This window comes from Stenotrophomonas sp. AG209 (genome assembly GCF_003550055.1).
GTDB lineage: Bacteria > Pseudomonadota > Gammaproteobacteria > Xanthomonadales > Xanthomonadaceae > Stenotrophomonas.
Genome location: NZ_QXDB01000004.1, coordinates 230687 through 342500 on the forward strand (window position 1 = coordinate 230687; position 111814 = coordinate 342500).

At 66.9% G+C, this 111814-nt stretch carries 108 protein-coding genes, 1 pseudogene and 1 riboswitch (2 of these 110 cut by a window edge); of the genes and pseudogenes, 46 read left to right on the forward strand and 63 right to left on the reverse strand.

The window, feature by feature from the left end; translation table 11 throughout:
* Together DFO63_RS18000 and DFO63_RS18005 are read right to left on the reverse strand one after the other, a co-directional pair.
* A protein-coding gene (locus tag DFO63_RS18000) for a M14 family zinc carboxypeptidase (protein ID WP_119007501.1) crosses the window boundary here: on the reverse strand, window positions 1–1852 show its 5' portion. It extends 743 nt beyond the left edge of the window; only the first 1852 of its 2595 coding nucleotides appear in the window; its start codon is at window positions 1850–1852; its stop codon lies off the left edge, out of view.
* A 74-nt stretch (window positions 1853–1926) separates the two neighbouring features.
* Entirely contained in the window at window positions 1927–4566 is a 2640-nt protein-coding gene (locus DFO63_RS18005; protein WP_119007502.1) for a TonB-dependent receptor, read from the reverse strand.
* A gap of 192 nt (window positions 4567–4758) precedes the next feature.
* Between DFO63_RS18005 and queD the strand changes: the two genes are divergently transcribed.
* Window positions 4759–5121, forward strand: a complete 363-nt coding sequence (gene queD / locus DFO63_RS18010; protein WP_049444904.1) for a 6-carboxytetrahydropterin synthase QueD — start codon at window positions 4759–4761, stop codon at window positions 5119–5121.
* Between the two features lie 116 nt (window positions 5122–5237).
* Complete coding sequence (locus DFO63_RS18015; protein ID WP_014035870.1) at window positions 5238–5585, forward strand: phasin family protein; 348 nt, start codon at window positions 5238–5240, stop codon at window positions 5583–5585.
* Between the two features lie 775 nt (window positions 5586–6360).
* On the opposite strand, the gene asnB is transcribed toward DFO63_RS18015, so the two are convergent.
* Window positions 6361–8262 carry an asparagine synthase (glutamine-hydrolyzing) gene (gene asnB / locus DFO63_RS18020; protein WP_119007503.1) on the reverse strand — a complete coding sequence of 634 codons (1902 nt, stop codon included), beginning with the start codon at window positions 8260–8262 and terminating at the stop codon, window positions 6361–6363.
* Window positions 8263–8611: 349 nt separating this feature from the next.
* Here asnB and DFO63_RS18025 point away from each other — a divergent pair, with 349 nt between their 5' ends.
* Both DFO63_RS18025 and DFO63_RS18030 read left to right on the forward strand, forming a co-directional pair.
* Window positions 8612–9301, forward strand: a complete 690-nt coding sequence (locus DFO63_RS18025; RefSeq protein WP_010484092.1) for a winged helix-turn-helix domain-containing protein — start codon at window positions 8612–8614, stop codon at window positions 9299–9301.
* On the forward strand, window positions 9298–10644 hold the full coding sequence (locus DFO63_RS18030) for an ATP-binding protein (RefSeq protein WP_119007504.1): 1347 nt from the start codon (window positions 9298–9300) through the stop codon (window positions 10642–10644). Before DFO63_RS18025 ends, DFO63_RS18030 begins: the two co-directional genes overlap by 4 nt.
* Here DFO63_RS18030 and DFO63_RS18035 read toward each other — a convergent pair.
* Both DFO63_RS18035 and DFO63_RS18040 read right to left on the reverse strand, forming a co-directional pair.
* A complete protein-coding gene (locus DFO63_RS18035; RefSeq protein ID WP_119007505.1) occupies window positions 10641–12110 on the reverse strand; it encodes a HAMP domain-containing sensor histidine kinase in 1470 nt (489 codons plus the stop codon). The two genes, DFO63_RS18030 and DFO63_RS18035, sit on opposite strands and share 4 nt — an antisense overlap.
* A complete protein-coding gene (locus tag DFO63_RS18040; RefSeq protein WP_014035866.1) occupies window positions 12107–12826 on the reverse strand; it encodes a response regulator transcription factor in 720 nt (239 codons plus the stop codon). Before DFO63_RS18040 ends, DFO63_RS18035 begins: the two co-directional genes overlap by 4 nt.
* Window positions 12827–12970: 144 nt before the next feature.
* Between DFO63_RS18040 and msrB (DFO63_RS18045) the strand changes: the two genes are divergently transcribed.
* The 5 genes from msrB (DFO63_RS18045) to DFO63_RS18065 all read left to right on the forward strand — a co-directional run bounded on the left by msrB (DFO63_RS18045) (window position 12971) and on the right by DFO63_RS18065 (window position 17963).
* Window positions 12971–13543 (forward strand): peptide-methionine (R)-S-oxide reductase MsrB, encoded by a 573-nt coding sequence (msrB, locus tag DFO63_RS18045; RefSeq protein WP_014035865.1) that lies wholly within the window; start codon window positions 12971–12973, stop codon window positions 13541–13543.
* 2 nt (window positions 13544–13545) lie between these two features.
* Window positions 13546–15315: a cytochrome c biogenesis protein CcdA gene (locus DFO63_RS18050; protein ID WP_119007506.1), complete on the forward strand. Its 1770-nt coding sequence runs from the start codon at window positions 13546–13548 to the stop codon at window positions 15313–15315.
* 14 nt (window positions 15316–15329) lie between these two features.
* Window positions 15330–16067: a peptide-methionine (S)-S-oxide reductase MsrA gene (gene msrA / locus DFO63_RS18055; RefSeq protein WP_119007507.1), complete on the forward strand. Its 738-nt coding sequence runs from the start codon at window positions 15330–15332 to the stop codon at window positions 16065–16067.
* Between the two features lie 210 nt (window positions 16068–16277).
* Window positions 16278–17726, forward strand: a complete 1449-nt coding sequence (locus DFO63_RS18060; RefSeq protein WP_119007508.1) for a PLP-dependent aminotransferase family protein — start codon at window positions 16278–16280, stop codon at window positions 17724–17726.
* A 39-nt stretch (window positions 17727–17765) separates the two neighbouring features.
* A complete protein-coding gene (locus tag DFO63_RS18065) occupies window positions 17766–17963 on the forward strand; it encodes a hypothetical protein (protein WP_119007509.1) in 198 nt (65 codons plus the stop codon).
* A gap of 75 nt (window positions 17964–18038) precedes the next feature.
* On the opposite strand, the gene bioD is transcribed toward DFO63_RS18065, so the two are convergent.
* Window positions 18039–18722 carry a dethiobiotin synthase gene (gene bioD, locus DFO63_RS18070; protein ID WP_119007510.1) on the reverse strand — a complete coding sequence of 228 codons (684 nt, stop codon included), beginning with the start codon at window positions 18720–18722 and terminating at the stop codon, window positions 18039–18041.
* Between the two features lie 68 nt (window positions 18723–18790).
* On the opposite strand from bioD, the gene DFO63_RS18075 reads away from it, so the two are divergent.
* Together DFO63_RS18075 and DFO63_RS18080 are read left to right on the forward strand one after the other, a co-directional pair.
* Window positions 18791–19273: a GAF domain-containing protein gene (locus DFO63_RS18075; protein WP_004140850.1), complete on the forward strand. Its 483-nt coding sequence runs from the start codon at window positions 18791–18793 to the stop codon at window positions 19271–19273.
* A complete protein-coding gene (locus DFO63_RS18080) occupies window positions 19270–19632 on the forward strand; it encodes a TfoX/Sxy family protein (RefSeq protein ID WP_014035860.1) in 363 nt (120 codons plus the stop codon). The genes DFO63_RS18075 and DFO63_RS18080 overlap by 4 nt, the downstream gene beginning before the upstream one ends.
* Before the next feature lie 91 nt (window positions 19633–19723).
* On the opposite strand, the gene DFO63_RS18085 is transcribed toward DFO63_RS18080, so the two are convergent.
* Complete coding sequence (locus tag DFO63_RS18085) at window positions 19724–20302, reverse strand: histidine phosphatase family protein (RefSeq protein ID WP_032128728.1); 579 nt, start codon at window positions 20300–20302, stop codon at window positions 19724–19726.
* Between the two features lie 142 nt (window positions 20303–20444).
* Window positions 20445–20668, forward strand: a riboswitch (cobalamin riboswitch).
* 114 nt (window positions 20669–20782) lie between these two features.
* Here DFO63_RS18085 and btuB point away from each other — a divergent pair.
* On the forward strand, window positions 20783–22624 hold the full coding sequence (btuB, locus tag DFO63_RS18090; RefSeq protein ID WP_119007511.1) for a TonB-dependent vitamin B12 receptor: 1842 nt from the start codon (window positions 20783–20785) through the stop codon (window positions 22622–22624).
* Window positions 22625–22710: 86 nt separating this feature from the next.
* On the opposite strand, the gene gph is transcribed toward btuB, so the two are convergent.
* From gph to DFO63_RS18105, 3 genes are all read right to left on the reverse strand, one after another.
* Window positions 22711–23379, reverse strand: a complete 669-nt coding sequence (gph, locus tag DFO63_RS18095; protein ID WP_119007512.1) for a phosphoglycolate phosphatase — start codon at window positions 23377–23379, stop codon at window positions 22711–22713.
* 76 nt (window positions 23380–23455) lie between these two features.
* Window positions 23456–24247, reverse strand: a complete 792-nt coding sequence (locus tag DFO63_RS18100) for a class I SAM-dependent methyltransferase (RefSeq protein WP_101764879.1) — start codon at window positions 24245–24247, stop codon at window positions 23456–23458.
* A complete protein-coding gene (locus DFO63_RS18105; RefSeq protein ID WP_119007513.1) occupies window positions 24244–25173 on the reverse strand; it encodes a LysR family transcriptional regulator in 930 nt (309 codons plus the stop codon). The genes DFO63_RS18100 and DFO63_RS18105 overlap by 4 nt, the downstream gene beginning before the upstream one ends.
* 108 nt (window positions 25174–25281) lie before the next feature.
* On the opposite strand from DFO63_RS18105, the gene DFO63_RS18110 reads away from it, so the two are divergent.
* The 3 genes from DFO63_RS18110 to DFO63_RS18120 all read left to right on the forward strand — a co-directional run bounded on the left by DFO63_RS18110 (window position 25282) and on the right by DFO63_RS18120 (window position 27629).
* A complete protein-coding gene (locus DFO63_RS18110) occupies window positions 25282–25920 on the forward strand; it encodes an NAD(P)H-binding protein (protein ID WP_101764878.1) in 639 nt (212 codons plus the stop codon).
* 91 nt (window positions 25921–26011) lie between these two features.
* The gene (locus tag DFO63_RS18115; RefSeq protein ID WP_119007514.1) at window positions 26012–26923 is read left to right on the forward strand and encodes an MBL fold metallo-hydrolase; all 912 of its coding nucleotides are present in this window, start codon (window positions 26012–26014) and stop codon (window positions 26921–26923) included.
* A 151-nt stretch (window positions 26924–27074) separates the two neighbouring features.
* Complete coding sequence (locus tag DFO63_RS18120; protein ID WP_101764876.1) at window positions 27075–27629, forward strand: hypothetical protein; 555 nt, start codon at window positions 27075–27077, stop codon at window positions 27627–27629.
* Between the two features lie 64 nt (window positions 27630–27693).
* On the opposite strand, the gene dinB is transcribed toward DFO63_RS18120, so the two are convergent.
* A complete protein-coding gene (gene dinB / locus DFO63_RS18125; protein WP_101764875.1) occupies window positions 27694–28788 on the reverse strand; it encodes a DNA polymerase IV in 1095 nt (364 codons plus the stop codon).
* Window positions 28789–28978: 190 nt separating this feature from the next.
* Between dinB and fabA the strand changes: the two genes are divergently transcribed.
* Window positions 28979–29494: a 3-hydroxyacyl-[acyl-carrier-protein] dehydratase FabA gene (gene fabA / locus DFO63_RS18130; protein ID WP_014035851.1), complete on the forward strand. Its 516-nt coding sequence runs from the start codon at window positions 28979–28981 to the stop codon at window positions 29492–29494.
* On the forward strand, window positions 29494–30702 hold the full coding sequence (gene fabB / locus DFO63_RS18135) for a beta-ketoacyl-ACP synthase I (RefSeq protein ID WP_101764874.1): 1209 nt from the start codon (window positions 29494–29496) through the stop codon (window positions 30700–30702). The genes fabA and fabB overlap by 1 nt, the downstream gene beginning before the upstream one ends.
* 36 nt (window positions 30703–30738) lie before the next feature.
* Here fabB and DFO63_RS18140 read toward each other — a convergent pair whose 3' ends face one another.
* From DFO63_RS18140 to DFO63_RS18150, 3 genes are read right to left on the reverse strand one after another with little or no spacing between them, the layout of a single operon-like run.
* A complete protein-coding gene (locus tag DFO63_RS18140) occupies window positions 30739–31422 on the reverse strand; it encodes an HAD family phosphatase (RefSeq protein WP_101764873.1) in 684 nt (227 codons plus the stop codon).
* Window positions 31419–32120 (reverse strand): pseudouridine synthase, encoded by a 702-nt coding sequence (locus DFO63_RS18145; protein ID WP_119007515.1) that lies wholly within the window; start codon window positions 32118–32120, stop codon window positions 31419–31421. Before DFO63_RS18145 ends, DFO63_RS18140 begins: the two co-directional genes overlap by 4 nt.
* Window positions 32117–33181: a class I SAM-dependent methyltransferase gene (locus tag DFO63_RS18150; RefSeq protein ID WP_119007516.1), complete on the reverse strand. Its 1065-nt coding sequence runs from the start codon at window positions 33179–33181 to the stop codon at window positions 32117–32119. The genes DFO63_RS18145 and DFO63_RS18150 overlap by 4 nt, the downstream gene beginning before the upstream one ends.
* 157 nt (window positions 33182–33338) lie before the next feature.
* On the opposite strand from DFO63_RS18150, the gene DFO63_RS18155 reads away from it, so the two are divergent.
* Window positions 33339–33602 carry a hypothetical protein gene (locus DFO63_RS18155; RefSeq protein ID WP_005407925.1) on the forward strand — a complete coding sequence of 88 codons (264 nt, stop codon included), beginning with the start codon at window positions 33339–33341 and terminating at the stop codon, window positions 33600–33602.
* A gap of 160 nt (window positions 33603–33762) precedes the next feature.
* Here DFO63_RS18155 and DFO63_RS18160 read toward each other — a convergent pair whose 3' ends face one another.
* Window positions 33763–34053, reverse strand: coding sequence for a DUF3247 family protein (locus tag DFO63_RS18160; protein WP_119007517.1), 291 nt, complete (start codon window positions 34051–34053; stop codon window positions 33763–33765).
* A gap of 43 nt (window positions 34054–34096) precedes the next feature.
* Entirely contained in the window at window positions 34097–36085 is a 1989-nt protein-coding gene (locus DFO63_RS18165) for an ATP-binding protein (protein ID WP_101764869.1), read from the reverse strand.
* A gap of 244 nt (window positions 36086–36329) precedes the next feature.
* On the opposite strand from DFO63_RS18165, the gene DFO63_RS18170 reads away from it, so the two are divergent.
* The gene (locus DFO63_RS18170) at window positions 36330–36896 is read left to right on the forward strand and encodes a DUF3016 domain-containing protein (RefSeq protein WP_119007518.1); all 567 of its coding nucleotides are present in this window, start codon (window positions 36330–36332) and stop codon (window positions 36894–36896) included.
* 102 nt (window positions 36897–36998) lie between these two features.
* Here DFO63_RS18170 and alr read toward each other — a convergent pair whose 3' ends face one another.
* Entirely contained in the window at window positions 36999–38066 is a 1068-nt protein-coding gene (alr, locus tag DFO63_RS18175) for an alanine racemase (protein ID WP_119007519.1), read from the reverse strand.
* A complete protein-coding gene (locus DFO63_RS18180; RefSeq protein WP_014035841.1) occupies window positions 38045–39349 on the reverse strand; it encodes a D-amino acid dehydrogenase in 1305 nt (434 codons plus the stop codon). Before DFO63_RS18180 ends, alr begins: the two co-directional genes overlap by 22 nt.
* Window positions 39350–39498: 149 nt before the next feature.
* Here DFO63_RS18180 and DFO63_RS18185 point away from each other — a divergent pair, with 149 nt between their 5' ends.
* Complete coding sequence (locus tag DFO63_RS18185) at window positions 39499–39978, forward strand: Lrp/AsnC ligand binding domain-containing protein (protein ID WP_004140558.1); 480 nt, start codon at window positions 39499–39501, stop codon at window positions 39976–39978.
* Between the two features lie 57 nt (window positions 39979–40035).
* Here the strand turns inward: DFO63_RS18185 and DFO63_RS18190 are convergent, their stop codons facing one another.
* Both DFO63_RS18190 and DFO63_RS18195 read right to left on the reverse strand, forming a co-directional pair.
* Entirely contained in the window at window positions 40036–40218 is a 183-nt protein-coding gene (locus DFO63_RS18190) for a hypothetical protein (protein WP_032128744.1), read from the reverse strand.
* A gap of 144 nt (window positions 40219–40362) precedes the next feature.
* Window positions 40363–40737 carry a classical arabinogalactan protein 4 gene (locus DFO63_RS18195; RefSeq protein ID WP_119007520.1) on the reverse strand — a complete coding sequence of 125 codons (375 nt, stop codon included), beginning with the start codon at window positions 40735–40737 and terminating at the stop codon, window positions 40363–40365.
* A gap of 140 nt (window positions 40738–40877) precedes the next feature.
* On the opposite strand from DFO63_RS18195, the gene msrB (DFO63_RS18200) reads away from it, so the two are divergent.
* From msrB (DFO63_RS18200) to DFO63_RS18220, 5 genes are all read left to right on the forward strand, one after another.
* The gene (gene msrB / locus DFO63_RS18200; protein WP_005415117.1) at window positions 40878–41345 is read left to right on the forward strand and encodes a peptide-methionine (R)-S-oxide reductase MsrB; all 468 of its coding nucleotides are present in this window, start codon (window positions 40878–40880) and stop codon (window positions 41343–41345) included.
* Window positions 41346–41436: 91 nt separating this feature from the next.
* A complete protein-coding gene (motA, locus tag DFO63_RS18205) occupies window positions 41437–42291 on the forward strand; it encodes a flagellar motor stator protein MotA (RefSeq protein ID WP_005407915.1) in 855 nt (284 codons plus the stop codon).
* Window positions 42292–42294: 3 nt separating this feature from the next.
* Window positions 42295–43233 (forward strand): flagellar motor protein MotB, encoded by a 939-nt coding sequence (gene motB, locus DFO63_RS18210; protein ID WP_014035837.1) that lies wholly within the window; start codon window positions 42295–42297, stop codon window positions 43231–43233.
* Between the two features lie 97 nt (window positions 43234–43330).
* Window positions 43331–43819, forward strand: coding sequence for a hypothetical protein (locus DFO63_RS18215; RefSeq protein ID WP_014035836.1), 489 nt, complete (start codon window positions 43331–43333; stop codon window positions 43817–43819).
* A 13-nt stretch (window positions 43820–43832) separates the two neighbouring features.
* The gene (locus DFO63_RS18220; RefSeq protein ID WP_004153991.1) at window positions 43833–44108 is read left to right on the forward strand and encodes a DUF4031 domain-containing protein; all 276 of its coding nucleotides are present in this window, start codon (window positions 43833–43835) and stop codon (window positions 44106–44108) included.
* Between the two features lie 147 nt (window positions 44109–44255).
* On the opposite strand, the gene DFO63_RS18225 is transcribed toward DFO63_RS18220, so the two are convergent.
* On the reverse strand, window positions 44256–44798 hold the full coding sequence (locus DFO63_RS18225) for a hypothetical protein (RefSeq protein ID WP_075675476.1): 543 nt from the start codon (window positions 44796–44798) through the stop codon (window positions 44256–44258).
* A 90-nt stretch (window positions 44799–44888) separates the two neighbouring features.
* On the opposite strand from DFO63_RS18225, the gene DFO63_RS18230 reads away from it, so the two are divergent.
* The gene (locus DFO63_RS18230; RefSeq protein ID WP_119007521.1) at window positions 44889–45137 is read left to right on the forward strand and encodes a DUF3297 family protein; all 249 of its coding nucleotides are present in this window, start codon (window positions 44889–44891) and stop codon (window positions 45135–45137) included.
* Window positions 45138–45218: 81 nt separating this feature from the next.
* Here the strand turns inward: DFO63_RS18230 and DFO63_RS18235 are convergent, their stop codons facing one another.
* From DFO63_RS18235 to DFO63_RS18245, 3 genes are all read right to left on the reverse strand, one after another.
* Complete coding sequence (locus DFO63_RS18235) at window positions 45219–46868, reverse strand: Na+/H+ antiporter (protein WP_014035832.1); 1650 nt, start codon at window positions 46866–46868, stop codon at window positions 45219–45221.
* A 117-nt stretch (window positions 46869–46985) separates the two neighbouring features.
* Window positions 46986–47774, reverse strand: coding sequence for a class III extradiol ring-cleavage dioxygenase (locus DFO63_RS18240; protein WP_049424806.1), 789 nt, complete (start codon window positions 47772–47774; stop codon window positions 46986–46988).
* A gap of 31 nt (window positions 47775–47805) precedes the next feature.
* Entirely contained in the window at window positions 47806–48216 is a 411-nt protein-coding gene (locus DFO63_RS18245; RefSeq protein WP_049424804.1) for a DoxX family protein, read from the reverse strand.
* A 96-nt stretch (window positions 48217–48312) separates the two neighbouring features.
* Here DFO63_RS18245 and DFO63_RS18250 point away from each other — a divergent pair, with 96 nt between their 5' ends.
* Window positions 48313–49194 (forward strand): LysR family transcriptional regulator, encoded by an 882-nt coding sequence (locus tag DFO63_RS18250; RefSeq protein WP_014035829.1) that lies wholly within the window; start codon window positions 48313–48315, stop codon window positions 49192–49194.
* Window positions 49195–49289: 95 nt separating this feature from the next.
* On the opposite strand, the gene DFO63_RS18255 is transcribed toward DFO63_RS18250, so the two are convergent.
* A complete protein-coding gene (locus tag DFO63_RS18255; RefSeq protein ID WP_119007522.1) occupies window positions 49290–52352 on the reverse strand; it encodes an EAL domain-containing protein in 3063 nt (1020 codons plus the stop codon).
* 176 nt (window positions 52353–52528) lie between these two features.
* On the opposite strand from DFO63_RS18255, the gene DFO63_RS18260 reads away from it, so the two are divergent.
* Complete coding sequence (locus DFO63_RS18260) at window positions 52529–54640, forward strand: M13 family metallopeptidase (RefSeq protein WP_014035827.1); 2112 nt, start codon at window positions 52529–52531, stop codon at window positions 54638–54640.
* A gap of 76 nt (window positions 54641–54716) precedes the next feature.
* Here the strand turns inward: DFO63_RS18260 and DFO63_RS18265 are convergent, their stop codons facing one another.
* Together DFO63_RS18265 and DFO63_RS18270 are read right to left on the reverse strand one after the other, a co-directional pair.
* A complete protein-coding gene (locus DFO63_RS18265) occupies window positions 54717–55889 on the reverse strand; it encodes an MFS transporter (protein WP_119007523.1) in 1173 nt (390 codons plus the stop codon).
* Window positions 55886–57100 (reverse strand): MFS transporter, encoded by a 1215-nt coding sequence (locus DFO63_RS18270; protein ID WP_101764859.1) that lies wholly within the window; start codon window positions 57098–57100, stop codon window positions 55886–55888. The genes DFO63_RS18265 and DFO63_RS18270 overlap by 4 nt, the downstream gene beginning before the upstream one ends.
* A 133-nt stretch (window positions 57101–57233) precedes the next feature.
* On the opposite strand from DFO63_RS18270, the gene DFO63_RS18275 reads away from it, so the two are divergent.
* Entirely contained in the window at window positions 57234–57821 is a 588-nt protein-coding gene (locus DFO63_RS18275) for a TetR family transcriptional regulator (RefSeq protein ID WP_119007524.1), read from the forward strand.
* 109 nt (window positions 57822–57930) lie between these two features.
* On the opposite strand, the gene DFO63_RS18280 is transcribed toward DFO63_RS18275, so the two are convergent.
* Complete coding sequence (locus DFO63_RS18280; RefSeq protein ID WP_101764857.1) at window positions 57931–58860, reverse strand: oxygenase MpaB family protein; 930 nt, start codon at window positions 58858–58860, stop codon at window positions 57931–57933.
* 309 nt (window positions 58861–59169) lie between these two features.
* Between DFO63_RS18280 and DFO63_RS18285 the strand changes: the two genes are divergently transcribed.
* Window positions 59170–59784 carry a hypothetical protein gene (locus tag DFO63_RS18285; protein WP_014035825.1) on the forward strand — a complete coding sequence of 205 codons (615 nt, stop codon included), beginning with the start codon at window positions 59170–59172 and terminating at the stop codon, window positions 59782–59784.
* Between the two features lie 39 nt (window positions 59785–59823).
* On the opposite strand, the gene DFO63_RS18290 is transcribed toward DFO63_RS18285, so the two are convergent.
* The 13 genes from DFO63_RS18290 to DFO63_RS18350 all read right to left on the reverse strand — a co-directional run bounded on the left by DFO63_RS18290 (window position 59824) and on the right by DFO63_RS18350 (window position 72313).
* Window positions 59824–60168 carry a hypothetical protein gene (locus DFO63_RS18290; protein ID WP_119007525.1) on the reverse strand — a complete coding sequence of 115 codons (345 nt, stop codon included), beginning with the start codon at window positions 60166–60168 and terminating at the stop codon, window positions 59824–59826.
* A 35-nt stretch (window positions 60169–60203) separates the two neighbouring features.
* A complete protein-coding gene (locus DFO63_RS18295) occupies window positions 60204–60974 on the reverse strand; it encodes a LytTR family DNA-binding domain-containing protein (RefSeq protein ID WP_075675481.1) in 771 nt (256 codons plus the stop codon).
* Window positions 60964–62223, reverse strand: coding sequence for a histidine kinase (locus tag DFO63_RS18300; RefSeq protein WP_101764855.1), 1260 nt, complete (start codon window positions 62221–62223; stop codon window positions 60964–60966). The genes DFO63_RS18295 and DFO63_RS18300 overlap by 11 nt, the downstream gene beginning before the upstream one ends.
* Before the next feature lie 188 nt (window positions 62224–62411).
* A complete protein-coding gene (locus tag DFO63_RS18305; RefSeq protein WP_100439777.1) occupies window positions 62412–64061 on the reverse strand; it encodes a M28 family metallopeptidase in 1650 nt (549 codons plus the stop codon).
* A 371-nt stretch (window positions 64062–64432) separates the two neighbouring features.
* Window positions 64433–66085, reverse strand: coding sequence for a CsgG/HfaB family protein (locus DFO63_RS18310; RefSeq protein ID WP_119007526.1), 1653 nt, complete (start codon window positions 66083–66085; stop codon window positions 64433–64435).
* A gap of 16 nt (window positions 66086–66101) precedes the next feature.
* Window positions 66102–66788 carry a hypothetical protein gene (locus DFO63_RS18315; RefSeq protein ID WP_014035819.1) on the reverse strand — a complete coding sequence of 229 codons (687 nt, stop codon included), beginning with the start codon at window positions 66786–66788 and terminating at the stop codon, window positions 66102–66104.
* A 94-nt stretch (window positions 66789–66882) separates the two neighbouring features.
* Window positions 66883–67983, reverse strand: coding sequence for a hypothetical protein (locus DFO63_RS18320; protein WP_014035818.1), 1101 nt, complete (start codon window positions 67981–67983; stop codon window positions 66883–66885).
* Window positions 67974–69170: a hypothetical protein gene (locus tag DFO63_RS18325; protein ID WP_101764851.1), complete on the reverse strand. Its 1197-nt coding sequence runs from the start codon at window positions 69168–69170 to the stop codon at window positions 67974–67976. Before DFO63_RS18325 ends, DFO63_RS18320 begins: the two co-directional genes overlap by 10 nt.
* A 106-nt stretch (window positions 69171–69276) precedes the next feature.
* Window positions 69277–70539, reverse strand: a complete 1263-nt coding sequence (locus DFO63_RS18330) for a sigma-70 family RNA polymerase sigma factor (protein ID WP_119007527.1) — start codon at window positions 70537–70539, stop codon at window positions 69277–69279.
* A gap of 45 nt (window positions 70540–70584) precedes the next feature.
* Window positions 70585–70941 (reverse strand): DUF1428 domain-containing protein, encoded by a 357-nt coding sequence (locus DFO63_RS18335; RefSeq protein WP_014645774.1) that lies wholly within the window; start codon window positions 70939–70941, stop codon window positions 70585–70587.
* Window positions 70942–70964: 23 nt separating this feature from the next.
* Window positions 70965–71375: a VOC family protein gene (locus tag DFO63_RS18340; protein ID WP_101764849.1), complete on the reverse strand. Its 411-nt coding sequence runs from the start codon at window positions 71373–71375 to the stop codon at window positions 70965–70967.
* A gap of 34 nt (window positions 71376–71409) precedes the next feature.
* Window positions 71410–71832: a VOC family protein gene (locus DFO63_RS18345; protein ID WP_014035813.1), complete on the reverse strand. Its 423-nt coding sequence runs from the start codon at window positions 71830–71832 to the stop codon at window positions 71410–71412.
* 67 nt (window positions 71833–71899) lie between these two features.
* Window positions 71900–72313 (reverse strand): YciI family protein, encoded by a 414-nt coding sequence (locus DFO63_RS18350; protein ID WP_119007528.1) that lies wholly within the window; start codon window positions 72311–72313, stop codon window positions 71900–71902.
* A 718-nt stretch (window positions 72314–73031) separates the two neighbouring features.
* Here DFO63_RS18350 and DFO63_RS18355 point away from each other — a divergent pair.
* A complete protein-coding gene (locus DFO63_RS18355) occupies window positions 73032–73439 on the forward strand; it encodes a YciI family protein (protein WP_005412102.1) in 408 nt (135 codons plus the stop codon).
* On the opposite strand, the gene DFO63_RS18360 is transcribed toward DFO63_RS18355, so the two are convergent.
* Complete coding sequence (locus tag DFO63_RS18360) at window positions 73417–75498, reverse strand: NHL repeat-containing protein (protein WP_119007529.1); 2082 nt, start codon at window positions 75496–75498, stop codon at window positions 73417–73419. The genes DFO63_RS18355 and DFO63_RS18360 overlap by 23 nt on opposite strands.
* A 160-nt stretch (window positions 75499–75658) precedes the next feature.
* Here DFO63_RS18360 and DFO63_RS18365 point away from each other — a divergent pair, with 160 nt between their 5' ends.
* Window positions 75659–77179, forward strand: coding sequence for a hypothetical protein (locus DFO63_RS18365; RefSeq protein WP_049442821.1), 1521 nt, complete (start codon window positions 75659–75661; stop codon window positions 77177–77179).
* 7 nt (window positions 77180–77186) lie between these two features.
* On the opposite strand, the gene DFO63_RS18370 is transcribed toward DFO63_RS18365, so the two are convergent.
* The gene (locus tag DFO63_RS18370) at window positions 77187–77963 is read right to left on the reverse strand and encodes a lytic transglycosylase domain-containing protein (RefSeq protein ID WP_119007530.1); all 777 of its coding nucleotides are present in this window, start codon (window positions 77961–77963) and stop codon (window positions 77187–77189) included.
* A gap of 328 nt (window positions 77964–78291) precedes the next feature.
* Window positions 78292–79665, reverse strand: a complete 1374-nt coding sequence (cycA, locus tag DFO63_RS18380; protein WP_049444868.1) for a D-serine/D-alanine/glycine transporter — start codon at window positions 79663–79665, stop codon at window positions 78292–78294.
* A 230-nt stretch (window positions 79666–79895) separates the two neighbouring features.
* Here cycA and DFO63_RS18385 point away from each other — a divergent pair, with 230 nt between their 5' ends.
* Window positions 79896–81512, forward strand: coding sequence for an EAL domain-containing protein (locus tag DFO63_RS18385; RefSeq protein WP_119007532.1), 1617 nt, complete (start codon window positions 79896–79898; stop codon window positions 81510–81512).
* A 314-nt stretch (window positions 81513–81826) separates the two neighbouring features.
* Here DFO63_RS18385 and DFO63_RS18390 read toward each other — a convergent pair whose 3' ends face one another.
* Window positions 81827–83011 (reverse strand): MFS transporter, encoded by a 1185-nt coding sequence (locus tag DFO63_RS18390; protein ID WP_119007533.1) that lies wholly within the window; start codon window positions 83009–83011, stop codon window positions 81827–81829.
* Complete coding sequence (locus tag DFO63_RS18395) at window positions 83008–84186, reverse strand: serine hydrolase domain-containing protein (protein WP_119007534.1); 1179 nt, start codon at window positions 84184–84186, stop codon at window positions 83008–83010. The genes DFO63_RS18390 and DFO63_RS18395 overlap by 4 nt, the downstream gene beginning before the upstream one ends.
* A 228-nt stretch (window positions 84187–84414) precedes the next feature.
* Here DFO63_RS18395 and DFO63_RS18400 point away from each other — a divergent pair, with 228 nt between their 5' ends.
* Entirely contained in the window at window positions 84415–85314 is a 900-nt protein-coding gene (locus DFO63_RS18400; RefSeq protein ID WP_101764839.1) for a LysR family transcriptional regulator, read from the forward strand.
* 266 nt (window positions 85315–85580) lie between these two features.
* Complete coding sequence (locus DFO63_RS18405; RefSeq protein WP_119007535.1) at window positions 85581–87188, forward strand: ATP-binding cassette domain-containing protein; 1608 nt, start codon at window positions 85581–85583, stop codon at window positions 87186–87188.
* Between the two features lie 78 nt (window positions 87189–87266).
* Here DFO63_RS18405 and DFO63_RS18410 read toward each other — a convergent pair whose 3' ends face one another.
* A complete protein-coding gene (locus DFO63_RS18410) occupies window positions 87267–88592 on the reverse strand; it encodes a GTP-binding protein (RefSeq protein ID WP_049443559.1) in 1326 nt (441 codons plus the stop codon).
* A gap of 69 nt (window positions 88593–88661) precedes the next feature.
* Between DFO63_RS18410 and DFO63_RS18415 the strand changes: the two genes are divergently transcribed.
* Window positions 88662–89033 (forward strand): MerC family mercury resistance protein, encoded by a 372-nt coding sequence (locus DFO63_RS18415; RefSeq protein WP_119007536.1) that lies wholly within the window; start codon window positions 88662–88664, stop codon window positions 89031–89033.
* Window positions 89034–89110: 77 nt separating this feature from the next.
* On the opposite strand, the gene DFO63_RS18420 is transcribed toward DFO63_RS18415, so the two are convergent.
* Window positions 89111–89395: a metal-sensing transcriptional repressor gene (locus DFO63_RS18420; protein ID WP_075675501.1), complete on the reverse strand. Its 285-nt coding sequence runs from the start codon at window positions 89393–89395 to the stop codon at window positions 89111–89113.
* 49 nt (window positions 89396–89444) lie between these two features.
* Here DFO63_RS18420 and dmeF point away from each other — a divergent pair, with 49 nt between their 5' ends.
* Entirely contained in the window at window positions 89445–90425 is a 981-nt protein-coding gene (gene dmeF, locus DFO63_RS18425; protein WP_101764836.1) for a CDF family Co(II)/Ni(II) efflux transporter DmeF, read from the forward strand.
* Between the two features lie 120 nt (window positions 90426–90545).
* Here dmeF and DFO63_RS18430 read toward each other — a convergent pair whose 3' ends face one another.
* A complete protein-coding gene (locus DFO63_RS18430) occupies window positions 90546–90830 on the reverse strand; it encodes a hypothetical protein (protein ID WP_014035798.1) in 285 nt (94 codons plus the stop codon).
* Window positions 90831–90920: 90 nt separating this feature from the next.
* Between DFO63_RS18430 and DFO63_RS18435 the strand changes: the two genes are divergently transcribed.
* From DFO63_RS18435 to DFO63_RS18445, 3 genes are all read left to right on the forward strand, one after another.
* Complete coding sequence (locus DFO63_RS18435) at window positions 90921–91340, forward strand: hypothetical protein (RefSeq protein ID WP_119007537.1); 420 nt, start codon at window positions 90921–90923, stop codon at window positions 91338–91340.
* 69 nt (window positions 91341–91409) lie between these two features.
* A complete protein-coding gene (locus DFO63_RS18440; RefSeq protein WP_119007538.1) occupies window positions 91410–91790 on the forward strand; it encodes a hypothetical protein in 381 nt (126 codons plus the stop codon).
* Between the two features lie 64 nt (window positions 91791–91854).
* Window positions 91855–92697 carry an MnmC family methyltransferase gene (locus DFO63_RS18445; RefSeq protein WP_082591244.1) on the forward strand — a complete coding sequence of 281 codons (843 nt, stop codon included), beginning with the start codon at window positions 91855–91857 and terminating at the stop codon, window positions 92695–92697.
* 3 nt (window positions 92698–92700) lie between these two features.
* On the opposite strand, the gene DFO63_RS18450 is transcribed toward DFO63_RS18445, so the two are convergent.
* The 3 genes from DFO63_RS18450 to DFO63_RS18460 form a co-directional block, all read right to left on the reverse strand.
* Window positions 92701–93669 carry a polysaccharide deacetylase family protein gene (locus tag DFO63_RS18450; RefSeq protein WP_049443546.1) on the reverse strand — a complete coding sequence of 323 codons (969 nt, stop codon included), beginning with the start codon at window positions 93667–93669 and terminating at the stop codon, window positions 92701–92703.
* Window positions 93670–93735: 66 nt separating this feature from the next.
* Window positions 93736–94281 (reverse strand): RNA 2'-phosphotransferase, encoded by a 546-nt coding sequence (locus tag DFO63_RS18455; RefSeq protein ID WP_049443664.1) that lies wholly within the window; start codon window positions 94279–94281, stop codon window positions 93736–93738.
* A 36-nt stretch (window positions 94282–94317) separates the two neighbouring features.
* Window positions 94318–94977, reverse strand: coding sequence for a hypothetical protein (locus DFO63_RS18460; protein WP_080347471.1), 660 nt, complete (start codon window positions 94975–94977; stop codon window positions 94318–94320).
* A gap of 134 nt (window positions 94978–95111) precedes the next feature.
* Here DFO63_RS18460 and DFO63_RS18465 point away from each other — a divergent pair, with 134 nt between their 5' ends.
* Window positions 95112–95792: a hypothetical protein gene (locus tag DFO63_RS18465; RefSeq protein WP_119007539.1), complete on the forward strand. Its 681-nt coding sequence runs from the start codon at window positions 95112–95114 to the stop codon at window positions 95790–95792.
* 28 nt (window positions 95793–95820) lie between these two features.
* Here DFO63_RS18465 and DFO63_RS22160 read toward each other — a convergent pair whose 3' ends face one another.
* Window positions 95821–95994, reverse strand: a complete 174-nt coding sequence (locus tag DFO63_RS22160; RefSeq protein WP_182474440.1) for a hypothetical protein — start codon at window positions 95992–95994, stop codon at window positions 95821–95823.
* Window positions 95995–96003: 9 nt separating this feature from the next.
* Window positions 96004–96816 (reverse strand): alpha/beta hydrolase, encoded by an 813-nt coding sequence (locus tag DFO63_RS18470; RefSeq protein ID WP_014035790.1) that lies wholly within the window; start codon window positions 96814–96816, stop codon window positions 96004–96006.
* A gap of 221 nt (window positions 96817–97037) precedes the next feature.
* On the opposite strand from DFO63_RS18470, the gene DFO63_RS18475 reads away from it, so the two are divergent.
* Entirely contained in the window at window positions 97038–97517 is a 480-nt protein-coding gene (locus tag DFO63_RS18475) for a nuclear transport factor 2 family protein (RefSeq protein ID WP_119007540.1), read from the forward strand.
* A gap of 75 nt (window positions 97518–97592) precedes the next feature.
* Complete coding sequence (locus tag DFO63_RS18480; protein WP_119007541.1) at window positions 97593–98009, forward strand: XVIPCD domain-containing protein; 417 nt, start codon at window positions 97593–97595, stop codon at window positions 98007–98009.
* A 46-nt stretch (window positions 98010–98055) separates the two neighbouring features.
* Here the strand turns inward: DFO63_RS18480 and DFO63_RS18485 are convergent, their stop codons facing one another.
* The 6 genes from DFO63_RS18485 to DFO63_RS18510 form a co-directional block, all read right to left on the reverse strand.
* Window positions 98056–99153, reverse strand: a complete 1098-nt coding sequence (locus DFO63_RS18485; RefSeq protein WP_119007542.1) for a hypothetical protein — start codon at window positions 99151–99153, stop codon at window positions 98056–98058.
* 40 nt (window positions 99154–99193) lie between these two features.
* Complete coding sequence (locus DFO63_RS18490; protein WP_101764826.1) at window positions 99194–99769, reverse strand: hypothetical protein; 576 nt, start codon at window positions 99767–99769, stop codon at window positions 99194–99196.
* Window positions 99770–99912: 143 nt separating this feature from the next.
* On the reverse strand, window positions 99913–101058 hold the full coding sequence (locus tag DFO63_RS18495) for a YncE family protein (protein ID WP_119007543.1): 1146 nt from the start codon (window positions 101056–101058) through the stop codon (window positions 99913–99915).
* 165 nt (window positions 101059–101223) lie between these two features.
* On the reverse strand, window positions 101224–102150 hold the full coding sequence (locus DFO63_RS18500) for an XVIPCD domain-containing protein (protein ID WP_119007544.1): 927 nt from the start codon (window positions 102148–102150) through the stop codon (window positions 101224–101226).
* 133 nt (window positions 102151–102283) lie between these two features.
* Window positions 102284–103222, reverse strand: a complete 939-nt coding sequence (locus DFO63_RS18505; protein WP_119007545.1) for an XVIPCD domain-containing protein — start codon at window positions 103220–103222, stop codon at window positions 102284–102286.
* Between the two features lie 9 nt (window positions 103223–103231).
* Entirely contained in the window at window positions 103232–103699 is a 468-nt protein-coding gene (locus DFO63_RS18510; RefSeq protein ID WP_259337446.1) for a hypothetical protein, read from the reverse strand.
* Window positions 103700–104316: 617 nt separating this feature from the next.
* On the opposite strand from DFO63_RS18510, the pseudogene DFO63_RS22370 reads away from it, so the two are divergent.
* The 3 genes and pseudogenes from DFO63_RS22370 (at window position 104317) to DFO63_RS18530 (ending at window position 106933) form a co-directional block, all read left to right on the forward strand.
* Window positions 104317–104523 (forward strand): annotated as a pseudogene (locus DFO63_RS22370) (hypothetical protein).
* A 487-nt stretch (window positions 104524–105010) separates the two neighbouring features.
* On the forward strand, window positions 105011–105379 hold the full coding sequence (locus DFO63_RS18525; protein WP_119007548.1) for a hypothetical protein: 369 nt from the start codon (window positions 105011–105013) through the stop codon (window positions 105377–105379).
* 624 nt (window positions 105380–106003) lie between these two features.
* Window positions 106004–106933: an HNH endonuclease signature motif containing protein gene (locus DFO63_RS18530; RefSeq protein WP_119007549.1), complete on the forward strand. Its 930-nt coding sequence runs from the start codon at window positions 106004–106006 to the stop codon at window positions 106931–106933.
* Window positions 106934–107488: 555 nt separating this feature from the next.
* Here DFO63_RS18530 and DFO63_RS18540 read toward each other — a convergent pair.
* The 3 genes from DFO63_RS18540 to aceE form a co-directional block, all read right to left on the reverse strand.
* Window positions 107489–109771, reverse strand: a complete 2283-nt coding sequence (locus DFO63_RS18540; RefSeq protein WP_119007551.1) for a DEAD/DEAH box helicase — start codon at window positions 109769–109771, stop codon at window positions 107489–107491.
* Window positions 109761–110468: a hypothetical protein gene (locus DFO63_RS18545; protein ID WP_147416474.1), complete on the reverse strand. Its 708-nt coding sequence runs from the start codon at window positions 110466–110468 to the stop codon at window positions 109761–109763. The genes DFO63_RS18540 and DFO63_RS18545 overlap by 11 nt, the downstream gene beginning before the upstream one ends.
* Before the next feature lie 156 nt (window positions 110469–110624).
* Window positions 110625–111814 carry the end of a pyruvate dehydrogenase (acetyl-transferring), homodimeric type gene (aceE, locus tag DFO63_RS18550; RefSeq protein WP_046984452.1) on the reverse strand. Its footprint extends 1498 nt past the window's final position, so 1190 of the gene's 2688 nt are visible here — the last part of the coding sequence; its start codon lies off the right edge, out of view — the gene reads right to left on this strand; the stop codon is at window positions 110625–110627.

Below are 111814 nucleotides of genomic sequence, written 5' to 3' on the forward strand. Positions count from 1 at the left end.
CTTTGACGCCATCACTGCCGAGGTCGATGCCCTCGCGGCTGCGGCCGCTGGACAGCGCGTGCACCTGCACGCCGGCAGCACGCGCGGCGGACGTCACTGCTTCAAGCAACGCCGTGCCCTGCAGTGGTTGCCCGGCCACCGGAATCACCAGGCTGCCGGCGGCGAAGCTGACCTCGCCCTGCGTGGTCGCGGTGGTGAACGGCTGGAATGCCGCGCGTGCAATCACGCCCTTGCCTTGCAGCGCGGCCAGCGCGCGCCCGGCGTTGTAGTCGCGCCAGTCGATCGCATAGGCGAATCCGGCCTGGCCGCCCAGCACGGCCCCCTGCTCCGCCGGCAGCACGGTCACGCGTGCACCGCCATCGATACGGCTGCGGCTACCGGCGAAGGCCACGCCGTAGGCCGGTGCGATCGCGTAGCTGGTGCTGCCGTAGAACACATCGCCCTTGATCGGCGGCGTCTCGGCAAAGATCGAATGCACCAGGCGGAACTGCGCCTGCTGCACCGGCACCACGTAGGCGCTGCCGGCATCGAAGCGCTGGCCATCGACACTGACGTCACGATCCAGCGCGCGCACCTCGATGCGATGCAGCAGCAACAGTTCCAGCAGGCGCCGGGTCAGTGCCGGATCATGCGCATCGCCGAACACAAAGCTCTTCACTGGCTGCTGTGCGGCCTGCTTCAGCGCGCTCTGGAAGAACTGCTTCTGCAGGTCGAACAGGCCGCTGCGCTCGGTCACTGCACCCCGCACCGTGCCCAGCCCGGTAGCCACCTGGTTGCGGATGGTGAACGGGAAGGTCAGCAGGCCATTCACCGACTCCTGCACGCGACCGCGCGAGCTGGCCTGCTCGACGGTAACGCCGACAGCGCCATGGAAGTCCGGGTAGGTGGAGCCGTAGACCGGCGAGAAGTTGTCGAAGTTCTCGCCGGTGTAGTACAGCGAGCCCAGCGCATCCAGCGCCTGCGCGTGGTACTTGGCCAGAGTCTTGTTGAATTCATACGACGCCGCCGGAATCAGCGGGCTGTGCATGCTCTTCGGCGACGGTTCGAAGTAATAGGTGCTGTCCTTGCCCATCTCGTGGAAGTCGATCTGCACGTTCGGGTACCACTGGTGGAACACCTCCACCTTCGGCCGCGAGTCCTGCTGGGTCAGGGCCAGCCAGTCGCGGTTGAGATCGGTGAAGTAGTGGTTGGTGCGGCCCTGCGGGAACGGTTCGACGTGTTCCTTGTCGGCCGGGTCGGCCGAGGCCGGATCGGAGGCCCACGCGTTATGCCAGTTGGCGGCGCGATCGCGGCCATCCGGGTTCTGCGCCGGGTCGAACAGCACCACCGCCTGCTGCAGCCATTGCTGGGTTTCGGCGCTGCGATTGGCCACCAGATAGTAGGCGGTCAGCATCGCCGCTTCGGCACTGGAGGTCTCGTTGCCATGCACGCTGTAGCCCAGCCACACCACCACCGGGCTGTCGCCCGCCGCACTGCGTGGCTGCGCCGGATCGGCCAGGGTCGCGTGCTGCTGGCGGATCTGTTCCAACCGCGCGTGGTTGCCTGCGGCAGTGACCGTGGCGATCAGCAGCGGGCGGCCCTCATAGCTGCGGCCGATCTCGCGCACGCTGATCTTGTCCGAGTGTCTGGCCAGTTCCTGGAAGTACGCCACCAGCTGGTCGTGCCGGGTGTAACGGCTGCCGATCGGATAGCCGAGGAACTGCTCCGGCGTGGGCACGGCGGTATCGAACGCCGCTGCGTCGGCCGCCTGCGGAAAGAAGTAGGCACTCTGCGCCTGCGCCGGCTGCGGCAGGGACAATGCGGTGGCGGCGGCAATCAGCAACGGAAGAACGACACGACGATGCAAGGACACGGTGACTCCCCTGGAACACAACGGCAGGCGGTCGCGCGGCCGGTCCCTACAGATGACCGGCCGCGGCGGATGGATCAGAAGCGGTAATCGAAGCCCAGCGTGAAGTAGCGGCCACGCAGGTCGTACTGGCTGAAGTCGTACGGCGCGCGGATGCCCGGGAACGAAGCGTCGTACGGCGGCGTCTTGTCGGCCAGGTTCTGCACCTTGGCGTACACGGTCAGCTTGTCGATGCCGGTGTAGGCCAGGTACAGGTCGTACTGGCTGTAGCTGCCGACACGCTGCTGCACGGCCTTGGCGGCGGTGCTGGCTTCCTGGCGGTAGCCGCTGGTGTAGTACCAGGTCACCGCTGCGTTGAAGTCGCCGTACGTCCAGTCCAGCGTGGTGGTGGCCTTGTCCTTGGGCAGCGTCGCACCGAGGTTGCTGCCGGCGTAGTCGACCAGCGGGCCGCCGACCACGGTCGGGCGACGGTAGTCGCGGACGTGGGTGTAGGCCGAGGACACGGTGAAGTCACCCAGCGCAGCGGTCGGGATGCGCTGGCGCAGCTCGACGTCAATGCCCGAGGTCTTCAGCTCGCTCAGGTTCTGGTAGCGGTTGTAGACCGCCTGCAGCTTGCCGCGCTCGTCGCGCTGCACGGCGCCGGCCACGTTGTCGTTGACCAGGGTCTGGGTGTTGTTGGTGCCGACCAGGTTGTCCAGCTGGATGCGGTAGTAGTCCACGCTCAGGTTGGTGTTGGCCCACGGCGACAGCACCACGCCGAAGTTCACGCTCTTGGTGCGCTCGGGCTTCAGTTCGTTGTTGCCAACGGTGAAGAAGGTCGGGTTCTGGCGCGAGCCGGGTACGTCCGGATCACGCGGATCGACCACGCTGCCGTAGGCGATGCTGGTGCTGTTGGAGTTTTCCGACAGCGACGGTGCGCGGAAGCCCTTCGACGCCGAGGCACGCACCAGCAGGAAGTCGAGCGGCTGCCAGCGCAGGCCGATCTTCGGCGAGAACGCATCGCCGAAATCATCGTAGTGATCGGCACGCGCGGCGGCGGACAGCTCCAGGGTCGACGCCAGCGGCACGTTCACTTCGGCGTAGGCGGCGCTGACCTGGCGCTGGCCATGTACTTCGGCGATGGCCGGGCGCACCTGCAGGCCGGCATCGATCTGCCACGGGTTGTTGGAATCGAGCTTCTCGCGGCGCCATTCGGCACCGGCGGCGAAGCCGATCTCGCCGGCCCAGGTATGGCCCAGGCTGCCGGAAATCTTCGCGTCGACGCCCTGCAGCTTGGACTCGGCCGGGCGCAGCGTGGCGATGTTGATCGAATCACGTACCGACTGCGGCGTGGCCGCCGGGTTCAGCAGGTTGTAGCTGCCGGTGGCCAGTGCGTTGGCCAGCGCCCAACGGTTGGCGAAGCCACCGGACACACTCTCGCGCTCGCTGCTGCGCGCACCGAATGCGGCCACTTCCCAGTCCCAGTTGGCAGTGGTGCCGCGCAGGCCGAACACGCCGCGATAGGCGGTGGAGCGGTTGGTCTTGATCGTGCCGCCGAGGTCGAAGAAGGTGTATTCGATCGGGATCGCGCGGCCGTACGGGTTGTACGGATTGTTGGCCGGCAGCAGCGATGACACCGGCTCGGCCAGGCCGCTGTTCGCGTTCAGTGCGAAACGGCCACTTTCCAGGGTGAAGAACGGGCTGCTGCCGAACCACGCGGCGCTCTTGATCTGGCTGTACAGCACTTCGCCGAAGGCTTCGACGTTGTCGTTCAGGCGGAAGGTGCCGTTGGCATAGGCCTGGTAACGCTTGGTCGAGGGGATCAGCGTGGTGAACGGTGCCTGGTTGAAACCGCAGGTATCGCCGGCCAGGCCGTCGATCGGCGCGCTGGCGACGCGGGTGGTACCGGTCGGGCAGTTGCCGTTGGCGTCGAGCATCGGCACCGACACGCCGTTGACCAGATAGCGCGCGCCCTTGGCCGACCAGCCGTTCCAGCGGCCACCGGGCTTGTCGGTGTAGATGCCGCTCTTGGTCAGGTTGCGCTCGTCCTGGTCCAGGCGCTCGCGGTTGTAGCCCTGCAGGCTGAAGAGGATGTTGTAGCCATCGGTATCGAGATCACCGAGGCCGCCGACGAACTTCAGGTTCTGCTCGTGCAGGCCGCCCTGGTCGGCACCGCCGAAGCTGCCGCCGATCTCGGCGCCTTCGAAGTTCTGCCGGGTGATGATGTTGACCACGCCGGCCACGGCGTCGGAGCCGTACACCGCCGAGGCGCCATCCTTGAGCACTTCGATGCGCTCGACCGCAACCAGCGGCAGCGCGTTGAGATCGACGAAGGTGTCGGACAGGCCACCGGCCGGGAAGCCGTAGTTGGCCAGGCGGCGGCCATTGAGCAGCACCAGCGTGTTCTTCTGCGACAGGCCACGCAGGCCGATGCCGGCCGAGCCGGAGGCCCAGCCGTTGTTGGTGGTTTCGTTGCTTGCGTTGCCGGTGTTGGCCGAGATCGAACGCAGCACATCGGCCACGGTGGCCTTGCCGGTCTGTTCCAGCTGCTGGCGACCGATCACCTGCACCGGGTTGGAGGCTTCGGTATCGGTGCGCTTGATGTTGGAACCGGTGACGCGCACGGCGGCCAGGGTGCTGGCTTCGCCACCGGCGTCGGCGGAGGTTTCGGCGGCGGCGGACAAAGGCGCGGCCAGAGCGACGGCCAAGGCCGCCACGAGCAGGGTGTGCTTGGGCATGACGATGTGGGGGAGGTGGTAAGGGCGACGAAGTTCCGCAGTAGTCCATGCCTGGCCGGGGTCCGGCCAATAACATCTCTTCATACGGATATAAGAGAAACTATCATCTCTTCATCCGGATGGAAAGGCTTTCTTCACGAAAGCCCAACCTCCGCTCAGGCTGCCCGGCGGCCTGCGGCGTACAATCGCGGCATGGAAATCTTCAAAGTCTTCATGCTCGAGGCGGCGCACCGCCTCCCCAACGTGCCGCCGGGGCACAAGTGCGCGCGCCTGCACGGCCACTCGTTCCGGGTGGAACTGAAGGTCGAGGGCGAACCCGGCGCGCAGACCGGCTGGATCATGGACTTCGGTGACGTGAAGGCGGCCTTCCAGCCGATCTACGACCGCCTGGACCACCACTACCTCAATGACATCCCCGGCCTGGAGAACCCAACCAGCGAGAACCTGGCGGTGTGGATCTGGAACGAGCTCAAGCCGAGCCTGCCGGCGCTGAGCGAGATCACTGTGCACGAAACCTGCACGTCGGGTTGCCGTTACCGCGGCCCGGCGGCCTGATCAACCCATTGATCTGAAAGGTTTTCCAAAGGCGCCCTGGGCGCCTTTGTTATTTTTGTTGCATTGCCGCATCAAGGGCGTATGCTGCATTGCATCAAGCCACTCCCTGATGCCCCATGGCCGCCGCCTTCAGTGATCGCTTCAGTGATGCCACCCGCCAGCTCGCCGCCGCGGCAACGCGTGCGAACCGGTTGGCGTTGGAGAACGCGGAAAGCATGTTCGGCGTGCAGCTGAAGGTGATGGAGCGCAACCTGACCGCGACCGGCGGCTGGCTGGGTGAACTGGCCCGCGGCGAGGATGCGGCCGGGACGCTCTCCAAGGGCGCGCAGCTGTGGCAGGACAACCTGCAGCGGCTGGGCCAGGCCCAGCAGGACGTGGTCGGTCTCGGCCTGCAGGCCAGCAAGGCCTGGTCCGAACTGGTGCAGGGCTACAACGAATCAACGGCGGACGCGAACAACCACTGACGCGACGCAACGCTCATTGCGTGGGTCCCTCCCCCCACGCAATCCGGACCCGGCAGATCCCTCCCTCTGCCGGGTCTTTTTTTGCCTGGCGTCTGGATTGAGGAGCGCTTCTTCGTCTGGACTCTCTGCGAACTGATGGGCCCCGCCGGGGTGGGCAGGGGTCTGGGCAAATGTCCCCCGGCGCCGGCCGTTGGCCGTCACCTCCTCCTTTACTTTGCCCAGACCCCTGCCCACCCCGACGAGGCTCGGCGTGCGGTGAGGAGAGCGCAACGCGCGCGGGCGACTTTCAAGGAGGCGCCGACGAACTCCGAACGCAGGGCGGAGGCCCTTGCGTACGAAGTAAAGGGGGAGGTGACGGCCAACGGCCGGCGCCGGAGGACATTCGTACGCAAGGGCCTCCGCCCGGCGCCACGCAGAACACACCGCCACAAGCGCGTCTTCGACCGGGTTCGCCGCGAACTGATGGGCCCCGCCGGGGTGGGCAGGGGCCTGGGCAAATGTCCCCCGGCGCCGGCCGTTGGCCGTCACCTCCTCCTTTACTTTGCCCAGACCCCTGCCCGCCCCGACGAGGCTCGGCTTGCGGTGAGGAGAGCGCAACGCGCGCGGGCGACTTTCAACGAGGCGCCGACGAACTCCGAACGCAGGGCGGAGGCCCTTGCGTACGAAGTAAAGGGGGAGGTGACGGCCAACGGCCGGCGCCGGAGGACATTCGTACGCAAGGGCATCCGCCCTGCGCCACGCAGAATGAACCCGCCGCACGCGATGCAGGAACGGCTCAGCGCCCGCGACCACCGTGCCAATGCTGGTGCCACGCCTGGAACATCAGCACGTTCCACAGGTGCGTGTGCCACTTGCGCTCGCCACGCAGGAACGCCTCCCAGATGCCACGCACGCGCGCCACATCGAAGCAGCCCTGGTTGCGCAGCAGCTGCGGGTCCAGCAGCGCCTCCGCCCAGTCGCGCAGCGGACCGGCCAGCCAGCGCGCCATCGGCGGACCGAAACCGCGCTTGGGGCGATACACCAGCGGTTCCGGCAGGTAGCGCGCCAGCAGGTGCTTCAGAATCCGCTTGTGCTCGCCATCGTGGTACTTCAGGTGCTGCGGCAGCCGCCAGGCCAGGCGCACCACCTCCATGTCCAGCAGCGGCGCACGGGTTTCAACGCCCGCCGCCATGCCCGCGCGATCAACCTTGGCCAGGATGCCCTCGGCCAGGTCCATGCGGAAATCCAACAGCTGGATGCGCGCCTCGGCCGGCAGCGCCGTGTCCTGCTGCTGGAAGATCGTCACCGGCTCACGCGCGCCCAGCACCACCTGCGCCGGTTGCCGCCAGCGGGTCACGCGCTGCAGGTAATGACCTTCCACATCGTTGGCAGCCACCTCGGCCACCAGTGCGCGCCAGCCACCGAGGCGGCCGCGCTCGACGTTCATGCGGTTGCCGCTGCGCCGCGCCAGGTCGCGTACCCAGTCCGGCAGGCCACCGCACAGGCGCGCATTGCGCAGCGCGCGGCCATAGCTGGGGTGGCCGAAGAACAGTTCATCGCCACCGTCACCGGTCAGTGCAACCGGCTTGCGCGCCCCCAGCAGTTCACTGGCCAGCAACGTCGGCAGCTGCGAGGCGTCGGCGAAGGGCTCGCACCAGACCTGCGGCAGGCGCTGCAGCAGGTCCAGGCCCTGGCGCGCGTCCATCCGGTGCAGGTGGTGCTGCACGCCCAGGTGGCGCGCGACCTGCGACGCCCAGTCGCTCTCGTCATGCCCCGGATCGTCGAAGCCGACCGTCCACGCCTCGATCGGCAGGGTCGATTGTGCCTGCATCATCGCCGTCACCAGCGAGGAGTCGGTGCCGCCGGACAGGAACGCGCCGCACGCCAGGGGCGAATGCATGCGTGAAGCGATGGCCTTCTGCAGTACGGATTCCAGCTGGTCGGTCGCCTGCTCAAGGCTCGGCGCCGGCTGCAGCGGTTCCTGCAATGCGCTCTGCATCGCGTCGCGTGCGCACCAGTAGCGCGTTCCCCCCTGCGCAGCCTGGCTGGAGCAACCCGCGGCATGGTCGCTGAGATCGATGCGCAGCATCGCGCCCGCCACCAGCTTGTGGATGCCACGGTAGATGGTGTGCGGCGCCGGCACATAGTCGTGGCGCAGCAGCAGGCTCAGCGCATCCTGGTCGATGCTCGGCGCGAAGCCGGCGAAGGCCTGCAGCGCCTTCAACTCGGAGGCGAACAGGAACTGGCCCTGGTACCAGCCGTAATACAGCGGTCGCTCGCCCACCGGATCACGGGCCAGCCACAGCACGCGCGACTCGCGGTCCCAGACACTGAAGCCGAACGCACCTTCGATACGGGACAGTGCCCGCTGCACGCCCCATTCGACGATCGCCTGCAGCAGCAGCCGCGCATCGCTGCAGCTGCGCGGCAGATCACGCAGCTGCGCCTGCAGGTCGCTGCGGTTGTACAGGCGACCGTCCAGGCACAACACGTAACGGCCACAGTCCGAGCTCAGCGGCTGCAGCGGCGTATCGGTCGGCGCCCGGCAATGGCCCAGCGCGAGGCCGGCCTCGGCGTCGGTCCAGTAGCCGATGCGGCCACGCCCACGCTGCTGCAGGGCGCGCAGCATCGGGGCCAGCTGCTGCAGCAGCTGCTCGTCCTCGGCGGGCGGCAGCCAGGCCCCGACCACGCCGCTCATCGGAAGCCTCCGCACTGGCAGCGGCGGGACGGGTTCGGCAGGCAGGGGGCGGCGGGCGACATGGGGACGGCACGCGGAGCGGAGGAGACTCCATGCTCGGCCCCGGGCCGCGCGGCGTCAGTCGCTTTGCTGTCAGCGATCGTCACCAGCCGTATCACGAAGGTAACGTTTTGTAACAGCAACAGGCTATGCTGGACGCCAAGTTGTTGCCGGGACTGAGACCCGGCCCGTGCGCCAGCAACCCCGGCTGAATGGCGCCCGCCCCCGGGACCCGGGCGGCCCGAAGGCTGGGATAGCATCGCCGCGCTCGTGCCGTGGCGGTACGTTTGCGCCCACGGAGGCCTTGGAAATGCTGGATATCGTACTGGTCGAAGACGATGCCCGCCTGGGAACGATGGTCAGCGACTACCTGCAACGGCATGGCTACCAGGTGGCCCACGAGCGCAGCGGCGAGCGCGCAGTGGCCCGGATCCTGGCCGAAAAGCCGGCCCTGGTGCTGCTCGATGTCGGCCTGCCCGACCAGGATGGTTTCGAAGTGTGTCGGCAGATCCGGCCCCACTATGACGGCATCATCTGCGTGCTGACCGCCCGCACCGACAACATCGACCAGGTGCTGGGCCTGGAACTGGGGGCCGACGATTACATCGGCAAACCCATCGAACCGCGGGTGCTGCTGGCCCGGCTGCGTGCCCACCTGCGCCGCCATCGCCGGGTCGAGCCGCGTGACGGCAGCCTGCGCTTCGGCGAGCTGAACATCGACCCGTCTACCCGTAACGTGCACCTGCAGGGCGGCCTGCTGGAGCTGACCACCGCCGAGTTCGACCTGCTGTTCCTGCTGGCCAGCAACGCCGGCCAGATCCTGGACCGCGACGCGCTGCTGCGCGGCCTGCGTGGCATCGCCTTCGACGGCCTGGACCGTTCGATCGACGCCCGCATCTCGCGCCTGCGCCGCAAGCTGGGCGACAACCCCGAGCAGCCGGAACGGATCAAGACCGTCCGTGGCCGCGGCTACCTGTTCAGCCGCTCGGCATGGGGATGAAGCGCACGCCTTCGGCGATGCGCGGCCACGCCTTCCACTTCCTGCGCTACGGCATCGGTTTCCTGGTCGCCCACCTGTTGTTGATCGTGCTGGGCCTGTGGGCCTGGGACGCCTTGCTGGAAGACCGCACGGAAGCCGGTCTGCAGGCCGAGATGCGCGGCACCCATGCGCTGCTGCAGCACCGCTTCGCCGAAACCCCGCGCGAGCAGTGGCCGGCACTGGCGCGCGAACTCGACGCCGATTTCGCCTACGCGCTGCGCATGGTGCCGCTGGCCGAGGCGGTGAAGGAGCTGCCGGCCAGCCAGCGCCCGCCGTTCAACAACGGCCGCGTGCAGATCGACCTGGAGCACATGCGCAGCCTGCAGCGGATCGGCGACAGCGACTACGCCGTGATGCTGGGCCCGTTGGACGAAGCGCTGCCGGATGAAGGCTGGCAGGACAGCGAAGTGTCCGGCGTGGCGATCCTGCTGCTGATCCTGATGGTGGCGGTGGCACTGCCGATGTACGTGATGGTCTATCGGCTGTGGCGCGACGTCTCGCAGCTGGCCCAGGCGGCACGGCAGATGCGCGACGGCCAGCTGGATACCCGCGCGCCGCGTGCCGGTACCGCGCTGGTGCGGCCGCTGGCCAATGCCTTCAACCATATGGCCGAGCAGCTGCAGCAGCTGCTGGAAAGCCAGCGCGTGCTGGCACAGGCGGTGGCGCACGAAGTCCGCACGCCGTTGGCGCGGATGCGTTTCGGCCTGGCCGACCTGGAGGACACCGCGCTTGATGATGTGCAGCGCGATGCACTGGGCGGGCTGCGCACCGATGTGGATCGGCTGCAGCACCTGACCGATGCCGGCGTCGAGTACGCCGCGCTGGGTCGCTGCCATCAACTGACGCGCCAGCGCCTGCAGCTGGCGGCACTGGTGCGCGGCGTGGTGGCCCAGTTCGCACCGTTGCCAATGCCGGTGCAACAGGTGCTGTCGCCGGTGGGCCTGGTCAACGTCAACCGGCACATGCTGGAGCTGGCGCTGCGCAACCTGCTCGGCAATGCACTGCGTTACGCACGCCGGCAGATCCGTATTGCCAGCACGGTCAATGACGGCTGGCTGTGCGTGCAGGTGGAGGACGACGGCCCCGGCATCGCGCCCGAACTGCGCGGCCAGGTACTGCAGCCCTATGTCCGGCTGGACCCGGGCAGCCCCGGTTTCGGCCTTGGCCTGGCGCTGGTGCAGGTGGTCGCCGACAAGCATGGTGGCCACGTCGAGGTGACCGATTCGGAGTTGGGCGGTGCCTGTATCCGCCTGCACCTGCCGCTGGAATCCGGCGGCACCGTCGAGTGCGAAGCGGCCTGCTAGGCCGCCGGTTCCGCACGCGGCAAGGCAAACACGAACAACGCGCCACGCTCGCTGTCGCGCAGTTCGATGTGGCGGCCGTGCAGCTGCACGATGCGCTGCACGATCAACAGGCCCAAGCCACCGTTCTCCCCACGCCGAGCCCCCAGCGCGGCCGGTGCCTGGAACAGCTGGGTACGCAGCGCTGGCGCCACGCCGGGGCCGTCATCGGCCACGCTGACCTCCACGCTGTCCGGGGTCGCGCGCAGGCGCACCTCGATCTGGCCGCCGTCGGGCGCATGCCGCAGCGCGTTGTCGAGCAGGTTGGTCAGCACGCGCTCGACCAGGCCGAGGTCGGCGCGCACCAGCGGCAGGCCGGGTGGAAATGCCGCGTGCAGCTGCTGGCCGCGCGCCTGCGCCGCCAGTTCGAACTTCTGCAGCACGTCCTGCAGCAGTTCCGGCAGTGCGAACACCTCCCACTCCAACCGCACTTCGCCATGTTCCAGCCGCGCCAGCTCGAACAGCGCGCGCGCCAGCCGGCCGACCTTGGCGCTCTGTGCCAGCGCGATGCCGAGATAGCGGCGGCGCTCGTCCGGTGACAGCGTGGCGTCTTTCAACGCCAGTGTTTCCAGGTAGCCATGCAGCGACGACAACGGCGTGCGCAGGTCGTGCGAGATGTTGGCGACCAGCTCGCGGCGCTGCAGGTCCTGCTGGCGCAGCTGCTGCCACTGCTCACCCAGCCGTTGTGCCATCTGCGCGTGCGCGTGTTCGAGGATCACCAGCTCGTCGCGCTCACCGGGGCGCAGCGGCTCCGGCGGCGGCAACGGCGTGGGTGCGTCGATGTCGAAGGCCTGGATCCGCCGGGTCAGCCGCCGCAGTGGGCGGGTCACCCAGTAGAACGCCACCAGCCCGGCAAACAGGCCGAGCCCGCCGACCAGCACCACCGACCACAGCGTGGTGTTCCACTGGCTGCCGGCGGCAAGATCATCGGCGAGCATCTGCCGGTGCTCGCCGACCAGCACCACGTACACATAGCCGGCCGGCCGGCCCTGCACGATCAATGGTGCGGCGCTGAACACCTTGCGGCCATCGGCGCTGCGCGGGTCATCGCCGAGGATCGGCAGCGGCGCACCGGCCAGCAGGCGTCGCAACGGCGCCACGTCCACCCGGTTGCGCACCAGATGTCCACTGGGCGCATCGTGGCCGAGGATGCGGCCCTGGTCGTCCAGCAGGTAGACCTCGACGCTGGGGTTGACCGCCATCAGCTGGCCGAACAGTGCGCGCACCGCGGCATCGCGCATGCCGCTGGTGTCCATCAGTTCGCTGCGCTGGGCGATGTGCTCGGCCAGGCCCAGCGACAACCGCTGCACCACCTCCTGCTCGTGGCGGGTGTTGGCACGCATCTGCAGTGCCAGCAGCGCCATGCAGCACATCAGCATCAGCGCGGCGGTCACCACCGCCAGCTTCTGCCACAGGTTCGGCTTGATCATGCCGCCGCCCCGGCCGGGTCGACCAGCTTGTAGCCGCGGCCCCACACCGTCAGCAGCCGCCGTGGGTTGGCCGGGTCGGGTTCGATCTTGCTGCGCAGGCGGTTGATGTGGGTGTTGACCGTGTGCTCGTAGCCATCGTGCTGGTAGCCCCAGACCTGGTTGAGCAGTTCCATGCGCGCGAACACCTGGTCCGGATGACGGGCGAAGAACAACAGCAGATCGAACTCGCGCGGGGTCAGCTCCAGCGCGTTGCCATCCACCGAGGCCGTGCGCGCGACCGGATCGAGCTGCAGCCCACCCAGCTCGATCGCGCCGGCATCGATGCGTGCGCTCTGCGCCATCGCCTCGGCGCGTCGCAGCAGCGCGCGCACCCGTGCCACCAGTTCCGGCATCGAGAAGGGTTTTGCCAGGTAATCGTCCGCGCCCAGTTCCAGGCCGACGATGCGCTGCGTTTCGCTGCCGCGCGCGCTGATGATGATGATCGGTACATAGCGCGCCATCGCGCGTGCACGCTGGCACACCTGCAGCCCATCCACGCCGGGCAGCATCACGTCCAGCACCAGCGCATCCCACGGGCCGTCCTGCTCGAGCAGGCGCAGGCCGGCATCGCCGCTGGCGGCATGGGCGACGTCGTAACCCTCATCGCCCAGATGCATGCGCAGCAGGTCGGCGATGTGGGCATCGTCTTCAACGATCAGCACGCGTTTGGTGGACATCGGCAGCTCGGGGCCAGTGGGGAGGCTGGCTGCATTGTGGCGCGGGACGGCCGCCGATACCTCACGAAAAATTGAATCCTGCGTGAGGATTCGTTGACCCGGGCGGGCGCAGCATGGCCCCGTCGCCCCTTCCCGGAGTCCGCCATGTCCCTCTCCCGCCGCCATCTGCTGGGCCTGGGCGGTGTTGCCACCGCCGCCGGGCTGCTCGGCCTGGGGGCGTGCAGCCGCGCCGCCCCGGCCGCCGCCGAAGCGCGTCCGTCGCGACAGTTCGAGGTCATGCACAGTGATGCCGAGTGGCGCCAGCGCCTGACCCCGGCGCAGTACGCGGTGCTGCGCCAGCAGGCCACCGAACGGCCGTGGAGCAGCCCGCTCAACAAGGAACACCGGCAGGGCACCTTTGCCTGCGCCGGCTGTGCACTGCCGCTGTTCTCCTCCTCCACCAAGTTCGAGAGCGGCACCGGCTGGCCCAGCTTCTGGGCGCCGCTGCACAACGCCATCGGCGAAGACCGCGACGTCACCTTCGGGATGCTGCGGGTGGAGGTGCATTGCCGCCGCTGCGGCGGCCATCTCGGCCATGTGTTCAACGATGGGCCACGCCCGACCGGGCTGCGCTACTGCATGAACGGTGCGGCGATGGTGTTCGTTCCCGGTGCCACTGATGGCACTGCCGACGGCTGGCGGGTACCGGTCGGTTCTTCCACTGCTTCCGGAGCCTGACCATGCTGCTGTTGCTGCTTGCCTACCTCGGGGGCGCACTGACCCTGCTCAGCCCCTGCATCCTGCCGGTGCTGCCGTTCGTGTTCGCGCGTGCCGACCGTCCGTTCCTGCGCAGCACGCTGCCGCTGCTGCTGGGCATGGCGCTCACCTTCACCGTGGTCGCCAGCCTGGCCGCGGTGGGCAGCCAATGGGTGGCGCAGGCCAACCAGGTCGGACGCTGGATCGCCCTGCTGCTGATGGCGCTGTTCGCGGTCGCCCTGCTCTGGCCACGACTGGCCGACCACCTGCTGGCACCGTTCCAGCGCGTGGGTGCCCGCCTGAGCGCGCGCGCCGATGCGGCGGATGCCGCGGGGCACGGCGGCGCGTGGACCTCGCTGCTGATCGGCATCGCCACGGGCCTGCTGTGGGCGCCGTGCGCGGGGCCGATCCTCGGCCTGGTGCTGACCGGCGCCGCCCTGCATGGCGCCAGCGTCGGCACCACTGCACTGCTGCTGGCCTATGCACTGGGTGCGATCACCGCACTGGCGCTGGCGGTATGGATCGGCGGCCGGGTGTTCCGCGCGATGCAGGCGCGGCTCGGCCTCGGCGATGTCCTGCGCAAGGTGCTGGGTGTGGCCGCGCTGCTGGCCGTCGTGGCGATCGGCCTCGGCTGGGATACCGGCCTGCTGACCCGCTTGTCCACGGTCAGCACCGCGCGTATCGAGCAAAGCCTGCTGGACGCAGTACCCGGCGCGCAGCCGGCGGCACCGCCGATGATGATGATGGCCGGTGCCAACGCCGCTGCCGATGCACCGTTGCCGGTGGAAGGCACCCTGCCCGCACTGGACGGCGCCACTGGCTGGCTCAACAGCCCGCCGCTGAGTGCACAGCAGCTGCGCGGCAAGGTGGTGCTGGTCGATTTCTGGACCTATTCCTGCATCAACTGCCTGCGCGCGATGCCATTCGTGCACGAATGGGAACGCCGCTACCGCGACCACGGCCTGGTGGTGGTCGGCGTGCACACGCCGGAGTTCGCCTTCGAGCGCGACCCACGCAACGTGATGAAGGCGGTGCAGCAGCTGAAGGTCGAGTACCCGGTGGCGCTCGACAACCAGTACACGATCTGGCGCGCCTTCAACAACCGCTACTGGCCGGCACAATACTTCGTCGACGCGCAGGGCAACATCCGCGGCCACCAGTTCGGCGAGGGCAACTATGCGCGCTCGGAACAGATGATCCGTCGCCTGCTGGCCGAAGCCGGGCAGACGAATCTGCCGCCACCGGCCGATCCCGCTGCCGCCGACCTGAAGGGCGTGGCCGTGCAGGCCGACATGGGCAACCTGCGTTCGCCGGAAACCTACCTGGGCCACGCCCGCGCCGAGCAGTTCGCCTCGCCCGGCGGGCAGCGCAGCGACGCCGCGTTCGACTACACGCTGCCGGCCACCCTGGCGTTGAACCAATGGGGACTGTCCGGGCGCTGGAACGTCACCGACGAAGCCGCGCAGCTGCAGCAGGCCGGTGGCCGCATCGCCTTCCAGTTCCACGCACGCGATCTGCACCTGGTACTGGCACCCCGCGAGGACGGCAGGCCGGTGCGCTTCCGCGTCTGGCTGGATGGCAAGCCGCTGCCCGCCGCCGATGCCGGCAGTGATGTCGGCACCGATGGCAGCGGCGTAGTCGACGAGCACCGCCTGTACCAGCTGGTCCGCCAGCGCGGCGCGGTCGGCCCGCATCGCTTCGAGATCGAATTCCTCGATGCGGGTGTGCAGGCCTACGCCTTCACCTTCGGTTGAACCGGGAGGACACCATGAAACTCTCCTTTGAACAGGGCATCGCCGCCGGCGTCGCCGGATTGGTGGCTGCCGCATTGATCACCGGCGTGCTGCTGGTCGACCACAGCGCGGTAGCGGCACCGGTCGAGGCCAGCGCGCAGGTCAAGGCGCTACCTGCGCCCAGCGGCGACGCCGCGTTCCGCGATGACGCCACCCATGCCAGCGTGGTGTTCGCCGGTGGTTGCTTCTGGGGCGTGCAGGGCGTGTTCCAGCACGTCAAGGGCGTGAGCAATGCGGTGTCCGGCTACATCGGCGGCAGCGCGGCCAACGCGCACTATGAGCGCGTCAGCAGTGGCCAGACCGGTCATGCCGAAGCCGTGAAGGTCGACTACGACCCGCGCCAGGTCAGCTATGGGCAGTTGATGCAGGTGTTCTTCTCGGTGGTGCACGACCCGACCCAGCTCGATCGACAGGGCCCGGACCATGGCAGCCAGTACCGCTCGGCGATCTTCAGTGACGACGCACGCCAGCAGGCTGCCAGCCGCGCCTACATCGCCCAGCTCGGCCAGGCCGGCAGCTACCGCGCGCCGATCGTCACCCAGCTGGTCAGCGGCCAGCGCTTCTACCCGGCCGAGAGCTACCACCAGAACTACATGACCAATTACCCGCAGGCGGCCTACATCCGCTACTACGACGCACCGAAGCTGACCGCACTGGGCAAGCAGTTCCCGGCGCTGTACCGGCGCGACGCGGCGCTGGTGCCGATGCGCTGACGCCCGGGTGGTGCCGGCCGTTGGCCGGCAACCGCGCCGTTCCGGATCTGGGGATTGCCGGCCAGCGGCCGGCACTACCTATAAAAAAGACGCACGGCCATCCAGCCGTGCGCTTGGGAAGTATCGGCCGTGCCCCGATCAGGCCCGGCCGACAACGACATGCTAGGCTCGCCATCATCATGGGTACAGCACCAGATGGCGGGAAATTCGATGGATACAGATGACCAGAGCGCGATGATCCCACCCCGCTACCAACGGCTGTCCGACGAACTGGCCGAGGCCATCCACGGCGGACGCCTTCCGGTCGGCAGCCGCCTGCCTTCGCTGCGGCAGATGGCCTTGCAGCGCAGGCTCAGCCTGAACACGGTGATTGCCGCCTATCGCCAGCTGGAGGACGCCGGCCTGGTCATTCCGCGGCCCAAGGCCGGCTTCGAGGTGGCGCCGCGATTGTCGGTGCCGGAGCGCTCGCTGCGTGATACCCCGTCCGCACCCACCGCACCACTGCAGCAGGTGCTGATGGCCCGCGTGCTGGAAGCACAGCGCCGCCCCGGTGTGATCGACCTGGCCTTTGCCGGTCCGCGCGGGCGCCAGTTCTATCCGGGCGCGCAGCTGGCCCGGCATACCGCGCAGGTGCTGCGCCACGGCCAGCAGACGGTGGAGACCTACGCGCGCCCCAACGGCTCGCCACGGCTGCTGGCGCAGATCGTGCGACGTGGGCCACGCATGGGCCTGCATACCCACAGCGAACGCCTGCTGCTGACCCATGGTGCGATGGAGGCCCTGCAGCTGGCGCTGCGCGCGGTCACCCAGCCCGGTGATGCGGTGGGCATCGAGGCGCCGTCCTACTTCAACCTGTACCCCTTGCTGGCCAACCTCGGCCTGCAGGCCATCGAGCTGCCCACCCATCCACAGCACGGCCTGGATGTGGATGCGCTGGATGCACTGCTGGAACACACGCCGCTGGCCGCACTGGTGGTGATGCCGACCGTGCACAACCCGCTGGGCTGCACCATGCCGACCGACGCCAAGCAGCGCCTGGCCGAGCTGGTCAACGCACGGCAACTGCCGCTGATCGAGGATGCGGTGTACGCCGAGCTGCAGTTCTGCGAACCGCCGGCGCCGTTGCTGAAGGCCTTCGATCGCGATGGCTGGGTGATGGTGGTTGGAGGTTTCTCCAAGACACTGGCACCGGATTACCGCATCGGCTGGCTGGATGGCGGCCGCTTCGCCGAGCGTATCGCGCTGCTGAAATTCCAGTCCACCGGCGGCGAGCCGCAACTGCTCGGCGATGCGGTGGCGGCGTATCTGGAAGCCGGCAGCTACGAGCATCACCTGCACCGCATGCGCCGGCTGTATCGCGAACAGGTGGGACGGCTGCGCCAGCTGGTGGCCGAACACTTCCCTGTCGGCACCCGCGCCACCGAACCGCAGGGCGGATTCCTGCTGTGGCTGGAACTGCCCGGCGTGGATACACGCGAGCTGTTCGAGCGTGCATTGCAGGAGGACATCGTGTTCATGCCCGGCCAGGTGTATTCGCGCGGCGCGCGCTACCGCCACTGCCTGCGGCTGTCGTGCTGCCAGACGCTGGATGCGCGCTTCATCGGCGCGGTGGAGCGGCTGGGTGCGATCGCGCGGGAGCTGGCAGCTGCAGAACGGTAGTGCCGGCCGCTGGCCGGCAATCCCGGGATCGCCGGGTGGATGCAGTTGCCGGCCAGCGGCCGGCACTACCCAGGATCACTCAAGCAGGTGCACGCCCAGCGCCGCGTGTATTCGCGCGGCGCGCGCTACCGCCACTGCCTGCGGCTGTCGTGCTGCCAGACCCTGGATGCGCGCTTCATCGGCGCGGTGGAGCGGCTGGGTGCGATCGCGCGGGAGCTGGCGGCTGCAGCACGGTAGTGCCGGCCGCTGGCCGGCAATCCTGGGAGCGCCGGGTGGATGCAGTTGCCGGCCAGCGGCCGGCACTACCCAGGATCAATCGAGCAGATGCGCCGACAGCGCTTCGCCTTTCGCACCCGGCAGATGCGGCAGCCGTCCCCAGCACGGCATCGGCAGGCGCTGCTGCAACGTGGCGATGTTCTCGTCCTGGCGCTGCATCGCCGGGTCGATGTGGTTGCCGATCCAGCCCAGGCACTCCACGCCGCTTGCCTGCAGCGACTGCGCAGTCAGCCGTGCGTGGTTGACGCAGCCCAGCCGCATGCCCACCACCAGCAGCACCGGCAGCCGCAGTGCACGTACCAGGTCCAGCTGGTCCAGCGTGGCCGAGACCGGCGCCAGCCAGCCGCCAACGCCCTCCACCACCACGACATCGGCCTGCGCGCGCATTCGTGCGAACGCGGCCACGATCGGCGCCAGCTCCACCTGCACGCCATCCTCGGCAGCGGCCAGCTCCGGTGCCAGCGGCTGCCGCAGCGCATACGGGTTCAGGTCGGCATAGTCCGGCACCGGCCAGCTGGCGGCCTGCAGGGCCAGCGCGTCTTCGTTGCGCAGGCCCTGCCCCAGGTCTTCGCTGCCGCTGGCCACCGGCTTCATGCCCACCGCGCGCAGGCCGCGCCGGCGCAGCGCATGCAGCAGCGCGGTGCTGGCCGCGGTCTTGCCGATCTCGGTATCGGTGCCGGTAACGAACAGGGCGGGCGGCAGCGTAGCGGGCAATGGCATCGATGGGCTCCAACGGGACGACAGAGCGTGCATTATCGCCGGCCCGGCGTGCTTGCTAGACTGCGGGCATGTTCGCCAATGCCTCGCTTACCGGCAGCAAGCCGGAACAATACGCCCAGCTGCTGGAACAGGCCCGTGGCCTGGTCTACGCCGAGTCCGACCGCATCGCCAACGCGGCCAACCTCTCCGCACTGGTCTACCACGCCCTGCCCGACCTGAACTGGGTGGGCTTCTACCTGTACGACGGCAAGGAGCTGGTGGTCGGCCCGTTCCAGGGCCTGCCGGCCTGCGTGCGCATCCCGCTGGACAAGGGCGTGTGCGGTGCCGCCGCCAGCCAGCGCGTGACCCAGCGCGTGGACGACGTCGATGCCTTCCCCGGCCATATCGCCTGCGATTCGGCCTCGCGTTCGGAACTGGTGGTGCCGCTGCTGCGCGGCGATGAACTGATCGGCGTATTCGACATCGACAGCCCGAAGGTCGGCCGCTTCGATGCCGATGACCAGGCCGGCCTGGAAGCCATCGCCCGCGTGTTCGTCGAGGCGCTGGGATGAGCGCGCCGAAGCTGCGCAACATCGGCCCCAAAAGTGCAGCCTGGCTGCGCCAGGTCGGCCTGCGCAGCCGCGAGGATCTGGTTGCGATCGGCGCGGTCGGCGCCTTCGTCAAGGTCAAGCGCGCGGGCTTCAAGCCCAGCCTGAACCTGTTGTACTCGCTGGAAGGCGCGCTGCTGGACTGCCACTGGCAGGAACTGAGCGAGCCGCAGCGTGAGGCGCTGGTGCAGGATTACGAAGCACGCATCGCCGCGCACCCTCTGAAGGCGGCCGGCCCCGCTTCGGGTCCGGTGCATGAGCAGCGTTTCGATGCCGACGATGACGCGGAAGACAGCGTGGCCGAGCACGCCGACGAGGATTGAGGCCTCCGCGTTCCTGGCGATGCCGGCCAGCGGCCGGCACTACCACTGTGATGTGGGATCGGTAGCGCCGGGCCATGCCCGGCGGGTGCGCTCAGGGCTGCTGCAGTTCCAGCAGCTCGCCCACCAGCCCGACCTCGCCGCGCTCCAGCCACACCCGCAGACGGGTGCCGTGGTCGATGCGCAATGCCCAGCACAGCGACATCGGCAGGCCACAGACCTGCGACAGCACCATGCGCAGCGGGCCGCCATGACTGACCACCAGCGTCGGCACCGGATCATCATCATCGAGCAGGCGATCCAGCGCGCGCGCGATGCGCCGCTCGAAGTGGCCCCAGCTTTCACCGTTCGGCGGCGGGAATGCATGCGGATCGGCATGGAAGGCCGCCAGTGCGTCCTCCGGCAGGTCGAACAGCGACTGCCCGTCCCAATCGCCGAAATCCAGCTCTTCCCATTCCTCGTCCGCTTCCACGTCCAGCCCACGCGGGGTAGCCAGGGCCATCGCCGTGTGCAGCGAGCGGAGCCGTGGCGAACTGATCACCCGCTCCCACGGCTGCGCGGCGTAGGCATCGACCAGTTCCTGCGGCAGGCGGGCCAGCTGCGGTGGATCGCTGCGGCCATCGAGGAACTCATCGCGACCGTTGCCGGCGTGGCGGACCAGGTCGAGGATCATGCGTGCGTCCTGTACAGGCAACGCGGGAACAGCGGAAAACGGGCGGACATCGGCAACGGCACCACGGGATCGAGGGACCATTCTAAGGGCACAGCAAAGGCAGTCGAGCAGGCTCGACGCTACGGGCCGCCTGTGATGCCGTAGACTGCGCGCACTTCCAGGTGACCTGCGGCCACGGCCGGCAGGTTGAAACGGGAAGCCGGTGACGCGTGATGCCACGCCAGGCCGGCGCTGCCCCCGCAACGGTAAGCACGTCAGTTCCAGGCAACAACGCCACTGTGCCGCAGGCATGGGAAGGCGCCTGGACGGTGGCCTCGCGCCACCCGGCGGCAAGCCCGGAGACCGGCCAGGAAGCCTCAGGTCGCGATGCGGTGGGCATGGCGCTGGATGACCGCAGCCTGCGCTGCGGCGTCGGCGCATGCCTGCCTTCGCGGCTCCTCCCCTTCGCCACGCGGGCGTGCGTGGCACCTGGAGTCCACCATGAAGCTGCAGTCCCGAATGCTGTCCCTGGCCGTGCTGGCCGCCCTGCCCGCGCTGGCCCAGGCCGCCGATGACACCACCGCGCTCGACCAGATCCTGGTCACCGCCACCCGCACCCCGATCGCCCTGCAGGACAGCATCGCGCCGGCGCAGGTGATCGACCGCGCGCAGATCGAATCCAGCCAGGCCACCTCGCTGCAGGAGCTGCTGCGCGGCCGTGCCGGCATCAACCTGACCAATGCCGGCGGCCTCGGCAAGCAGAGCTCGCTGTTCCTGCGCGGCACCAACTCGGGCCACACCGTGGTGCTGGTCGATGGCGTGCGCATCAACAGTGCCGACCTCGGCCTGGCCATGTACCAGGACCTGCCGCTGGCGCAGATCGAACGCGTGGAAATCGTGCGTGGCCCGCAGTCCAGCCTGTACGGCGCCGACGCCATCGGTGGCGTGATCCAGATCTTCACCCGCCGCAACCAGGGCGATTTTGCTCCGCACTTCCAGCTCGGTGGCGGCAGCAACGGCCTGCGCGAAGCCAGCGGCGGCATCGGTGGTGGCACCGAACGCGGCTGGTTCGGCGCCGACATCGCCTACCAGCATTCCGATGGCATCGATGCCTGCCGTGGCTCGGCGACGCTGTTCGCCGGCTGCTTCGCCGATGAACCCGACCGCGACGGCTACCGCAACCTGTCCAAGAGCCTGCGTGGCGGCTACACCTTCAACGACCAGTGGACCGTGGAAGGCAGCGCGCTGCGCGCCGACGGCAAGAACCACTACGACGGCTATTACAACTACTCCGAGACCCGCCAGCAGGTGCTGGCCGGCAAGGTGCGCTACACCCCGTCCGAGCGCCTGGCGTTCACCGCCAACGTCGGCCGCAGCGACAACGAGTCGGACAACTTCGGCGACTTCGGCGCACGCGGCAGCGCACAGACCCACCGCGACAGCGCCTCGCTGCAGGGTGACTTCACCTTGGCCGAAGGCCAGCTGCTGAGCACCGGCGTGGACTGGAGCGAAGACAACCTGGATGGCAGCAGCGCGGGCTACCTCGTCGACAGCCGCCGCAACACCGGTGTGTTCGTGCAGTACCAGGGCCGCTTCGGCCGCCACCAGCTGCAGGCCAGCGCACGCAACGACGACAACCAGCAGTTCGGCAACCACGCCACCGGCAGTCTCGGCTGGGCGATGCAGCTGGACCACGGCCTGCGCCTCAACGCCAGCTACGGCACCGCGTTCAAGGCGCCGACCTTCAGCGACCTGTACGACCCGTGGAGCGGCGTGCCGACGTTGAAGCCGGAGAAGTCCAAGAGCGCCAACCTCGGTGTTTCGCAGCAGGGCCAGGGCTGGCATTGGGGCCTGGACGTCTATGAGACCCGCATCGATGACCTGATCACCTACGACGCGGCAACCTTCAAGATGCAGCAGGTGGAGAAGGCACGCATCCGCGGTGCCGAGCTGACCGGTGGCGTGCTGCTGGCCGGCTTCGACATCAACGCGCAGCTGAGCTACACCGACCCGCGCAACCGCACCCACGGCAGCACCCAGTTCGACAACTGGCTGCCGCGCCGTGCACAGCAGACCGCACGCCTGGACGTCGACCGCCGCTTCGGCGATTTCCGCGCCGGCCTGACCGTGCAGGGTGCGGGCAAGCGCTATGACGATGCGGCCAACGCAGTGAAGGTCGGCGGCTACGGCACGCTGGACCTGCGCGCCGAGTACGCGCTGACGCCGGAGTGGTCGCTGCTGGCACGTGCTGCCAACGTGTTCGATCGCCACTACGAGACGGTGGCGTGGTTCAACCAGCCCGGCCGCGAGTACCAGCTGAGCGTGCGTTACCAGCCGAAGTGAAGGAACGCGCCGGGCATCGCCCGGCGCCGCCGGATGCCATCGACGCATGGCGTCGATCTACTGTAGAGCCGAGCGTGGGTTCGGCTCTACACCCGAACGCCCGCGGCCAACCCCGGCAACTCACGCAGGTCGTCAATCACTGCCACGGCGTGCGCGGTGGCCAGGTCCAGGCCACGCGGGTAGCCGTAACGCACCAGTGCGATCGGCATGCCCGCATCTTCGGCGGCGCGGTAGTCGGTCAGCGAATCACCCACCATCAGGCAGGCATCGGCCGGCAGCCCGAAGTGCGCAGCGATATGCCGCAGCGGCTCACCGCTGGGCTTGCGCTGCGGCAGCGAATCACCACCCAGCACCAGCGCGAACGCATCACCGATGCCCAGGTGCTGCAGCAGCGGCGGCACCAGCGCTTCGGGCTTGTTGGTGCAGATCGCCAGCGGCACATGGCGTGCACGCAGCTGCGTCAGCGCGTCGGCCACGCCATCGAACAAGCGCGGGCTGCGCAGCAGGCACTCACGGTAGTGCACCATGAACACCGGCATCACTTCGGCCAGGTCGACCTCGCGATCGGCGGCATGCACGGCCTGCTCGACCAGGCGGCGCACGCCATCGCCGATCCAGCCCAGCACCGTGGCTTCCGGCACGCGTGCTACACCGATGTCCTCCAGCGTGCGGTTCAGCGCTTCAGCGATATCAGCCGCGCTGTCGACCAGCGTGCCATCGAGGTCGAACACGACCAGCGGATAGGGATACGACAAGGGACGGCACCTAGGGAACGTGGGGCCGTCCATTGTACGCCGCCGCTTTTTCCGCAGATCCTCCTGCCGCTGAGCCTCAGCCGATCCTGCGTGCGCGGGTGGCGAGGAAGGTGGGCAGATAGCGGTCGATCAGGAAGCGCGGCTGCGGCTGCCAGTCTTCCATGAAGCGGTCGATGACGAAGCCGGCATCCAGCTGCCCACCGATCAGTTCGGTCAGGCTGTGGCCGAAGGTCAGCGCATCGCCGCGGGCCAGCTTTGCCTCGCGCTCGGCCGGCGCGAGGTCTTCCAGGTCCGAATAGGGAATGGCGTACTGCGGCCGGATCAGACCCTGTGCATCCAGCTGCGGATCACGCGCACCGACGAACAGCACCGGGTTGTAGAAGCTCGCCATCAGCATCCCGTCGCGTGCCAGCACACGGCGGCATTCGGTCCACACCGGGCGCACATCAGGCACATACAGGTTCGAGATCGGGTGGAACACCACATCGAAACTGTCGTTGGCGAATACGTGCAGATCGCGCATGTCGCCCTGCACCGTGCGCAGCTGCAGGCCATCGCGCGCAGCGACCTGGCGGTCCTGCTCCAGCTGCCCGTCGGACAGGTCGAACACGGTGACGTCGGCGCCGGCCGCCGCAAGCACTGGTGCCTGCTGGCCACCGCCCGAGGCCAGGCACAGGATGCGGCGGCCGCGCACGTCGCCCAGCCAATCCAGTGGCAGCGCACGTGGGGTCAGATGCACCTGCCAGCGGCCTTCGCGCGCGGCGGCAATGGTTGAACTTTCCACCGGGCGCGACCATTCGCGCACTTCGCTGGCCTGGCGGTCCCAGGCAGCACGGTTGTGGTCGATCAAGGCCTGTCCATGGTTCATGTGTTCTCCTTGCCCGGTGGGCGCCAATCCAGATCCTGGAAGGCCGGGCTGGCGAAACAGTCGGCCAGGTAGTCCAGGAATCGGCGCATGATAGCGGGCTGCTGGCGCCGTGATGCGTACACGGCATGAATGCCGAGTTCGTCCAGACTGAATCCGGGCAGCAGTTCGATCAGCTCGCCACTGCGCAGCAGCGGCGCCACCTGGTAGGTCGGCAGCATGGCGATGCCGGCACCGGCGCGCACCGCCTCCAGCAGCAGCGAGGCCTCGTTGGCACTGATGTTGCCGCCTACCGCCACCGACAGCGAACGACCGTCGCGGTGCAGCTGCCACAGGCTCTTGCCGACGTAGTGATGGGTCAGGCAGTTGTGCGCGGCCAGGTGCTCGGGAGCGGTCGGCGTGCCGCGTGCCTGCAGGTAGGACGGCGTCGCGCACAGCACCGAGCGGCAGGTGGCCAGCCGCCGTGCGATCAGGCTGGGGTCAATCTGGCGCGCGATACGCACCGCCAGGTCCACCCGCTCCTCCACCAGGTTCACCGTCCGGTCGACCAGCAGCAGTTCGATGCGTGCCGCCGGATGACGCGCAACAAAGCCGGCCACCGCCCGCGCCAGGTGGCTCTGCCCGAACGAGACGCTGGCAGTCACGCGCAGCGTGCCGTGTGGCTCGGGATCATCGCTGGCCAGCTCGCCCTGCAGTTCTTCGCCGATTGCCAGCATCTGCCGGAAGCGCGCCAATGCCGCTTCGCCCGGACCGGTCAGGCTGACCCGGCGCGTGGTCCGGTGCAGCAGCCGTGCACCCAGCCAGCCCTCGACCTCGGCCAGGTAACGGCTGACCATCGCCCGCGACATGTCCAGCACCTCGGCGGCGGCGGTGAGGCTGCCGCGCTCGGCGACCTCGACGAACACGGTCATGGCGGTCAATCGGTCCATATGCTCGATCCATGCAACAAACAAGCGCGTTATACGCTGTTTTTCGAGCGACTGCAGCGGCCTAGAGTGGCCCCATTCCCACCCCAAACCGCCCCACGGAGTCCTGCCATGAAGATCGCCCTCGTTGGTTCCACCGGCAACATCGGCCGCCAGATCGCCCGCCACGCGCTGGCCCGCGGCCACGAACTCACCGTCATCGTGCGCAGCGCACAGGACCTTCCGGCTGAACTGGCCGGTGCCCATCCGGTGATCGCCTCGCTGGATGACCCGGACGCGCTGGTCGCCGCCATCGCCGGCCACGACGTGCTGGCCAGCGCCTACGGCCCGCGCCCGGGCGATGACATCGGCCGCGTCGGCGAGGTCGCCGCACAGCTGGCCGCCGCCGCACGCAAGGCCGGTGTGCCGCGCCTGGTCGTGGTCGGTGGCGCCGGCAGCCTGGAAGTCGCGCCCGGCGTGCAGCTGGTCGATACCCCCACCTTCCCGGAGGCCTACAAGCCGTACGCACTGGCCCACCGTGAGGCGTTCAACCGCCTGCAGGCGGTGGATGACCTGGACTGGACCTTCTTCTCGCCGGCCGCCGAGATCGGCCCGGGCGAAGAGCGCGGCCAGTACCGCGTGCAGCCCAAGGCGTTCCTGGCCGATGCCAGCGGCCACAGCCGCATCAGCTACGCCGACTACGGCGCGGCGTTCGTCGCCGAGCTGGAAGCGCACGCGTATCCGAAGCAGATCATCACCGCGGCGTATTGATCCACGTGCGTCCCTTGTAGCGCCGAGCCCACGCCCGGCGCTACGCGAACCTGCAGCCGGGCATTGGCTCGGCTCTACACAAGGAATTCCGATGCGTACCGCTGCCCTGCTGCTTCCCCTCGCCCTGGCCGCCACCTTCACCAGTGCGCCGCTGATGGCCGCGCCGGCCACCGCAGCGCCGGCCACGGCGACGAAATCCCAGCTGCACCTGCAGACCTTCCATCCCGGCCCGCAGGCGATGTTCTCGGTGTCCTCGGTGCTGATCGAAGGCCGCCACGACGCGATCCTGGTCAATGCGCAGTTTGGTGCCAGCGACGCGCGCAAGCTGGTCGAGCTGATCCGCGCCAGCGGCAAGCAGCTGACCACGATCTACATCAGCCACGGCGATCCGGATTACTACTTCGGCCTGGCCACGCTGCAGGACGCGTTCCCGCAGGCACGCATCGTCGCCACCGCGCAGACCGTCGCCCACATCCAGCAGACCCAGGCCGGCAAGCTGGCCTACTGGGGACCGAAGATGGGTGCCGACGTGCCGACACGCATCGTGGTGCCGCAGGTACTGGACGGCGACGCCCTGCAGCTGGAAGGCCAACGCCTGCCGCTGATCGGCCTGGATGGGCCGACGCCGGACCGCACGGTGCTGTGGGTACCGTCACTGCGCGCGATCGTCGGTGGCATTCCGGTGGTGGCGGGCGAGCACGTGTGGATGGCCGACACGCAGACGCCGAAGTCACATGCCGACTGGCTGCAGACCCTGCAGCGGCTGCAGGCGCTGAAGCCGAAGGTGGTGGTGCCGGGGCATTACGCGCCGGGTGCGGCGCTGGATGCCAGTGCGTTGCGCTTCACCGCGGACTACATCCGCGCGTTCGATGTCGAGACGGCAAAGGCCAAGGACAGTGCGGCGCTGGTGAAGGCGATGCAGGCGCGCTACCCGAAGCTGGACGGCGTGGCATCGCTGGAGCTGAGTGCGAAGGTGGCCAAGGGCGAGATGCAGTGGCCCTGAGGTAGGGGGTTTTCTTTTGCAGGGCTGTGCCCTGCACCTGCGGTAGTGCCGGCCGCTGGCCGGCACCCTCAACATCCAAAGCCAGCCTGAACGTCAACCGCTGTACGATGGATTGCGTAGGTGAGTAAACCGATGGAACGGAGAATTCACGATGAAGATCAAGAGTGTGTTGGTCAAACTCCTGCTGCCCATCACTGTACTGGCCGCGCACCCCGCGTTCTCTCAACAGGTGACGCCCTCCACCGACCCCGTTGTTCAAGCCTTTGCCCAGCATGAGGGATTGTCCACCCAAGAAGCCGACAGGCGGCTCAGACTTCGAATTGCGGCAGGGGAAGAGCTTGGGCGTATTCTGGAAGGAATGCCTGATCGCTTCGCTGGCAAGAGCTTCAGTGAGAATCCGATGATCGTGACGGTCCGTTTAACCGGGACCGAGCCAGTGCCATCCCGAACCGTGAGCACTGTCCATGGCACCATCACCTACCGCTTCACGGTCGGGGCAACCCACTCTCTGACGCAACTGAAGCAGATAGTGACGTCGGGAAAGGTGGCAGAACTTTTCCCGAAGCATCAGGGAATCATGATCGACGGACAGCGCGGTGTGATTGTTGTGGAGCTGCCCAGCACAGATTTCGAAAGAACCCATGTCGATGAGGAGCAGAAAGCGCGACGCATTCTATCCGCCCCCATTGAACTGAAGAAGTCCTAGGGGCGCTCCAAACTACTGTCAGCGCCACAGGTTCGTGCGGGTGGGAGCGCTGTTTGGCGAACGATCAATTGCCTGCAGAATCGCTCGATCCGTGCTCGAACAGCTCCCCCTGCACCACCGGCTCCTTTTCACGGAAGCCGCCAAGGCCGACACCCACCAGGCGGTAGCGGGTCTCGGCCGGCAGGTCGACGCGGGCGCGCAGGGCCAGGGCGATGTCGCGCAGTTCTTCCATCGACTCGGGCGGGCGCTCGGGGGTGAAACTGCGGGTGAGGATGCGGAACTGCGCGGTCTTCAGCTTCAGCACCACGGTGTGGCCGACGCGCTCGGTCTTGCGCGTGGCATTCCAGGTCTTCTCCGCCAGCTGCACGATCGCCTCGCCCAGGTCTTCCAACGGCAGGTCCTCGGCGAAGGTGTCCTCCGAGGAGATCGACTGCACCTGCTGGTCCGGTTCCACCGGGCGCTCGTCGATGCCGCGTGCGCGGTTGTACAGGCTGCGGCCGAAACTGCCGAACGCCTCTTCCAGGTCGATCAGTGCCCACTGCCGCAGGTCGCCGCAGGTGACGATGCCGCGCGCGGCCAGCTTGCCTTCCATCACCTTGCCGACGCCGGGTACCCGGTTCACCGGCAGTGGCAGCAGGAAGGCGTCCACCCGCTGCGGTGGAATCACGAACTGGCCGTCGGGCTTGCGCCAGTCCGAGGCGATCTTGGCCAGGAACTTGTTCGGCGCGATCCCGGCTGAAGCAGTCAGCCGGGTTTCCTCGCGGATCTGGGTGCGGATGGTACGGGCGATGTCGGTGGCCAGTTCGATGCCGCTCTTCGGCTCGGTCACGTCCAGGTAGGCCTCGTCCAGCGACAACGGCTCGACCAGGTCGGTATGGCGCAGGAAGATCTCGCGCACCTGCTGTGACACCGCCTTGTAACGTGCGAAGTCCGGCGGTACGAAGATCGCATCCGGGCACAGCCGCTCGGCACGCACGGCCGGCATCGCCGAGCGCACGCCGAACACGCGCGCCTCGTAGGACGCCGCGCACACCACCGAACGCGCGCCACGCCATGCCACAACCACCGGCTTGCCCCGCAGTGACGGATCGTCGCGCTGCTCCACCGACGCGTAGAACGCGTCCATGTCGACGTGGATGATCTTGCGCAGTCGGGTCATGTCAGGCGGAAAGGGCGGGGGCGGGCCGGGCGGGCCACACGCCGAAGTATGGTCGTTGCACATCAACAGGATGCGCGTATTCCCTTGAAAACACTACGGTTGCGTACGGTTGAAATGTTTGATCGGGGCAGTTTCCACGGGCATCCTCGAGCGCTTGTTTCCCGTTTCCCCGCTTCCAGGATTGTGCTTCATGACCCGTCTCCACGCGTTCAACCGCGAACAGCTGCTGGCCAGCGCACGCGGTGAACTGTTCGGCACCGCTGCCGGCCGTTTGCCCAACGATCCGATGCTGATGTTCGACCGCATCACCGACATCCACGAGGACGGCGGACCGCACGGCAAGGGCATGGTACGCGCCGAGCTGGATATCCGCCCGGATCTGTGGTTCTTCGGCTGCCACTTCATCGGCGACCCGGTGATGCCCGGCTGCCTGGGCCTGGACGCCATGTGGCAGCTGACCGGCTTCTTCCTGACCTGGCTGGGTGCCCCCGGCAAGGGCCGCGCACTGGGCTGCGGCGAGGTAAAGTTCACCGGCCAGGTACTGCCGGACGCCAAGCTCGTGCGCTACGAGATCGACATCAGCCGGGTCATCAACCGCAAGCTGGTGATGGCCCAGTCGGACGCCCGCATGTACGTGGATGACCGCGAAATCTACAGCGCGCGCGACCTGCGCGTCGGCCTGTTCACTGAAACCGGGAGCTTCTGATGCGTCGCGTTGTCATCACCGGCATGGGCATCACGTCCTGCCTCGGCAATGATCTGGATACCGTTTCGACCGCGCTGCGTGAAGGGCGCTCGGGCATCACCCTGCTGGCCGACCATGCCGATGCCGGGCTGCGCAGCCAGGTTGGCGGCCGTGTCGACCTCGACCTGGACGCATTGATCGACCGCAAGCAGAAGCGCTTCATGAGCGATGCGGCAGCCTTCGCCTACCTGTCCATGCGCGATGCCATCGCCGACGCCGGGCTCAGCCCCGAGCAGGTCAGCAACCTGCGTACCGGCCTGATCGCCGGTTCCGGTGGCGGCTCCAGCGAGTGGCAGATTGGTGCGGTCGACCTGCTGCGCGAACGTGGCGTACGCAAGGTCGGCCCGTACATGGTGCCGCGCACGATGTGCTCGACGGTCTCGGCCTGCCTGGCCACGGCCTACCAGATCAAGGGCGTCAGCTACTCGCTGTCGGCCGCCTGCGCCACCTCGGCGCACTGCATCGGCGCCGCCGCGGACATGATCCGCCACGGTGCGCAGGACATCATGTTCGCCGGTGGTGGCGAAGACCTGCACTGGTCGATGAGCGTGATGTTCGACGCGATGGGCGCACTGTCGACCAGCTTCAACGAAACCCCGGCCAGCGCCTCGCGCCCGTACGACAAGGACCGCGACGGCTTCGTCATCGCCGGTGGCGGCGGCATGCTGGTGCTGGAGGATTACGACCACGCCGTCGCGCGCGGTGCGCACATCCATGCCGAGCTGATCGGCTATGGCGTGACCTCCGATGGCGCCGACATGGTCGCCCCGTCCGGTGAAGGCGCGGTGCGCTGCATGAAGATGGCGCTGCAGGGCGTCGATCGCCCGCTGGACTATCTCAACACCCACGGCACCTCGACCCCGCTGGGCGACGTCACCGAGCTCAACGCGATCCGCGAAGTGTTCGGCGACGCGGTGCCGCCGCTGTCCTCGACCAAGGCGCTGTCCGGCCATTCACTGGGTGCGGCCAGCGTGCACGAGGCGATCTACTGCCTGCTGATGATGCGCGATGGCTTCGTCGCCGGTTCGGCCAACATCGGTGAGCTGGACCCGAAGGTGGTGGATTTCCCGATCCTGCGCGAGAGCCGCGAGCAGAAGCTGGACACCGTGATGTCCAACAGCTTCGGCTTCGGTGGCACCAACGCCGCGCTGGTGTTCGGGCGCGTGTGACTGGGCAGGTGTGCCGACCAACGGTCGGCACCCACCTTATTTCGGCAGCAGCGGCAACAGCAGCGCGTGCGCGTCCACCAGCGAGCCGACGATGCGGTGGCCCAGTGCGCGCAGCTCTTCATCCGGATGCACCAGGTCCGGCACCTGGATCACGGTCATGCCTGCGGCCAGCGCTGCACGCGTACCGGCCGGTGAATCCTCCAGCGCCAGGCAGCGCTCGGGCGCCTGGCCCAGCCGCTGCGCGGCCAGCAGGTAGATGTCCGGCGCCGGTTTCGGCCGCGCCACGTCGCCACTGGTGATCACGGCATCGAAGTACGGCAGCAGGCCGGCAGCGGCCAGCTTGCGATTGGCGCGCGGCTGCCGCGTGGTGGTCGCCACCGCACGCGGTACCGCATGCGCCTTCAGCAGCTCCAGCAGCTCCAGGATGCCCGGCCGCAACGGCAGCCCGGTCTGCGTGCGTGCTTCGTACAGTTCATGGCATCGTGCCGCCACCGCGTCGATCACGCTGTCCTCGATGCCCTGCGCGCGCAGCAACGCATGCGTATCGCGGTCGCCGAGGCCGACCATGCGCAGGAACACCGCCTCGTCCAGGCCCAGCCCGAATTCGTCGGCGGCCTCGCTCCAGCAGGCCAGCGAGACCCGCTCGCTGTCGATCATCAGGCCGTCCATGTCGAAGATGACGGCGTCGGGGAGGAACGGCAGCGCAGCGATGGTGGTCATGGAGCGAACAGCGTGTCCAGGTCGGTGGAAGTGAGCTGCCGCCATTGCCCTTCGTCCAGTCCCTGCAGGTCCAGCCCGCCGACGCGGCTGCGGTGCAGGGCCTGCACGTGGTTGCCGGTGGCGGCGAACATGCGGCGTACCTGATGGTAGCGGCCTTCATGCAGTACCAGGCGCGCACGACGCGTATCCAGCACTTCGAGTTCAGCCGGCAGCAGGGGGGTCTTCTCGGACTCCAGCATCAGCGTGCCGCTGGCGAACAGCGCCACTTCGTCGCCGCGCAGGTCGTCGCTCAGTTCCACTTCGTAGACCTTGGGCAGCTTCGACTTCGGCGAGATGATCCGGTGCAGCAGGCCGCCATCGTCGGTCAGCAGCAACAGGCCGCTGGTCTCGCGGTCGAGGCGACCCACGGTGGACAGCACCGGATCACGGTCGCGGAAGCGCGGCGGCAGCAGGTCGTAGATCAGGCGGCCGGTGTCCTTGGTCGAACAGGTGTAGCCGGCGGGCTTGTGCAGCGCGATCGAGAGCCCCACCGGCGGGTCCAGCGGCTCGCCATCGACGCGGATCGCCTCGTGCGGCACCTGGTCATCGGCGTACAGCACTTCGCCGTCGGCGTCGGTGACGCGGCCTTCGCGGAACATCCACTGCACCTGCTTGCGGCTGCCATAGCCCAGGTTGGCGATGAGCTTGACCAGCTTCACTTGCCCTTCCCCTTCACTGCTTCAACCAGCTTGAAACCGTCGCGCTCGGCAACCACGCGCACCGCACCGAAGCTGTCGTTGAGGGTGTGCTCGTACGGCAGGTGGCGGTTGGCCACCACGTACAAGCGCCCGCCCGGGCGCAGCGCCTGCGCGGCCACGGCGATGAAGCGCTGGCCGATGTCCGGGCGGTCGGCACGCGACGGCGTGTGGAACGGCGGGTTGCTGATGATGACGTCGTATCCCGGCTCGATGCCGGCGGTGACGTCCTGCCACAGGAAGCGCAGCGGCAGCGCGCGCGGCGGCGGCGCCAGGTTCAGTTCGGCCAGGGCCAGCGCACGCTGCTCGGCCTCGTACAGGTCCAGCGCGGTGATCTTCGGGCAGCGTTCCAGCAGCTCGCGCGACAGATAGCCGTAGCCGGCGCCAAGGTCGGCGGCGCGCCCGGCCAGGTCGGCCGGCAGGTGCTCGGCCAGCAGCGCCGACGCCGGATCGATGCGGTCCCAGGCGAACACGCCCGGGCGGCTGAGGAAGCGGCCGCCCATGATCGGGCGCACCGCATCCAGCGCCGACCAGCGCTTGGCCAGGTCGGCGTCGTGCTGGCCCTGCAGCGGGGCGGTCCAGTACACGCGGCAGTGGTTCTTGGTCAGGCAGCCACCGAGGCCGGTCAGCTGCTTGAGATCGCCTTCACCGGAGCGCGCGCCTTCGTTGTTGGACTGGCAGGCAACGATACGGCCGCCTTCGGCGACCAGCGCCAGCGCGCGGGCGAACAGCGCACGGGCTTCTTCACGCTGGCGCGGGGGCAGCACCAGCACCAGCGGGTAACGGCCCTTGCCGGCCCCATCGTCCAGCTGGCCGCTGACGGTCCAGCCGGCGGCCTGCTGCAGCGGCTGCGCGAACGGGGCGAAGCTCTGTTCGCAGTGCACCTCGTGGTTGCCGGCGGCTTCGCGCAGCGGCCAGCCATCGCGGGCACGCAGGAAGGCCACCGGGCCCTCCGGCCAGCGCAGGGCGCCTTGGGAGAACGGCAGGAGCAGGGTCTGCAGGGGGGCGTCGTCGCTGGAGGCCATCGGCGCGGGTACTTCAAGCGTGAGGGCCGTCCATTGTACCGGCTTGGCCGGGCCGGCCCCGGCAGGCCGCTTTGCGAAACCCGAACGGGGCCTTGATCCGCCAGAAACATTGAAACGTTCAGGGTAGAGGTTCCCCCGGAAACTCAGGAGAACCTGCATGCGAGCCTTGTTCGTCGGTGGCGTGGTCGACAACAGTGAAATGGATCTGGAAGGCAGCCATCCGCCCGTGCATTACCCCGAGGACACCGGCGGCGGCCACTCGCGTTACCGGCTGCACCAGGTCGGCCATGGCGCCGATGGCAGCGTGGCCTATGCGGTATACGGCGCGCCGGACCTGGCCGATGACGAGGTGGCCCGGGTCGCTGAAGAACGCGCCTACGCGCGCCGGTTCGAGGCGACGCCGACGTTGTTCGAGCACTGATCCCAACAGCCACGCATGGCGTGGCTCTACTGCAACCCCTGGAAAATCCACGCCATGCGTGGATGGCATGAGGCCTGGCCGATGACGAGGTCACGCACATCCATGCGTGGCCCTTTCCAGTAGATCCACGCCATGCGTGGATGGGGTTGGCAGGTTGCCGTCAGACCCTGGGCGGCAACCTGCGGATGCTGGCGATCTCGTCCAGCCACACGTGGTGCTGCTGCACCGGCGTGTCGTAGTCATCCAGCCGCAACTGGCCGTTGCTGCCTTCGTCGCCGGCCTCGTTGCGGTACTGCTGCACCGTCGGTTTCACCGCGACGGTGCCGAGCAGGCGGCGACCATCGTGCAGGGTCAGTTCCACCTGCGTTTCGCCTTCCAGCTGCGGCAGCAGGGCTTCCAGGCGCGCGATCTGCGCCGGATCGGTATGGATACGGGGAGCTATGCGGGACATCGGCGACCTCCTGCATGCAGGGTCGCCGATTGGCCGTGAATGCTCAGTGCAGCGCGCTGTCCGCGCGGGGTACCTGCACCTTGCGTACCGCAGCCACCAGCTGCGCCACCGAGTACGGCTTGGCCACGTGCTCCTGGAAGCCCGATGCCAGCGCACGGCGGCGGTCATCGGCACGCGCCAGCGCGGTCACGGCTACCGCCGGCAGGGTCATGGCATCCACGCCCATGTCCTCGCGCAGCGTGCGCACCAGGCCATAACCATCCATGCCCGGCATGCCGATGTCGGTCAGCATCACGTGGTACTGCAGATGGCCGGTGTCGGCCAGCAACGCCAGTGCCTCGCCGGCCGAACTGGCCGCTGACACGCTGGCGCCCTGCTCTTCCAGCATGCGCCGCAGGTACTCCAGCACTTCCGGCTGGTCTTCAACCGCCAGCACGTGCATGCCACGCAGCGGATAGGGCTCGACGATCACCGGCTCCAGGATCGGCCCGCTGATCACTTCGCGCAGCGGGCGCCGCTCGGCATCGGGAATGTGCTGCGGCAGGCGCACGGTGAACGTAGCGCCATGGCCGTGGCCCTCGCTAGCCGCGGCGACCGTACCGCCATGCAGTTCGACCAGCTGCTGCACGATCGCCAGGCCCAGTCCCAGTCCGCCATGGCGGCGGGTGGTGGTGCCATCGGCCTGGCGGAAGCGGCTGAACAGATGATTGAGGAATTCGGGCGCGATGCCATCACCGGTATCGCGCACGGTGATCTCCCAGTGGTTGCCGTCGGCCCGCAGCTGCAGGTCGATGCGGCCTTCAGCCGGGGTGAACTTGATCGCGTTCGAGAGCAGGTTCCAGAACACCTGCTGCAGGCGCGTGGCATCGCCCAGCACCAGGCTCGGTTGTTCGGGCAGCTGCAGGTGCACGTCCAGCGCCTTGCCTTCGGCCACCAGCTCCTGCGCGCCGATGGCCTCGCCCAGCAGCGTGCTCAGGTCCAGCACTTCCACCTCCAGCTGCACCTTGCCCAGCAGCATGCTGCTGAGGTCGAGCATGTCCGAGATCAGCCGCTTCTGCGCACCGGCGCTGTTGGCGATCACGTTCAGGCCCTTGTACAGCGGGCTGGTGTTGTCCACGCGCTGCAGCAGCAGCTCGCTCCAACCGAGAATGGTGGTCAACGGCGTACGCAGCTCATGCGACAGCGTGGCCAGGAACTCATCCTTCAGCCGCGCCATGTTTTCCGCAGCACTGCGCGCAGCACGCTCGGACTGCAGCAGTTCCTCGCGGGCCAGTTCGATCTCGCGGCGTTCGGTCACGTCCGGGCTGCTGCCGGCCAGGCCGATGAAGCGCCCCATGCGCGAGAAGCGAGGGCGGGCGTTCATCTCCAGCCAGCGCCACTGGCCATCGGCACGGCGCGCACGCACCAGCGCATGCATCGAGCGCTGCGCCTTCAGCGCTTCCTGCAGTTCGTACTCGAATACCGATGCGTCGTCCGGATGCACCAGGCCGCGCCAGACATCTTCCGGCACGCGTGTCTCATCGCCACCAAAGAACTCGCTGAAGGCGCTGTTGACGAAACGGGCATGGCCGCGCTCGTCGAGTACCCACACCGGCATCGGCAGGCCATCGGCCAGCGCACTGAAGCGGGCTTCGCTCTCGCCCAGCTCCACTTCCATCTGCTTGCGCGCGGTGATGTCGAAGAACAGGATGCCGACCTTGTCCTCGCCCGGCCGGCCCACGCGCACCGCGTCAACCGCGAACGAGCGGCCCAGCGCGCGCGCTTCCATCTCGAACTGGGCGGGGCGACCGCTGCGTGCGACCTCGCCGTAGATGCGGAACCAGTCTTCCTCGTGGTGCGGCTCCAGCAGGCTCATGCGCTGGCCGCGCGCATCCTTCAGGCCGGTGTGGCGCTCGAAGGCGTCGTTGACCTCGATGAAACGATAGTCGACCGCACGGTCGCCCTCGAACAGCACCTGGATCACGCAGAAACCGGCGTTGATGCGCTCAAGCACGCCATGATGCAGGTCGGGTTCGGGCGCCGGCACCATCATCGGTGGGCGCTCCACGAGGGGCGGCAGTGTGGACAAGGGCGTCTGTGCAGGCCGGGTTGGAGGCACAGCATCTTCCAAAGGGCGTATTCACAGCGTCAAGCGCCGTCAGTCATGGTTGACGACGATGAATTGGCGGCAACCACTCTTGCGGATGTCGCAATCGGCCGTTGCGGCGACGGGAAAGCGGGATCACACTCGATCTGTAAACCGTATCGTCCCCATCGAAGGGGCGCAGGAGACCGTCATGAACCGCTCATTGGCCACTGCCCTGCTGCTGGCAGGCGCCCTCATGGCGGGCAGCGCGAACGCCGCGCCGCGCGCCGTCACCGATCCGGACGCGCCCCGTGCGCTGCAGGCCAATGGCCCGGTCAGCGTGAAGTGGGACGATCCGGCCAAATTCACCGAAATCCGCCAGAGCACCAACCGCTTCGAGGCCGAACGCGGCAACTGGGTGCAGCAGCTGGCCAGCTACGTGGAGACCACGGCGGCCAAGCCGCTGCAGCCGGGGCAGACCCTGGACGTGACCCTGGTCGACATCAAGCGCGCCGGCGACTACGAGCCCTGGCACGGCCCGCGCGGCAGCGACATCCGGATCATGCGCGACATCTATCCGCCGCGGATCACCCTGCAGTACACGCTGAAGGACGCCAGTGGCCGTATCGTCGATGAGGGCGAAGCCAAGCTCAGCGACACCGGCTACCTGCACAACCTGGGGCTGAAGAGCGACAGCGACCCGCTGCGCTACGAGAAGCGCCTGATCGACGACTGGGTCAAGCGGCAGCTGACAACGCAGGCCACTGCTGCACGCTGATCCCGGGCGGCGCCACCCACCGGTAGGTGTCGACCTTGGTCGACACGCATTCAGAGCGCCGACCAAGGTCGGCCGCTACCAGAGCCGAGCGTGGGCTCGGCGCTACACGTACACCTTCGCCACGCGCTTGACCGCACAGGGCAGCTGGTAGGCGCTGACGCCACAGCGCGGCGCCAGTTCCGACAGCGTCGGCGCAGAACCCCACAGCTCCACCACGCTGCCGATGCCGGCCTGCGCATGCGCGGTCAGGTCCACGGTCAGCATGTCCATCGACACGCGCCCGATCAGTCCACCCGGCTGGCCGTCGATCAGCACCGGGGTGCCATTCGGTGCGAACTGCGGATAGCCGTCGGCATAGCCGAGCGCGACCACGCCTACGCGGGTGCGCGCCTTGGCCACGAAGCGGGCGCCATAGCCCACCGGCTCACCGGCCTCGATCCAGCGCTCGGCGATCACCTTGGACTGCATCGTCATCACCGGGCGCAGGCGCTCGGTCAACGCGGTGTTGTCCGGCAGCGGGTTGGCTCCGTACAGCATCAGGCCCGGGCGGACCCAGTCGCTGCGCACATCCGGCCAGCCCAGCAGTGCCGGCGAGTTGCACACGCTGGTCTCGCCGTGCAGGCCGTCGATGGCCTGCGCGAAGGTCGCCGCCTGCTCGTGCGTGCGTTCGCTGTCCAGCTCGTCGGCGCGCGCCAGGTGGGTCATCAGCACGATGCGCTCGACCTGCGGCAGCGCCGACAGGCGTGCATGCGCCGCGCGGAAGCTGTCCACGTCCAGGCCGAGGCGATGCATGCCGCTGTCCAGCTTCAGCCACACCGTCAGCGGGCGCGGGCTGTCGAACGCGACCAGCGCTTCCAGCTGCCACGGCGAGCCCACCGCGAACCAGAAATCGTGTTCGGCCACCAGCGCCATGTCACTGGGTTCGAAGATGCCTTCCAGCAGCAGGATCGGCGCACGGATGCCGGCCTGGCGCAGTTCCAGCGCCTCTTCGATGGTGGCCACGCCGAAACCATCGGCCTCGCCTTCCAGCGCCTGTGCACAGCGCACCGCGCCATGGCCATAGGCATCGGCCTTGATGATCGCCAGGGCCTTGCCACCGCCCAGTTCACGAGCAAGCCGGTAGTTGCTGCGCAGGGCGCCCAGATCGATCAGCGCGCGGGCAGGACGCATGTGCGGTTCTCATGTTGCGGGGCGTGACCGTACTGGCCGTAGCGGAAAATATCCAGGCCTTCGGTGCTGATCTGCGGCTGGCGCGCGCTCATCAGGTCGGCCAGGTAGCGACCGGAGCCGCAGGCCATGGTCCAGCCCAGGGTGCCGTGGCCGGTATTGAGGTACAGGTTGCGGAACGGCGTGGCGCCGATCACCGGCGTGCCGTCTGGCGTGGCCGGGCGCAGGCCGGTCCAGAACTGCGCGCGCGACAGGTCGCCGCCCTTCGGGTAGAGGTCGCTGACCACCAGTTCCAGGGTCTCGCGGCGGCGCTGCGACAGCGACAGGTCGAAGCCGGCCACTTCGGCCATGCCACCGACACGGATGCGGTCGTCGAAGCGGGTCACCGCCACCTTGTAGCTCTCGTCGAGGATGGTCGAGGTCGGCGCCATCGCCGGATCGGTGATCGGCAGGGTCAGCGAGTAACCCTTCAGCGGGTACACCGGCAGGCGCATGCCCAGCGGTGCGACCAGCGCCGGCGAATAGCTGCCCAGCGCGACCACGAAGCGGTCGGCGGTTTCCAGCTTGCCGTCGATGCGCACGCCGGTGATGCGGTCGCCATCGAACTCCAGGCCGGTGATGTCCTGGTCGAAGCGGAATTCGACGCCGGCATCCACGCACATCTGCGCCAGGCGGCGGGTGAACAACTGGCAGTCGCCGGTCTGGTCACGCGGCAGGCGCAGCGCGCCGACCAGGCCATCGACATGGGCCAGGGCCGGTTCGGCCTGGATGATGCCGGCGCGGTCCAGCACCTCGTACGGCACGCCGTACTGGGCCAGGATCTCGATGTCCTGCGCCGAGGCATCCAGCTGCTGCTGGGTGCGGAACAGCTGGGTGGTACCCAGGTCGCGGCCTTCGAACTCGATGCCGATCTGCGCGCGCAGCTCGTTCAGGCAGTCGCGGCTGTACTCGGACATGCGCACCATGCGCGCCTTGTTGATCGCGTAGCGCTCGTGGGTGCAGTTGCGCAGCATCTGCCACAGCCAGCGGTACTGGGCCAGGTCCATGCCCGGCTTGATCGCCAGCGGCGCGTGCTTCTCGAACAGCCAGCCGATGGCCTTCTTCGGCACGCCCGGGGCCGCCCACGGCGAGGTGTAGCCGAACGACAGCTGGCCGGCATTGGCGAAGCTGGTCTCCAGCGCCGGGCCGGGTTGGCGGTCGATGACCGTGACTTCAAACCCGGCCTGTCGCAGGTACCAGGCACTGGTGGTGCCGATCACGCCGCTGCCGAGAACTAGGACTCGCATGGGACTTCTCCAACCCGATCATTCCCTGCACTGGAGCGTGCCGGGACCATAATTGGGGAAGTATAGACAGCCAATACCAGTTGATTTGCCTGATTTGAAATCAACCGGCAGGATGTTCTCCTGCAATTCATTCCCCAAGGTTGACGGCCATGGCCACCCGTACCCGCGAACTGGACAAGATCGACCGCAAGATCCTGCGCATCCTGCAGGCCGAGGGCCGTATTTCCTTCACCGAACTGGGTGAGCGGGTCGGCCTGTCGACCACCCCGTGCACCGAGCGCGTGCGCCGGCTCGAGCGCGAAGCGGTGATCACCGGCTACCACGCCCACCTGGACCCGGCGGCGGTGAAGGCCAGCCTGCTGGTGTTCGTGGAGATCAGCCTGGCCTACAAGTCCGGTGACATCTTCGAGGAGTTCCGGCGCGCGGCGCTGAAGCTGCCCAACGTACTGGAGTGCCACCTGGTGTCGGGGGACTTCGATTACCTGCTGAAGGCGCGGATCAGTGAAATGGCCTCCTATCGCAAGCTGCTCGGCAGCACGTTGCTGACACTGCCGCACGTACGTGAGTCGAAGAGCTACATCGTGATGGAAGAGGTGAAGGAAACGCTGAGCCTGCCGATTCCGGATTGAGGCCGGCGAACGGTTGGGGTCAGAGCCCGCAACGCGGGCTCTGACCCGGAGTCCGTCTCAGCGCTGCTGCGGATGCTTCTGCGAGCGCTGTTCCTGCTGCTTGCCACCCTTGTGCGGCTGCTGCGGCTCCATCTGCTGCTGTTGCTGCTGTTGCTGCTGCGGGTTGCGGCCCTGCGGTTCCTTGCCGGGATGACGGTTCTGCTGGTTTTTCATGATCGCGATCCAGTGGACGAAGGACATGCGGCGGCGGAATGCCGGCGCAGGGCCACGGTGGTCCCGGAACGGTTAATCGCAGGCGAAAAAGCAGTGATCGGCAGGACGTTGTTTTCGTGCGTTCAGGCCGTACAGCGTGTGGTAACTGCCAACCTTGCCTGGCATCCGAGCTCAGCGCTTGATCTGCTGCCCATCGCCGGCCGGCACGCTGTCGTAATAGCGGCCGGTGCGCGAATCGAACACGCGGTTCGGACCGGCCGGGCGCACACCGGGGACGATACGGCCATTGCGGTCGTACACCTTGTCGGCCGGCTTCGGCGCCGGGGTGGGTGCGATCGGGGCCGGACCGGTGGATTTGATCGGTTGCGCCGGCTGCGGCGACGGCAACACCTGCGGCTGTGAGCGGGCGGCCTGCGGCGGCGGTACCACCGGCGCCGGTGCCACGGTGGTCGCACTGCGGGTGGCGGTGGGGTCGGCGGTAGGCACCTGGGCCAGCGCCAATGCGGGCAACAGGGCCATCAACAGCAGGGGAAGGGTCGGTTTCATGGCACGCTCCGGCGTGGATCACATTCACCTTGCGCCTGTACCTGTGTGCCGCCCATGAACGGCCGTCACACTTGCAAGCGCGCGCCGGCACCCCCACGTTTTCCGGCATCCCCAGGCCATCGACCCCACGGAGAGCCGGCATGACTGCCTTCGACCTGACGCCCCCCACCGCCACCCAGACCGAGGCGCTGATTGCCGGCCTCAGCAGCGAAGAGCGCCGCGTGCTGCTGCAGCACGGCACCGAAGCGCCATTCTGCGGGGTGTTCCTCGACAACAAGCGCGAGGGCGTCTACTGCTGCCGGCTGTGTGCGCTGCCGCTGTTCCGCTCCAGCACCAAGTTCGATTCCGGTACCGGCTGGCCCAGCTTCTTCGCCCCGTTCGACCCGGCGCACGTGCGCGAGATCCGCGATACCAGCCATGGCATGGTGCGCACCGAGATCACCTGCGCGCGCTGCGGCAGCCACTTGGGCCACGTGTTCCCGGACGGCCCGCCGCCCACCTACGAGCGCCACTGCCTGAACTCCGTCTCACTTTCGTTCACCGGCAATGGCGAGCCCTGGCCCGACCCGTTGCAGCGTGGCGGCGCAGAAAGCGGCGTGGCGGGCTGAAACACCCCGCTGACCGATTTCACAGAATTCCCTCTTCAGAAAACCGGGCGACGGGCCGACAAGGAGATATCCCCTCTCCTTGCGTCGCCCCATGCTCATCATCGTTGGATTCCTGGTCGTCATCATCAGCGTGATCGGGGGCTACCTCGGTGCCCACGGCCGCCTGGGTGCCCTCTGGCAGCCCTACGAACTGGTCATCATCGGCGGCGCCGCGCTCGGCGCCTTCCTGGTCGGCACCCCGGCCAAGACGGTCAAGCAGACCCTGCAGGCCATGGTCGGCGTGTTCAAGGGCCCGCGCTACAAGCAGCAGGACTACATCGATGTCCTCAGCCTGCTCTATGAACTGCTCAACAAGGCCCGCCGCGAAGGCTTCATGGCGCTGGAAGACCATGTGGAGCGGCCGGCCGAGAGCGCGCTGTTCGGCAACTACCCCAAGGTGCAGGCCGACCATCACCTGATCGACTTCATCACCGACTGCCTGCGCCTGATGATCGGCAGCAACATCGAGCCGCACGAGCTGGAGCCGCTGCTGGAACTGGAGCTGGAAAAGCACCATGCCGAGGCGATGGCACCGTCGCAGGTACTGACCAAGGTCGCCGACGGACTGCCCGGTTTCGGCATCGTCGCGGCGGTGCTCGGCATCGTCATCACCATGGGCTCGATCGGCGGCGACATCGTCGAGGTCGGTGGCCACGTGGCTGGCGCGCTGGTCGGTACCTTCCTCGGCATTCTGCTGGGTTACGGCTTCGTCGGCCCGATGGCCGCCGCCATGGAAGCGCGCGCCGAGCAGGACAGCCGCATCTACGAATCGGTGAAGACCGCCCTGCTGGCCTGCCTGCGTGGCTACAACCCGAAGATCGCGCTGGAATTCGCCCGCAAGACGCTGCCGTCGAACGTGCGCCCGGCCTTCTCCGATTTCGAGCAGCACCTGAAGACGGTCAAATAAGCCATGGCCGAGACCAAGCCCACCGTCATCGTCCGCCGGGTCAAGAAGGCCGGCCACGCCGCCCATCATGGCGGTTCGTGGAAGGTGGCCTATGCCGACTTCGTGACCGCGATGATGGCGTTCTTCCTGGTGCTGTGGCTGATGGCCACCACCAACAAGAACGACCGTGCGGCCATTTCCGAGTACTTCCGCAACCCCAGCCCGCTGAGCGGGCAGAATGCCACGCCGGCACCCGGCATGGCCGGCCCGGGCGGCGCCAGCACCTCGATGATCAAGCTGGGTGGTGCCACCGACATCTCGCGGGGCAGCAGCAACGATCCCTTCCAGAACCAGAAGGAAGCCGTGCCGCAGCCGGTGGACCAGCAGCAGCGCGACAAGCAGCAGCTGGAAGCGCTGATGAAGGAACTGCAGGAAGCGATCAGCAAGAGCCAGGCACTGGAGCCGTTCAAGGACCAGCTGCTGCTGGACCTGACCCCGGAAGGCCTGCGCATCCAGATCGTGGACAAACAGAACCGGCCGATGTTCGACCTCGGCAGCGCCACGCTGAAGCCCTATACGCAGCAGATCCTGCACGAGCTGGCCAACTACCTGAACCACGTCCCGAACCGGATCAGCCTGACCGGCCACACCGACATCACCGCCTATTCGGCCGCGCGTGGCTACGGCAACTGGGAACTGAGCGCCGATCGTGCCAACGCCGCACGCCGCGCACTGGTAGACGGCGGCCTGGAGGACAGCAAGATCACCCGCGTGGTCGGCCTGTCGTCGTCGGTGCTGTTCGACAAGGCCGACCCGCAGAACCCGATCAACCGCCGCATCAGCATCGTGGTGATGACCCAGGCCGCCGAGGCGGCCGCCCTGGCCGGTGCCGGCCCGCAGGTGGGGCTGTCGGCCCCCGCCGCCGACCCGGACGTGCAGGCCGCGCAGGGGCCGGCGCGCTGAATCGGGGTCAGATCCCTTTCCATGGGAAAGGGATCTGACCCCACCTGCACGCGGCCGCTACAATGGCGGTCTTTCCGTTTCCAGGTGACCCCACCCCATGTCCCAGAACTCCAAGGCCAAGCGCGACAAGCGCAAGAAGCAGCAGGCCAAGCGCCCGTTCCTCCGCCTGAACGCCCAGCAGCAGGTGCAGAACCATGCCGTGCTGACCAACGAAGACGGCCAGGTGGTTGCGGCCATCGGCCTGCAGGGCCGTGAGTGGCTGCTGGCCATCGGCGGCCAGACCATGGGCAACGCCGAGAATCCGGTGCCGATGCTGGCCATGCTCAAGCACCTGGCCAACGTGCAGGAGAAGGAAGGCCGCAAGGTCAACCTGGAATACTCCGAACTGCTGCAGAAGCTGCTGGACACCCTGGCAGCCGAATCCGAGCAGACCGCTGACGAGTACCTGGACAAGCTGGTCGCCGAGTTCGAAGGCGTCGACGCTGCAGAGGGCGAGGAAGGCGAAGCCGCCGAGGGCGACGTGGCCGAAGACGCCGCTGCCGAGGCCACCCCGGCCGCTGACAGCGACAGCAAGCCGCAGGCCTGAACCGGCCGCGGCGGTGACGGTCTACGTCGATGACGCGGTGCATCCCTGGCGCGGACAGCGCTGGGCGCACCTGATGGCCGACACCCTGGCCGAGCTGCACGCGATGGCAGCGCAGCTCGGCATTCCCCCGCGGGCCTTCCAGAACAAGGCCAGCGGCGCCCACTACGATGTCACTGCCGAGCTGCGCGCGCAGGCGATCGCGCTCGGTGCGCGGGCGATTTCCCGGCACGCCGACCGCGAGCTGGTCAAAGCCGTGATCGCCAACGCCAGGGCGCAATACCGGCCGTAGGCAGGCGTGGGTGGCTACCGCTTGCTGTGCTGGGTGGGGCTACCACTTGCTGTGGTGGGTGCGGACCTTGGTCCGCACATCAGGCACAGGGCATGCCGAGCAAGGTTGGCATCCCCCATAGGCGGGCTCCGCACCCACCTGCCCTGCTCAGAACGGGTCGCTGCCCAGCCGGATTTCCACGTTCAGCAGCGAGCACAGCGCCAGCATCGCGTCGTCGTCGCGGGTCAGCGCCATCACGCCGGTGAAGCCGTCGCTGCCGGCATCCACGCTCCACAGCGTGTAGTTGTGCTCGCGCAGGCGGTCGAAGGCGGTGGACATCAGCTGCACGCCGTCCAGGTCTTCGGTGAAGTCCTCGTCGTCCAGGTCGCCGCCCCAGTCCAGCTGCAGGTTGAAGCGTGCCGACAGCTCGTTCACCGCCGACTGCAGCGATTCCAGGTCGTCACGCTCGACCTCGAAACCGGACTGCCAGGCAATGGCCGTGAACAGCGCCGGCAGCCAGTCGCTGTCCGCTTCCAGCGGCTGCCCGTCCTCGGACAGGTGCTCGCGCCAGCGGTTGAACTGCTGCAGGGCCAGCTCTTCGTCGCCCGGGTTGATCAGCACCAGCAGGTTCCAGACCCGCGCCTCGAAGCCCTCCTCGTCGAAGTCGTGGATGTCTTCCTCGAAGTCGAAATAGTCGCTGTTGTCGGGCATGGCGGAACTTCCTCTGGGGCAGGCCGGCATTCTACGGTTTATCCTGTGCCGCTGAAGCCGGCCTTGGTGGCCGTCACTGTGAATGAAGCGATGAGCGATACCCCTCCCGACCACCTGGCGATCAACCCGACCAGCCCCTTCCATGATGCGCAGGCGCTGGAGCGCGGCGTCGGTGTGCGTTTCAACGACGTCGAGCGCGACAACGTCGAGGAATACTCGATCAGCGAAGGCTGGATCCGCGTGCAGGCCGGCAAGGCCCGCGACCGCCGCGGCAACCCGATGACCATCAAGGTCAAGGGCAAGGTCGAGGCGTATTTCCTGGAAACGAAGCCGGAATAAGCACGGCTCCCGGATCCTGGGGTCAGGTCCCTTTCCTGCGGGAAGGGATCTGACGCAGATCGACGGCGCCCAACCGCAGCGTCACTCGCGCTTGCGCGATTCCAGCAGGTCCAGGTTGCGGATCAGGCGCCGCGAGATCTCGTCGGAAATCACCCCGCGCCGGGTCAGCCGGAACAGTTCCTCGCGCTCGGCATTCAGGCCCGCGCTGCGCAGCTGGCGGTAACCCAGTTCCATGCGCCGCACTTTCTCCGGGTCCACGTCGGGCCCGTCGTTGTCCTTCTCCAGGTGCCGCTGGTACAGCAGGCTCACCCGCGAGGCAGCATCGTTGTACAGCTGCACGTTCTCGGTGTTCTGGTTCATCACCAGCTGCTGGCGCATGCGTTCGACCCCGGCCAGCGCAGCCTTGGAGGACAGCTTGCGTGCCAGGTCCTCTTCCTTGCGCTCGCCCGAATCGGCTGGCAGCTGCAGGCCCTTCAGCAGCTGCGGCAGCGCCACGCTGGCGCCGATCAGCGAGAAGAGGATCACCGCCGCGGCCAGGAAGATCACCAGGTCGCGCGCCGGGAACGCACTGCCATCGGGCAGGAACAGCGGCAGCGTCAACACACCGGCCAGGGTGATCGCGCCGCGCACGCCGGCCACCGAAGTCGCCACCACGATGCGCCAGTTCGGTGCCTCGCCCCGCTCCAGGCCACGCCGACGCGCGCGCAGCAGGTTCCAGCGCAGCGACAGCCATACCCACAGCAGGCGCAAGGTGATCAACGCCAGGTTGATCACCACCACGTACACCACCAGCCACCACGCACTCTGGTGGCCGGACTCGTTCATGGTGGTGGTGGCGCGTTCGACGATGCCCGGCAGCTGCTCGCCCAGCAGCACGAACATGATGCCGTTGAAGCTGAACTGCAGCATGTTCCAGACCCCCGCACGCTGCACGCGCATGCTGCCGGAGACACGGCCGGTCAGCTCGACGTAGCTCATCGCGATACCGGCGGCGACTGCGGCGAGGATGCCCGAGGCATGGATTTCTTCGGCCAGCAGATAGGCCGCGAACGGGATCAGCAGGTTGACCAGCATCGCGGCACCCGGCTCTTCGCCGAAGCGGCGCCACAACCAGCGCTGGAACGTGGACACGCCGAGGGTGACCGCCACGCCCACGGCAAGGCCGGCCACCGCCACCCACAGGAAGGTCAGCGAGGCCGTGGCCAGCGAGAAGGAGCCGGTCATCACCGCCGCCACTGCGAAGCGGAAGCAGACCAGGCCGGACGCATCATTGAGCAGCGACTCGCCTTCCAGGATGTGCATCAGCCGCTTCGGGATCGGTGCCTTGGAGGCGATCGCCCCGACCGCCACCGGGTCGGTCGGCGACACGATGGCCGCCAGCGCGAAGCACACCGCCAGCGGCATCACCGGAATCATCCAGTGGATCAGCAGGCCGGCACCGATCACGGTGAACACCACCAGGCCGAACGCCAGTTCGAGGATCGCGCCCTTGTCGCGGAACAGGCCCTGCTTGGGGATGCGCCAGCCATCGAGGAACAGCAGCGGCGGCAGGAACAGCAGGAAGAACACCTCCGGCTCCAGCGCATGGCCGCGGTTGAACACGCCGGCGATCACCGCGCCCAGGCCGATCTGCACCAGCGGCAGCGGCAACGAGAACGGGAGGACGCGAACCAGGTAGCCGCTGGCGACAACGGCCACCAGCATCGCCAGGACGACTTCAATGGTATGCATGCTTCTTCCAGGAAGCGGCGCGCGGGGAGGCTCGAGGGCCAGCGCCGGAAACCCGGAAAAAACTACCACATGCGGCCATGACCGCGACGGCCGGGGCCGTCGCGCGTCAGCCCCGGCTCATGCCCCGTCGAAGCGGTACAGATCCATGGCAAGGAAGCCGGCATCGATGCCGGCGTCAATGCGGCGTGCACCGAAGCCGCCCTCGCCGGCCGCGCCCATCGCGAAGAACAGCGGCAGCAGGTGCTCGTCGGTCGGGTGCGCGCGTTCGGCGAACGGCGCCTGCCGGCGGTAATCCAGCAGGGCCTGGCGGTCATCGGCGGCCAGGCGCTGCTCCACCCACTCGATGAAGGGCCGCACGTACGGCGCTTCCTTGCCGTCCTGGTAGTCGCCCCAGTCGTGCAGGTTGTGGGTGATGCTGCCCGAGCCGACCAGCAGCACGCCCTGCTCGCGCAGCGGTGCCAGCGCGCGGCCGAGCGCGAACTGGTGCTCGGGGCCGAGCATCGGCTGGATCGACACCGGCACCACCGGGATGTCGGCCTGCGGGCGCAGCAGCCGCAGCGGCACCCAGGCACCGTGGTCGAGGCCACGCTGCGGGTCGAGTGCCACCGGCAGGCCAGCGGCGGCGATGCGGCCGGCCACCTCTTCGGCCAGCGCCGGATCGCCCGGCGCCGGGTACTGCAGTTCGAACAGCGCGCGCGGGAAGCCGCCGAAGTCGTGGATCGTCGGTGGCTGCGGATGCGCGCCGACCAGCGGCTGCCGGCCCAGCCAGTGCGCCGAGGCCATCACGATGGCGCGCGGCGTCGGCAGGTCGCGCGCCAGCTCGGCCAGGCGCACGCCGACCTGGCCCGGATGCAGGGCGGTCATCGGCGAACCATGGGAGATGTACAGCGAAGGCAGGCGGGACATGGAATCCTCCAGTTGCAGGGTCAGGCGGCGATCAGCGCGAACGCAGGGTCCACTTGCCGTCGCCGACCAGGAACAGCACCACCAGCGCCAGTGCCCAGAACGCCGGGTATTCCCAGCCGCCGCCGGCATTGGCGAAACCGAAGCCGTTGGCACCATGCACGGTGACGATGGTGCCCAGCAGCAGCGGCACGCCGACCAGGCCCACCCAGCGCGCGTAGATACCCAGCAGGAGCGCGACGGTGATCACCAGCTCCACGCCGATGGTGAGGTAGCCGAGCACGCCGGGCAGCCCCAGCGACTCGAAGAACGCCGCCGTGCCGGCCGGGGTGAATACCAGCAGCTTGATCAGCGCATGCACCAGGAACAGCACACCCAGGGCCAGGCGCAGCAGGGTGGCGCCGTACGGGGCCAGCGGCGAAACAGGAGCGGTCGTGGTGTGCATGGGGAAACACCTTGAAGGGAGTGGGAACAGGTTATTGCGCCTTCGTGAGCCAATAAATACGATGGATTGACCGTATTTATTTCAAAAGGCGCAACAATGGACACCCTCGAGGCGATGCGCGTGTTCGTGGCGGTGGTCGAGCGCAACGGCTTCAGTGCCGCCGCCCAGGCCCTGGACATGTCCACCGCCGGCGTCACCCGCCAGGTCGCCGCGCTGGAAAAGCGCCTGTCCACCCGCCTGCTCCACCGCACCACGCGCCGGGTCAGCCCGACCAGTGCCGGCGCCGCCTACTACGCCCAGTGCGTGCGCCTGCTGGCCGAGTTCGATGCACTGGAGGCCAGCATCGGGGCGCAGGCGCTGGAGCCCTCCGGCACGCTGCGCATCAACGCACCGGTCAGCTGGGGCATCGCCCGCCTCGGCCCGTTGCTGGCCAGCTACCGCGAACGCTACCCGCAGGTGGAACTGGACCTGGCCCTGTCCGACCGCCTGGTGGACATGGTCGAGGAAGGCTACGACGTGGCCATTCGCATCACCCGCGAGCCCGGGCCGACGTTGATCGCGCGCCGCCTGGGCGAATCGCGGGTGAGCCTGTGCGCCGCGCCGGCCTACCTGGCCGCACGCGGTACGCCACAGACGCCGCAGGAGCTGCAGGCCCACGCCTGCCTGAGCTACAGCTACTGGGCCGCCGGTGACCATTGGCCGCTGCAGGGGCCGGGCGGCGAAGTAAAGGTCTCGGTGAGCAGCCTGCTGCACGCCAACAACGGCGACGTGCTGCGCGAAGCGGCGATCGCCGGCATGGGCGTGATCCTGCAGCCCGACTTCCTGCTGGAAGACGCGCTGGCCGATGGCCGCCTGGTGCGCGTGCTACCGGAATGGGAGGCCTCGCCGATCGGCATCTTCGCGGTCTATACCAGCCGCAGCCACCTGGCACCGAAGGTGCGCAGTTTCATCGACCATCTGGTGGAAGCCGGGGTATAGCCGAGTCTGGCGTCTGCCGGTAGTGCCGGCCGCTGGCCGGCAATGCGACACATCCCGGTCCTGGGCGAATGCCGGCCAGCGGCCGGCACTACCACTTAGGCGGCCACTTCATCCAGCGCGTCGATGATCCGTTCCAGCGGCGCCGGCCGCCCCAACAGATAGCCCTGCACCTGGTCACAGCCGTGCGCAGCCAGCCAGTCCAGCTGCCCCGGCGTTTCCACGCCCTCGGCGATGATGGTCAGGCCCATGCTGTGGCCCAGTGACAGCAGTGCGCGGCAGATCGAGGCATTGCGTGGATTGGTTTCCACGTCGGCGACGAAGCTGCGGTCGATCTTCAGGATGTCCAGCGGCAGGTGCTGCAGGTAGGACATGCTGGAATAGCCGGTACCGAAATCATCCAGCGACACGCTGATGCCCTGCTCGTGCAGGCGCTGCATGGTCTGCATCGCCTGCGCCGGCTTGCGCATCAGGCTGCTCTCGGTCAGCTCCACGTGCAGCGCACCGCGGGCCAGCCCGAACTCCTGCTGGGCGCGGGTGAACTCGGCCACCAGGTCGCTGTTGAAGAACTGCACCGCCGATACATTGACCGCGATCGGCAGCTCACCCCAACCGGCCTCGACCAGTCGGCGCTGCGCCTTCGCCGCCGCGCGGATCACCCAGCGGCCCAGCGCCAGGATCAGCCCGGTGTCCTCGCACAGCTGGATGAACTCGTTGGGCGGAATGAAGCTGCCGTCGGCCTGCGGCCAGCGCAGCAGGGCCTCCAGCGCCGCCGGGCTGCCATCGCTGGCGTGCCGGATTGGCTGGAAATACAGCTGGAATTCGTTGTCGATGGCGGCGTGGATGCGCCCGGCCAGGCGCAGGCGATCGGCCAGGCGCGTGGTCACCGCCGCGTCGAACCAGACCACCACGTTGCCCTCGGCGCGCGCGGCATGCGCGGCCTGTGCAGCCATGCCGATCACCTGCTCGGCGCTGTGGCCGTCACCGGCGATGTGCACGGCCACGCCGATGCGTGGCTCGAACTGGTGCAGCGAATCCTTGCCGCGCATCGGCGCCGACACGATCTGCAGCAGGTCGTCCAGCACGCGCTGGGTATCGTGCTCGGCACCGATGGCGAACACGAAGTCTTCCGCCGGCTGGAATGCCAGCGTGCCGCAGCGCGCGCCCAGGCCACCGAGCCGGGTCGCCATCGACTGCAGCACCGCATCGCCGATCTCGCGGCCCAGCGTATCGGCCACCAGCTGCAGGCCGCGCAGCTGCACGAAGGCGATGGTGTAGCCCTCCTGCTGCTCGTCCAGCTGTTCGGTCAGGGCGCGCACGTTGAGTAGGCCGGTGGCCGGGTTGTGCCGCGCCTGGTAGGCCAGGTCACGCTCGTAGGCCAACCGTTCGCTGACATCCTCGGCCAGCACCAGGCATGCGGGCTGTCCGTCGAAATCGAGCCTGGACAGGTGGGCGCGCACTTCGAACACGCTGCCGTCCTTGCGCCGGTGCAGGCGCACGGTGGCGTCCTGCAGCTCGCCGACGCGGGCCTTGGCGATCGCGCCCTTCACCTCATCCCAGCCTTCGCGCGGGCGGATGTCGAGGATGCTCATCGCCAGGAACTCGTCGCGGCTGTAGCCGTACTGGCGCACCGCCGCATCGTTGACCTCGATGAAGCGCAGCGTATCCGGGTCGAACACCCAGAACGGCGCCGGGTTGCGGTCGAACAACAGGCGGAAGCGGCGTTCCACCTCGCTCACCTGTTCGCGCGCCTGGTAGCGCTCGCTCAGGTCGGTCAGCGCACCGATCATGCGCCGCTCGCTGTCGGCCACTTCCACCCGCTGCCCACGCGCGCCCACCCAGCGCACCTCGCCCCCGGGCAGTACCAGGCGGAACACCTGGTCGAGCACGGCGCTGCCGGCGAAGGCCTGGTCAAAGGCCTGCTGCAGGCGCGCGGCATCATCGCGATGCACGCGTGCAAAGAAATCGGCAACCGGCAGGGCATCGGTCTGCACCCCGAAGATCTCGCGCGCCAGCGGTGACCAGCGCAGCAGTGCGGCGTCCTCGTCAACGTACCAGGTACAGACGCGCCCGACCTGGTGTGCAAGGCGCAGCTCGGCGTGGCCTGCCTTCAGCTCCTCGGCCATCGCCTGCTGGCTGCGGGTGCTGCGGCGCACCGCGTACAGCAGCACCAGCAACACCGCGATGTAGGCCAGTACGATCGCCACTGACGCCTGCAGGTACGGCCACCACGGCGCCAGTACGTCTTCGTCGGCCAAGCCGACCTGCACCGCCAGCGGGCTGCGTTCCAGCGTGCTGATGGTGATGATGCGCGGCACGCCGTCGACGGCGCCGGGCAGGCTGCCCAGCTCGACCACCGCCTGCTTGCCGAGCAGGTCACGGCGCGGCAGATCATAGCGGCGACCCACCGTGCCGTGCGGATCGGGCACGCGGGCCAGCATGTAGCCCTCGGCATCGCTGATCGAGACCAGTCCGTTGGGGCCGACATCGAGGCCACCGACGATGCGCTGCAGTTCGCCACAGCGCAGCCGCGCCAGCAGCCAGCGGTCGCCGGCCATCGGCAACGCCAGCGGGACCACCCAGCCGCCATCACTGGCCCGCTGCGGCGGGCCGATATACAGCGCGCTGCCCTGGCCGCGGCGCTGCGGGTCGGTCCACAGCGGCAGCTGCAGGTCGCCCTTGCCGGCCGTCAGCGGTCGGCCATAGCTGTCGAGCACGACGATGCTGTGCAGCTCGGCATGCCGGCGCAGCACGCCGCCGATGGAGGCATCCAGCAAGGCCGGCGCCTGTGCCGGCACGCTGCGGAACAGTTCGGCGGCGTCGGCGGCGATGCCGGACATGGCCCGTTCCAGGTTGCGCAGCTCCAGCGCCAGCAGGCGCTCGCTGCCCACCGCCAGCGCACGGCTCTGCCGCTGCGCCGCTTCCAGGCGGCGGTGGTGGTCATTGACCAGCATGGTGGTCAGGCCGGCCACCAGCAGCACGCCCAGCAGCACGCCGCCCCAGGTGATGGCGCGCAGCGGCCGGGCCAACGCCCGTTTCAGCGCGGGCATCGGTTGATCTTCCTTGTGCAGTCGGCTGGCTTCATGCGCGAACGAATCCTCCACGTCCCCGACCTCAACGGCCGGCGGACGCCATTCTTGACGCCTGACCCCGTCCTGCATGGCCACCTCCCCGTGTCCGCGCAGGGCTCCAGGGTCCAGCATGCACCACCCCGGTGACGGCGTGAAGATCGCGTCTGCGCGTTCAGCCAGATCCTGCACAGGGCGGGCCGCCCAGGGGGGCGGCCAGTGGCGCTGGAGCGGATTAGACTTGGGGTTTTCCGCTGCAAGAGAAGTCCATGTCCAAGCTGCGCCGTCCCACCCTGGCGCTGGCCATCGTTGCCAGCCTGTCCCTGGCCGCCTGTGACCGCCCGGCCGACCCGGCCGCCGGTGCCACCGCGCCGGCCGATGCCGCCCCCGCTGCGGCCAAGCCGATGCTGGGCAGTTTCGGCTTCGATGCCAGCGGCATGGACCGCAGCATCGCCGCTGGCGATGATTTCTTCGGCTTCGCCAACGGCACCTGGGTGAAGAACACCGAGATTCCGGCCGATCGTTCGCGCTTCGGCAGCTTCAACGTCATCGCCGAGAAGACCCTGGCCGATACCCGCGCGATCCTCGAAGGCGCCGCCGGCAACACCCAGGCCAGCGGTGACGACAAGCTGATCGGCGATTACTACGCCGCCTACATGGACGAAGCCGGCATCGAGCAGCACGGTCTTGCGCCGGTGCAGCCGCAGCTGAAGGCCATCGATGCGATCGCCGACAAGGCCGGGCTGGCCCGTGCCCTGGGTGGCGACCTGCGCGCCGACGTCGACCTGCTCAACGCTACCAACTTCTACACCGACCGCCTGTTCGGCCTGTGGGTGTCGGTGGACATGCTGCAGCCGGACCGCACCGCGCCGTACCTGGTGCAGGGCGGCCTGGGCATGCCCGATCGTGATTTCTACCTGGGCGATGGCCGCATGGCCGAACTGCGCAAGCAGTACCAGGCCTACATCGCGCAGATGCTGCAGCTGGCCGGCGTCGCCGACCCGGCCGGCAAGGCGCAACGCATCCTGGCGCTGGAAACGAAGATCGCGCAGGCGCACGCCACCCAGGAAGAAACCAACGACGTGACCAAGGGTGCCAATCCGTGGACCCAGGCCGATTTCGCCGCCAAGGCGCCGGGCATGGACTGGAACGCTTTCCTCGACGCGGCCGCGCTGGGTAACCAGCAGGACTTCATCGTGTGGCAGCCCAAGGCCGTGGCCGGCCTGTCCAGGCTGGTCGCCACCGAGCCGCTGGACGCCTGGAAGGACTACCTGGCCTTCCACGCGCTGGATCGTGCCGCTGCCTACCTGCCGAAGAAGTTCGCCGATGCCCGCTTCGCCTTCCACGGCACCGCGCTGAGCGGCACGCCGCAGCAGAGCGACCGCTGGAAGCGCGCGGTGGACGATGCCAACCATGCGGTCGGCGAAGCGATCGGCAAGCGCTACGTCGAGAAGCACTTCGACGCGAAGACCAAGGAGCGTGCGGACGAGATGGCGAAGAACATCATCGCCGCCTTCGCCAAGCGCATCGATGCACTGTCGTGGATGTCGCCGCAGACCAAGGCGCATGCCAAGGCCAAGGTCAACGGCCTGACCGTGGGCATGGGCTATCCGGAAAAGTGGCGCGACTACACAGGCCTTGAGATCCGCCGTGATGACCCGCTGGGCAATGCACAGCGCGCCGAGCTGTTCGAGTACCAGCGCAACATCGCCAAGCTGGGCAAGCCGGTCGACCACAGCGAGTGGGCGATGCTGCCGCAGACCATCAATGCGATGAACGTGCCGCTGGAAAACCGCCTGGTGTTCCCGGCTGCGATCCTGCAGCCGCCGTTCTTCGACGGTGCGGCCGACGACGCGGTGAACTACGGTGCGATCGGCGCGGTGATCGGCCACGAGATCAGCCACGGCTTCGACAACGCCGGCGCCCTGTTCGACGAGACCGGCAAGCTGCACAACTGGTGGACTGCCGAGGACCTGAAGCAGTTCAATGCTGCCGGTGATGCGCTGGCCGCGCAGTTCAGCAGCTACGAGCCGTTCCCCGGCGTGCACGTGAACGGCAAGCTGACCCTGGGCGAGAACATCGCCGACGTGGCCGGCCTGGGTACCGCCTACGACGCTTACCAGCTGTCGCTGCAGGGCAAGCCGGGCCAGACCCTGGAAGGCTTCACCCCGGATCAGCGCTTCTTCCTCGGCTTCGCCCAGGCGTGGCGCAGCAAGAGCCGCGAGCAGGCGCTGCGCAATTCGCTGCTGACCGATGTGCATGCACCCGGCCAGTTCCGCGCATTGACCGTGCGCAACATCGACGCCTGGTACCCGGCGTTCGAAGTGAAGGAAGGCCAGAAGCTGTACCTGGCCCCGGACAAGCGGGTCAAGGTGTGGTGATGTAACCGGAACGGGCGCCGCAAGGCGCCCGTTTCATTTCCGGGTAGCGGCCAACCTTGGTTGGCACTGCGTGGATCTACCGACGCGTTGTGGCAATCACCAGCGTGGCGACCATGGCAAGCCCGGCCGCTGCCCACAGATTCGCATGCTGGCCCACGCCATCGAGCAGCCGGCCACCGCCCCATGCACCCAGTGCGATGCCGATGTTGAACACCGCGACATACAACGCCGTGGCGATCTCCACGGCCTGCGACGCCGCCTTCATCATCCAGCTCATCAGGCCCACCGATACGCCGCCGTAGGCCAGGCCCCACAGCAACAGCACCGCAATGCCACCGGCCGGCGTGCCACCCAGCCACAGGAACAACAGCGGCGTCAGCAGCAGGCCCGATGCGATCGCCAGCAACGTGCCACGTGGATGCCGCGCGGCCATCGGCCCGGCAATGAAGTTGCCAGCGATGCCGGCCAGGCCATAGGCGAACAGCAATGCACCGATCCACGACGCATCCACGCTGGAGGCGGATGTCAGCAACGGCCGCACATAGGTGAAGGCGATGAAGTGCCCGGCCACCAGCAGCAGGGTCAGCCACAGGCCCCGCTGCAGGCTGCGATGTCCGAGCTGCTGCACGAACTGGCCTGGCCGCACCGACGAGGTGACCGGCAACGCCGGAACAACGCGCAGATGCAGCAGCATCACGGCCGCGCTGAACAGCGCCATCGCCGCAAACGCGCAGCGCCAGCCCAGTGCATCGCCGATCAGCGCGCCCATGGGCACGCCCAGCACGGATACCGCCGCCACGCCACCGAAGATGATCGAGGTGGCCAGGCCGATACGGTGCGCAGGTGCCAGCCGCGCTGCCAGCCCACCGGCGATGGCCCAGATGCCGCCCATGCAGAACCCCACCAGTACGCGCGCGGCCAGCAACCAGCCGATGCCCGGTGCCAGCGCCGAAGCGATATTGGCGACCAGCAGCAGGCCCAGCAGCGTGCACAGGATGCGACGGCGATCGATGCCACCGGCCGCGATCACCACCAGCGGTGCGAACAGCGCCGCCAGCAGGGCCGGCAGCGAGATCATCAGCCCGGCGGTGCCGTTGGAGGCGCCGAGATCGTCGGCGATAGGGGTCAGCAGGCCCACCGGCAGCATTTCGGTGGTGACCACCGAGAACGTGGCGAGGCCGACAGCGGACACCGCCCACCAAGAATGGCGGGGCACAGGCGCGGCATGCGCAGGCGATGAAGCGCTCACGGGATGATTCCTTCAGGGGATGTGGATGCAGCAGACGGGTGCAGTGCACGTTGCGCGAGCACGGCGAACAGCAGCACGCCACCGCCTGCCACCAGCGCAACGACAAAGCCGCTGCGCACGCCACCGGCGTCGATGCTCTGTCCGGACAGCGCAGCCCCCAGCGCCACACCGATGTTCAGTCCGGCCAACAACCAGGTCATGCCTTCGGTAAGACGCGTTTCGGGCACGCGCTGTTCGACCAGCGACATCGCCACGATCATCGTCGGCGCGAAGAACGCCCCGGCCAGCAGCACCGCCACGGCCAGCGCCGGCAGGCTGCCGACCCACAGCAGCGGCAGCGTGGTCAGCGCGGTGGCTGCAGCGCCCAGCAGCAACAGCCGCTGCAACGGCACCTGCAGCTTCAGCGCACCGAACAGCAGGCCCGCCGCACAGCTGCCCAGCGCATAGGCCGACAGCACGACGCTGGCGGCAAGCGGCTGCCCCCGCTGTTCGGCGAAGGCCACGCTGGTGATGTCGACAGTGCCGACGATCACGCCCATTGCCAGCATCAGCAACGCGAGCAGCCGGATCTCCGCTTGCCGCAGCAGTGAGCGCGAGGGCGTTGAACCTTCGCCGTTCTGCAGCGGCGGTTCGGTGCCACGCTGCAGCACCAGCGCAGCCACGCCTACCACCAGCAGCAGGGCGGCCGCCAGCACGCCGGCCTGCGGCCATACCGCCACCGACAACCCGACCGACAACGGCGGGCCGGCAATGAAGGTGACCTCGTCGAACACGGTCTCCAGCGAGTACGCGGTCTGCAGTTGCGGGCGACCGCGGTGGATCGCGGTCCAGCGCGCGCGCACCATCGCCGACACGCTGGGCATGCAGCCGGCCAACATCGCTGCGACGAACAGCATCCAGTCCGGCGCGGCCAGCAGCGTGCACGCGAGCAGCAACAGCAGGCCGGCCGCACTGGCCGCCGTGGCCCACGGCAGCACCCTGCGCTGCCCACGCCGGTCGACCCAGCGCGATACCTGCGGCGACAGCAGTGCGTAGGTCAGCACGAAGGTGGCCGACACCGCACCGGCCAACGCGTAGCTGCCGCGCAACTGCGACAGCAGGGTGATGATGCCGATGCCGGTCATCGGCAGCGGCAGGCGTGCCAACAGGCCCGCGAGGGCAAGGCCAGCGGTGCCGGGGGCGGCGAACAGGTCGCGGTAGGGGGTAGCCATCGAATTCTCCAGGGCAGCGACTTGCCTGGCGCACGCGGCGCCACGACAATACATACAGAGCGTATGAATAAGAGGCTACATTCATACGCGCCGTATGTAAATAATCATGCACCGCGTATGTAAGGAGCTCCGGATGGTCCGCCGCACCCGCGCCGAGATGGAAGAAACCCGCGCCAGCCTGCTAACCACCGCCCGCCGGGTGTTCAGTGAGCATGGCTATGCCGCGACCTCGATGGATGACCTGACCGCCCAGGCCGGTCTGACCCGGGGTGCGCTTTACCACCACTTCGGCGACAAGAAGGGCCTGCTGGCGGCCGTGGTCGCGCAGCTCGACGCCGAGATCGACCTGCGCCTGCAGGCGATCAGCGACGGCGCAGACGATGCCTGGGACGGCTTCGTGCAACGCTGCCGCACCTACCTGGAATTGGCGCTGGAACCGGAGATCCAGCGCATCGTGCTGCGCGACGCGCGCGCGGTGCTCGGTGGCGCCTCACCGGAATCGCAGCGCCACTGCGTGCACTCGATGCAGCAGTTGATCGAACAGTTGATCGCGCAGGGCGTGGTGGCAGCGGTGGATGCGCAGGCACTGGCGTCGCTGATCTACGGCAGCCTGGCCGAAGCCGCGTTCTGGATCGCCGAGGGCGAAGACGGTGGTGCGCGCCTGCGGCAGGCGACGGCAGCGCTGGAGATGTTGTTGCGTGGGTTGAAGGTCGCCGGGTAACGCCCATCCACGCATGGCGTGGATCTACTGCGGAATCCGCTCTGGTAGATGCCAACCCTGGTTGGCGCTTCTGTGGCATCGCGAAGTGCGTGCCAACCAAGGTTGGCACCTACCAGGCAACCGCGGGCCACTCGCGCAACACCGCCACCGGCACGCCCATGCGCGCGCAGGCGCGGCTGGCCAGGCCATCGGGTAGCGCCCGGCGGAACAGCGGCGCCATGCCCTGCATCAGCTTCGCCGACGCCGCCGCCTGCGCGCGCTGGCGCGCACTGCGTTCAAGCATGCCTTCGGCCCAGTCCGGCAGCAGTGCCGCGCCCGCACCCAGGAACACTTCGCGCGACAGCCCCGGCACCGGTACCGGCAGGCGCACCCCGGACAGCACCTCCAGCACCTCGCGCGAGCGTTCGTCGACGCGCAGCTCCGGCTGCCGCGCACAGAAGTACGCCGCCACTTCCGCTTCGCTGCGCGGCACGTCCACCGCGCCCAGCGCCTCGGCCACGCAGCGGTATTCGTCGTAGTAGCGATCGGCGATGTGCGCCGGCACCTCGCGTCCGTAGCGGCGGAAGCCCTGCAGGAACCCGAACGCCTCGGTCACATGCACCCAGGTCAGCAGCTGCGGATCATCGGCGGCGTAGGGTTCGCCCTGCGCGGTCTGCCCGAGGATCTGCGCATGGATGCGGCGCACCTTGGCCACCAGCGCCTCCACCTCGCCGCTGGGCGCATAGCTGGTGCCGGCCACGAAGGCCGTGGTGCGGCGCAGGCGACCCACCAGGTCCTGGCGGAAATTGGAGTGGTCATAGACCCCGGCCAGCGCGCGCGGGTGCAGGGTCTGCAGCATCAGCGCGCAGAGGCCACCGGCGAGCATCGAGGGGAATTCGGCATGCAGCCGCCAGGTGACGCTGTCCGGGCCGAACCAGCCCGGATCGCCCTGCGGATGGTCGTAGTCGATGCCGCTCTGGCCACGCGGGAAGGCCTCCAGTACCCAGCGCCGGATCGGCGCGGTGACGGGGCGGGAGAGTCGCTGCAGCAGAGCCGGCATCGCAGGTCCAGGAAAGGTGGAAGAACGGCCGCAGGTTGCGCGGTCGCCCCCGATTCTGGGCGATCACGACGGCGGCGGCGAGTCTCCGCGCTCAGCCACGGTTCCATGTGCGGCCGCAGCACGTTTCACCCTGCGACATCCTGTCGCAGGCTGCGACCACGATGCTGCGCCGCACCAAGATTCACCCATTCAGACAAAACCCTTACGCCGCTTGGCATTGCGCCCATTGCACGGCTCGCTGGAAGTGCTAGAACTGAACCCGCCACACCGTCCAACGCTGATCGACGCACGTTCCACAAGGAGCCAGCCATGATTGCTTTGTTCAAGGGTTTGGGACTACTGCTTCGCGACAACGAGCTCTACAGCAGCCCGTTCGAAAAACAGGTCGCGCACTGGCGCAGCCTCAGCGAGCAGCAGATCCGCGATGAAGTGGCTGTGCTGGCCCAGGCCAAGTGCCAATGGCTGATCGCCTCGATCGTCGGCTGGCAGGCGGCCTCGCTGCTGATCCTCGGCCTGATCACCAACTACCTGTGGCGCGACGACTACCACATCACCTTCACCCGCGTGGTCGTGGTGTTCGGTTCGTGGATCTCGATCCTGTTCGTGATCTGGTTCATGGCCAACATGTTCGACCGCACCGCCGGTTTCGAGCGCTGGATGAAGGCCTTCAACAGCCGCGCCCGCATCAGCTCCAAGGCTGACAGCGTCGAGCACGTGGCCGAGGCGCTGGACCTGGCCGAGCACTACCCGGAAGTGCTGGACTACAAGCAGGCGGTTACCGCCAAGCGCGAACTGCGCCACGAGGACATCCGCATCATGACCGAGATCGGGCGGATGAAGCAGCACTCCGAACTGGTCGGCCGCCTCAACCATGTGGGCGAGACCGAACACCACCATGACCTGACGCTGCAACCTGCCTACTGACCCTTCAGGGAAGCGGGGGGACCCACAATGCCACCGTGATCACTCACGGTGGCATTGTTCTCTCGGGTCCTGGCTGACGCACTGGCGGAAGCCGTTGGGCAGGCCACGCATGGCCTCGGTCTTTCCCACCGCCACTGCGAACCGGCGCAGCGGCGGCGTGGCACACGCGGCGTCGGGGCTGCAGGCCGGATCAAGCACCAGGTAGTGGCAGGCGCCACTGCTGCTGGCAATGCACTGGAAGCGTGCCTCGCCATCGACGACGGTGCCCTTGCTGTACAGCGTATCCACGCCGTTGGCCTGGGTGCGGGTGATCGAGGTGTTGCGGGATTTTTCGCAGCCGGCCAGCGCCAGCACGACGACGCACGCAATCAACAATCGGGGCATGTTCGTTCCTCGGTGCAAGGGCGATGCTGCTGCGGCTACATGCCGCGGAACAGGCTCATGAACGGCTGGCTGACCACCAGTGTTTCCGTGCGCCCGCGCAGGCGCAGCACGCCGCGCCCGGTATCGTCGCGGCTCACCGCCGCCACCGCCTTCATGTTGACGATGGTGGAGCGATGGATCTGGCGGAAGTGCTGCGGATCGAGCACTTCCAGCAGCTCACGCAGCGGTGTGCGCAGCAGGCTTTCGCCGGCGGCGGTGACCACGGTGGTGTACTTGTTATCGGCGCGGAAGTAGGCCACGTCCTCCAGCATGATCAGCTGCGTCTCGCGGCCGTTGCTGGCGGTGATCCAGGCCAGCGGTGGACGCTCCGCTGCGCCCTGCGATGGGCCCAGCCGCTGCAGCAGGCGCTCCAGCACGGCATCGTCCTGGCGCGTCGATGGCAGCCGCGACAGGATGCGCTCGCGGGTGGCCAGCAGGCGCTCGTCGCTGACCGGCTTCAACAGGTAATCCATCGCGCCCTGCTCGAACGCATCGATGGCGTACTGGTCGTAGGCGGTGACGAACACCACCTGGGTGCGCGGGCTCAGTTCGGACAGCGAGCGCGCGACCTCGATGCCGCTGATGCCGGGCATGCGGATGTCGAGGAAGGCGATGTCCGGCTGTTTCTCGGCCAGCTGCTCCAGCGCGCTGGCACCGTCCTCGCACTCGGCCACCAGTTTGAGGTCCGGCCACAGCCGGCCCAGCTGCTCCACCAGTGACTGCCGCAGCAGTTCTTCGTCTTCGGCGATCAGGGCTTCAAGCGGCATGGCTGCGCTCCTTGTGCGACTGCGGCAGGGTCATGGTCGCGGCCACGCCGCTGGGAAAGTTGGCAACGATTGCCACGCCGGCCTGCTCGCCGCAGGTCAGGCGCAGGCGTTCGCGCAGGTTCTTCAGGCCGATCCCGGTTCCGCTGGTGCCCTGGCCGAAGCCGAGCCCATCGTCGGCCACGGTCACGGTCACGTGGTCATCGAAGCCGCGCGCCAGGATCCAGATCGTGCCACCGCCGGGCTTGGGTTCCAGGCCGTGCTTGATCGCGTTTTCCACCAGCGTCTGCAGTGCCATCGCCGGCAGGTGCACGCCGTGCAGTTCGTTCGGCACCTGCACTTCCACCGCCAGGCGTGCGCCCATGCGGATGCGCAGGATCTCCAGGTAGGCGCGGGTGCGGTCCAGCTCCACGCCCAGCGTGGATACCGATTCGTCCACCTGCGGCAACGAGCTGCGCAGGTACTGGATGAGGTGGCCGAGCATCTGCTCGGCACGCGCCGGGTCGGTGCGGGTCAGCACCTGCGCATTGGCCAGCGTGTTGTAGAGGAAGTGCGGCTCCACCTGCGCGTGCAGCAGGTTCAAGCGCGCCACCGACAGCTCCTTTTCCACCTGTGTCTGTTCGGCGGCGGCCTGTTCGTCGCGGCGCTGGTCGGCGACACGGCGGCTGATGGCACGGGTGACCGCTTCAGCGTTCTCGAAGTTGCTGCCCTCGTCCAGCGCCAGCAGGTCGGCCCACCAGCCGGCATCGGGTTCGAACAGCAGGGTGACGGTGCTGGTGCCCTGCCCCGGCGTGACCGTGGCCAGCACGCTGTTGCGCTTGATCGCCAGCCGCGCCGGCAGGTTCCAGCGCGACGGCTGGCGGCCGTTCCAGAGGTCGACCCGGCGAACATAGGCGCGCACCTGCAGGCTGCCGGCCGAGCTTTCCACATCCTCGACGCGTGGCAGTTCGGCGATTGCCGCTTCCACCACGGCGTAGGCCTGGCCGGCATCCATCGGCAGTTCCACCTGGCGGCGCTGGCGCCCGGACAAGGTGGTCGAATCCAGCCGTCCGGCGACCAGCCAGACCCGGCGTACATGGGTGATCGCGCTACCCAGCGCGGAGATCATCAGGAACATCGCCAGCAGGCCGAAGACCCAGCCGGGGCCATCGTTCATGCCGCTGAAGATGCCGCTCCAGACCATGCCGGCGACAACCAGCGCGGCAGCCCAGGCCAGCAGGTGGCGGATCAGGAGAGAGAGGCTGGCGAACACGGCGGCGCCTTGGAGGAAGGGGGTGAGCCGAGCATAGGGCGGCCCGCCGGGCAAGCAAGCGGGCTGCGACGAAGGCCGGGAAAGTGGGGATGGAAGGCCATCTGGTAGTGCCGGCCGCTGGCCGGCTCCCCATGACCTCCGCAAGCATCACAAGGTTGCCGGCCAGCGGCCGGCACTACCGAACGCCGTTATTTGCGCTGGTCGGCGCTGGCGTCACGCACGGCGCGGAACGACTCGTCCTTGCTCCAGTTCGGCCAGCTGCGCGAGTTGGCCAGCTGGTTGCCCAGCGTGTACAGCACTTCCAGGTCGCGGGCGGCACCGGCGAACACCCAGTCCGGCTGCCACTCGTCGCCCTGCTGGTGGTAGCGCTTGGCGGTGTAGTCCTCGGAGGCCTTCTTGCCTGCGGCCACGCCACCGTCCACCCAGTCCTGGCCGGCCGACCAGGACAGCGCCGGCACGCCGCGCTTGGCGAACGGGAAGTGATCGGAGCGGAAGAACAGGCCCGCTTCCGGCTTCGGGTCCGGCGTGTAGCGGATATCCCAACCCTTGGCCACGTCCTTCAGCTGGTCCAGCAGCTCGAAGCGCGCGGCACCGTAGATGCCGAAGTCACGCGATGGGCCGAACGGCGCCATGCCATCCATGTTGATCACCGCCACGGTCTTTTCCAGCGGGTACAGCGGATGGGTGGCGTAGTACTCCGAACCCAGCAGGCCCTTCTCCTCGGCGGTGACCGCCAGGAACAGCAGCGAGCGCTGCGGGCGCTTTTCCTTGGCAAAGCCACGGGCCAGTTCGATCAGCGAGGCAGTACCGCTGGCATTGTCCAGTGCGCCGTTGAAGATGCGGTCACCGCGCGCGTCCGGCTCGCCCACGCCGATGTGGTCCCAGTGCGCGCTGTAGATGATCGTCTCGTCCGGGTGGCGGCTGCCTTCCAGGCGTGCGGCCACGTTGTGCGAGGTGATCACTTCGGTCTTCACCGCGTACTTCGCGTCCAGGCTGGCGCCGGTCAGCGGCACCGGGGTGAAGTCGCGCTGCTGCGCCTTCTTCTTCAGCGCCTCGAAGTCCTGCCCGGCGGAGCGGAACAGTTCCACCGCCAGGTCACGCTGGATCCAGCCTTCCAGCAGCGGATGGCTCTCGGCCGGGTTGTCGCGTACCACGTCGAACATGGTGTTGGTGTTGGAACCGGCCACGGTGGCCCAGCCATACGACGCCGGCGCGGTCTCGTGCACGATCAGCACGCCCAGCGCACCCTGGCGGGCGCCTTCCTCGTACTTGTAGGTCCAACGGCCGTAGTAGGTCATGCCCTTGCCGTCGAAATCACCCTGTCCGGTTTCGAAGTCCGGGTCGTTGATCAGCACGACAGCGATCTTGCCCTTCAGGTCCACGCCCTTGAAGTCGTCCCAGTTGCGCTCCGGGGCTTTCACGCCGTAGCCGAGGAACACCAGCGGGGCCTTGCTGATATCGACGTTGCTGGCGCCGTTCATGGCGGCGCGCACGGCGATCTGCTTGCCCTGCTCCAGCGCAACGGTCTTGCCGCCCTGGTGCAGCGCCAGCTGCGGTGCGCCGACGATGTCGCCCTTGCGCAGCGGCACGGCCTGGGTCCACAGGCGCTTGCCGTCCTTGAGATCGCCGCCCGGCTGCAGGCCGGCGTCGGCAAACTGCTTGCTGAGGTAGGCGATGGTCTTCTCTTCGCCGGCAGTGGCCGGCGAGCGGCCTTCGTAGGCGTCGGAGGCCAGTTCCTTGACGTCGGCGGAGATCCGCGCGCCATCGAATTTCGGGGTGGCCGCCATCAGTGCGCTCGACACCGACAGGGCCAGCACGCCCAGTACCACTCGTTTCATTGCTCTCTCCAGCAGGGAAATCCTTCTGGAGTGTAAGGGGTTCGGCAGGGCTGCGCCCTGCACCTGCCGAAGCCAGGGCAACAGCAACAGCCGGAGCAACAGCAACAGCAACAGCAACAGCAGAAGCAGGCATTCGGTGGGATGGCGGGGTGGGTCCGGTTGGGGGGGACGCCGTAAATACGTCCATGTAGGCTCGGTCGCCGCATCCATGCGGCTCACGCCCCCGCAACCGGACCCACCCCGCCTTCGACAGGTTCCCGCTGCTGTTGGTAGGTGTCGACCTTGGTCGACACGAACGGAAACAAGAAGGGGTCAGATCCCTTTCCCTGCGGGAAAGGTCTCTGACCCCATCGGTGTGTTGCTTGAGCCTGTTACCAGTTCGGGTCTCCGGCCGGGGCCGCGGCGGGCTTGGGCTTCGGCTTGGCCGCCGGGCGCGCGGCGGCGGCCGGTGCTGCCGAGGCCATTGCGCCAGCAGCGGCGGCAACCGGCTTGCTGCCCAGCTTCTGGCGCAGTTCGATCTGGCCCGGACGGAAGCCGCCGCGCATCGCGTCAACGCCGTCTTCGATGGTGCCGTACGAGGTCTGTGCAGCAACGCGGTCGATGCGGATGGTGCAGCACGGGTGTTCACTGCGGCCCAGCGAGCGGCCGGTCTGCGGGTCCTTCAGTTCCTCGCCCAGGCGCACGGCCTGCCAGCGCTGGCCGGCCTGCAGGGTTTCGCCGCCCTGGCTCAGCACCACCTGGTCACCGTCCACCGACACCACCGACACCGGGAACAGCGTGGTGACGATCGTGGTACCGATCTGGCCGGACAGCGATTCCATCATCGCCGCGGCCATGTTGCGGCCGTTGACCACGCGCGGCAGGGTGCTCGGGCCGGTCGAGGCCAGCTGGTGGTCGAAGCTGTCGGACATCACCACCTGGCCGGTGGTGGCGTTGACCAGGCGCAGGGTGATGCGGCCGCCACCGGAGTACGAGGTCACCTGGCGGTCGGACATGCGCAGGTTGCGCACGCTGCGCGGGTACTCGAAGCGTTCGATGGTCGGGATCAGGATCAGGTCGGTCGCCAGCTGCTGGCCGACGCGTGCGGTGTCCTGCAGGCGCACGTTGCCGCTGTTGATGTGGTCGATCTCGGCCTGCAGTTCGTCGCCGAACTCGCGGTCCAGCACGATGAAACGCTGGGTCTGGGTCAGCGTGTCGGACAGGCGCGCGCGGATCGCGTCGGCCACTTCATCTGCACTCACGCGGCCATCGCCCACGGCATAGCTGCCGGCCTTGGTGCGCGGCAGCGCGACCACGATCTTCGGCTTGCCCTGCTCGTCCGGTGCGCGGTACTGGGCAATCTGTGCACGCACGCGCACCTTCCAGTAGCTGCGCATGCTGCGATGGGTCACGTCGGAGTCGAACGAGCTGGCGCCACGCTTGGCATCGACGCTGACCTTCTCATCGTAGCTTTCCCTGACGCTGGCCGAGCCGCCGGCGCCCTTGGCCATGGCTTCGCCGGAAGCGCTGGCAGATGCCGAGCCCTTGAAGCTCCAGCCTTCATCGCTGGCGCGCACGCGGGCGATGGTTTCCTCGTCCAGCTGCCGCACTTCGTCCTGCGACAGGATTTCATAGCCCAGCACCGCGCCCTGCGAGCCGGCGATCATCTGCTGGGTGAACGCGTCGGCGCGGATATCGCCGACGTGTTCGTCATCCACATCCACATGCAGGCCTGCACGGAGGCTCTGCATCTGGCTGGCCACGCGTACGCCGTTGACCTGCGCCACCGCCGATTGCAGCGCCGCCAGCACCGCCAGTTCCGGGGTGCTGCCGATGCCGTCGGCCTCGCGCGCGACCTGGGTGGTGCCGCCGAAATCCGGCGTGCCACGCAGGGGCGCTGCTTCCACTGGCGCATTGCTGGCCAGTGCACTGGTTGCCTTGTCCTTGGCGGGTGCGGGCGCTTCGGCCGGGGTGTCCTGCTTGCCGCAGGCTGCAAGCAGCACGGCAGCCAGGCCCAGGCCGATCAAACGGGGGGTCGTACGCATGGGGATTCGCCTCGGATCAGTTCATCTTGTCCAGCTGGCCCAGCATCGAGTCGGCGTTGGACGGCACCTTCACCTTGCTCTTCTTGGCGAAGGTCACGGCCGACTTGGTCGAACCGTACAGGCCCTGGATGAAGCCCGGCGATTCCTTGGCCACCCATGCACCGGCGGCCAGCTTGCGGCCAACGGTAGCCATCTGGGTCGCGCCCAGGTTCTTCATGCCGGCGGTGAAGTTGCTGGCTTCGCCACCCAGCTTCTGCGCTTCGGCAGCCGAGGACAGCAGCGAGACCAGGCCTTCGGCGTAGTGCTGCTTGGATTCAGCGTTCAGCTCCGGCTGCGCGGCCTGGCGCTCGTCGATCGCGGCCTGCGCGGCTTCGCTGACCGACACCGACTTCTTCATCGCATCGACGCTGACCGAACCCGACGACAGCGCCTGGCGCTCGGCTTCCAGCAGCTGCACCTGCTCGGCTAGGCCGAAGGCACGGGCGAACGAGGTCTGGGCCTGCAGCGAGTGCGACTGCGAGCTGACGAAACGACGCACCAGTGCTTCCTGCGCAGCTTCGTTCGGCGCGGCGGCGCTGGAAGTGCTGCTGGAGGAGCCGGTGGAGGCGCCCGTCAGGTCCTTCAGCTTGCCCAGGCCAGCGTGGGCCGGCATCGACAGGGTGGCGGCCGCGATGGCCAGGACAAGAGCGGTATTGCGGATCATGTGAGAGTCCTTTGGGAGAGACGGCCGCGGTGCGGCACGTGGGGAATCGGTAACCCCGGGCGATGCCGAGCTCGGCACCCACCGGGGTGGCGGATCAGCGGACCGCCTTGACGTTCAGCTCGTTGATCATCTGCTGGGCGGCCTTTTCGGCAGCCAGCTGCAGCGCATTGGTACGGGCCACGGTTTCATTCGGGCCAGTGCCGGAGAACTGCACCGGGCCGACCGACGACACGGTGCGCGGGAAACGACCGGTCACGTCCAGCACCTTGCCGGTGACGGTGACGAACACGCGGGTGTTGCCGCTGGCCGGATCGCGGTCACGCATGCCGACGTCGAGGGTGCCGACGGCGATGTACGGGATGTTGGCTGCACGGATGCCGTTGGCGGTGTCGCGCAGGGTGGCCGGGGCCAGGTCGTTGCCGGTGCTGAAATCCTTGCGGATGCGCTCGATGCTGAGCAGGCCGCGCGACTCACCTTCCACGTATTCGGCTTCAACCACTTCGTAGCCGGCGGCACTGAAGGCGCCGGTCATCGCGGTGTTGACCTCGGCGGCGTTGGCCACCTTCCAGGTGATGTTGTCGGCACGCGCGGTGGTGCTGCCGCCGCTGGTGACCGACACCGAACCGTTCTGGTTGATGCTGCCGTTGGTGCTGACCGAGTTGCCGCGGAAGCTGTCGCCTTCACGGGTGTTCTCGCTGTAGCTGCTGCTGGCGTCGACGCGGCGGTATTCCTTGTCCTGGAACGACTGCACGGTGTCCTGCGAGCGCGCCATGAACAGGAAGGTCAGCAGCGAGCGCTGCGCGGCGGTGGCGCCGGCCACGGCCGAACCGGCGTCCAGCTTGGTCTGCAGCAGGGTGGTGTTGATCTCGGCGCGGACGGTGACGCTGTAGGTCTTGGCCTTCTTGTCTTCGGTGTCCGACAACTGCACCGCGCTGAGCACGTAGCGATCGATCTCGCCGATGAACTCGGCGCGGCGTGCTTCGAACAGGCGCAGCTTGGCCGCACCGGTTTCGGCGATGTACGCCTCCAGGGCATTGACCTTGGCCTTGTTCAGGGCCTGGGCGCGGGTGTCGGCACTCAGGCGCAGGCCGTAGCTGGCCGAGCCGGTACCGCGCGAACTCGCGGTCTGTGCAGCGACCGGCGAGGCCACCACCAGCGCGATGAGGATGAGCAGGATGGTACGCATCAACGACATGACTTGATCAACTCCTGGAGGGCTTGGGTCTGCTGCTGCAACGGGCGGCCGCCCGGCTTCTGTTCGTCCAGCCAGGCGCGCGAGTCCGCTCGCTTGGCGGCGGCGCCGGCGAAGGCGTCGAAGCCGGCCAGCAGGGTTTCGTAGCTGGCCGACCACTGGTCGACCTGCCACTGCGTGACCGGCACCACCTTGGTGGCCCCCTTGCGCAGCGGCTGTTCGAAATAGACCTTGCCCGAGAACGGTTCGGTCACCTTGGCGGTGAAGAAGGCGCCGAACAGCATCGTCTTCATTGCCGGGGTTTCCTCGATCACACCGTTCTTCAGTGCATCGACCTGCAGGTTGATGACGTAGTCGGGTTCGGGAATCTTCAGCTGGTAGACCTTGCCGTCGGCAAAGCGGGCGGCCATCGCACCACCGATCGCCTGGCCCGAGGCCGGCGGCAGCAGGCCGACGCCGGTGTTGGACGACAGCGTCTTGGACAGCTCATGGGCCAGGGTGGCGCGCAGCGGCGCGTCCCACTTCGGGTCGGGCAGCTTGGCGCGCACCGCGTCGGACAGGGTCACCCCACCCACCTGCAGGCGACGCACAGCGGCGTCGGGCAGCCGGGCCTGCGCCAGGCTGGCCGCCAGTACCTGCGACAGGCTGGTATCGGCGCCGCCGTACAGCAGATCGGCGACGATCGCGTCGATATCGTCGTTGTCCGGACGGTAGTCCTGCACGTCGATGCGCTGCAGGGTGAGCGGATAGGAGGCGATCACCTGGCGCTCGCGGAAGTCGAAGAACAGCGCCTGCAGCGCCACTTCCACCAGCACCTTGTACTGGTCGCCGATCGGCTCGACCGAGACCAGTTCACGGTCCAGCGCTGCGGCCAGCACGGTCGCGCTGGTGGTGCCGTCGAGCATCGCCACCGGCTGGTCGATCAGCTCCAGGTGGGCCGGTGCGCGGCGCTTGAGCGACTGCGCCAGCGTCTGGTTCAGCGGGACCAGGCCACGCCGTTCCAGCACCGCATGCGCATGCGGCGTGGTCGCCTGCACGGCGGCGGCGTCAGCGGTATAGGCAAAACCGGCCCAATAGGCCTGCTGCGATTTGTCCGCGGCCTGCACGGCCATCGGCCATACGGCCAGGCACAGGGCACAGGCAAGCAGGCGCGCAAAAGCGCGCGATGCGCTCTTCGTCCTTGAATACATCCAACCGCTCCTCGGTCAATACGCACGGGTCGCGGACGCTCATGCGTCCGCTGGGCGCGAAACATAGCCGCTCACGGGCCCGCCGACAAGTGCTGCCTTTGTCGGTTCACTCCGTGGGGGGCAGGCCCGCCCGTTGCCGCAGCAGTCCGCGCTCGGCCTGGTTCTGGCTGAGCCGGAAGGCTTCGGCAAATGCATCGCGCGCGTCCTGCTCCCGTCCCAGTGCCTGCAGCAGCTCGCCGCGCACCACCTGCAGCGGCGCGTAGTCGCGCAGGCGCGGATCGACCAGCAGTGGCTGCAGTTGCGCCCACGCGGCGAAGGCACCGTCGCTGCGCAGGATCGCCACCACCCGGTTCAATGCCACCACCGGCGAAGGTTGCACCTGCAGCAGCTGTGTATAGAGCGCAGCAATACGCGGCCAATCGGTGGCGTCAGCGCGACGCGCAGCCGCATGGCAGGCCGCGATGCGCGCCTGCAGCACATAGGGGTCCTGGTCGCCACCGATGGCCAACGCGCGCGCCAGCACCTGCTGCCCGCGGTCGATCTGCAGCCAATCCCAACGCGCACGGTTCTGCTGGTCCAGCAGCACCGGTGCACCCTGCGCATCCACGCGCGCCGCTGCGCGCGAGGCCTGCAGTTCCATCAACGCCAGCAGGCCCAGCACCGGCGCCACCGGCAACCGATGCGCCAGGATGCGGGCCAGCCGCAGCGCTTCCTCGCACAGCGCCGGGCGCATCCAGTCATCACCGGCACTGGCCGCATAGCCTTCGTTGAACACCAGATAGATCGCCTCCAGCACCGAGGCCAGGCGCTCCGGCATCGCCTCCGCGCGCGGCACTTCATAGGGCACCGGCTTCTGCGCCAGGGTGCGCTTGGCGCGCACGATGCGCTGGGCGATGGTCGGCTCCGGCTGCAGGAACGCACGCGCGATCTCGATGGTGGTCAGGCCACCGAGCAGGCGCAGGGTGAGTGCCACGCGCGCATCGGCCGGCAGCACGGGATGGCAGGCCACGAACATCAGCCGCAGCAGGTCATCGCCCAGGTCATCCTCCAGCGCCTGGGTGTCATCGGGTGCCGGCAGCGCCGCCGGATGCAGTTCCTCGCCCCACTGCGCGTGCTGCTGCGCCACCCGCTGGTGCTGGCGCAGCACATCGATGGCACGGTTGCGCGCGGTGGTCATCAGCCAGGCTCCGGGGTTGTCCGGGATGCCCTGCTCCGGCCAACGCTCCAGCGCGGCCAGCCAGGTGTCCTGGGCCAGTTCCTCGGCACGGCCGACATCGCCACCGAGCAGCCGCGCCAGGCGCGCGATCAGCACTGGCGACTCCATCCGCCAGAGGGTTTCCAGACGCTGCGTCAGTGCGGGCTCGAGCATGCGCCGATCACAGCACGCACGCCCGGCCTGCACAAGCGCCGCAGCTCACGCTTCAACAATCGGCTTGAAGCCGCCCCAGAACATGCGCCGGGTATCGAACGGCATGTCCTTCGGGCCCAGCGACGCCAGCCGCGGGTCGGCCATCACCTTTGCGTTGATGCGGTCGCGTGCCGCGCGCGAGCGGAACACCACGAAGGCAACGATCACCGTCTCGCCCGGCTTCGCCTTGACCGCGCGCGGGAACGAGGTGCTCTTGCCCGGTTCCACATCGTCGGCTACGCATTCCATGTACTGCAGCGCGCCATGGTCCTTCCACACCGCGCCGGCCTTGCGGGCAAGGCGGCGGTAGGCCGCCACCTTGTCCTGCGGGCACGGCAGCACGTAAGCATCCACGTAAGCCATGCGGGTTCTCCCTGCGGCGGCCGTCAGCCCGGCTCGCCGTCCATGTGTGCGATTTCCCAGAGATGGCCATCCAGATCCTGGAAGCCACGCTGGTACATGAAACCGTAGTCGCGCGCGGGCTGCGGTTCGCTGGCGCCGGCCGCCAGTGCCTTGTCCACCATCACGTCCACGGCCTTGCGGCTGTCGGCCGACAGGCAGGTGATCACCTCGGTCTGCTGATGCGCGTCAGCAATCGACTTGGTGGTGAACTGCTTGAAGAACGGCTGGGTCAGCAGCATCACGAAGATGCTCTCGCTGATCACCATGCAGGCCGCATCGTCATTGGTGAAGGTCGGGTTGAAGCTGTAGCCCAACGCGGCGAAGAAGGCCTTGGACGCGTTCAGATCCTGCACGGGCAGGTTGACGAAGATCATCTGCGGTTGCGGTGCACTCATCGGTAAAGCTCCTGGGTAGATGAAAGAGACGGGATCAGGGCTGCTTCATGCAGTTGACCATCCACGGCTTGCCGTAGCGGTCGATCAGCATGCCCCAGCGGTGTGCCCAGAACGTTTCGGCGATCGGCATCTGCACCTGGCCACCCTCGGCCAGCGCGGCGAATACGCGTTCGGCTTCTTCAATGCTGTCGACGTCGACATTGATGGTGGTCGAGCCACCCTCGCCGCCGCCGGGGCCATCGGCCGCCATCACGATGGCGTTGCCGATCTCCAGCTGGCTGTGCGCAACGTGGTCCAGGGTCTGCGCCGGCATCTCGTTGCAGCCGGGCATGCCATCGGACGGCGGCATGTCGCGGTACTTCATTTCCGAGGTGACCTGGCCACCGAGTGCCTTGGCGTAGAACGCCATCGCGTCGTGGGCCTGGCCGCTGAAGCCGAGGAAGGGAATCAGTCTCATGGCAATACTCCGTGGTGTGGTTCAGGGCAGTAGCGCCGGGTCGTGCCCGGCAGGGAGATGAATCGGGTCAACCTTCCAGCTGTGCACGCAGACGCTGTTCCTGCTGCTGTAATTCAGGGGTGAAGGCTTCGCCGAAGTCTTCAGCGGAGATCAAGGGACGCAATTCGAGCGTGCCGCCACTGCCGAACGGCGCGCGGCTGGCCCATTCAACCGCCTCGTCCAGCGACCGCACCTCCCACAGCCAGAAGCCGGCGATCTGTTCGCTGGCAGGACCGAACGGACCGGCCTCGACCTTGGGTGCCGCGCCGCCGAAGTGAATACGGCGGCCGCGCTGGGTGGCGTGCAGCCCTTCACCGGCCAGCATGATGCCGGCGGCCACGAGTTGTTCGTTGAAGGTGCCCATTTCGGACAGTTCCTGTTCGCTGGGCATGCGGCCGGCTTCGGAGTCGGCGTTGGCCTTCACGATCACCATCACTTTCATTGAGGTCTCCCGTGGGGACGCGTGGTGCGTGCCCTTCACTGGGTACAACGAACCAGGGGGCTGGGAATCGACACGTCTTCTGAAAATTATTTCTTCCGTGGAAAGCGCGCCTTCGGCGGCGATCGGCGAACGGCGGAGCCCCTCCGTGGTGGGGGTGGGTTGGTCGCTGAAAAGCTCGGGTTCATGGGTTTGGCCGGGTGGGTAGGCGGGTCGGGGGACGCCGTAAACCCGTCCCTGGGGGCTTGGCCGCGGCATCCATGCCGCGGACACCCCCGCCCCGCCTACCCACCCGGCCTTGGACAAGTTCCTGTCTCCGTTCCACCACGGGAAGATCAAGAAAAAAAACAAAAGCAACAGCAACGGCGGTTGGCTGGCGGCCTCGGCTTTGCGAGCGAAGCGACCCGCTTTCGCTCTTGTTGTTGATTTCCCGTGGTGGTTCGGCGACCGGAATCTGTCAGGGGTCAGGCGGGTGGGATTGGCGGGGTATCCGCGCCATGGATGGCGCGGCTAAGCCTCCACGGACGGATTCACGGCGTCCCCGCCAATCCCACCCGCCCGGCCCACCCGCAGAAACCCAGCTTTCAGCGACCAACCCACCCCACCACGGAGGGGCTCCGCCGTTCGCCGTTCGCCCGCCGCAGGCGGCTTTTCGCGCTGCAGCATGCCGGCAGACAAACCTGCGCCATCATGGGCACCCCGCCCCCGCCAGGACCGTGCCATGCAGCAGTACCTGCTTCTGATCTATATCGAGCCTGCCCTGCTGCAGGCCCTGCCCACCGAAGAATTCAACGCGCTGATGCGCGACTGCCTCGCCCACGCCGACAAGCTGCAGGCCGAAGGCACGCTGCTGGCCGCGCAGAAGCTGCAGCCGGTCGACACCGCGCAGACCCTGCGTGTGCGCGATGGCCACAGCCGTGTGCTCGATGGCCCGTTCGCCGAAACCCGCGAACTGCTGGCCGGCTTCAACCTGATCGTCGCCCGCGACCGCGACGAAGCCATGCGCATCGCCCGCGACTTCCCCTGGGCGCGCTTCGGCAGCATCGAGGTGCGGCCGCTGGAGGACATGGACGCCGAACGCGAACGCTGCGGCGCCCCGGCTGCCGCTATGGCAGCAGCCGTACTCTGATCTCGCGCGGGCCGACGCCTTCGTTGCCGCTGTAGTCGCGCACGCTGGCGCGCACGATGTACTCGCCCGGCGGCAGCGCCGCCGGCTGCCAGCGCCCGGTCTCCATCAGGCCGTCACGCACGGTGTTGGTGGCCAGGTAGCGGAAACGGGTGACCGCGCTGCCATGCACGGTGATGCCGCTGTCCGGTGCGTAGGCCACGCGCACCGCTTCCTTCTGCGGCGGCATGCGGTTGAACACGATGTTCCAGCGCGGCTGCTCGTAGCCCTGCAGCGGCTGTCCAGCGGCATCGAGGATCTGGTAGCCCACCTGGTACATGCCCAGGCGGCGACGCGGCAGGTTGTTGTCGACCTGGTCCCAGGCCTCGATCACGATCTGCACGCCGCGGCCCTGGCGCGCCACCATCACTACGCCGTCGCTGCCCGCCGCCATCGGCTGGTCGTTGTCGTCCAGCAGGGCCACATCGGTGATGCGCGGCGCGAAGTGGTCGGCGTAGTTGTGGAAGCCCAGCGCCACCGCGTTGGTCTCGAAACCGCCGGTACCCACCGCCAGATGCACGTGCGCCTGGTTGTTGATGCTGCCCAGGCGGTCACCGACGTGGATGCGCATGCCACGGCGCACACGCATCCGTTCCAGCTTGCCCTGCTCGTCATACAACACCTGCCAGCGCGCATCGAACGGCTGGTCGCGCGGGCTGCGGCCGACCCGCATGTGGATGTACTTGAGACGATCCACGGCCAGGCCCTCGGCCTGCTCGCCCAGGTTCCAGGCCGCCACCGGGCTGCTGATCTTGCCGTCGGCGATCGCCAGCACGGTCTGTCCCACATCACCGCGTACATCGAAGCCGCCGTGCAGGTGGTGGCGGCTCTCGCCGCTGAAGTTGCCACGCACTTCGCCCAGCGTACCGACCACTTCGTGCCAGCCCTCCTGCGGTGCCAGCGGCCAACGGCCCCCGGTCTTCGGCAACGCGGCATCAGCGGCCGGGCCGACCAGCGCCGGCGCCGGCAGGTCACCCACCGGCAACGGGCGCAGGCGGTGCAGGCGGTAGCTGGCGGCGTCGGCCACCAGCACGCTGCCATCGGCATCCATCGCCAGGCCACTGGGGCGGGCCAGGCGCGGCAGGCGGCCATTGCCGACCAGCGCGATCTGGTGGCCCTGCGGCGTCACCTGCACGATGCGGCCATCCAGGTCACCCACGTACAGCACGCCATCGTGGGTGGTAGCCAGCGACAGCGGCCCATTGATCACGCCACCGGCGGCGACCACCGTACTGACCGTGCCATCGGCCGCCACCCGGCGCACCGCGTTGTTGAACAGATCGGCCACCAGCAACGCACCCTGCGCGTCGAAGGCCAGCGCCACCGGCGTATCGAAACGCGCAGCGGCGCCCACGCCATCGGCAAGGCCCGGCCGATCACCACCGGCCAGGGTGCGCACGCTGCCATCGGTGCCGATCACCCGGATGCGATCATTGAACGTATCGGCCACGTAGACCTGGCCCTGCGCATCCACTGCGATGCCCATCGGCGCATCGAAGCGGGCCTGCGCGCCGGGGCCATCTGCATGGCCCTGTTCGCCACCGGCCAGCGTGGTCACCTGGCCATCGGTGCCGATGCGGCGGATCGCGTGGTTGCCGGTGTCGGCCACATACAGGTTGCCCTGCGCGTCGGCGGCAATGCCCGAGGGGGTATTGAAACTGGCCTGCAGTGCCGGGCCGTCGACGCGTCCCTCGCCCTGCCCGGCCACGGTTTCGATGCGGCCATCGGGCAGTCGGCGACGGATGCGGTTGTTGTCGCCGGCATCGGTGAAGTAGATGCTGCCATCGGCACCGCGCAGCAGCGCGTAGGGATCGGCGAAACGCGCCTGCGCGGATCCACCGTCCCGGTCACCGGGATGGCCGTCACCGGCCAACGGCTCGATCTGTGCGGTCCAGGCCAATGGCGTGGGCGCCGGGCCCGCAGGCTCGGCCAGCGTGTGCAGCGGCGTCTCCCACCAGGTCGCTGCCAATGCCACCGCCGTTGCAGACGCCACCCCTGCCACCATCCATTGCCACCGTGCCATCGTGCTGCGCTGCTCCTGCCTGAAGAGGCACCGACAATAGACGGTGAAGGTGCGATCCGCCACGGCCAATCGTACGGGGGAACAGCAGAGTTCCATGCGCCCTGCTTGTTCTCACTGGCTGCAGCAGGTTCAATGCGGTTCCCACGGATGGAGATCCTCCATGCCCCGCATCATCCCCCTGGCCGCCCTGCTGCTGGCCGCATTGGCCAGCGCGTCCGCCTCCGCCTCGATCACGGTGGCCCCGCAGAAGCCCTCCGCCACCGCCGATGCAGTACACGCGGCGTACGCCACGCGCTGGGATGAAGCGATCCAGCAGGCACGCAGCGGCAATACGCTGGGCGCACTGATCAGCATGGAGCGGCTGATGGAGGATCCGCTGCTGGACGACTTCGATGCCGAGCATCGTGGCCGCGCCGCGCAGGTGGCCGGCTGGACCGCGCTGATGCAGAAGAAGCCGGACCAGGCCCGCCGCTACCTGCAGCGGGCGCAGGAGGCCCTGCCGGAGGATGCCCAGGTCCTGCTCACCCAGGTGTCGGTGGAACTGTCGGACAACCAGCCGGCCGCAGCCACCACCTTCCTGGTGAAGGCACTGCAGCATGCCGACGCACCGCTGCCGGTCGATCACCACGCCATCAACTACCTGCAGTACCGCCTGCGTGACCAGCCACAGAAGCGCATGGACCTGCTGCAGGCGCTGTTCGACAACGGCTGGAAGAGTGGCGGCCTGGAACCCACCGGGCTGTGGCTGGCGCTGGCCACGCTGCAGGCCGACAACGGGCGTGGTGACGGCATCCCAGCCACGCTGGCGCGCATCGACAGCCCGGCCGAGATCATCCGCCTGCGCAGCGACAAGCGCTTCGACCGCTATGTCGATCGCGGCGATGCGCGCTTCGATCCGGTGCAGGCGGCACAGCGCCACCTCGATCAACTGCGCGTCTCCGGCCTGCTCGACCGCGCACTGGATGCGCGCATGGCCGAGTTCAGCACCACCCTGCTGATGCTGGACCGCAACGAGGAAGTGCTGTCGTTGACCGAGGGCATGGCTGGTGCGGCGAGCAACGGCGAATCGCCTTCCGCCGCGGAAGCGGAATGGGTGGCCTGGCTGCTCAACAGCCGGCTCACCGCGCTGCGCCGGCTGGGCCGCACCGATGAGGCGCTGGCCACCGCGAAGCAGGCCGCACGCATCGGCGCGCTCGGCCCGGATGGTGTCGAGCACCAGATGAATGTCGGTTTCGTGTTCAGTTCGCTGGGCCGCATGCAGGACGCTGCGCAGGCAGTGAATGACATGCCGGGGCTCGCTGGCTACGGCAAGGCTGCGCAGGCGCTGCTGCAGTTCGCCGCCGCCCGCGAGCGTGGCGATGCCAAGGCACGCGATGCGGCGCGCGCGGTGATCCTGGCCCAGCGCGATGATGCCCGCCTGTTCCATCGCGAAATGCTGCTGGAGGAAGGCAACCTGGACGGGGCCGCCGCCGTGCTGATCGAACAGCTGCGCTCGCCGGTTGAACGCGGTGAAACCCTGGCCAGCCTGCAGGACATGCGCACCTATCCGTCACTGCCGGGCGACGTACGCATCGATGCCGCCTGGCGCGCACTCAAGCAGCGCGCGGATGTACAGGCCGAGGTAGCACGTGTCGGCCGCATCGAGCGCTACGACCTGGTCAGCACTTCCACCTCGCGCTGAGTGCCTGCTAGCGCGCCGGCACCTCGGTACGGATGCCCATCGCTTCACGGTAGCGCGCGTACAGCGCCATCACCTTGTCCACGTAGGCCAGGGTTTCGGCATAGGGCGGTACGCCCTTGTAGCGGGTGACCGCACCGATGCCCGCGTTGTAGGCGGCCGCCGCCAACGGGCGGTCGCCGTTGTAGCGGCGCAGCAGCGCGCGCATGTAGCGCGCGCCGCCCTCGATCGACTGCTGCGGCGAGAACGGATCGCTCACCCCGTATTCCTGCGCGGTATCGGGCATCAGCTGCATCACCCCCTGTGCGCCCTTGCTGGATACCGCCAGCGCGTCGAAATTGCTTTCGGCGTGGGCGATGGCACGCAGCCAGGCATCATCGACGCCGGTGGCCTTGGCTGCGGCCTTGAACTGCCTGGCGTGCTGCGCCAGCTGCGGCGTGCCGACCTTGCCCAGGCCTTCGTGCGCCGGCTCGCCCGGCGGCGTGGCCACGGTGAACTTCAGGAACACTCGCGAGCCAGGCAGGTTGCGCGTGGAGTAGACCATCGCCCCGTCCTGTTCGCGTTCGTACAACACGCCGCTGAACACGCCCATGTTGCCCCATAGGTTCGGGGTCTGGATGGCGTTGTCGTCGATCTCCCTGGCGGTACAGCGCGAGCCCGGTTCCGGGGCGGTGGCCAGGCTGACGGTGTTGCCCTGCACGCAGCGATAGACGGTGCGCGCGGCGGCCAGCCCGGGCCACAGGCTGGGCAGCAGCAACAGCGCGAGCAGGAGGGGGCGACGGGACATGGCGGCCGGATGATCCGGCCGCGCCCGCTAATGTTGGGTGAATGGGGGTCGGCAGGGCTGCGCCCTGCACCTGCGGTAGTGCCGGCCGCTGGCCGGCAACCTCAACAGCAACAGCCGTTTTCCTGCGAGGAGGCGGGGTGGGTCCGGTTGTGGGGGACGCTGCAAGTACGTCCATGTAAGCTCGGTCGCCGCATCCATGCGGCTCACGCCCCCCACAACCGGACCCACCCCGCCTTCGACAGTTCCCGGCAGCGGGCAGTAGATCCACGCCATGCGTGGATGAAACGTCCGGAGACAGTGGATCAATCAATGGAACGAAAACGCCGGGTTACTTCGCAGCCCTCCGCCGTACCCAATACCCCACGCCCAGCAGCACGAACCACGCCGGGCTGGCGATCAGCGCCTGGCGGGTGTCGCCCTGCAGGCTCAGCAGCACCAGCACGCCGGCGAAGAACACCAGGCAGGCCCAGCACATCGCAACGCCGCCGGGCATTTTGAAGATCGATGCAGCGTGGCGCTCCGGGTAGCGGCGGCGATAGGCCATGTAGGCCACCAGGATCAGCGACCAGACGAAGATGAACAGCACCGTCGCCAGCGTCGTCACCAGGGTGAAGGCAGTCACCAGGTTGGGAATCAGGTAGATCAGCAGCGTGCCGCCCAGCAGGCACAGGCATGAGAACAGCAGGCCGCGGGCCGGCACCGCGGCGCGTGACAGCTTCGACAGCCCGCGCGGGGCGTGGCCCTCTTCGGCCAGGCCGTACAGCATGCGGCTGGTGGAGAAGATGCCGCTGTTGGCCGAAGACGTGGCCGAGGTCAGCACCACGAAGTTGATCAGGCTGGCGGCGGCGGGAATGCCGGCCAGCACGAACAGCTGCACGAACGGGCTCTTGTCCGGCACCACCTGGCGCCACGGGGTCACCGCCATGATCGCGATCAGCGCCAGCACGTAGAAGATGATGATGCGCACCGGGATCGAGTTGATCGCCTTGGGCAGGTTGCGCTCGGGGTCGGCGGTTTCGGCGGCGGTGGTGCCCACCAGCTCGATGCCGACGAAGGCGAACACCGCAATCTGGAAACCGGCGAAGAAGCCGACCAGTCCCATCGGGAACATGCCGCCGTCATTCCACAGGTTCGACAGCGATGCGGTGTGACCACTGGGCGAGGTGAAGCCCCACGCCACCAGCCCGGCGCCGGTGATGATCAACGCGCAGATCGCCACGATCTTGATCAGCGCGAACCAGAATTCCATTTCACCGAACAGCTTCACCGTCACCAGGTTCAACGCCAGCAGCAGCATCACGCAGGCCAGCGCCGGTTTCCAGGCTTCAAGCCCGGGGAACCAGAACTGCGCATAGGCGGCGATCGCGATCACGTCGGCAATGGCGGTGACGATCCAGCAGAACCAGTAGGTCCATCCACAGAAGAACCCGGCCCACGGGCCGAGCAGGTCAGTGGAGAAATCGATGAAGGATTTGTACTGCAGGTTGGACAGCAGCAGCTCGCCCATCGCGCGCATCACGAAGAACAGCATCGCGCCGATGATCAGGTAGACGAAGACGATGGACGGGCCGGCCAGGCTGATGGTCTTGCCTGACCCCATGAACAGGCCGGTACCGATGGCACCGCCGATGGCGATCAGTTGCAGGTGGCGGTTGGACAGGCTGCGGCGCAGGTGCTCGGGGGGCGTTGCGGGCTCGGTCATGGGCGCGGGCTAAGGGACGGGCGAAGCATCCGACGGTAGTCCTCCACGGCGCCAAGCGCCAGCGCCGGACGGACCTATTACGTCAAAGTCGGCCGCTTTCACCACAATGTGACCGAATACCGTATTGATCCCATTCCGCCCGGCCCAGCGCCATGCTCAGATAGCCGCACCTGCCCAAGGACCGGCCCGACCATGTGCCCTGCCCCGCCCGCCCCGCTGGAGCCCCGGCCATGAGCCGCCTGCGCGTCATCATCGGCGGCACCGCGCTGGCGCTGCTGGCCGCTGCGGTGCCGATCGCGGTCATGGCCTATGCCACCTGGGACCGCGCGATCAGCGTCGAACAGCAGCGCCTGCGCGACATTGCCGACCGTACCCTGCGCCGCTCCGACCTGTCCTACCAGGAAGCGCTGGCGGCACTGAAATCGGCCGAGGCCGGTGGCTACGTACCCTGCAGTCCCGAGCACATCCGGCGCCTGCAGACCCTGGTCATGACCACCCCATCGATCGACCAGATGGGCTACTTCGAAGGCGGCAAGCTGCGCTGCACCTCGTGGGGACCGTTCCTGTCCGACGTGGATCAGCCCACGCCGGACCACGTCACCAGCGATGGCGCCGGCATCGCGGTGGATGTGCGCCCGGAAAACAGCGGGCGCCGCCAGGTGCTCGCGGTCCTGTATGGGTCCTACGACGCACTGGTGGACCCGCGCCGCTTCGTCGATGTCATTGCCGACCCGAACGTGCGGCTGGCGCTGGCCAGCCCCGATGGACGCCTGCTGGCCCAACAGCCAGGCCTGGATCCGGACCTGCTGCAGGCACTGCTGCGCGACCCCGGCGAAGGCCTGGATCACAGCACCCTGTTCGCCACCGCGCGCAACGAGGAATGGCTGGCCATCGCCACCACGCCGCGCACCGCGCTGGCCGCGGCGTTCCGCCAGCAGGCGTGGCTGTACGTGCCGGTGGGCCTGCTGCTGGCCGCCGCCGGTGCCGGCCTGGTGATCTGGCTGTCGCGGCGCCGCCTGTCGCTGCGCGGTGAACTGGCCACCGCCATCCGCCGCCGCGAGCTGTACCTGCATTACCAGCCGATCATCGAACTGGACACCGGCATCTGCGTCGGCGCCGAGGCACTGGTGCGCTGGCAACGCCCGGATGGCACCCAGGTGCGGCCCGACCTGTTCATTCCGCTGGCCGAGGAGGCCGGCATGATCGCCGACGTCACCGACCTGGTGATCGAGAACGTGGTGCGCGACATGCGCGAGCTGCTGGTGGCCGACCGCAGCGCGCACATCGCGATCAACCTCGCCGCCGAGGACATCAGCAGCGGCCGCGCCCTGAAGATGATTGCCCGACACATGGCCGGCAGCGGCATCCTGCCGCAGCAGATCTGGATGGAGGCCACCGAACGCGGCTTCCTCGACCTGGACCGCGCACGCACCATGCTCGCCGCCGCCCGCCGCGCCGGCCACAGCGTGGCCATCGACGATTTCGGCGTCGGCTTCTCCAGCCTGCAGTACCTGGAGCAGCTGCCACTGGACGCGCTGAAGATCGACAAGTCGTTCATCGATGCGATCGATACCGAAAGCGCGACCAGCCCGGTCACGCCGCACATCATCGACATGGCCAAGGAGCTGGGCCTGTGGGTGGTGGCCGAGGGCGTGGAAACCGAAGCGCAGCTGGCCTACCTGCACAGCCGGCACGTGGAATTCGGTCAGGGCTGGCTGTTCTCGCGGCCGCTGCCGCGTGATGAATTCGTCGCTTTCCATCACAAGCGGCAGCAGCAGTACGGCGCAGCACGCGAACACATGCAGAACCCGCGCAGCGTGCCGATCGAGCGTGAGGGGATCGAGTAGGACGGCCAACGGCAGAGCCCCTCGTGGTGGTTCGCGTACAGCTATCCCGGAGTTGGCCGGGGCGGTCGGGTTCGCGGGGGACGCCGTAAACCCATCCATGGGGGCTTGGCCGCGGCATCCATGCCGCGGACACCCCCGCGAACCCGACCGCCCCGGCCTCTGACAGGTTCCGGCTGCGTCCCACCACGGAATCAACAGAAGAAAGCAAAAGCAAACGCGGGTCGCTGCGCTCGGTAGTTCCACGCCATGCGTGGATGGCGCGGACCACGGTAGTGCCGGCCGCTGGCCGGCACCACGTGACACTGATCGGCCGACTACGCCCACGCCTTCGGCCGTGCCAGCAGCCACGCCACGGTCACCGCCAGCAACAGCAACGGCAGCCATCCCAGCTGGCTCGTGCCGCTGGCCTGCAGCAGCACGCCGCCTGCCACGCCGCCGGCAGCAATGGCCAGGTTCCAGCCGGTCACCAGCATCGACTGTGCCAGGTCTGCGGCGGCACCCGCACGGCGTGCCAGTGCGGTCTGGAACAACGTTGGCACCGCGCCGAACGCCACGCCCCACAGGATCGTCGCCAGCAGCAGCGCGGTCGCCGCACCCGGCCATACCAGCAACGTCAGTACCGGCACGATGAAGCCGATCACCGCCGCCCACACCAGCGCACGCAGGTGGCGATCCACACCCCAGCCAGCAATCCCGATGCCGGCAATCGCCGCCACGCCAAACGCCAGCAGCAGCCGGTCCAGCCACGCACCGGCACCCGCATCGACCGCCAGCGGTTCGATGTAGGTGTACAGCACGTTGTGCGCCAGCACGTACAGCACCATCACCAGCAGCGTGCTGCGCACGCCGGGCATCCGCCAGACCGTAGCCAGCGAGGTGCGCTGGCCGGCACCGGCCGCCGGCAGCGCCGGCAGTGTCCAGCGCGCGTATGCCAGCAGACCCACGCCCAGCACGCTCATCAATGCGAACGCCCAGCGCCAGCCGATCTGCTGGCCGAGCAGCGTACCTGCCGGCACTCCCAGTGACAGCGCCAACGGCGAACCCACCATCGCCACCGCGATGGCCCGCCCCTGCAACGACGGCACCACCATGCGCGCGGCGTAACCGGCTACCAGCGACCACAGCAGGCCACCGCTCACGCCGGCCAGGAAGCGCGCGGCGAGGATCAGCGCGTAACTGCTGCTCAGCGCGGTCAGCGTGTTGACCACCACGAAACCGGCAATGGCGGCCAACAACAGCGGACGCCGCGGCATGCGCTGGGTCAGCGCGGTCATCGGCAGCGCGGCCATCACCGAGCCCAGCGCATACACGCTCACCAGCTGGCCGACCGCCGCATCACTCACGCCCAGGCTGTCGCCCATCGGACGCAGTACACCGGCCGGCAGGGTCTCGGTCAGCAGGGTGATGAAGCCACCGCCGGCCAACGCCAGCAGGCCCGCCCATGGCAGACGCGTGGCCTCACCGGCCGGGCTGGCCGCATCGATGGCATGGCCGCTCATCGCACGGTCTCCAGATCGGCGTACACCGCATCACGCAACTCATCGACGAAGGCCCCATCCATGCCTTCGTACAGCGTGTTGGTCAGTGCCACCACGCTCAGCCCACGCGACGGGTCGACGAACCAGCTGTGCCCATAGGCGCCGCCCCAGCGCCAAGTCCCTTCGCGCTGCGGCGTTCCGCTGGCAGTGGCATCGCGCAGCAGCGCAAAGCCCAGCCCGAAGCCCCAGCCGGCCGGTTCCGGCGGCCCCTGCTCGCCCACCTGCGGGCTGGCCATCTCTGCCGCCAGCGCGGGCGGCAGCAGGCCGGAGCGCTGCACATCACGCAAGGCCTCCAGCACCACCATCACCTCATCGGCAGTCCCCACCAGGCCGGCGCCGGCGGAAGCAAAACGGCTGGCATCAAGGGCACGCGCAAGGCTGTACTCGATGCCGACCGTACCTTCGAACGGCGCGACCACCTCGCCTTCGCGCAGGCGATGCGGCTGCGGCGTGTCGCTCACATAGGGCGTGGCCAACCGCGCACCCTCGCGCGTGGCGAACGCGGTATCACGCAGGCCCAAGGGGGCGGCCAGCAAACGCTCGAGCAGCACCTGCAGCGTTTCACCGGTCGCCGCTTCGGCCACCGCACCGGCCACATCCACGCCCAACGAGTACAGCCATTGGCTGCCCGGCTCGAACAGCAGCGGTGCCTGCGCGATCCGGCGTACGTTCTCGGCCAGGGAAAGCGGGTTCGCATCCAGCCCATCGCTGACCCCAGCGCGCGCATAGGGGCCCTCCGCATCGGCTTCCAGGAAGCGGTAGCCCAGCCCGCTGCTGTGGCTGAGCAGCTGGCGCAGGCTGATCGGCGGCATGCGGCCATCGGCCAGCGCCGGGCGGAACTCCGGCAACCAACGCTGCACCGGTGCATCGAGGTCGAGCACGCCTTCGGCCACCAGGCGCAGGAACACCGTGGTCAGCAGCGGCTTGCTGACCGATGACAGCCGGAACAGCTGGTCGCGCCGCATCGGCATCGCCGACTCGCGATCAGCCAGCCCGGTCGCGCTGGCATGGCGCAGCACGCCGTGCTCGCGCACCAGCACCACCGCGCCGACCAGGCGCAGCGGGTGGACCTGCTGCAGCAGCCGCTGCACCGAAGGCAGCGTCGGCGCGGGTTCAAGGGAAAGAACGGCATTCATCGCGGTGATCCGTGGGGAGAGGCCCGCCACGTTAGGCAGCACGGCACGGCGCAAAAAGCCGGTTGCCGCTCCGGGCATCATGGACCGTGCAGTCCGCAATCGGCATCATGCCCGGAACTGCAAGGCCGCAACGGCCGGCGACCCGCCCCGCACCACAGTGTTGCGGTGGCGGCGCCGCCCGTCGCGATCACGCGCCCCTACCCTGCTGCTTTCATTGCCCGTACGCCCATGTCAGTCCTGGACAACCTCGCCAACCTGCAGACCTTCGTGCACGCCGCCGACACCCGCAGCTTCGTCGAGACCGGGCGCCTGCAGGGCATCTCCGCCTCGGCCGCCGGCAAGTGCGTTGCCCGGCTGGAGCATGCACTGGGCGTGCGCCTGTTCCATCGCAGCACGCGCAGCATCACCCTCACCGCCGAGGGCCAACTGTTCCTGGCGCGCTGCCGGCGCATCCTCGACGAGCGCGATGCCGCGCGCACCGAACTGGCACAGCCGCACGCCACGCCTCGCGGCACGCTGCGCATCGGCCTGCCGTTGGTGGGCGACCTCACCCTGCCGTTGATGGCCGAATTCATGGCGGCGTATCCGGACATCCGCCTCGACCTGGATTTCAGCGACCGGCTGGTCGACGTCATCGAGGAGGGTTTCGACGCCGTGCTGCGTGTCGGCGAGCCCAGCGATTCACGCATGAACGCACGTCGCCTGGGCGTCTTTCCACGCCGCATCGTTGCCTCGCCGGCGTACCTGCAGCGCCGCGGCACGCCACGCACGCCGGCCGACCTGTTGCAGCACACGTTGCTGCACTACCGCTTCCCCAGTACCGGCAAGCTGGAACTGTGGCCGATCCACTGGCCCGATGAGGAAACCCCGCAGGAGCTGCCGGTACACATGGTGGCCAACACCATCGAGGCGCGGGTGGCGCTGGCGTTGCGCCACGTCGGCCTGGCCTTCGTACCGGTGCACTCGGTGCGCGATGCGCTGGCCGACGGTCGCCTGGTCACCGTGTTGGACGAACACGTGCATTCCTGCGGCATCTTCCACCTGCTGTGGCCCTCGGGCCGCCACGTACTGCCGAAGCTGCGGGTGTTCATCGATTTCGTCAGCGCCCGCCTGGAAACCGTGCCCTAGTCGCGGTCCCCCCATGTCCGGCCCACAGTAGATCCACGCCATGCGTGCCTCGTGCAGTAGATCCACGCCATGCGTGGATGCCTTGTAGCGTCGGCCATGCCTGGCGGTGCCACACCCGACCATTCAGCCAGCCCCGCTATACTGCCCGCTCATTCCTCCAAGAGGCTCGCGACCAATGCGCCATTGATGCCGCCGTCTTCCCACTAGACGGCCTGACTCTTCCCGCCCCTGCGCGCAGGGGAGAACCCGGCATCCATGGAGGTCGCATGACCACACATTCCCTCACGCTCGATCGCGTGTCGTATCGGCTGGCCGACGGCCGCCCGCTGTTTTCCGATCTGTCGTTTTCCTTCGAACCGGTCGCCACCGGCCTGGTGGGTGCCAATGGCACCGGCAAGAGCGTGCTCGCACGCCTGCTGGCCGGCCACCTGCTGCCCGACAGCGGGCAGATACGCAGCAGCGGCCGCGTGTTCCTGCTGCCGACGCCCGGCTATCCCCCTACCGGCACGGTTGGCGAACTGGCCGGCGTAGGCCCGGAACTGGCCGCACTGCAACGCATCGAAGCCGGCAGCGTGGACGAGACCGACTTCGCCTGTGTTGGCGAGCGTTGGGATCTGCGCGAGCGCCTGCAGCAGCAATGGCAGGCGCTACGGCTGCCCGACGATCTCGATCCTGCCCAGCCCGCCGCGCGCCTCAGTGGCGGCCAGGCCATGCAGGTAGCGCTGTCCGGCGCCTGGGCCAGCGGCGCCGATTGGCTGATCCTGGACGAACCCAGCAATCACCTCGATGCACGCCATCGCCAGCAGTTGTACGAACACCTGCAGCAGTGGCGTGGCGGCCTGCTGGCAATCAGCCACGATCGCGAGCTGCTGGCGCAGATGCAGCAGATCGCCGAACTCGACGCGCGCGGGCTGCATCGCTATGGCGGGCCGTGGCAGCATTACGCGGACACGCGTGCCGCCGAACGCGAAGCCGCTGCTGCACAGCTCGACCATGCGCGCGCCCAGCACCGGCAGCAACAACGCAGCGCACGCGAACAGCACGAGCGCCAGCAGCAACGCCAGGCACGCGGCAATCGCGATGCGAAGCAGGCCAACCAGGCGCCGATCCTGCTCGGCCGGCAGAAGCAGCGTGCCGAGGCCAGCCACGGCCGCGCGCAGCAGGTACAGGCCGAGCGCCTGCAGGCCAGCGCCGATCAGCTGCGCGCTGCAGCCTCGGCAGTTCACACCGCGCCGGAACTGGCGCTGTTTGCAGGCGACGGCGAACGTGGCAGCGCGCGCCTGCTGCAGGTGGACTCGCTGGTGCTGCCGCATGGCTGCAGTGCGCCGTTGCAGCTGGAGATCCGTCGAGGGCAGCGCATCGCCGTGGTCGGTGACAACGGCAGTGGCAAGTCCACGCTGCTGCGCGTGCTGGCCGGCCAGCTGCCCGCACGCAGTGGCGCCGTGCAACGCCATGCACCGCTGGCGCTGCTCGACCAGCAGCTGCTGGGGTTGTCCGGCGAGTGCAGCATTCTCGACACCGTGCAGGCCGCCAACCCGGCGGCTGATACCGGTGAACTGCGCACACGGCTGGCCCTGCTCGGGCTGGACGCGCAGCGCATCCAGCGTGCAGCCCACAGCCTCAGCGATGGCGAACGGGTGAAAGGCGCCCTGGCCAGCGTGCTGTATGCCGACCCCGCACCGCAGCTGTTGCTGCTGGACGAGCCCGGCAACGCACTGGACCTGAGCGCGTTGCAGGCACTGGAAGAGCTGCTGGCGGCGTGGCCGGGTGCCCTGGTGATGGTCAGCCACGACCGGCACCTGCTGCAGGCGTTACAGCCGACGCAGGTGTTGCAGGTAGGTGCCGATGGTTGGCAGTGGCGCGACGCCTTGTAGATCCACGCCATGCGTGGATGGATGCATGGCGGGCAGTGCCGGCCGCTGGCCGGCACACCCCGCACCCTCAACGCCCGCTCAGCGCTTCCACACCGGGAACGCCTGCGGCAGCTGATGCCACAGCAACGGGCCGGCACGCAGCTCCTGTTCGTTGAGCAGGCAGGCATCCAGTTCCGCGCGCACCGCACGCTCATCCATGTGTACGCCGATCACCACCAGCTCCTGGCGGCGGTCGCCCCACAACGGGTGCCACAGCCGCTGCATCGCCGAATGCGCGGCCGCATCCGGGAATTCTTCCAGCCCCGGCAACGGCGCGCTCCAGCAGTCGGCCTGCTGCCGTGCCCACCCCAGGTCGCTGTACGGCAGCGGCGTCGGTGGCAGCAGCGGCGCGGTGTCCTCCAGCCCGGCGCGCACGCGATCGCGCGCGGCGTACCAGAACCCCGCCGCCTGCGTCCGCGTCGCGGCCCCCACGGTGTTCAGCTCGCCCACCCAGTCCATGCGGTTGGCCAGCCAGAACCAGCCCTTGCTGCGGATCACGCCGGGCATGCCCGACTGCAGCGCGCGCGCGAAGCGCGCGGGATGGAACGGACGCCGCGAGCGGTAGACGAAACTGGCGATGCCGTATTCCTCGGTTTCCGGCGTGTGCTCGCCACGCAGTTCCTTCACCCAACCCGGCGCACGTTGCGCACGCTCGTAATCGAAGCGGCCGGTGTCCAGCAGCTCGGCCAGCGGCACATCACCGAAGCTGGACAGCAGCAGTTTCGCGTCGCGGTTCAAGCCACGCAGCACGGCCAGCGTGTCCTGCAGCACTTCGTCATCCACCTGGTCGATCTTGCTGACCACGATCACATCGGCGAACTCCACCTGCTCGCACAGCAGGTCGACCACACCGCGATCATCGTCCGGCCCGGCCTGTTGCCCGCGCTCGGCCAGGCGCAGCGTCGAACCGAAGTCGGCCAGGAACGCACTGCCATCCACCACCGTCACCATCGTGTCCAAGCGCGCGATGTCACTCAGGCTGAAGCCCTGCTCGTCGCGTACCGCGAAGGTGGCCGCCACCGGCATCGGCTCACCGATTCCGGTCGACTCGATCAGCAGGTAGTCGTAGCGCCCGGCATCGGCCAGCCGCCGCACTTCCTGCAGCAGGTCGTCGCGCAGCGTGCAGCAGATGCAGCCATTGCTGAATTCCACCAGCGTCTCTTCGGTGCGGCGCAGTTCGGCGCCGCCTTCGCGCACCAGCTGCGCATCGATGTTGACCTCGCTCATGTCGTTGACGATGACCGCCACGCGCAGGCCCTCGCGATTGCGCAGGATCTGGTTGAGCAGGGTGGTCTTGCCGGCCCCGAGGAAGCCGGACAGCACGGTGACCGGAAGGCGACGGTCGGCGCGGGAAACAGTGTTCATGTCGGAGCGGGTTGGCTGCGGAACGGAGATGTTACTGTATAACAATTGTTGCGCAAGGAACCTCCCCCGATGAAGTCGCCTTCTGCCGCCCTGCTCGATGCTGGCGCGGTCGCCCTGTCCAGCCTGTGCCTGCTGCACTGCCTGGCGCTGCCGCTGCTTGCCGCCGCGCTGCCACTGCTTGGCACCTGGGCCGAAGCGGAATGGGTGCACCTGCTGTTCGTGGCCATCGCCCTGCCACTGACCGGCTACGCGCTGTGGCGGGCCGAGCGCCGTCACCCACTGCCCGTGCTGGCCTGGGCCACTGCCGGCGCCGGGCTCGGCCTGCTGCTGGCCGGCCCGCTGGCGCTGCCTTCGCACGACTGGGAAACGCCGATGACCGTCACCGGCAGCCTGCTGCTCGCCGCCACGCACATCTGGAACGCGCGGCACCGGCACGGGTAGTGCCGGCCGCTGGCCGGCAACCCCATGAACGCCGCACGCAACCTGCAGGTGCCGGCCAGCGGCCGGCACTACCCCTGCTATTTGCCGTAGCGGCGCAGCAATTCCACCAGCACCGCGGCCTCGTCCGCCCGCTGCTGCGGGTCTTCGGCGCCCACCACGTGTTCCTGCAGGTGCTCGTGCAGCAGCTCCATCAGCAGGCTGTGGGCGGCACCGCGCACGGCGGCAACCTGCACCAGCACGTCCGCACAGTCGCCGGCCTCACCCTCCGGCCTGTCCAGCGCCTGCTCCAACGCCGCCACCTGGCCGCCGATGCGGCGCACCCGGGTCAGCAGCTGCTTTCGATGCTTGTGTACATGAGCCATGGCCGGATCATATACCCTATGGGGGTATCCACTCCACCCTTTGACCCCCATGCATCTGGACGCCCTCGCCGCCGCCCGTCGCCACGAACACCGCTTCGACGACGGCAATCCGCTGGCCGAACGCAACACCCGCCGCGCCCTGTGGCTGACCGTCAGCATGATGCTGGTGGAGATCGTCGGCGGATGGTGGTTCAACTCCATGGCCGTGCTCGCCGACGGCTGGCACATGAGTTCGCACGCGCTGGCGCTGGGCCTCTCGGTGTTCGCCTACCGCTGTGCGCGCCGCTACGCGCACGACCCGCGCTTCGCCTTCGGCACCTGGAAGATCGAGATCCTGGCCGGCTATACCAGCGCCATCGCCCTGCTCGGCGTCGCCGCGCTGATGGCCGTGCAATCGCTGGAACGGCTGTGGGTGCCGGCGCCGATCCACTACAACGAAGCCATCGCCATCGCGGCAGTCGGGCTGGGCGTGAACCTGCTGTGCGCCTGGTGGCTGCACGACAGCCCCGGACACGCGCATCATCATCACGGTCATACCCATGGCCATGGCCATGACCACGGGCATGGCCACGATCACCACGACCACAGCCACGCACACGGCCACGACCTCAACCTGCGCTCGGCCTACGTGCACGTGCTGGCCGACGCCGCCACCTCGGTGCTGGCCATCGTCGCCCTGCTCGGCGGCAAGCTGCTGGGCCTGACCTGGCTGGACCCGGTGATGGGCCTGGTCGGCGCCGTGCTGGTGACGGTCTGGGCGATCGGCCTGCTGCGCGACAGCGGCCGCATCCTGCTCGACGCGCAGATGGACGCGCCGGTGGTGGCCGAAGTGCGCGAAGTGATCGAACAGGGCCCGTGGCCGGCACGCCTGGCCGACCTGCACGTCTGGCAGGTGGGTCGCGGCAAGTACGCGGTCAGCGCCAGCGTGGTCACCAGCGACGCCAGCCTCGATGCCGATACCGTGCGCAACGCGCTGGCCATCCACGAAGAGCTGGTGCATGTAACCGTGGAGATCCACCGCAGCGCGTGAATCACATCGGGTAGTGCCGGCCGCTGGCCGGCATGGCATGCGCCGGCCGCCGCTGCCCAGTAGAGCCAGGCCATGCCTGGCTGGTCCTATCCATGAGTCGAGCATGGCTCGACTCTACCGCTACAGCTTCAGCATCATCCGCAGCAGGTACATCAGCAGCGGCAGCGCGCTCAGCACTGCGCCAGCAATGCCGATCCACGGCCAGCGCTCACCGCGCACGCGCGCGGCCACCGCCAGGCCGCAGCCCACCAGCGCCGCACCCAGCACGCCCACGCCCAGCCCTGCGGCCATGCCATTGCCGCCTGCAGCCACCGCTGCCTGCGCTGCCACGGTGCCTGCACCCCACCCCACAGCGATCCCCAGCCAACTGCCCACGCCGCACCACGGTGCCTTGCCCTGCGCCATCCGAAAACCCCTGTGTTCTTGCCGAATTTCTGTACGGGCCGCGCCCGCGTGCTGCCTACACTAGCCGCACCTGCCCTGTAGGGACATCCCATGCGCACGCTCCGCCTGCTGCTGCCCGGTGCCCTCCTGCTGCTGACCACCGCCTGCAGCGGTGACGCCGGGCTTCCCTTCTCCGCCGACCCATTGCAGGGCTGCTTCGCCACCAGCGCGCGCAAACCCGCTGACTTCCGCATCGACAAGGAAGGTGGCCAGTACTTCGTCTCCTTCAGCCGTGGCGAGCAATGGCAGCGCGAGCCCAATGCCCTGCACAAAGCCAACCGCAGCGAGATCGGCCGCTACTTCCGTGATGATGCCGATCAGATCGACAGTGCCCTGATCCGCATGGCCGGCGGGTTCGGCATCTTCCACTTCAACAAGGGCGCGACGCTGAAGGGCAAGGCCAGCGACAGCGATTACATGGCGTTGATGCTGATCGGGGCGGGGCCGGTGTATGCGGTGAAGTGCCCGTAATCCGCAACGATTCTGATGGCTGCAGGGAGCGGCGTCGGCACATCCTGTCTTCTTTGAGGATGGACGCGGATGCTGCTGTTCCTGCTGCTTGCGGTGAGCGCCCCGAAGACCCAGGGCGCCTATGACGAAGTCCGGGAACTGCCCGATGGCCAGATCCTGATAATGCGCACCCTGGACTGGGACCTCGGCGAAGGCAGGAAGGAACGCGTCACCGTGCACTGGCTGCTGCAGGAGGACGGCCGCATGCGCTACGACTTCGATCGACAGCCACCGGAAACCCAGGAGGCCCATCGCCGATCGTGCGCCCGGCTGGGTATGCAGCCTTCACGCGGGGTCGGCATGATTGCAGGAGAAGGCGCCACGCACGGCTACAGCTGTACCAGCGGTAGCGTCGGGCCCACGCTCGACTCCGCCCTGCCTGCATCCACGCATGGCGTGGATCTACTGTGACATCGGCTTGGCGCTGCAACAGCTGCGGTACCATGCCCTCCCCCGAACCGCCCCGGTACCCGCCGTGCCCCACTACACCGGCCCCCTGCTGACCCGCGACAGCGCCGATACCCTGCGCCGTGCCCATGACAAGGGCGCCGCCGACTGGCAGGGCTCGCTCGACCTCGGGCGCAGCCAGGACAGCGTGGCGCTCGATGCGGACGGCTTCCACTTCCGGGGCCAGCCCTACCCGTGGCCGGGCAAGCTGAAGGACCGCACGCTGTACTACTGGGATGGCGAGGAATTCGCGCCGATCTCGCGCTACAGCGGTTCGCTGATCAAGCTGGTGCCGACCGAGTGGGGCGCGCCGACCTTCGAGATCGACGGCATCAAGATGCTGCCGACCTCGAAGCTGTCGCCGTTCGAGGATGCTCGCCGCAAGGTCGAGCTGGTCGCTCCCGCCGGCAAGGTCATCCTCGATACCTGCGGCGGCCTGGGCTACTTCGCCGCCTGCGCGCTGGAGGCCGGTGTCGGCCAGATCCGCTCGTTCGAGAAGAACGCCGATGTGATGTGGCTGCGCACGCTCAACCCGTGGTCGCCGGATCCGGACTCGGCTGCCGCCGGTGGCCGCCTGCAGTTCAGCCACGGCGACGTCTCGCAGCAGATCGAACAGGTGGCCAGCAACAGCGTTGACGCGATCCTGCACGACCCGCCGCGCTTCGGCATCGCCGGCGAGCTGTACTCACAGGTGTTCTACGACCACCTCGCCCGGGTGATCCGCAAGGGCGGTCGGCTGTTCCATTACACCGGTGCGCCGAACAAGCTGACCAGCGGCCGCGACGTCCCGCGTGAAGTCGCCAAGCGGTTGGAGAAGGCCGGTTTCAAGGCCGAGCTGGCGCTGGACGGCGTGCTGGCCGTCAAGCGCTGAGCGTCACTCCGAATCGACCTTGGCCAGTTTCATCACCCACGCCGGCACCTCGGGTTCGCCGGCGTAGAAGTCCTTCGGCTTTTTCTCCGCCATCGCCCAACGGTGCAGCCAGCTCGGGCCGTAGCGGCCGTTGTAACCCTCGGCACCGCGTGCGTAGGCCGGGTCACGCATCGCCTCGTCCAGTGAAGTGAAGCGATAGCCGCGGCGTTTCGTGGCCGCCACCAGTTCGGCGAACGTGGCCGCGTTGAGCTCATTGGCATGCATCAGCCACACCTGCGGCAGCGTGTAGCCCAGCAGCGCCTGCGACTGCTTCTCGTAGTAGTCCAGCTTGTTCAGCATGTACGGCACATAGCCCTTGCGCAGCTGCGCCAGCGTCGCTTCGCGTGCAGGTGAGTCCGCCTGCTCGTTCATCACGTTGGCATAGGCGAACGCCCACACCCACTCGCCGTTGTCCACCGTCACCGGCGCCACGCGGTAGCCGTGCTGCTTGAAGAACGCGTCCATCTGCGCACGCTCATCCGGGGTGCGCCCGGCGCGCAGGTAGGGATGGCGCATCCACTGCGGCGCCTGCCCCTTCTCGGCCAGCAGCGGCCGCAGCACCGTTTCGCCGCGCAGGAAATCCTGCTGGAACGCCGGCACGCCCTTCGCGTTCAGATCCATGTGCGAGTACGTGTGGTTGCCCAGCACATAGCCCGCATCGCGCCAGTCCCGCAGCATCTGCACCCGCGCCGGCTGCACCTGCCCGTCCACCTCAAGCTTGTTCTCGTTGACGAAGCCGACCACCGGCACGCCCGCCTGATGCAGCTGGGCCATCAACGCCTCATGCCGTGCCTGCAGGTCTGCCGGCACGATCTCGTCCAGCCGTGCCCATGGCAGATCGTCGATGGTCACCGCAATCCGGCGGTCCACCTCGGCGGCATGTACCGCCAGCGAACACAGCAGCAACGGCAACGCACGCAGCAAGCATCGCATCGGGTCTTCCCTGGAGTGGCGAGGCGTCGACTGTAGCGCGATTGCCGCGCGCCGCCGAGCGTGTGCTCAGCCGGCGATGTACTGCGGCGGCACGTGCGCGGTCAGCCACACGCCATTGGCCGAACGGTGGAACACATGACCATCGGCATGCATGCGCCCGGCATTCACGCTGAGGATGACCGGCGCACCGCGGCGTGCGCCCACCTGCTGCGCGGTCTGGCGATCCAGCGACAGGTGCACGTGCTGGCGCTCGCCAGGCCGCAGGCCCTGCTCACGGATGGCACCGACGAAGCGAGCCACCGTGCCGTGGTACAGCCATGCCGGCGGCTGCAGCGCCTCCAGGCCCAGATCCACCTGGATCGAATGCCCCTGGCTGGCGCGGATGCGCAGACCGTCGTCGCTCAGCGCGAAGCGCTGCTTGTCATTGGTCTCGACCACCGCCTGCAGGGTGTGCCGGTCCAGCGCCACGCCATGATCGGCCATCCGCTGCAGCAGATCATCGACATCGGCCCAGCCCTGCGCATCCAGCTGCAGGCCGATCTTCTCTGGTTCGTGGCGCAACACCAGGCTCATGAACTTGCTGGCCTGCTTGTGTGAAGTATCCGTACTCATCGGCATAGGCTGCCGCAGATCACCGCCGGATGCCAGTTACGCCCCTGCCGATCGTGCCGCCCGGGCCCGTGCGATCGCGCGCCACAGGGCCACGCCGCCGGCCATCGCGGCCAACAACAGCACCGCCAGCACCAGCGCCAGATCATCCGGGTTGCGCAGCAAAGGAGCGTTCACCCGCGTCAGGATGTGGAATACCACGCGCTGCGACTGCTCCAGCGGTACATCGCCCTCCGACACCAGCTCCACCAGGCACGCCGTGGGTGACAGCCGAGCCACATTGCGCCACGCATTCTCGTACAGGTGCAGCACCCATCCGGCCAAGGCCAGTGCGCCACCGTGCAGCAGCATCAGCGCCAGGTTCGCCGTGCGTAGCCGATCGCGCAGCCACAGCGCGCGGCTCGCGCATACCGCCATGGCCCCCAGCAACGCCAGCACGATGCCTGCCACCGGAATCCAGCTCAGGGGTTGCCAGTCATCCAATGCGCCGGCACGTGCCATCACCTGTTCGGCCACCTGCAACCGTGCCTGCTCATCCGGGCCACCGCAGGCTGCGTTGATCGGCTCCAGCAGCAGGTCGACCCGATAGTGGAAGAAGCCCGCTGCCAACGCGACGGACAGCAGCGCGACCAGTTGCAGCATCATCAGGATCGGGCCCTGCCCAAAGATGCGGCGGATTCGGGACGTGGCAGGGCTCATCGGTTCATCCATGACAGCAAAGAGCCATCCTAACCAAGCGCCCCGTGCGTGTCGGCTGGCGGATGCGACACGCACCACGCAGCACCGTTACGATGGCACGGTTGTTTGGATCCGAAATTTCCCTGGTAATCCTGATGGTGATGCTGTATCTGGTCGTGCGGACGCTGCTGCCACTGCTGGCGTTCGTGCTCGCGTGGTGGCTGCTGTCGCGCCTGATCAAGGCCCGCGTCGCCCGGCTGCCACGCGTCCCGTTGAACCTGCCCGAGCACAGCAGCAGCCCCCGCAGGAAGGATCGCCGCATCTACGCACGCAAACTGCGGCGCAAGCCAGGCCTGCGCACGGCGAGCCGCGCGGCCACCGCACCCCGCAGCTGGCACTTCGCTTCGGCTGTCCTCTCGCTGATGGTGCTGATCGCCACCGTGATCGCCGTGCCCGATGGCGCACGCTTCCAGGTAATGGTGGGCAATCTCATCGGTTATGCGGGAACCGTCGTCGAGGTGCAGGTTCCCGTAGCCGCACAGTCCGTCGTGCTGCAGGCATGGCAACCCGCGCTCGCACAGCTGGGGCGGCCCACGGCGATGCGCTACCCGATCGCTCGCACCGGCGGCGAGCATGAAGCCCATGCCGTCGTTCCCGTGCAGGTACGACTGCTGGGCGATCGCATGCAGGTGGCCATCGCGCGACCGGTGGACGCTGAAATGCTGCGTGCAGAACTGGCACGACTGGCAGGGTTGCCGGTCGAAGCGATCCACGTGCAGCAGCGCGACGTGGCGCCATGGCGGGAGTCAAGCTGGCAGCCACTGCCTCGCCTGTAGAGCCGAGCCCAGGCTCGGCTGCCCCCAATCACGCTCCTCGCGGCAGCTTCGACGCCCACATGTTGTCCACCAGGTTCGGATAGCGCCGCCCGTTCTCCTCCGCCCGCTGCCGCGCCGCTGCCTTCTGTGCATCGGACAGCGGCTGCGGCGCCTGCCCCTTGGGCTTGGGCTTCTTCCACGGAGGTGTATTGGTCTGGCGCATCGCAGCAGCTTACCGCTTCAGGAAGTTCAGCAGCGCCAGATTGAAATGATCCGCGTGGCTGGTGTTGCAGCCATGCGGCGCGCCTTCTAGGATCACCACCTCGCTGCCCGCAATCGCCTCATGGGTGCGCTGGCCGGAGCCCTCGAACGGCACGATGGCGTCACTGTCGCCGTGCAGGATCAAGGTCGGCACCGTGATCTTCTTCAGGTCATCGCGGAAATCGGTGGTGGCGAACGCCTTCATGCAGCCCAACGCCGCCGCCTGGTCGGATTGATGGCACAGCGCGATCGCCGCCTGACGCGTCTCTTCAGTCACCATCAACTGGCCGTTGGCGCTGAAGAAATCGCGGGTAAAGCCGTCGAAGAAGGCTTCGCGGTCCTTCTCCAGCCCACTGCGCATGTCATCGGCCTTGTCCTGCGTCAACGGGCCGTCCGGATTGTCGTCGCTGCGCAGCAGGAACGGCGGCACCGCCGCGGCGAACACAACACTGTGCAGGCGCTCCTGGCCGTGGTTGGCCACGTAGCGCGCCACCTCGCCGCCGCCCATCGAGAAACCGACCAGGGTGACGTCACGCAGGTCACGTTCCTCGATCAACCCCGCCAGGTCCGCCGCCAGCGTGTCGTAGTCATAGCCTTCGGCCGGCTTGTCGGAGCGGCCGAAACCGCGCCGGTCGTAGCTGATCACCCGGTGCTGGGCATCGCGCAGGATCGACACCTGTGGTTTCCAGGCATCGGCGGACAGCGGCCAACCGTGGATGAGGATCACCGGGCGGCCGTCGCCACCACTGTCTTCAATATGCAGGCGGATGCGGGAAGCAGGCATGGGAGCTCCTGTGGAAGCGGAGGATTGCAGGCTAGCGGCCACGCCCTATGCCAGCCGTGAGGGAATCGCGCCCGCCCGTGACATCGCCTGCACACGCCTCCGCACAGCGCCGCACCGGCATTCCCGGCCTTCGCACCGCGCCTTCCCGGTTTCGTCGCAGCGCCGTACCGCCGTGGTCACCGGCATGCCAGCCTGCGCACATCATTCCCGGGAGTTTCGCCATGTTGCTGCTCACCCTGCCCCTGCTGGCTGCCGGCCTCGCTGCCGCACCGTCGCCCGCCGATGGCCTGCGCGAACAGATCCGCCAGGCCGATACCCAGCTGTTTGCTGTGGCCTTCGAGGCCTGCGATGCCGACAAGGCCGCCGCGATGACCACCGAAGACATGGAGTTCTTCCATGACAAGGACGGCAAGTCGGCCAGCAACCGTGAGGACTTCCGCCGCAGCGTGGCCAGCATGTGCGACAACGCGCGCAAGGGCGGCTGGCACCTACGCCGCGAGCTGGTGGATTCCTCACTGCAGGTGTTCCCGCTGCACGATGAGCGGGCGCTGGAAATCGGTGACCACCGCTTCCACGAACGCGGCAAGGACGGCGTGGAGCGCTGGGTCGGCCAGGCCCGCTTCATCCAGATCTGGCGCCGCGTGGACGGGCGCTGGCTGGCCGAACGGGTGATCAGCTACGACCATCACGCAGCGGACTGACCCATCGGGCGTGCTTCACGGGCCGGATCTATACTGGCGGGGTCCACCACGACCCACCGCTACCGTTCGATCGCCATGGCAGAGATCACCCCCAACCATCCCGAGTACGGCCTCAACCAGCAGATCCGCCAGGGCGTGGCCGCACTGGACGCCCAGCATGGTCGTCCGTTCGACCAGACCAGCGAGCGCCTGACCGCCAGCCTGACCGTGCTCGCCCGCGAGCAGGGCCTGCAGCAGGTCGACCATGTGCTGGTCAGCAATGCGACGGCCCAGCACCCGGCCGGGCACAACGTCTTCGTTGTGCAGGGCGACCCGGCCAACCCCGCGCATCTGCGCGCGATGATGCCAACCGCTGTGGCGGTACAGACGCCGGTGGAGCAGTCGATGCAGAAGCTGGGGCTGGGTGTGCAGCCGCCGGTGCAGGCCGAGCAGCAGACGCTGGATGCACAGGCGCAGGACCCGCAGCAGAATCCCGTGCATCGCCTGGGGTGAATGCCACCAGGCGTCGATGCCATCGACGCCTGTGGAAAACCCTGTATCAGCCCATTCGCGGCTGAGCGTGCTGCGTCTGCTGCTGCAGCTGATCGTCCTGCGCGACGCGGCTGGCCTCGCGGCCCTGATGCTGCGCGCTGGCGAGCTGGTACACCTCTTCAACCGTGCCCTGCTGGGTATCGGCCAGCGAAAGGCGCTGGCGGTTCGCCGCCGGGTCCGGTGATGCAGTCTCGCCCGTGCGTTGCAGAAAGACATAGCCCGGCGAATCCGCCGCACCGCCACTGCTGAAGGCCACCTGCAAGGTGTCGCGCTCGGTGTAGCCGCCCTGCACCGCCAAGCGCGTCAGGTGGCCCGCCAGCAGTTCGGGCTGCTGTCCCGGCGGCAGCCCCTGCCGATCGGCGGCCTCCCCCAGCGCCGCACGCACACGCTGGTCCAGCGGATGCAACGCATCACCCGGCGCACGTGCGTCGTTGGCCAATCGCTCACCGCTGCGCTCACCCATGTCGTCGGTCTCGCTCAGCAGGTGCTGCTTCCACGTGCGATCGGGCATCGGGTTGGTCTTCGTACGGTTGAGCTCGCTGTCGGGGAACGGCGGATCGATGCTTTCGACGCCGTGGATGTTGCGCAGCGGGCGATAGGCGTCCTTGCCTTCGCCCTTCATGCCCAGGGGAATGCGCACATCCGGAAGAAGCTGCGCGGCAGGACCGACCAGCCCGTTCACGTCGATACTTCTCTTCCGCTCGATGCCGGCGTGATTCAGTGCTTCCCAGGTGAAGTCCACGCAGTTGTGGCGCACGTCCTTATATTGCAGATCGAAGCCGTACTTGTCCGGGTGCGCGCCGAACGCCTCAAGCTTTTTGTACTGTTGCTCGCTGATCTCGAGCGTGCGGCTGTAGTGCGGGTTCTGGTACTCGGCCGCATCGGTCTTCATGACCTCGCCCGGCCCGTTCATGCTTCCATGCTCGGAAGGCGCGAAGCCGAAACTCCGCGTGGTCTTGTCCGGCCCATGGAGCACGTAGAACATGTGCCCGGGCCCGGATGTCTGCAGAACCCCGTCCACAACTTTCTGTACACCTCTCTCGTCCACCAACGGCGTACCAGGTGCGGCAATGACGATTTCTACGGTGTAGCGCGGCTTGTCCATAAGAAGAATCCTTCAGTTCCTTCCAGCGGTGGGATGTCGACTATTTTCCAGAGAGTGGGTCGGCATGAACCCGCAGCTGTGCCGGGTAATGCTGGAGCGCAGCGGTGGGCTGCACCGTGCGCACATCCAGGCGGTAGCGGGCACCCGTTTCCAGCGGCAGCGGGACGATGCTCAACCTGTATCGGTTGGCGTCCATCGATACCTGCTGCGCGTAGCGCCAGTCTGCCGATGCATGCCATTCGGGGAGCGGCTCACCCAGATTGCGCGCCCTTGCCTGATGGACATCAGAGGTTGCAACGTCCTGCCAGGCACCTGCGACCCAGCGCTGCAGGAACAGCTGGAAGGGAACATGAACACTGTCCATGTCTGGCTCACTGCCGGGCCCGGGTCCATGTCGCTGCACTTCAAGATCCAGCACATAGGGTCGACCGGGATAGAAGTTGCGGGCATTCGTCTCGAACTCGAACCGCACCGCCTGGCCGGGTTCGGCCACGTCGATCGGCTTGACCAGATCCAGCGGCTCCGGCGCGTCCGGTACGCGATTGCTGCAGGCGCCGAGTGCGCTCGCCAGCGTGAAGAACAGGCCGGCGCGCAGCCAGCGATGGATACCCAGCATGATTCAGACCCTTTGGCTCCCTGCCATGGGCTTCAACCCTAGCGGGCGGCCTCCGGCACTGCAACCGGACAAAGAAGAAGGCAGGGTCTTCACCCTGCCTCCTTCACGCGTCACGTCGGCGGGCGGGGCCCGGCGTCAGCGCCTTACAGCTGGATGCGCGCCACGCTCTCGTCAGCGCCCTTGTCATCCTTCTCGCCGTTCTTGATGCTCACGAACAACACGTTGTTCTTCGCATCCAGCGCCAGGCTGTTCGGGTGGGTCGGCACCGTGTAGGTCGCCACCTTCTGGTAGCTGTCACTGTTGTAGGCGGTCACCGTGCCCGCCTCGCGGTTGGTCACGTACAGGCGCTTGCGCGGTGCATCCAGCAGGATGCCCAGCGGGCCGGCGTCGGTCGGGATGCTGGCCAGTTCCTTGCCGGTGCTGCGGTCGAGCACCAGCACGCGCTGGCCCGGATGCTTGCTGACCAGGCCGCTGCTCTTGGCCTGGTAGCCACGCAGGAATTCCGAGCCCTGGTCGGTCACGAACAGGCGCTTGCCGGCCGGGTCCAGCGCGATGTTCATCGGCTGCTCGGCGGCGATCTTATGCTGCGCCACCACTTTGTTCGAATCGGTCCCCACCACCACCAAATCAGCCAGCAGGTTGCTGGTGTAGACGCGCTTATTGGCCGCATCCAGCGCCAGGCCCGGTGCCTTGGCATTGCCCAGGCCATCGATGGTGTTGATCACCTTCAGCGTGGTGGTATCGATCACGAACAGCACGCTGCTCACGTCCGGCTGGCTGCTGTGGCCGGTCACGTACAGGCGGTTGGCCGCGCTGTCGACCACAAGTTCGCGCAGGTCGTGGGTGTAGGCGGCCTTGCCGTCCTTGCCGGTCTTTTTCTCCATCAGCTGGATGGTGCCGACGGCCTTGTTCTGCACGGTGTCGACCACGGTCACCGACAGGTCCACGGTGTTGCCCACGTACAGGCGGTTGTGGGCGTCATCCAGCACCACGCCGAACGCCTTGCGCTCCAGCGGGATGCGGGTTTCCACGGCCAGCGTGGCCGGGTTCAGGCGCAGCACCTGGGCCGGGCCGGCGTCATCGCCGAAGCCACCGGACGAGGCCACGAACACGGCGTTCTGCTTCGGGCTGTAGGCCAGCTCGTACAGGCCCTTGGCCACGGCCTGGCGCTGCACGGCGGTGGTGGCGCTGGCGGCAGGTGCGTTGTCGGCGAATGCCGAAGGCACGCCGAGGCTGAGCGACACAGCGAGGGCCAGGGCGGCCGAACGGAAGAGAGGATTACGGAACATGCGAGCGTCCTTGAATGGGCACGGGAAGGTGTCCTGGCTCGCTGGGCCGTACTGCGACGGCCCGACCTGCATCTGTCTGCGCGGGTGGGCTGGCTGGGGTTGCCGGGGAATGGTAGCAGGTGGGGGGCGTGGCGTGCGTCTGCGCGCGCATGGCAGACGCGCGGATTACTGCTCCTTCAACCGCAGCGAATCAGCCACATCGGTCTTGGCCGCCACCTCGGTAGCGATGCTGGCACGGCGGTGCCCCGGGTCGTTGCGGTCGCCCTGCACGATGAAGATGCTCTCGGCGGCATGGCTGTTTTTGGTCGGCTGGCTGAGCAGCACGTGGTCCACCCGCGAGAGATTGTTCTGCTTGGCCAACACCAGCAGGCTGGCACTGATGCGCTGGCTGGCCGCATCGAACGGGCGGCCATGCGCTGCATCCAGCTCCGCTACCTTCTGGATCAGCTGCGAGAACAGGCGATGGTCCGGATGTGAGGGGTCCAGCAGCGTGCCGGCCACTTCAATCGGCGTCGGCGGCGGCTCATCGCTGGCACGGTCACCCTGGCGATGGTGCTCGGCCTCGTGCTCGGGCATCGCGTTGTGGGTTTCGGCATTCAGATCGCTGCCCGGGAACGGCGCGGCGATGCACTGGATCTCTGGCAGGTTGAACAGCACCGCGAACTCGCCCAGGTTGCTGCCCCCATCCAGCGGCGCCGGCAGCGGATGCAGGCCGGCGTAGTGCAGCGCCGCCCAGACGAAGTCGCTGCAACGGTTGATGGTGGCCGGGCGATCCACATCGAATTCGAACTCGGCCGGTTCCTCGGCGAAATCACGCAGGCAGCCGTAGTGCTCCTCGGTGATTTCCAGGGTGCGGCTGTAATACGGGTCCAGATGCTCGTCGGCATCGTCGTGGCGCACCTGCGCGTACTGCACGCTGGTGCGGGTTTCGCCCGGCGCGTGGTGCGGTGGTGCGAAGCCGTAGCTGTGGGCCTCGTCGCCCGCAGCCACCTGCAGGTACATGTGGCCGCGCGGCGAGATGCCCCCACTTTTCAATGGGGTGCCGGGCGCGGCCAGATAAAGCGTTGCCGTGTAGCGTGTTGCCTGCTCCATGCCTGTTCAGCCTTGATGGGTGCTGCGGTCCTGGGCGGATGATGGCATAGGTGGGATGGGGGGCAGGTGGAGATGGAGGCAGTTTCGAGGCCGAGGCGCTCGAAACTGTGATCTTCCGTGCAGTCGCTGGAAGTCAGCCCATCTGCAGCGGCGCCCGGGTTTGTTCCAGAGCCGGCTCCTGCGGCGCCAACGAGACGCGCTCCTGCTGGGCCAGCGAAATCTGCTCGACCTTGGCGAATGACTGCTCCACCGGTGTTCGCGCAGCCTCCTCCGCCGTCATCGATGCTCGCATATGGGCAGGATCGTTGAGCTCCCCCTGCACGACGAAGAGTCGCTGCGGCGAACCATCGCTTGGAGTATTACCCAACACCACATGGTCGACATGCTCCAGCCCACGCTCCTTGGCTGTGGCCAACAACCCCGCTGAGATCCGCTCGCTGGTCCCATCGTAGGAGCGGCCATGCCTCTCATCGATGCCCGCCACGCCCTTGCGGATGGAATCAAGCATATCCCGATCGCCCCGCGGCAGTTGCTCATCGCTGATGATCCATTGCTTGAACGTTCTCTCCGGCATTCTGTTGTAGTGCTCAGTATTCAAGACGCTATCCGGGAAGGGCGCGCGGATGCTGCGGATGTATTCCACATTGCTGAGCGGCTTGAGGCCACCTTCGAAGCTCTTGTCCTGCATGAGCAGAACGTTGGTTCGATGAAGCCCGGCGTGATTCAGGGCGCCCCATGTGTAGTCAATACAGCTGTTTTCCACACCGTGATACTCGGTGTTGAAACCATGTTCGCTGGGCTTTGCACCAAATTCCATCAGCTTGTCGTACTGCTGCTTGCTGATCTCCATCGTCCGTGCGTAGTACGGATCTTTGTATTGCTCGGCGTCATTGTTGTAGACCATTCCGGGCCCAGTGATGACGCCATGCTCGATGGGTGCAAAGCCAAAGCTCACCTCGTCCTTGCCATGCGCCACCTTGTAGTAGACGTGGCCAGCATTGGATGTCCCTCCCGCCAGCAGCGGCGTGCCGGGAGCGGCAACGAAGACGGTGACTGTGTATTTGTCGTCCATGACGTGTTCCTATTTCGACTTGTTTACGTAGGCCACCAGCAACTCGGCTTGAGTGGACGCCAATCGATCATCAGGCTTCAGTATCTGGATGCTCAGCCTGTAGCGGCCAGGTTGCAATTCCTGAGCCCATGCGAGGGCCAGTTGTGTGTGGTGACTGCCGGGCGCTTCCAATCCTGCTGACTGCAGAGATCGATGATCGACGTCATCCAACCATCCACCCGCCACCCTGCCCGCAGGTCCAATGGGCTCTATCCGCGCGGGCGTTCCTGCCACAGACTCCACCCTCACCAACGGAACAGGAATGCGCTGCTGTGCCTCCAGCCGCTCCAGTGTCACCTCGGTGGGCAAGCCCAGATTGCGGATCTCGCGGCCCGCATTCAGTGATTTCAGCCCGTCTTCTCCGCTCACCCGGATTCCAAGGAACAAGGTTGGCGAGGCGCTTTCCTCTGGGGACGGTAGGTCGAACTCGACCACCATGGGTGTGGTCATCGCTACCAGCGGCAGTGGCCTGACGAAGGGCACCAGGGTCCCGTTCTCTACCGGAGCGCTCGGCCCAGGTATCGCCTCGGAGCTGGCTTGGCAGCCGCTCAGCAGAGAACCTGACAGTACCAGGGCCAGGCAGACCAACCATCTTCCTTGTCGAAACATCGCTTTTCCTCTTCCAAGGCTCATCGAAGCCGTTGAAGGCGCCTTCGCCCGTACTTATACACCCCGGCCGCAGATGATTCTGCGACGAAGTTCGCTGCGTCGCGGCTCCTGCGACTGGGAGCGATCAAAGTCGACCACGCGCAATGGTGCGCTTACGTACACGCATAGGGGGTAGTAAATGGACCGCTACTTTGTGAATAGAACGCCGCAGGCCAATGGAGACCATGAGGTGCATAAACAGGGATGCTATTGGCTTGCTCGCGCCCAGTCCACGCAGGATCTCGGCTTGCACACCAGCTGTAGGACGGCCGTGGCTGAAGCCCATAGGTGGTACCGGCAGTCGAATGGCTGTGCCACCTGCTCCGCGGCTTGCCATACAAGCTGATCCACAGCCGAAAGCGACACCGGTGCGTCCCCGCCAATGATGGGCGGGGGCGCATCGTTGTATCGACCTCACATGGCTGGAAGCCTTCGACAAGGAGCTCCTCCACTTGTTCGCCATCGACCACTGCGATGCCGGCATGGATGAGTATCTGCTGGGCTGCTAAGCAGACCTCCCTCCACGCGAGGCTGCACTGGCGTTCGGCAGCGACTACGACCTGGAGCGCGACGATGCGCTGTGGCCACGGCCGTGCGTGGCGTCGGAAAGTTAAGCTGTGTCGCGATCGGCACACTTCGGATCGCAGCCCAGCGGGCGAATTGTCGCTTTTGAGACCCCGCTCCTCTACAAACCGTGCTTTTTAATGCGCATTCGGGCGGTAACTTAACACCAGCCGAAACCACTGCACCGCAACGGTTCTGCCATGCGCGCCCCATGCAACAATGCCGTAAGCGTCAGCATTTGCGGCCCCTGCGGCCTACGGTTTCTTGGCATCTCGCAACCATGCGAGTACACCTTGGCGGGCCACCGGAAAAGGGTGGCGCGGGGTTCGAAAGCCCGCTCAGTAACCTTGTGTTTTGCGCTTGTCAGCCGGCGTCACCTTTTGGGTGGCGCCGGCTGGCAATCCGTTCGCGTTCCATGGCGGGCGGTGCGTGGGGGTCCTCGGACCCACCGGCTTGGTTACTGTCCGGCTTTCGAACCACGCACCGTCCGCCGCCTTTATCGGTGGCGTTGCTATCTGTCCTGTACGGAGCATTGCCATGAACACATCGGACTTCCGTTCCCTGCACGCGCAGTACGATCCGGACAACGCCGAAGCCGAGCGCGAACCGTCCGTCGATCCCAACGCCTTCGTCGCCACGCTGCGCCGCATTGGCAGCGGTGTGGCTGCGGACGGCCAGCCTTGGCCGGAGCGGCATCAACTGCCTGGGCGGTGTCTTCAGCTGGCGGATGCGGATTGCGCGCTGGCAGGGCTGCGTGTGGTGGCTGAGCTGATGTTGGCTGCGGAGCGGACTCGGCAGAACGGCGCGCCCGAGGAGTATCTGGGGGACCGGGTTATGGAGGGGTTGAAGATGGCGTGTGTTGCGTTGACTGCGCAGGCTTCTGAGCGGTTGCAGGTGCGGGAGTAGCGCGCACTTCGCTACGCACATCGAATGCAATGTGCGGATCGTATGCACGGTCCGAAGCATTCGCCGCTGTCTGAGCCCTCTAGCCTCCAACACTGGCCTCACTATGCCGAGCCGGACTTTGCTTGCCCTGACGGCGGCAGCACTACTGGGATTGATCATTGGCGGGGCGTACGCGCCAGCCACCACAATGAGTCTTGAGAACTACCCAAGACTCACCGAGTCGGAGTTTGCCCTGTTTCGGGCCGACGCCGAGAGCTTTGCCGAAGCGTTGTCTTGCCAAGGCGTCACCATCGGAGAGCATGATTCCAGTAGACGCTTCTTTGATATGAGCGTACGTGGCGATGCCATTTTGTTCGTGGACAACTCTGGGCCAAGTCTTCTGATAGCCACCATGTCTACGGTCGCAGGCGATGCAATAGAGCTACAGCGCTGGAAAGATGGATGGGGCTCACCAGAGAGACGCAGGAGGAACTTGAGCGCACCTGAGAACAGCTGCCCTCCACTCTCGTCCAAATAGCCCCCATCTGCACCCTGCCCCGACAGCCGAATGCGTCAAACAATGACACAAGAAACGTGGTTCTGGCTAGAATCCTGGGCACTTAGCTTCTGGGACAGGGATCTAGGATGGAACTCCCATTCGAGGTGGGCGCGCTCTACAACCGTCAAAAGCAGATCCACGGTGTATTCGGCGGGCAACGGCAAGGCGGCATTTCGACACCAAAGGAGCATCCGCTAGTCATCGCATTCACTGGCGAGGCCGGCGTGTCTCACGGCTACCATGACTTTTGGGACGACGACGAAGTCTTTCATTACTTCGGCGAGGGTCAAGTCGGAGACATGAAGTATGTGGCGGGCAACCGAGCGATCGGCGAGCACGCCAAGGATGGCAAGACGCTCATAGTGTTCCAGATGATGGGTAAGGGGCGACCCTACCGTTACCTTGGTAGGTTCATGTGCCAGTCCTCCTACGTTCAACCTGGCGCGCCAGATCGAGAAGGGCAGCCAAGATCTGCGATCGTGTTCCGCTTGAGATCACTGGAAGCCTCACTGGGCCTCGCGGCAGGTGAGACAGACCAGGCAGAGATCGATGCCGCTATCGATGACGTTGGCGCGACGACCGGAAGACGCGAAACCGAAGTGCGGACGAAGCAACGCCTGTTCCGCGAGCGTCTGATCGGCGTTGAGAAGGGGTGCCGGCTAACCGGCATTGAGGACCTGAGATTCCTTCGTGCAAGTCATATCAAGCCGTGGGCGGATAGTACTCATAGCGAGCGAGTTGATGGAGAGAACGGTCTCCTACTGGCCCCGCATGCGGATATGCTTTTTGACCGCGGCTGGATTAGTTTTTCGTCGAACGGCCGCCTACTAGTTTCGAGCAGCCTACCGTCGGACGTACAAGCTCGTATTGGTCTGAAATTGTATGCTTCACTTCGTTGTGGAGTCTTCTCCGCGAAACAACTTAGCTTCTTGGAATTTCACCGAGACGTTGTTTTTGATAGCCGCCATTCCACATTGCATTCCACAGACAATATTCACCTGAGCCTCCTCCGCTAGTTCATACCCGAGGACGCAGACCCGTCCAAATCGAGGTGGGAACACCTCAATAGCGTCGCCAAGCTGATTGATGCACGGCGAACGCCGAATGACCTGCCTACCCTGGCAATCGATCAGTTGAGACCGCCCAGCCTCAATTGCCACCAGATCACCGCTATCCTCTCTGAATCAATCACCAGCCAGACAGCCGCCAAAATTGGTCATTCGCTTTTCATCGAAGATGCATCGAACTGGGCACTACCAAATGCCAGTTACACAACGCTTATAAGTGAAGTCAACCTTGGTTAGATCTTTTCTAACTACCCAAAAACACTGCCCACCATATCCGTCAGCCTCAACAATGAAGTGGTCAACTCCCACTCCCGCCTTCTCTTCGTAACTAATGTGCTTAGACAACAGCGCAGCGAGATCTATCGCATCCAAGTCAGATACGCGATCGCCTTTGCCGTACGAATTTAGCATCTTGCTGAAAAATTCCAACGCATCTTTCTGACGAGGAAAGTGCCTCTCACCGACACGCACTGGCTTCGCAGCCATATCCTTAACCCCCTAAATTTACACGTACCAGGTCAGTACTGATCTTAGTTTTTGACTAACGCCCTCAACGCTGGGCCTGAAGACAATCTCATTCTCGTCAACCTTAACAACATGCGGCAGGAGCTCCTCAATCTGATCGGGCAGAAAACCATACCTCATCAACATGACATTCACGTCATCATTCGTCCCGAATCTAATAAGTTCCATGAACTTAAGAGCCGTCACATCCTTTGTGCTGCTGTAATAAATTCGAGCCGCAGCAACAAAAACATCAAATAGACAAAATGATATTACTTTGTCCAAGTAGTCATACGTGTCAAACATTACAACATCATAACTAACCTTATCCTTGGGAGTATTCCTTTCAAAAAGCGAAAACGCCTTGTGGAGATTGGAATCTGGCAGGATAGTGGCGGGCTGAGAAAATTCGGCATAGGGCGCTTCTTTCTCATCGCGCCTCGATATCGAACTGAACCGCATGCCAACTATCTCTCTGAAAGTTCTCCCAGAGAAAGACTGAATCAGAATGAAAATTGCTTGCCGAAAAACGGAGTACTCTCCTTCAAGCAATGGCCGCCCCATATACGCTTCATAAATAAGCCTTAAACTTGCCTCAACCTGCGCCCTTTCGGAACGCTTATCCGCCCCCCTAAGCGCATCTCTTACGCGAACTCCATCGACGTAGAGAATTTCAAGAACGGCCCGCATTGCTCCAAGCGCAGCATCTCCGGAGAGACGATCAGCTCTAGTCTGCGGAATATGCAAGTCATCGTTGAATTGATCTGTTCGTATTGCCTCTATTACCTCCCGATCCTCACTAGAGCGATCTTCGTCTAAGGACTCAATTAAAGACTGATCAGACAATGAATACTCATCCTCCAACCTCTTGATTAAAAGTTTTGCGCTTTTGGTGTAAACGTATCCGTAGTCAAAACTACCCGATGATGACAATCGCCCGGCTCTACCAATTAGATTTTTGAACGCCAGAGATCGCTTCGCTTCATTTTCAGCATGAATTTTCATACTGTTCAGCCACACCACGTCGAAGGGCATATTTACGCCTTGCGCGAGCGTACTGGTCGCGAAGCATATCCTGCAATAACCCAATCTAATGTATTCTTCGAGAAGAAATCTAACTTCTAGCGGGACTGATCCATGATGAATAACAACGCCCTTTTGGAGAAGCTCTATCATTCTTGATCGATGATTTACCTGATCAGCCCCGACTAACTTCCTGACGCTATCAATAATTGAAATCGCCTTCCCATCCGTTAAAACGGGAAGGGAATCCACGTAAGCCTCGAACTCTACAATGAATTTTCCATTGTATATTGACCCCTTTGTTACGTAAGCCAGTATAGATTTTCCAGAATGGAGCGCGAACTTCGAGAAATCCCCTTCGAACTTAACACAATCGCGAAGGCGCTCCCCATGCTTTGAGAAGGGGCTAAAGTAGTAATCAGATCCATTCCCATGCCTTTGAATGAATACTTTCCCGACCGCACCCTGTTCGTAAGATTTTGAGAACGCGTTACCACTTAGGAATCCGTGCTTTTTGAATTGCGCCTCCGGGTTCTTCACGAAAGGATGTGCAAATATCAGCCTTGCAGAAGGAAAATACTTTGACACACGGCGAACCAGATGGTCGAAGACCACCCCCCTCATCCCCTCATCTGAGACCTGCGCCTCGTCGAAAAAGAAGACCCTAATATCTAGATCAAGCAAAGGATCGAATATATCTCTTGCTCGCTCAGGAGTAAGTACGAATATTCGCCGCGGCGCTCTTGACTTGAACACCGAATCAACGAAGGGCATGATCATGACCTTCTTATCGCGAGCGAAGTGTTCGCGTAAGGCACCAACATACTCTGCTATTAGGGCGCGTGACGGCACGACAATTATCGCGTCGCCATCCCCCTGAGATATGAAGTCTCGGATTGAGTAGGACTTTCCGGCACTGGTAGGCGCTGAAATCGAAACCAGCTTATGGTTCCGTATTGCAGAAACAAGACTGGCTTGAACAGGAGTCAGAACCTGATTGCCCTGCACTCTGTTCGCTTCTCCCATACGTGACATCAGAAAGGAGTACAGGCTGTTGGGCTCCCCAAGCTTATAGAACAGCCCCATCGATGCAATTATGTCTTCTTCGAAATCCTTGAAGACAGCCTCGTGAAACTCGCGATATAGACTAATCTCCTCCAGCTTCTCTTGCGTGTCCGGCCCGACCTGGTGGAGGCGCTCAAGAATTGCTGAAAGTGTTATTGATGGACTCTTGTCATTCGCAATTGATTCAGGCGTCATTGGAGACCCCCACTAGGAAAATCTGCTTAATCCCTCTCGACTTAGAAAAATCGATCGCAGATCTCAGAGCGTTCCCCATTATGACTTCATGATTTTTGCCTAGAAGAGAGAATGCCGCGACCACACCAAATTTGTCGTCATTAAGAAGCGCCGCCGGACCGGGGCATATTCTTGAAAGATGAACATAATCTCTCAAGTGCTTCTCTGCCTCAACAAAATTGGCTGCCTGGGAAATCGCCAAGCCGTGTGGCGAGGACACCCCCGAGTACTTTGCTTCTCCAAAGTTAAGGAACCCATTCTGGCAGACAGTGTGAAAGTCGAAGCCTTCATTCTGCTTCAGCTGTGGTTTCCAGAGCTCCGCCAGAGGAACTTCCGTGTGTCCCAATAGCGACTTCAGAGCCCGCGCGGACCCAATCGAAACCATAAGCTCCCCGAAGTCCTCTGCCACGGGTGAGCTGGGCACTTTTTTGAATATTTCGCAAAGCACCCGAGACGTCTCTGCAACGGTCTTCTGATATGCCCGTCTAGTCCCCTGATCAAGGTCCGACATCCACGAGGTGTCGACAACCGTCTCAGTGAGTTTTGCGGATAGCTTAGTGAGATCTGTTACGGAGACTTTGCAAGAGATAATAGACAGCGCATCATCACCAATCATTGAGATGTGCTCGCATCCCCAATCATCATCTTTGAAGCTCACGCTAGCGGACATCCTTTCCTCCGAAAGCCAGATCTGAGTTTGTTCAACTTATCAGGTATCGGATGCAGAATCTCGTTCTTGAGCATGTGAATCGAATTGCCGCTGACCAAAAAGAAAGCGGCCACATGGGCCGCTTTCTCTGTCACCTATCAGGAATCAAACCCCAACAGGATTAGCCTTCTCCGGATCAATCTTGTACTGCTTGATCGCCCGGGCTACATCCTTCGCGGTCATCTTCCCTTCCTTCGCCAGCGCCGCAATCGCGGCATGCGCGATGTAGTAGCGGTCAACCTCGAAGAACCGGCGCAGGTTCGCACGCGTATCCGAACGACCAAACCCATCCGTACCCAGCACGGTGTACGACATCGGCACGAACGCGCGGATCTGGTCCGCATACGCACGCACATAGTCGGTGGCGGCAATCGCCGGGCCCTGGCGGCCTTCCAGCAGCTCGGTCACGTAGGCCTTGCGCTGCTCACCTTCCGGATGCAGGCGGTTGGCACGTTCCACGTCGAAACCATCGCGACGCAGTTCGTTGAAGCTCGGGCAGCTCCAGATGTCGGCGGTCACGCCGAAGTCCTTGTCCAGCAGCTCGGCCGCGGCAATCGCTTCGCGCAGGATGGTGCCCGAACCCAACAGCTGCACGCGCAGCTCGCCCTTCTTCGGCTTGCCGGCGTCGGTCAGCAGGTACATGCCCTTGACGATGCCTTCGGCCGCGCCTTCCGGCATTTCCGGGTGGGTGTAGTTCTCGTTCATCAGGGTGACGTAGTAATACTCGTCCACCTGGTCTTCCATCATGCGCTTGGTGCCGTGCTGCAGAACCACGGTCACTTCGAAGCCGAAGGTCGGGTCGTAGCTGCGCACGTTCGGGATGCCACCGGCCACCAGATGGCTGAAACCATCTTCGTGCTGCAGGCCTTCACCGTTCAGCGTGGTGCGGCCGGCGGTGCCACCCAGCAGGAAGCCGCGGGTACGCATGTCGGCGGCCTGCCAGGCGATGTCGCCCACGCGCTGGAAGCCGAACATCGAGTAGTAGATGTAGAACGGCAGCATCGGCACGTTGCTGACCGAGTAGCTGGTACCAGCGGCCATCCACGAGCTGATCGCACCCGGCTCGCTGATGCCCTGCTGCAGCACCTGGCCGCTCTGGTCTTCGCGGTAGAACATCAGCTGGTCGGCGTCCACCGGCTTGTACTTCTGGCCGAACGGCGCGTAGATGCCGATCTGGCGGAACAGGCCTTCCATACCGAAGGTACGGGCTTCGTCGGCCACGATCGGCACGATGTGCGGGCCCAGTTCCTTGTCACGCAGGGTGATGTTCAGGCTCTGCACGAAGGCCATGGTGG

Excerpts from the sequence above, each read along its gene's own strand:
- DFO63_RS18005 (WP_119007502.1), bottom strand. The coding sequence starts at position 4,566 with ATGCCCAAGCACACCCTGCTCGTGGCGGCCTTGGCCGTCGCTCTGGCC.
- queD (WP_049444904.1), top strand. The coding sequence starts at position 4,759 with ATGGAAATCTTCAAAGTCTTCATGCTCGAGGCGGCGCACCGCCTCCCC.
- DFO63_RS18015 (WP_014035870.1), top strand. The coding sequence starts at position 5,238 with ATGGCCGCCGCCTTCAGTGATCGCTTCAGTGATGCCACCCGCCAGCTC.
- asnB (WP_119007503.1), bottom strand. The coding sequence starts at position 8,262 with ATGAGCGGCGTGGTCGGGGCCTGGCTGCCGCCCGCCGAGGACGAGCAG.
- DFO63_RS18025 (WP_010484092.1), top strand. The coding sequence starts at position 8,612 with ATGCTGGATATCGTACTGGTCGAAGACGATGCCCGCCTGGGAACGATG.
- DFO63_RS18030 (WP_119007504.1), top strand. The coding sequence starts at position 9,298 with ATGAAGCGCACGCCTTCGGCGATGCGCGGCCACGCCTTCCACTTCCTG.
- DFO63_RS18035 (WP_119007505.1), bottom strand. The coding sequence starts at position 12,110 with ATGATCAAGCCGAACCTGTGGCAGAAGCTGGCGGTGGTGACCGCCGCG.
- DFO63_RS18040 (WP_014035866.1), bottom strand. The coding sequence starts at position 12,826 with ATGTCCACCAAACGCGTGCTGATCGTTGAAGACGATGCCCACATCGCC.
- msrB (WP_014035865.1), top strand. The coding sequence starts at position 12,971 with ATGTCCCTCTCCCGCCGCCATCTGCTGGGCCTGGGCGGTGTTGCCACC.
- DFO63_RS18050 (WP_119007506.1), top strand. The coding sequence starts at position 13,546 with ATGCTGCTGTTGCTGCTTGCCTACCTCGGGGGCGCACTGACCCTGCTC.
- msrA (WP_119007507.1), top strand. The coding sequence starts at position 15,330 with ATGAAACTCTCCTTTGAACAGGGCATCGCCGCCGGCGTCGCCGGATTG.
- DFO63_RS18060 (WP_119007508.1), top strand. The coding sequence starts at position 16,278 with ATGGATACAGATGACCAGAGCGCGATGATCCCACCCCGCTACCAACGG.
- DFO63_RS18065 (WP_119007509.1), top strand. The coding sequence starts at position 17,766 with ATGCAGTTGCCGGCCAGCGGCCGGCACTACCCAGGATCACTCAAGCAG.
- bioD (WP_119007510.1), bottom strand. The coding sequence starts at position 18,722 with ATGCCATTGCCCGCTACGCTGCCGCCCGCCCTGTTCGTTACCGGCACC.
- DFO63_RS18075 (WP_004140850.1), top strand. The coding sequence starts at position 18,791 with ATGTTCGCCAATGCCTCGCTTACCGGCAGCAAGCCGGAACAATACGCC.
- DFO63_RS18080 (WP_014035860.1), top strand. The coding sequence starts at position 19,270 with ATGAGCGCGCCGAAGCTGCGCAACATCGGCCCCAAAAGTGCAGCCTGG.
- DFO63_RS18085 (WP_032128728.1), bottom strand. The coding sequence starts at position 20,302 with ATGATCCTCGACCTGGTCCGCCACGCCGGCAACGGTCGCGATGAGTTC.
- btuB (WP_119007511.1), top strand. The coding sequence starts at position 20,783 with ATGAAGCTGCAGTCCCGAATGCTGTCCCTGGCCGTGCTGGCCGCCCTG.
- DFO63_RS18100 (WP_101764879.1), bottom strand. The coding sequence starts at position 24,247 with ATGAACCATGGACAGGCCTTGATCGACCACAACCGTGCTGCCTGGGAC.
- DFO63_RS18105 (WP_119007513.1), bottom strand. The coding sequence starts at position 25,173 with ATGGACCGATTGACCGCCATGACCGTGTTCGTCGAGGTCGCCGAGCGC.
- DFO63_RS18110 (WP_101764878.1), top strand. The coding sequence starts at position 25,282 with ATGAAGATCGCCCTCGTTGGTTCCACCGGCAACATCGGCCGCCAGATC.
- DFO63_RS18115 (WP_119007514.1), top strand. The coding sequence starts at position 26,012 with ATGCGTACCGCTGCCCTGCTGCTTCCCCTCGCCCTGGCCGCCACCTTC.
- DFO63_RS18120 (WP_101764876.1), top strand. The coding sequence starts at position 27,075 with ATGAAGATCAAGAGTGTGTTGGTCAAACTCCTGCTGCCCATCACTGTA.
- dinB (WP_101764875.1), bottom strand. The coding sequence starts at position 28,788 with ATGACCCGACTGCGCAAGATCATCCACGTCGACATGGACGCGTTCTAC.
- fabA (WP_014035851.1), top strand. The coding sequence starts at position 28,979 with ATGACCCGTCTCCACGCGTTCAACCGCGAACAGCTGCTGGCCAGCGCA.
- fabB (WP_101764874.1), top strand. The coding sequence starts at position 29,494 with ATGCGTCGCGTTGTCATCACCGGCATGGGCATCACGTCCTGCCTCGGC.
- DFO63_RS18140 (WP_101764873.1), bottom strand. The coding sequence starts at position 31,422 with ATGACCACCATCGCTGCGCTGCCGTTCCTCCCCGACGCCGTCATCTTC.
- DFO63_RS18150 (WP_119007516.1), bottom strand. The coding sequence starts at position 33,181 with ATGGCCTCCAGCGACGACGCCCCCCTGCAGACCCTGCTCCTGCCGTTC.
- DFO63_RS18155 (WP_005407925.1), top strand. The coding sequence starts at position 33,339 with ATGCGAGCCTTGTTCGTCGGTGGCGTGGTCGACAACAGTGAAATGGAT.
- DFO63_RS18160 (WP_119007517.1), bottom strand. The coding sequence starts at position 34,053 with ATGTCCCGCATAGCTCCCCGTATCCATACCGATCCGGCGCAGATCGCG.
- DFO63_RS18165 (WP_101764869.1), bottom strand. The coding sequence starts at position 36,085 with ATGATGGTGCCGGCGCCCGAACCCGACCTGCATCATGGCGTGCTTGAG.
- DFO63_RS18170 (WP_119007518.1), top strand. The coding sequence starts at position 36,330 with ATGAACCGCTCATTGGCCACTGCCCTGCTGCTGGCAGGCGCCCTCATG.
- alr (WP_119007519.1), bottom strand. The coding sequence starts at position 38,066 with ATGCGTCCTGCCCGCGCGCTGATCGATCTGGGCGCCCTGCGCAGCAAC.
- DFO63_RS18180 (WP_014035841.1), bottom strand. The coding sequence starts at position 39,349 with ATGCGAGTCCTAGTTCTCGGCAGCGGCGTGATCGGCACCACCAGTGCC.
- DFO63_RS18185 (WP_004140558.1), top strand. The coding sequence starts at position 39,499 with ATGGCCACCCGTACCCGCGAACTGGACAAGATCGACCGCAAGATCCTG.
- DFO63_RS18190 (WP_032128744.1), bottom strand. The coding sequence starts at position 40,218 with ATGTCCTTCGTCCACTGGATCGCGATCATGAAAAACCAGCAGAACCGT.
- DFO63_RS18195 (WP_119007520.1), bottom strand. The coding sequence starts at position 40,737 with ATGAAACCGACCCTTCCCCTGCTGTTGATGGCCCTGTTGCCCGCATTG.
- msrB (WP_005415117.1), top strand. The coding sequence starts at position 40,878 with ATGACTGCCTTCGACCTGACGCCCCCCACCGCCACCCAGACCGAGGCG.
- motA (WP_005407915.1), top strand. The coding sequence starts at position 41,437 with ATGCTCATCATCGTTGGATTCCTGGTCGTCATCATCAGCGTGATCGGG.
- motB (WP_014035837.1), top strand. The coding sequence starts at position 42,295 with ATGGCCGAGACCAAGCCCACCGTCATCGTCCGCCGGGTCAAGAAGGCC.
- DFO63_RS18215 (WP_014035836.1), top strand. The coding sequence starts at position 43,331 with ATGTCCCAGAACTCCAAGGCCAAGCGCGACAAGCGCAAGAAGCAGCAG.
- DFO63_RS18225 (WP_075675476.1), bottom strand. The coding sequence starts at position 44,798 with ATGCCCGACAACAGCGACTATTTCGACTTCGAGGAAGACATCCACGAC.
- DFO63_RS18230 (WP_119007521.1), top strand. The coding sequence starts at position 44,889 with ATGAGCGATACCCCTCCCGACCACCTGGCGATCAACCCGACCAGCCCC.
- DFO63_RS18235 (WP_014035832.1), bottom strand. The coding sequence starts at position 46,868 with ATGCATACCATTGAAGTCGTCCTGGCGATGCTGGTGGCCGTTGTCGCC.
- DFO63_RS18240 (WP_049424806.1), bottom strand. The coding sequence starts at position 47,774 with ATGTCCCGCCTGCCTTCGCTGTACATCTCCCATGGTTCGCCGATGACC.
- DFO63_RS18245 (WP_049424804.1), bottom strand. The coding sequence starts at position 48,216 with ATGCACACCACGACCGCTCCTGTTTCGCCGCTGGCCCCGTACGGCGCC.
- DFO63_RS18250 (WP_014035829.1), top strand. The coding sequence starts at position 48,313 with ATGGACACCCTCGAGGCGATGCGCGTGTTCGTGGCGGTGGTCGAGCGC.
- DFO63_RS18255 (WP_119007522.1), bottom strand. The coding sequence starts at position 52,352 with ATGCAGGACGGGGTCAGGCGTCAAGAATGGCGTCCGCCGGCCGTTGAG.
- DFO63_RS18260 (WP_014035827.1), top strand. The coding sequence starts at position 52,529 with ATGTCCAAGCTGCGCCGTCCCACCCTGGCGCTGGCCATCGTTGCCAGC.
- DFO63_RS18270 (WP_101764859.1), bottom strand. The coding sequence starts at position 57,100 with ATGGCTACCCCCTACCGCGACCTGTTCGCCGCCCCCGGCACCGCTGGC.
- DFO63_RS18275 (WP_119007524.1), top strand. The coding sequence starts at position 57,234 with ATGGTCCGCCGCACCCGCGCCGAGATGGAAGAAACCCGCGCCAGCCTG.
- DFO63_RS18280 (WP_101764857.1), bottom strand. The coding sequence starts at position 58,860 with ATGCCGGCTCTGCTGCAGCGACTCTCCCGCCCCGTCACCGCGCCGATC.
- DFO63_RS18285 (WP_014035825.1), top strand. The coding sequence starts at position 59,170 with ATGATTGCTTTGTTCAAGGGTTTGGGACTACTGCTTCGCGACAACGAG.
- DFO63_RS18290 (WP_119007525.1), bottom strand. The coding sequence starts at position 60,168 with ATGCCCCGATTGTTGATTGCGTGCGTCGTCGTGCTGGCGCTGGCCGGC.
- DFO63_RS18295 (WP_075675481.1), bottom strand. The coding sequence starts at position 60,974 with ATGCCGCTTGAAGCCCTGATCGCCGAAGACGAAGAACTGCTGCGGCAG.
- DFO63_RS18305 (WP_100439777.1), bottom strand. The coding sequence starts at position 64,061 with ATGAAACGAGTGGTACTGGGCGTGCTGGCCCTGTCGGTGTCGAGCGCA.
- DFO63_RS18310 (WP_119007526.1), bottom strand. The coding sequence starts at position 66,085 with ATGCGTACGACCCCCCGTTTGATCGGCCTGGGCCTGGCTGCCGTGCTG.
- DFO63_RS18315 (WP_014035819.1), bottom strand. The coding sequence starts at position 66,788 with ATGATCCGCAATACCGCTCTTGTCCTGGCCATCGCGGCCGCCACCCTG.
- DFO63_RS18320 (WP_014035818.1), bottom strand. The coding sequence starts at position 67,983 with ATGTCGTTGATGCGTACCATCCTGCTCATCCTCATCGCGCTGGTGGTG.
- DFO63_RS18325 (WP_101764851.1), bottom strand. The coding sequence starts at position 69,170 with ATGTATTCAAGGACGAAGAGCGCATCGCGCGCTTTTGCGCGCCTGCTT.
- DFO63_RS18330 (WP_119007527.1), bottom strand. The coding sequence starts at position 70,539 with ATGCTCGAGCCCGCACTGACGCAGCGTCTGGAAACCCTCTGGCGGATG.
- DFO63_RS18335 (WP_014645774.1), bottom strand. The coding sequence starts at position 70,941 with ATGGCTTACGTGGATGCTTACGTGCTGCCGTGCCCGCAGGACAAGGTG.
- DFO63_RS18340 (WP_101764849.1), bottom strand. The coding sequence starts at position 71,375 with ATGAGTGCACCGCAACCGCAGATGATCTTCGTCAACCTGCCCGTGCAG.
- DFO63_RS18345 (WP_014035813.1), bottom strand. The coding sequence starts at position 71,832 with ATGAGACTGATTCCCTTCCTCGGCTTCAGCGGCCAGGCCCACGACGCG.
- DFO63_RS18350 (WP_119007528.1), bottom strand. The coding sequence starts at position 72,313 with ATGAAAGTGATGGTGATCGTGAAGGCCAACGCCGACTCCGAAGCCGGC.
- DFO63_RS18355 (WP_005412102.1), top strand. The coding sequence starts at position 73,032 with ATGCAGCAGTACCTGCTTCTGATCTATATCGAGCCTGCCCTGCTGCAG.
- DFO63_RS18360 (WP_119007529.1), bottom strand. The coding sequence starts at position 75,498 with ATGGCACGGTGGCAATGGATGGTGGCAGGGGTGGCGTCTGCAACGGCG.
- DFO63_RS18365 (WP_049442821.1), top strand. The coding sequence starts at position 75,659 with ATGCCCCGCATCATCCCCCTGGCCGCCCTGCTGCTGGCCGCATTGGCC.
- DFO63_RS18370 (WP_119007530.1), bottom strand. The coding sequence starts at position 77,963 with ATGTCCCGTCGCCCCCTCCTGCTCGCGCTGTTGCTGCTGCCCAGCCTG.
- cycA (WP_049444868.1), bottom strand. The coding sequence starts at position 79,665 with ATGACCGAGCCCGCAACGCCCCCCGAGCACCTGCGCCGCAGCCTGTCC.
- DFO63_RS18385 (WP_119007532.1), top strand. The coding sequence starts at position 79,896 with ATGAGCCGCCTGCGCGTCATCATCGGCGGCACCGCGCTGGCGCTGCTG.
- DFO63_RS18390 (WP_119007533.1), bottom strand. The coding sequence starts at position 83,011 with ATGAGCGGCCATGCCATCGATGCGGCCAGCCCGGCCGGTGAGGCCACG.
- DFO63_RS18395 (WP_119007534.1), bottom strand. The coding sequence starts at position 84,186 with ATGAATGCCGTTCTTTCCCTTGAACCCGCGCCGACGCTGCCTTCGGTG.
- DFO63_RS18400 (WP_101764839.1), top strand. The coding sequence starts at position 84,415 with ATGTCAGTCCTGGACAACCTCGCCAACCTGCAGACCTTCGTGCACGCC.
- DFO63_RS18405 (WP_119007535.1), top strand. The coding sequence starts at position 85,581 with ATGACCACACATTCCCTCACGCTCGATCGCGTGTCGTATCGGCTGGCC.
- DFO63_RS18410 (WP_049443559.1), bottom strand. The coding sequence starts at position 88,592 with ATGAACACTGTTTCCCGCGCCGACCGTCGCCTTCCGGTCACCGTGCTG.
- DFO63_RS18415 (WP_119007536.1), top strand. The coding sequence starts at position 88,662 with ATGAAGTCGCCTTCTGCCGCCCTGCTCGATGCTGGCGCGGTCGCCCTG.
- DFO63_RS18420 (WP_075675501.1), bottom strand. The coding sequence starts at position 89,395 with ATGGCTCATGTACACAAGCATCGAAAGCAGCTGCTGACCCGGGTGCGC.
- dmeF (WP_101764836.1), top strand. The coding sequence starts at position 89,445 with ATGCATCTGGACGCCCTCGCCGCCGCCCGTCGCCACGAACACCGCTTC.
- DFO63_RS18430 (WP_014035798.1), bottom strand. The coding sequence starts at position 90,830 with ATGGCGCAGGGCAAGGCACCGTGGTGCGGCGTGGGCAGTTGGCTGGGG.
- DFO63_RS18435 (WP_119007537.1), top strand. The coding sequence starts at position 90,921 with ATGCGCACGCTCCGCCTGCTGCTGCCCGGTGCCCTCCTGCTGCTGACC.
- DFO63_RS18440 (WP_119007538.1), top strand. The coding sequence starts at position 91,410 with ATGCTGCTGTTCCTGCTGCTTGCGGTGAGCGCCCCGAAGACCCAGGGC.
- DFO63_RS18450 (WP_049443546.1), bottom strand. The coding sequence starts at position 93,669 with ATGCGATGCTTGCTGCGTGCGTTGCCGTTGCTGCTGTGTTCGCTGGCG.
- DFO63_RS18455 (WP_049443664.1), bottom strand. The coding sequence starts at position 94,281 with ATGAGTACGGATACTTCACACAAGCAGGCCAGCAAGTTCATGAGCCTG.
- DFO63_RS18460 (WP_080347471.1), bottom strand. The coding sequence starts at position 94,977 with ATGAGCCCTGCCACGTCCCGAATCCGCCGCATCTTTGGGCAGGGCCCG.
- DFO63_RS18465 (WP_119007539.1), top strand. The coding sequence starts at position 95,112 with ATGGTGATGCTGTATCTGGTCGTGCGGACGCTGCTGCCACTGCTGGCG.
- DFO63_RS22160 (WP_182474440.1), bottom strand. The coding sequence starts at position 95,994 with ATGCGCCAGACCAATACACCTCCGTGGAAGAAGCCCAAGCCCAAGGGG.
- DFO63_RS18470 (WP_014035790.1), bottom strand. The coding sequence starts at position 96,816 with ATGCCTGCTTCCCGCATCCGCCTGCATATTGAAGACAGTGGTGGCGAC.
- DFO63_RS18475 (WP_119007540.1), top strand. The coding sequence starts at position 97,038 with ATGTTGCTGCTCACCCTGCCCCTGCTGGCTGCCGGCCTCGCTGCCGCA.
- DFO63_RS18480 (WP_119007541.1), top strand. The coding sequence starts at position 97,593 with ATGGCAGAGATCACCCCCAACCATCCCGAGTACGGCCTCAACCAGCAG.
- DFO63_RS18485 (WP_119007542.1), bottom strand. The coding sequence starts at position 99,153 with ATGGACAAGCCGCGCTACACCGTAGAAATCGTCATTGCCGCACCTGGT.
- DFO63_RS18490 (WP_101764826.1), bottom strand. The coding sequence starts at position 99,769 with ATGCTGGGTATCCATCGCTGGCTGCGCGCCGGCCTGTTCTTCACGCTG.
- DFO63_RS18495 (WP_119007543.1), bottom strand. The coding sequence starts at position 101,058 with ATGTTCCGTAATCCTCTCTTCCGTTCGGCCGCCCTGGCCCTCGCTGTG.
- DFO63_RS18500 (WP_119007544.1), bottom strand. The coding sequence starts at position 102,150 with ATGGAGCAGGCAACACGCTACACGGCAACGCTTTATCTGGCCGCGCCC.
- DFO63_RS18505 (WP_119007545.1), bottom strand. The coding sequence starts at position 103,222 with ATGGACGACAAATACACAGTCACCGTCTTCGTTGCCGCTCCCGGCACG.
- DFO63_RS18510 (WP_259337446.1), bottom strand. The coding sequence starts at position 103,699 with ATGGTGGTCGAGTTCGACCTACCGTCCCCAGAGGAAAGCGCCTCGCCA.
- DFO63_RS18525 (WP_119007548.1), top strand. The coding sequence starts at position 105,011 with ATGAACACATCGGACTTCCGTTCCCTGCACGCGCAGTACGATCCGGAC.
- DFO63_RS18530 (WP_119007549.1), top strand. The coding sequence starts at position 106,004 with ATGGAACTCCCATTCGAGGTGGGCGCGCTCTACAACCGTCAAAAGCAG.
- DFO63_RS18540 (WP_119007551.1), bottom strand. The coding sequence starts at position 109,771 with ATGACGCCTGAATCAATTGCGAATGACAAGAGTCCATCAATAACACTT.